This window comes from Streptomyces lichenis, assembly GCF_023218175.1.
GTDB classification, from domain to species: domain Bacteria; phylum Actinomycetota; class Actinomycetes; order Streptomycetales; family Streptomycetaceae; genus Streptomyces; species Streptomyces lichenis.
This window is the reverse complement of record NZ_JALPTH010000020.1, coordinates 1-115,343: the sequence shown is the minus strand read 5'-3', so window position 1 is coordinate 115,343 and position 115,343 is coordinate 1. Positions and strand designations below refer to the sequence as shown.

93 protein-coding genes, 1 pseudogene, 1 CRISPR repeat array and 2 riboswitches are annotated in these 115,343 nt (G+C 74.0%); of the genes and pseudogenes, 49 read left to right on the top strand and 45 right to left on the bottom strand.

Annotated features, from left to right (window positions below; all coding sequences use genetic code 11):
• Positions 1-119 precede the first annotated feature (119 nt).
• Positions 120-935 carry a lipoyl(octanoyl) transferase LipB gene (gene lipB / locus M1O15_RS20605; protein WP_248635563.1) on the bottom strand — a complete coding sequence of 272 codons (816 nt, stop codon included), beginning with the start codon at positions 933-935 and terminating at the stop codon, positions 120-122.
• 344 nt (positions 936-1,279) lie between these two features.
• On the opposite strand from lipB, the gene M1O15_RS20600 reads away from it, so the two are divergent.
• Complete coding sequence (locus M1O15_RS20600) at positions 1,280-2,938, top strand: NsdA family TPR-like regulatory protein (protein ID WP_248635562.1); 1,659 nt, start codon at positions 1,280-1,282, stop codon at positions 2,936-2,938.
• Positions 2,939-3,291: 353 nt separating this feature from the next.
• Here the strand turns inward: M1O15_RS20600 and M1O15_RS20595 are convergent, their stop codons facing one another.
• The gene (locus M1O15_RS20595) at positions 3,292-4,569 is read right to left on the bottom strand and encodes an NAD(P)/FAD-dependent oxidoreductase (RefSeq protein ID WP_248635561.1); all 1,278 of its coding nucleotides are present in this window, start codon (positions 4,567-4,569) and stop codon (positions 3,292-3,294) included.
• A gap of 437 nt (positions 4,570-5,006) precedes the next feature.
• Complete coding sequence (locus M1O15_RS20590) at positions 5,007-5,915, bottom strand: TIGR01777 family oxidoreductase (protein ID WP_372499518.1); 909 nt, start codon at positions 5,913-5,915, stop codon at positions 5,007-5,009.
• 26 nt (positions 5,916-5,941) lie between these two features.
• On the opposite strand from M1O15_RS20590, the gene M1O15_RS20585 reads away from it, so the two are divergent.
• Positions 5,942-6,517, top strand: coding sequence for a GNAT family N-acetyltransferase (locus tag M1O15_RS20585; RefSeq protein WP_248635559.1), 576 nt, complete (start codon positions 5,942-5,944; stop codon positions 6,515-6,517).
• Between the two features lie 18 nt (positions 6,518-6,535).
• On the opposite strand, the gene M1O15_RS20580 is transcribed toward M1O15_RS20585, so the two are convergent.
• Entirely contained in the window at positions 6,536-7,054 is a 519-nt protein-coding gene (locus tag M1O15_RS20580) for a DUF4240 domain-containing protein (RefSeq protein ID WP_248635593.1), read from the bottom strand.
• 159 nt (positions 7,055-7,213) lie between these two features.
• On the opposite strand from M1O15_RS20580, the gene M1O15_RS20575 reads away from it, so the two are divergent.
• Entirely contained in the window at positions 7,214-8,161 is a 948-nt protein-coding gene (locus tag M1O15_RS20575) for an SDR family oxidoreductase (protein ID WP_248635558.1), read from the top strand.
• A gap of 16 nt (positions 8,162-8,177) precedes the next feature.
• Here the strand turns inward: M1O15_RS20575 and M1O15_RS20570 are convergent, their stop codons facing one another.
• The 7 genes from M1O15_RS20570 to M1O15_RS20540 all read right to left on the bottom strand — a co-directional run bounded on the left by M1O15_RS20570 (position 8,178) and on the right by M1O15_RS20540 (position 20,444).
• A complete protein-coding gene (locus M1O15_RS20570; RefSeq protein ID WP_248635557.1) occupies positions 8,178-9,176 on the bottom strand; it encodes a helix-turn-helix transcriptional regulator in 999 nt (332 codons plus the stop codon).
• Between the two features lie 24 nt (positions 9,177-9,200).
• Positions 9,201-10,235 carry a S66 family peptidase gene (locus tag M1O15_RS20565; RefSeq protein WP_248635556.1) on the bottom strand — a complete coding sequence of 345 codons (1,035 nt, stop codon included), beginning with the start codon at positions 10,233-10,235 and terminating at the stop codon, positions 9,201-9,203.
• Between the two features lie 121 nt (positions 10,236-10,356).
• Positions 10,357-13,047: a pyruvate dehydrogenase (acetyl-transferring), homodimeric type gene (gene aceE, locus M1O15_RS20560; RefSeq protein WP_248635555.1), complete on the bottom strand. Its 2,691-nt coding sequence runs from the start codon at positions 13,045-13,047 to the stop codon at positions 10,357-10,359.
• 291 nt (positions 13,048-13,338) lie between these two features.
• The gene (locus M1O15_RS20555) at positions 13,339-13,962 is read right to left on the bottom strand and encodes a GntR family transcriptional regulator (RefSeq protein ID WP_248635553.1); all 624 of its coding nucleotides are present in this window, start codon (positions 13,960-13,962) and stop codon (positions 13,339-13,341) included.
• Between the two features lie 162 nt (positions 13,963-14,124).
• Complete coding sequence (sucB, locus tag M1O15_RS20550; RefSeq protein ID WP_248635551.1) at positions 14,125-15,957, bottom strand: 2-oxoglutarate dehydrogenase, E2 component, dihydrolipoamide succinyltransferase; 1,833 nt, start codon at positions 15,955-15,957, stop codon at positions 14,125-14,127.
• Between the two features lie 87 nt (positions 15,958-16,044).
• On the bottom strand, positions 16,045-17,433 hold the full coding sequence (gene lpdA, locus M1O15_RS20545; protein ID WP_248635549.1) for a dihydrolipoyl dehydrogenase: 1,389 nt from the start codon (positions 17,431-17,433) through the stop codon (positions 16,045-16,047).
• 1,490 nt (positions 17,434-18,923) lie between these two features.
• Positions 18,924-20,444 carry a leucyl aminopeptidase gene (locus M1O15_RS20540; RefSeq protein ID WP_248635548.1) on the bottom strand — a complete coding sequence of 507 codons (1,521 nt, stop codon included), beginning with the start codon at positions 20,442-20,444 and terminating at the stop codon, positions 18,924-18,926.
• A gap of 329 nt (positions 20,445-20,773) precedes the next feature.
• On the opposite strand from M1O15_RS20540, the gene M1O15_RS20535 reads away from it, so the two are divergent.
• Both M1O15_RS20535 and M1O15_RS20530 read left to right on the top strand, forming a co-directional pair.
• Positions 20,774-22,876, top strand: a complete 2,103-nt coding sequence (locus tag M1O15_RS20535) for a hypothetical protein (protein WP_248635546.1) — start codon at positions 20,774-20,776, stop codon at positions 22,874-22,876.
• A 180-nt stretch (positions 22,877-23,056) separates the two neighbouring features.
• Positions 23,057-23,671, top strand: coding sequence for a spherulation-specific family 4 protein (locus M1O15_RS20530; protein ID WP_248635544.1), 615 nt, complete (start codon positions 23,057-23,059; stop codon positions 23,669-23,671).
• Positions 23,672-23,696: 25 nt separating this feature from the next.
• On the opposite strand, the gene M1O15_RS20525 is transcribed toward M1O15_RS20530, so the two are convergent.
• A complete protein-coding gene (locus tag M1O15_RS20525; protein ID WP_248635543.1) occupies positions 23,697-24,506 on the bottom strand; it encodes an adenosylcobinamide-GDP ribazoletransferase in 810 nt (269 codons plus the stop codon).
• A 68-nt stretch (positions 24,507-24,574) separates the two neighbouring features.
• Between M1O15_RS20525 and M1O15_RS20520 the strand changes: the two genes are divergently transcribed.
• Positions 24,575-25,471, top strand: a complete 897-nt coding sequence (locus M1O15_RS20520; protein WP_308282374.1) for a hypothetical protein — start codon at positions 24,575-24,577, stop codon at positions 25,469-25,471.
• A 661-nt stretch (positions 25,472-26,132) separates the two neighbouring features.
• On the opposite strand, the gene M1O15_RS20510 is transcribed toward M1O15_RS20520, so the two are convergent.
• The 3 genes from M1O15_RS20510 to M1O15_RS20500 form a co-directional block, all read right to left on the bottom strand.
• Positions 26,133-27,893: a phosphatidylglycerol lysyltransferase domain-containing protein gene (locus M1O15_RS20510; protein WP_248635541.1), complete on the bottom strand. Its 1,761-nt coding sequence runs from the start codon at positions 27,891-27,893 to the stop codon at positions 26,133-26,135.
• A gap of 187 nt (positions 27,894-28,080) precedes the next feature.
• Positions 28,081-29,208 carry a nicotinate-nucleotide--dimethylbenzimidazole phosphoribosyltransferase gene (gene cobT / locus M1O15_RS20505; RefSeq protein ID WP_248635592.1) on the bottom strand — a complete coding sequence of 376 codons (1,128 nt, stop codon included), beginning with the start codon at positions 29,206-29,208 and terminating at the stop codon, positions 28,081-28,083.
• 95 nt (positions 29,209-29,303) lie between these two features.
• Positions 29,304-30,503, bottom strand: coding sequence for a bifunctional adenosylcobinamide kinase/adenosylcobinamide-phosphate guanylyltransferase (locus M1O15_RS20500; protein ID WP_248635539.1), 1,200 nt, complete (start codon positions 30,501-30,503; stop codon positions 29,304-29,306).
• 81 nt (positions 30,504-30,584) lie between these two features.
• Here M1O15_RS20500 and M1O15_RS20495 point away from each other — a divergent pair, with 81 nt between their 5' ends.
• Entirely contained in the window at positions 30,585-30,809 is a 225-nt protein-coding gene (locus tag M1O15_RS20495; protein ID WP_248635537.1) for a hypothetical protein, read from the top strand.
• A 78-nt stretch (positions 30,810-30,887) separates the two neighbouring features.
• Here M1O15_RS20495 and M1O15_RS20490 read toward each other — a convergent pair whose 3' ends face one another.
• Positions 30,888-32,444 carry a hypothetical protein gene (locus tag M1O15_RS20490; RefSeq protein WP_248635535.1) on the bottom strand — a complete coding sequence of 519 codons (1,557 nt, stop codon included), beginning with the start codon at positions 32,442-32,444 and terminating at the stop codon, positions 30,888-30,890.
• Between the two features lie 94 nt (positions 32,445-32,538).
• Between M1O15_RS20490 and M1O15_RS20485 the strand changes: the two genes are divergently transcribed.
• On the top strand, positions 32,539-32,994 hold the full coding sequence (locus tag M1O15_RS20485) for a hypothetical protein (protein ID WP_248635533.1): 456 nt from the start codon (positions 32,539-32,541) through the stop codon (positions 32,992-32,994).
• On the opposite strand, the gene M1O15_RS20480 is transcribed toward M1O15_RS20485, so the two are convergent.
• The 4 genes from M1O15_RS20480 to M1O15_RS20465 form a co-directional block, all read right to left on the bottom strand.
• Positions 32,940-34,028, bottom strand: coding sequence for a S1C family serine protease (locus M1O15_RS20480; RefSeq protein WP_248635532.1), 1,089 nt, complete (start codon positions 34,026-34,028; stop codon positions 32,940-32,942). The two genes, M1O15_RS20485 and M1O15_RS20480, sit on opposite strands and share 55 nt — an antisense overlap.
• A gap of 94 nt (positions 34,029-34,122) precedes the next feature.
• Entirely contained in the window at positions 34,123-35,961 is a 1,839-nt protein-coding gene (locus tag M1O15_RS20475) for an ABC transporter ATP-binding protein (RefSeq protein ID WP_372499523.1), read from the bottom strand.
• 123 nt (positions 35,962-36,084) lie between these two features.
• Positions 36,085-36,837: a class I SAM-dependent methyltransferase gene (locus M1O15_RS20470; RefSeq protein WP_282577013.1), complete on the bottom strand. Its 753-nt coding sequence runs from the start codon at positions 36,835-36,837 to the stop codon at positions 36,085-36,087.
• Positions 36,838-36,878: 41 nt separating this feature from the next.
• The gene (locus M1O15_RS20465) at positions 36,879-37,478 is read right to left on the bottom strand and encodes a DUF3043 domain-containing protein (RefSeq protein ID WP_248635528.1); all 600 of its coding nucleotides are present in this window, start codon (positions 37,476-37,478) and stop codon (positions 36,879-36,881) included.
• Between the two features lie 251 nt (positions 37,479-37,729).
• On the opposite strand from M1O15_RS20465, the gene M1O15_RS20460 reads away from it, so the two are divergent.
• The 4 genes from M1O15_RS20460 to M1O15_RS20445 all read left to right on the top strand — a co-directional run bounded on the left by M1O15_RS20460 (position 37,730) and on the right by M1O15_RS20445 (position 44,113).
• Entirely contained in the window at positions 37,730-38,542 is an 813-nt protein-coding gene (locus M1O15_RS20460; protein ID WP_248635526.1) for a PspA/IM30 family protein, read from the top strand.
• Positions 38,543-38,773: 231 nt separating this feature from the next.
• Entirely contained in the window at positions 38,774-40,057 is a 1,284-nt protein-coding gene (locus M1O15_RS20455; RefSeq protein ID WP_248635590.1) for a sensor histidine kinase, read from the top strand.
• Entirely contained in the window at positions 40,054-40,731 is a 678-nt protein-coding gene (locus tag M1O15_RS20450) for a response regulator (RefSeq protein WP_248635524.1), read from the top strand. Before M1O15_RS20455 ends, M1O15_RS20450 begins: the two co-directional genes overlap by 4 nt.
• 217 nt (positions 40,732-40,948) lie before the next feature.
• Entirely contained in the window at positions 40,949-44,113 is a 3,165-nt protein-coding gene (locus M1O15_RS20445) for an efflux RND transporter permease subunit (protein WP_248635522.1), read from the top strand.
• 219 nt (positions 44,114-44,332) lie between these two features.
• On the opposite strand, the gene nadA is transcribed toward M1O15_RS20445, so the two are convergent.
• Positions 44,333-45,520: a quinolinate synthase NadA gene (nadA, locus tag M1O15_RS20440; protein WP_248635521.1), complete on the bottom strand. Its 1,188-nt coding sequence runs from the start codon at positions 45,518-45,520 to the stop codon at positions 44,333-44,335.
• A gap of 282 nt (positions 45,521-45,802) precedes the next feature.
• On the opposite strand from nadA, the gene M1O15_RS20435 reads away from it, so the two are divergent.
• The gene (locus M1O15_RS20435; protein WP_105869238.1) at positions 45,803-46,159 is read left to right on the top strand and encodes a HesB/IscA family protein; all 357 of its coding nucleotides are present in this window, start codon (positions 45,803-45,805) and stop codon (positions 46,157-46,159) included.
• 102 nt (positions 46,160-46,261) lie between these two features.
• Here M1O15_RS20435 and M1O15_RS20430 read toward each other — a convergent pair whose 3' ends face one another.
• Together M1O15_RS20430 and M1O15_RS20425 are read right to left on the bottom strand one after the other, a co-directional pair.
• On the bottom strand, positions 46,262-47,824 hold the full coding sequence (locus tag M1O15_RS20430) for a hypothetical protein (protein WP_248635519.1): 1,563 nt from the start codon (positions 47,822-47,824) through the stop codon (positions 46,262-46,264).
• Positions 47,825-47,990: 166 nt separating this feature from the next.
• Entirely contained in the window at positions 47,991-48,197 is a 207-nt protein-coding gene (locus M1O15_RS20425) for a hypothetical protein (protein WP_248635516.1), read from the bottom strand.
• Positions 48,198-48,325: 128 nt separating this feature from the next.
• Here M1O15_RS20425 and M1O15_RS20420 point away from each other — a divergent pair, with 128 nt between their 5' ends.
• Positions 48,326-49,300: a carbohydrate kinase family protein gene (locus tag M1O15_RS20420; RefSeq protein WP_248635515.1), complete on the top strand. Its 975-nt coding sequence runs from the start codon at positions 48,326-48,328 to the stop codon at positions 49,298-49,300.
• A 15-nt stretch (positions 49,301-49,315) separates the two neighbouring features.
• Here the strand turns inward: M1O15_RS20420 and M1O15_RS20415 are convergent, their stop codons facing one another.
• The gene (locus M1O15_RS20415; protein ID WP_248635513.1) at positions 49,316-50,719 is read right to left on the bottom strand and encodes a cysteine desulfurase/sulfurtransferase TusA family protein; all 1,404 of its coding nucleotides are present in this window, start codon (positions 50,717-50,719) and stop codon (positions 49,316-49,318) included.
• Positions 50,720-50,943: 224 nt separating this feature from the next.
• On the opposite strand from M1O15_RS20415, the gene ctaC reads away from it, so the two are divergent.
• The 4 genes from ctaC to M1O15_RS20395 all read left to right on the top strand — a co-directional run bounded on the left by ctaC (position 50,944) and on the right by M1O15_RS20395 (position 55,472).
• Positions 50,944-51,945, top strand: a complete 1,002-nt coding sequence (gene ctaC, locus M1O15_RS20410; RefSeq protein ID WP_372499517.1) for an aa3-type cytochrome oxidase subunit II — start codon at positions 50,944-50,946, stop codon at positions 51,943-51,945.
• Positions 51,942-53,693 carry an aa3-type cytochrome oxidase subunit I gene (gene ctaD / locus M1O15_RS20405; RefSeq protein WP_248635509.1) on the top strand — a complete coding sequence of 584 codons (1,752 nt, stop codon included), beginning with the start codon at positions 51,942-51,944 and terminating at the stop codon, positions 53,691-53,693. Before ctaC ends, ctaD begins: the two co-directional genes overlap by 4 nt.
• Positions 53,690-54,088: a cytochrome c oxidase subunit 4 gene (locus tag M1O15_RS20400; protein WP_248635507.1), complete on the top strand. Its 399-nt coding sequence runs from the start codon at positions 53,690-53,692 to the stop codon at positions 54,086-54,088. The genes ctaD and M1O15_RS20400 overlap by 4 nt, the downstream gene beginning before the upstream one ends.
• Before the next feature lie 145 nt (positions 54,089-54,233).
• A complete protein-coding gene (locus tag M1O15_RS20395; protein WP_248635505.1) occupies positions 54,234-55,472 on the top strand; it encodes a L,D-transpeptidase in 1,239 nt (412 codons plus the stop codon).
• 63 nt (positions 55,473-55,535) lie between these two features.
• Here M1O15_RS20395 and M1O15_RS20390 read toward each other — a convergent pair whose 3' ends face one another.
• On the bottom strand, positions 55,536-55,937 hold the full coding sequence (locus M1O15_RS20390; RefSeq protein WP_248635503.1) for a DNA-binding transcriptional response regulator: 402 nt from the start codon (positions 55,935-55,937) through the stop codon (positions 55,536-55,538).
• Positions 55,938-56,137: 200 nt separating this feature from the next.
• Between M1O15_RS20390 and ctaE the strand changes: the two genes are divergently transcribed.
• The 6 genes from ctaE to M1O15_RS20360 all read left to right on the top strand — a co-directional run bounded on the left by ctaE (position 56,138) and on the right by M1O15_RS20360 (position 63,295).
• Complete coding sequence (gene ctaE, locus M1O15_RS20385; RefSeq protein WP_248635501.1) at positions 56,138-56,758, top strand: aa3-type cytochrome oxidase subunit III; 621 nt, start codon at positions 56,138-56,140, stop codon at positions 56,756-56,758.
• A 63-nt stretch (positions 56,759-56,821) separates the two neighbouring features.
• Positions 56,822-57,631 (top strand): cytochrome bc1 complex diheme cytochrome c subunit, encoded by an 810-nt coding sequence (qcrC, locus tag M1O15_RS20380; protein ID WP_248635500.1) that lies wholly within the window; start codon positions 56,822-56,824, stop codon positions 57,629-57,631.
• A complete protein-coding gene (qcrA, locus tag M1O15_RS20375) occupies positions 57,628-58,677 on the top strand; it encodes a cytochrome bc1 complex Rieske iron-sulfur subunit (protein WP_248635498.1) in 1,050 nt (349 codons plus the stop codon). Before qcrC ends, qcrA begins: the two co-directional genes overlap by 4 nt.
• Positions 58,674-60,302, top strand: a complete 1,629-nt coding sequence (qcrB, locus tag M1O15_RS20370) for a cytochrome bc1 complex cytochrome b subunit (RefSeq protein ID WP_248635496.1) — start codon at positions 58,674-58,676, stop codon at positions 60,300-60,302. The genes qcrA and qcrB overlap by 4 nt, the downstream gene beginning before the upstream one ends.
• 139 nt (positions 60,303-60,441) lie before the next feature.
• A complete protein-coding gene (gene trpD, locus M1O15_RS20365; protein ID WP_248635494.1) occupies positions 60,442-61,506 on the top strand; it encodes an anthranilate phosphoribosyltransferase in 1,065 nt (354 codons plus the stop codon).
• A 95-nt stretch (positions 61,507-61,601) separates the two neighbouring features.
• Positions 61,602-61,719, top strand: a riboswitch (SAM riboswitch).
• A gap of 172 nt (positions 61,720-61,891) precedes the next feature.
• On the top strand, positions 61,892-63,295 hold the full coding sequence (locus M1O15_RS20360; protein WP_248635492.1) for an aminotransferase class V-fold PLP-dependent enzyme: 1,404 nt from the start codon (positions 61,892-61,894) through the stop codon (positions 63,293-63,295).
• Positions 63,296-64,697: 1,402 nt separating this feature from the next.
• Here M1O15_RS20360 and M1O15_RS20355 read toward each other — a convergent pair.
• Together M1O15_RS20355 and M1O15_RS20350 are read right to left on the bottom strand one after the other, a co-directional pair.
• Positions 64,698-64,979: an Lrp/AsnC family transcriptional regulator gene (locus tag M1O15_RS20355; RefSeq protein ID WP_248635491.1), complete on the bottom strand. Its 282-nt coding sequence runs from the start codon at positions 64,977-64,979 to the stop codon at positions 64,698-64,700.
• Entirely contained in the window at positions 64,976-65,671 is a 696-nt protein-coding gene (locus tag M1O15_RS20350; protein ID WP_248635489.1) for a rhomboid family intramembrane serine protease, read from the bottom strand. The genes M1O15_RS20355 and M1O15_RS20350 overlap by 4 nt, the downstream gene beginning before the upstream one ends.
• Positions 65,672-65,826: 155 nt before the next feature.
• Here M1O15_RS20350 and M1O15_RS20345 point away from each other — a divergent pair, with 155 nt between their 5' ends.
• From M1O15_RS20345 to M1O15_RS20325, 5 genes are all read left to right on the top strand, one after another.
• Positions 65,827-66,069 carry a hypothetical protein gene (locus M1O15_RS20345; RefSeq protein ID WP_248635487.1) on the top strand — a complete coding sequence of 81 codons (243 nt, stop codon included), beginning with the start codon at positions 65,827-65,829 and terminating at the stop codon, positions 66,067-66,069.
• A gap of 114 nt (positions 66,070-66,183) precedes the next feature.
• Positions 66,184-67,539, top strand: a complete 1,356-nt coding sequence (locus M1O15_RS20340; RefSeq protein ID WP_248635485.1) for an NYN domain-containing protein — start codon at positions 66,184-66,186, stop codon at positions 67,537-67,539.
• Positions 67,540-67,863: 324 nt separating this feature from the next.
• Positions 67,864-68,919, top strand: a complete 1,056-nt coding sequence (locus M1O15_RS20335; RefSeq protein WP_248635484.1) for a C40 family peptidase — start codon at positions 67,864-67,866, stop codon at positions 68,917-68,919.
• A 279-nt stretch (positions 68,920-69,198) separates the two neighbouring features.
• On the top strand, positions 69,199-70,230 hold the full coding sequence (locus M1O15_RS20330) for a C40 family peptidase (protein WP_248635482.1): 1,032 nt from the start codon (positions 69,199-69,201) through the stop codon (positions 70,228-70,230).
• 33 nt (positions 70,231-70,263) lie between these two features.
• On the top strand, positions 70,264-71,358 hold the full coding sequence (locus M1O15_RS20325) for a gluzincin family metallopeptidase (protein WP_248635596.1): 1,095 nt from the start codon (positions 70,264-70,266) through the stop codon (positions 71,356-71,358).
• A 64-nt stretch (positions 71,359-71,422) separates the two neighbouring features.
• Here M1O15_RS20325 and M1O15_RS20320 read toward each other — a convergent pair whose 3' ends face one another.
• The 3 genes from M1O15_RS20320 to M1O15_RS20310 all read right to left on the bottom strand — a co-directional run bounded on the left by M1O15_RS20320 (position 71,423) and on the right by M1O15_RS20310 (position 75,756).
• Positions 71,423-72,976 (bottom strand): ABC transporter substrate-binding protein, encoded by a 1,554-nt coding sequence (locus tag M1O15_RS20320; RefSeq protein WP_248635480.1) that lies wholly within the window; start codon positions 72,974-72,976, stop codon positions 71,423-71,425.
• A 107-nt stretch (positions 72,977-73,083) separates the two neighbouring features.
• Positions 73,084-74,283 carry a S1 family peptidase gene (locus M1O15_RS20315; RefSeq protein WP_248635478.1) on the bottom strand — a complete coding sequence of 400 codons (1,200 nt, stop codon included), beginning with the start codon at positions 74,281-74,283 and terminating at the stop codon, positions 73,084-73,086.
• Between the two features lie 450 nt (positions 74,284-74,733).
• Positions 74,734-75,756 (bottom strand): helix-turn-helix domain-containing protein, encoded by a 1,023-nt coding sequence (locus M1O15_RS20310; RefSeq protein WP_248635477.1) that lies wholly within the window; start codon positions 75,754-75,756, stop codon positions 74,734-74,736.
• Positions 75,757-75,877: 121 nt separating this feature from the next.
• Between M1O15_RS20310 and M1O15_RS20305 the strand changes: the two genes are divergently transcribed.
• The gene (locus M1O15_RS20305) at positions 75,878-77,452 is read left to right on the top strand and encodes a sigma-70 family RNA polymerase sigma factor (RefSeq protein WP_248635475.1); all 1,575 of its coding nucleotides are present in this window, start codon (positions 75,878-75,880) and stop codon (positions 77,450-77,452) included.
• Positions 77,453-77,632: 180 nt separating this feature from the next.
• Here the strand turns inward: M1O15_RS20305 and M1O15_RS20300 are convergent, their stop codons facing one another.
• The 3 genes from M1O15_RS20300 to M1O15_RS20290 all read right to left on the bottom strand — a co-directional run bounded on the left by M1O15_RS20300 (position 77,633) and on the right by M1O15_RS20290 (position 81,685).
• Complete coding sequence (locus M1O15_RS20300) at positions 77,633-78,706, bottom strand: LacI family DNA-binding transcriptional regulator (protein WP_248635473.1); 1,074 nt, start codon at positions 78,704-78,706, stop codon at positions 77,633-77,635.
• Positions 78,707-78,847: 141 nt separating this feature from the next.
• Positions 78,848-80,350, bottom strand: a complete 1,503-nt coding sequence (locus M1O15_RS20295) for a right-handed parallel beta-helix repeat-containing protein (protein ID WP_248635472.1) — start codon at positions 80,348-80,350, stop codon at positions 78,848-78,850.
• A 108-nt stretch (positions 80,351-80,458) separates the two neighbouring features.
• Complete coding sequence (locus tag M1O15_RS20290) at positions 80,459-81,685, bottom strand: glycosyltransferase 87 family protein (RefSeq protein WP_248635470.1); 1,227 nt, start codon at positions 81,683-81,685, stop codon at positions 80,459-80,461.
• A gap of 48 nt (positions 81,686-81,733) precedes the next feature.
• On the opposite strand from M1O15_RS20290, the gene M1O15_RS20285 reads away from it, so the two are divergent.
• Entirely contained in the window at positions 81,734-82,876 is a 1,143-nt protein-coding gene (locus M1O15_RS20285) for a glycosyltransferase family 4 protein (RefSeq protein ID WP_248635468.1), read from the top strand.
• 74 nt (positions 82,877-82,950) lie between these two features.
• Here the strand turns inward: M1O15_RS20285 and M1O15_RS20280 are convergent, their stop codons facing one another.
• Complete coding sequence (locus tag M1O15_RS20280) at positions 82,951-84,747, bottom strand: AMP-dependent synthetase/ligase (RefSeq protein WP_248635466.1); 1,797 nt, start codon at positions 84,745-84,747, stop codon at positions 82,951-82,953.
• Between the two features lie 260 nt (positions 84,748-85,007).
• On the opposite strand from M1O15_RS20280, the gene M1O15_RS20275 reads away from it, so the two are divergent.
• From M1O15_RS20275 to M1O15_RS20250, 6 genes are all read left to right on the top strand, one after another.
• Positions 85,008-85,763, top strand: coding sequence for a metallophosphoesterase family protein (locus M1O15_RS20275; protein WP_248635589.1), 756 nt, complete (start codon positions 85,008-85,010; stop codon positions 85,761-85,763).
• 110 nt (positions 85,764-85,873) lie between these two features.
• Entirely contained in the window at positions 85,874-86,320 is a 447-nt protein-coding gene (locus M1O15_RS20270; protein WP_248635465.1) for an SRPBCC family protein, read from the top strand.
• Positions 86,321-86,341: 21 nt separating this feature from the next.
• The gene (locus M1O15_RS20265; protein ID WP_248635463.1) at positions 86,342-87,574 is read left to right on the top strand and encodes an ArsA family ATPase; all 1,233 of its coding nucleotides are present in this window, start codon (positions 86,342-86,344) and stop codon (positions 87,572-87,574) included.
• A 93-nt stretch (positions 87,575-87,667) separates the two neighbouring features.
• Complete coding sequence (locus M1O15_RS20260) at positions 87,668-88,183, top strand: DUF5304 domain-containing protein (protein WP_248635461.1); 516 nt, start codon at positions 87,668-87,670, stop codon at positions 88,181-88,183.
• Between the two features lie 94 nt (positions 88,184-88,277).
• Positions 88,278-89,219: an ROK family glucokinase gene (locus M1O15_RS20255; RefSeq protein WP_248635460.1), complete on the top strand. Its 942-nt coding sequence runs from the start codon at positions 88,278-88,280 to the stop codon at positions 89,217-89,219.
• A gap of 157 nt (positions 89,220-89,376) precedes the next feature.
• A complete protein-coding gene (locus M1O15_RS20250) occupies positions 89,377-90,147 on the top strand; it encodes an endonuclease/exonuclease/phosphatase family protein (RefSeq protein WP_248635458.1) in 771 nt (256 codons plus the stop codon).
• 6 nt (positions 90,148-90,153) lie between these two features.
• Here the strand turns inward: M1O15_RS20250 and M1O15_RS20245 are convergent, their stop codons facing one another.
• Together M1O15_RS20245 and M1O15_RS20240 are read right to left on the bottom strand one after the other, a co-directional pair.
• Entirely contained in the window at positions 90,154-90,744 is a 591-nt protein-coding gene (locus M1O15_RS20245; protein ID WP_248635457.1) for a hypothetical protein, read from the bottom strand.
• A complete protein-coding gene (locus tag M1O15_RS20240; RefSeq protein ID WP_248635455.1) occupies positions 90,737-91,540 on the bottom strand; it encodes an alpha/beta hydrolase in 804 nt (267 codons plus the stop codon). Before M1O15_RS20240 ends, M1O15_RS20245 begins: the two co-directional genes overlap by 8 nt.
• 456 nt (positions 91,541-91,996) lie before the next feature.
• Between M1O15_RS20240 and M1O15_RS20235 the strand changes: the two genes are divergently transcribed.
• The 4 genes from M1O15_RS20235 (at position 91,997) to M1O15_RS20220 (ending at position 95,812) form a co-directional block, all read left to right on the top strand.
• Positions 91,997-92,749, top strand: coding sequence for a lysophospholipid acyltransferase family protein (locus M1O15_RS20235; RefSeq protein ID WP_248635588.1), 753 nt, complete (start codon positions 91,997-91,999; stop codon positions 92,747-92,749).
• A gap of 38 nt (positions 92,750-92,787) precedes the next feature.
• Positions 92,788-94,038: a MacS family sensor histidine kinase gene (gene macS, locus M1O15_RS20230; RefSeq protein ID WP_248635454.1), complete on the top strand. Its 1,251-nt coding sequence runs from the start codon at positions 92,788-92,790 to the stop codon at positions 94,036-94,038.
• Complete coding sequence (locus tag M1O15_RS20225) at positions 94,035-94,727, top strand: response regulator (RefSeq protein WP_248635452.1); 693 nt, start codon at positions 94,035-94,037, stop codon at positions 94,725-94,727. The genes macS and M1O15_RS20225 overlap by 4 nt, the downstream gene beginning before the upstream one ends.
• 77 nt (positions 94,728-94,804) lie before the next feature.
• Complete coding sequence (locus tag M1O15_RS20220) at positions 94,805-95,812, top strand: 2-hydroxyacid dehydrogenase (RefSeq protein WP_248635451.1); 1,008 nt, start codon at positions 94,805-94,807, stop codon at positions 95,810-95,812.
• 49 nt (positions 95,813-95,861) lie between these two features.
• Here the strand turns inward: M1O15_RS20220 and M1O15_RS20215 are convergent, their stop codons facing one another.
• Positions 95,862-97,778 (bottom strand): anthranilate synthase family protein, encoded by a 1,917-nt coding sequence (locus M1O15_RS20215; protein ID WP_248635449.1) that lies wholly within the window; start codon positions 97,776-97,778, stop codon positions 95,862-95,864.
• Between the two features lie 263 nt (positions 97,779-98,041).
• On the opposite strand from M1O15_RS20215, the gene M1O15_RS20210 reads away from it, so the two are divergent.
• The gene (locus M1O15_RS20210) at positions 98,042-99,394 is read left to right on the top strand and encodes a class II 3-deoxy-7-phosphoheptulonate synthase (protein ID WP_248635447.1); all 1,353 of its coding nucleotides are present in this window, start codon (positions 98,042-98,044) and stop codon (positions 99,392-99,394) included.
• 160 nt (positions 99,395-99,554) lie between these two features.
• Entirely contained in the window at positions 99,555-99,818 is a 264-nt protein-coding gene (locus M1O15_RS20205; protein WP_248635445.1) for a (2Fe-2S)-binding protein, read from the top strand.
• A gap of 58 nt (positions 99,819-99,876) precedes the next feature.
• On the opposite strand, the gene bfr is transcribed toward M1O15_RS20205, so the two are convergent.
• Complete coding sequence (gene bfr, locus M1O15_RS20200) at positions 99,877-100,365, bottom strand: bacterioferritin (protein WP_248635443.1); 489 nt, start codon at positions 100,363-100,365, stop codon at positions 99,877-99,879.
• Between the two features lie 157 nt (positions 100,366-100,522).
• Between bfr and M1O15_RS20195 the strand changes: the two genes are divergently transcribed.
• The gene (locus tag M1O15_RS20195; RefSeq protein ID WP_248635441.1) at positions 100,523-101,155 is read left to right on the top strand and encodes a sulfite oxidase-like oxidoreductase; all 633 of its coding nucleotides are present in this window, start codon (positions 100,523-100,525) and stop codon (positions 101,153-101,155) included.
• 27 nt (positions 101,156-101,182) lie between these two features.
• Here the strand turns inward: M1O15_RS20195 and M1O15_RS20190 are convergent, their stop codons facing one another.
• The 6 genes and pseudogenes from M1O15_RS20190 to thiO all read right to left on the bottom strand — a co-directional run.
• Positions 101,183-101,692, bottom strand: a complete 510-nt coding sequence (locus M1O15_RS20190; RefSeq protein ID WP_248635439.1) for a DUF4396 domain-containing protein — start codon at positions 101,690-101,692, stop codon at positions 101,183-101,185.
• 222 nt (positions 101,693-101,914) lie between these two features.
• Positions 101,915-102,676: direct repeats of the CRISPR family, unit length 29 nt; unit sequence CGGACCACCCCCGCTCGCGCGGGGACCAC.
• 138 nt (positions 102,677-102,814) lie between these two features.
• Complete coding sequence (locus M1O15_RS20185; protein WP_248635438.1) at positions 102,815-103,684, bottom strand: deoxyribonuclease IV; 870 nt, start codon at positions 103,682-103,684, stop codon at positions 102,815-102,817.
• Positions 103,685-103,690: 6 nt separating this feature from the next.
• Complete coding sequence (gene pknB / locus M1O15_RS20180; RefSeq protein ID WP_248635437.1) at positions 103,691-105,706, bottom strand: Stk1 family PASTA domain-containing Ser/Thr kinase; 2,016 nt, start codon at positions 105,704-105,706, stop codon at positions 103,691-103,693.
• A 135-nt stretch (positions 105,707-105,841) separates the two neighbouring features.
• Positions 105,842-106,636 carry a thiazole synthase gene (locus M1O15_RS20175; RefSeq protein ID WP_248635435.1) on the bottom strand — a complete coding sequence of 265 codons (795 nt, stop codon included), beginning with the start codon at positions 106,634-106,636 and terminating at the stop codon, positions 105,842-105,844.
• Positions 106,637-106,641: 5 nt separating this feature from the next.
• The gene (gene thiS, locus M1O15_RS20170) at positions 106,642-106,842 is read right to left on the bottom strand and encodes a sulfur carrier protein ThiS (RefSeq protein ID WP_372499521.1); all 201 of its coding nucleotides are present in this window, start codon (positions 106,840-106,842) and stop codon (positions 106,642-106,644) included.
• Between the two features lie 466 nt (positions 106,843-107,308).
• Positions 107,309-108,469, bottom strand: a pseudogene (gene thiO, locus M1O15_RS20165) (glycine oxidase ThiO); the annotation flags it as partial.
• A gap of 15 nt (positions 108,470-108,484) precedes the next feature.
• Positions 108,485-108,598, bottom strand: a riboswitch (TPP riboswitch).
• A 117-nt stretch (positions 108,599-108,715) separates the two neighbouring features.
• Between thiO and M1O15_RS20160 the strand changes: the two are divergent.
• The 5 genes from M1O15_RS20160 (at position 108,716) to M1O15_RS20140 (ending at position 113,456) form a co-directional block, all read left to right on the top strand.
• Positions 108,716-109,936, top strand: a complete 1,221-nt coding sequence (locus M1O15_RS20160; protein WP_248635433.1) for an NAD(P)/FAD-dependent oxidoreductase — start codon at positions 108,716-108,718, stop codon at positions 109,934-109,936.
• Between the two features lie 64 nt (positions 109,937-110,000).
• The gene (locus tag M1O15_RS20155) at positions 110,001-110,366 is read left to right on the top strand and encodes an Rv2175c family DNA-binding protein (protein ID WP_248635431.1); all 366 of its coding nucleotides are present in this window, start codon (positions 110,001-110,003) and stop codon (positions 110,364-110,366) included.
• A 424-nt stretch (positions 110,367-110,790) separates the two neighbouring features.
• Positions 110,791-111,441, top strand: a complete 651-nt coding sequence (thiE, locus tag M1O15_RS20150) for a thiamine phosphate synthase (RefSeq protein ID WP_248635429.1) — start codon at positions 110,791-110,793, stop codon at positions 111,439-111,441.
• Between the two features lie 140 nt (positions 111,442-111,581).
• On the top strand, positions 111,582-112,499 hold the full coding sequence (metF, locus tag M1O15_RS20145) for a methylenetetrahydrofolate reductase [NAD(P)H] (protein WP_248635427.1): 918 nt from the start codon (positions 111,582-111,584) through the stop codon (positions 112,497-112,499).
• A gap of 54 nt (positions 112,500-112,553) precedes the next feature.
• A complete protein-coding gene (locus M1O15_RS20140; protein WP_248635425.1) occupies positions 112,554-113,456 on the top strand; it encodes a hypothetical protein in 903 nt (300 codons plus the stop codon).
• Between the two features lie 76 nt (positions 113,457-113,532).
• Here the strand turns inward: M1O15_RS20140 and M1O15_RS20135 are convergent, their stop codons facing one another.
• Positions 113,533-115,035 carry a phytoene desaturase family protein gene (locus tag M1O15_RS20135; protein WP_248635424.1) on the bottom strand — a complete coding sequence of 501 codons (1,503 nt, stop codon included), beginning with the start codon at positions 115,033-115,035 and terminating at the stop codon, positions 113,533-113,535.
• Positions 115,036-115,343: the final 308 nt, after the last annotated feature.

Sequence of the window (115,343 nt, the reverse complement as noted above, 5' to 3'; positions counted from 1 at the left end):
CGATTCCACGGCGAACACCAGGGTACGCCCGGTAAAAATGTGGTCCTCCTGAGGGCAACCGGGACTGGGTACGGGGCATTCCCCCGAGCCGGCCCCGGTCCCGTACCGGAGGGCGGGCCCTAAGCGGGCGCCGGGGCGGCCGGTGCCGCCTCCTCGATCTCGCGGGGCCGCAGCTCGGCGTTCTCCAGGACGTCCTGCAGATGCCGCTCCACCACCGGCAGCACCTCGGCGATCGTCACCTCCCGGCCCAGCTCGTTCGCCAGCGAGGTGACGCCCGCGTCCCGGATGCCGCAGGGCACGATCCGGTCGAACCAGGTGTTGTCCGGGCTCACGTTGATCGCGAAGCCGTGCATGGTGACGCCCTTGGCGACCCGGATGCCGATGGCCGCCAGCTTGCGGTCCTCGCGGCGCTGCCCGGCGTTGGAGGGGGCGTACTCGGGGCCGTTCAGCCGCGGATCGAACTCCTCGTCCGTCAGCCGGGGGTCGAAGTCCAGGGAGAGGCCGCCGAGCGCCGGGCGCTGCTCGACCGGGTCGCCCAGCACCCACACCCCGCTGCGGCCCTCCACCCGGGTGGTGGCCACGCCGAAATCGGCCGCCGTGCGGATCAGGGCCTCCTCCAGCCGCCGGACATGGGCGACCACGTCCACCGGACGCGGCAGCTTCATGATCGGGTAGCCCACCAGCTGGCCGGGGCCATGCCAGGTGATCTTGCCGCCGCGGTCCACGTCCACCACCGGCGTACCGTCCAGGGGGCGCTCGCTGTCGAGTGTGCGCCGCCCCGCGGTGTAGACCGGCGGGTGCTCCAGCAGCAGGCAGGTGTCGGGCACTTCGTCGGCGAACCGCGCGGCGTGCACCTCGCGCTGCATGTCCCAGGCCCGCCGGTACTCGACGGCCTCCGGGCCGAAGCCCACATGGACGAATCGCAGCTCACTCACGGCAACGCCTCCCTACGAACGTGCGGCAGCACTTGCAGCGTGCATCCATCGCCGCCCGTGCCACTGTACGGCGGCCCCGGGGCGGCCGGACGGCCAGGTGGATGCCGTCTTCCTCACCGCCGTGCCGGCACCCGGTCCTCCGCTCGGTCCGTCCTCAGCCCGTCAGCGGCGCCCTCAATCCTCACACGATCGGATGAATGCGGGGCGAAGGCGGCGGTACCGACGCCGACGGCGGTTAAGTTCGCGCCGTTCCCGGGGGTCCGCAACCCCACCGGAAGGGCCCCCGGCGCGGCGGGCCCCCACCGGGAAGGCACAGCACGGCAAGTCAGGAGAGCGCACAGCCGATGACGGACCGACCCTCGCAGCGCACCCCCAACCGCCGGCTCGCCGCCCTCATCGCCGAAGCCGGCTTCTCGCACGCGGGACTGGCCAGAAGGGTCGACCAGCTCGGACTCGAACACGGCCTCGACCTCCGCTACGACAAGACCTCCGTCACCCGCTGGCTCCGCGGCCAGCAGCCCCGGGGCACCACCCCGGCCCTCATCGCCGAGGTCTTCACCCGCCGCCTCGGCCGCCGGCTCACCGCGCAGGACCTCGGCCTGGACGCCTGCGCCCCGGTCTACGCGGGGCTGGAGTTCGCGGCCACCCCCGAGGAGGCCGTGGACATCGTCAGCGGACTGTGGCGCAAGGACTCCGGCAGCCACAGCGAACTGCGGAAGATCACCTTCACCCCGGCCGGTCTGGTGGTGCCCAGCCGGGACTGGCTGATCGGCCGCGCCGACGAACGCGTCGGCCGGATCGACCCCCCGGCGCCCCCTGCCTCCGCCGCCCGGGTGCCGGCCCAGGGCGGCCCCCAGGACGGCCGCCCGTACCCGACGACCGCCGCCGAAGCCGCCGCCCCGGTGCCGCCGCCCGCCGGCCGTACGCCCGCCCTCGGCCGGCCGGGGCTGCCAGGCCATCCGGCCCCCGCCGCCCGTATGCCCGCCTCCCTCGCGCCGGCCGCTTTACCCGCCACCCCCCCCCCCCCCCCCGCCGTTCCCACCGTTCCCGGGGCGGCCCGGGCGGGCCTGCCCCGGCAGCGCTCCACCGACCGCGGCCCCGGCCAGCGGGTCACCGCGGGGGACGTCGGCGCGCTGCGGTCGGTCGGCGACCTGTTCCGGGCCCTCGACCACGCCTACGGCGGCGGCCACGCCCGCCAGGCCCTGGTCCGCTATCTGGAGCACGAGGCCGAGCCGATGCTGCGCGGGGTGTACGGGGAGACCACCGGGCGCCGGCTGTTCGGCGCCGTCGCCGACCTGACCCGGCTGGCCGGCTGGACCTCGTACGACATCGCCGCCCACGGCCTGGCCCAGCGCTACTTCGTCCAGGCGCTGCGGCTCGCCCAGGCCGCCGGGGACCGCGCCTACGGCAGCTATGTCCTGGTCACCATGAGCCGCCAGGCCGTCTACCTCGGCCACGGCCGGGAGGCCGTGCAGCTCGCCCGGGTCGCCCAGCAGGGCGTCGGCACCGCGCCGCCCGCCGTACTGGCCCTGCTGCACTCCGCCGAGGCCCGCGGGCACGCCGTCCTCGGCGACGCCCGCGCCTGCACCGCCTCCCTCACCCGGGCGGAACGGGCGCTGGACACCGCCCGCCCCGGTGACGACACCCCGCACTGGGGGCGGGCCTTCGACGAGGCGCAGCTCGCCGCCGACGCCGCGCACTGCCACCGCGACATGCACCAGTACCGCCCCGCCGCCCAGCACGCCGAACGCTCCCTCCAGCTGCGCGCCCCCGCGTTCGCCCGCAGCCGGCTGTTCAGCCGGGTCGTCCTCGCCACCGCCCGGCTCGGCCTCGGCGAACTCGACCACGCCTGCGCCCTGGGCGCCGAGGCCGCCCAGCAGGCCACCGAGATGCGCTCGGCCCGCGCCACCGAGTACGTCCGCGACTTCGAGCGCCGCCTGGAGCCCTACCGCGACGCCGCCCCCGTCCGCACCTACCGCGACCGCGTGGGCGCCCTGGGGTAGGGCGGGGCGGGGCGGGGTGCGGTTGCGGAGGCCGCGGCGGCCCGGCTCCAGCCGGGTGACCCGCTGTCCCCCGACGCGGACTCCGGTGACGACCAGACCACCGCGACCATCGCCCACGTGGGCATCCACCTGGGCGAGGACCCGGCCGGCAGGCGGCGGTTCCTCTCCAGCCGCAGGACTGCCAACGGACCGACCTGTCCGACCTGGGCGGCGCCTCCGTGCTGGACGGCGCCGGTACGTACGCCAAGAAGCTGCACACGGTCCGACGCGGAGGGACGCGGAGGGACGGACGCGGGGGCGGGTGGAGACCCGGGCCGGGCCGGGCGCACGCCTCCGGCTCGGCCCGGGTGGTCTCAGGCGGCCGCCGGCAGCGGCTCGTCCCGGTGGGCCGGCAGCGGTACGCCCAGATCGCGCAGGACCGCGTCGGCCGCGCGGCGCCCCGAGGCGTACGCCCCCTGCGCCCCCGCCGCGCCCCGGTGGTCGCCGCACACATACAGCCCCGACAGCAGCCGCACCGGCCGGTCCGGGTCATGCGGCGCCGCCGTCTCCGGGACGGCCTCCGCGTCGTGGTGCACGCCCAGCAACTGCCAGTCGGCCGTGGACACCCCGTACATCCCGGCCAGCTGGCGGCGCACCCGCTCGTCCAGCCGGTCCGGCAGCGGACCCGGCACCATGGAGCCGATCAGCACCCGGCCGTGCGGTGCCCGCGACGGGTCCACCTCACTCAGCACCGCCGACCAGGCCACCGGACCCGGCCGGTCCGCGTCCAGCACCAGCGACGCCCCCACCGGCGGGGCCTGCGGCGCGGTGTGGTGCAGCACCGTCAGCGGGCGGAACCGCGGCACCCGCAGCCCCGGCAGCAGCTCCGCCGCGGCCCGCGCCCCGGTCGCCACCACCAGCGCCCGGCAGGCCAGCTCCCCGTGACCGGCCGTCACCACCCGGTTGGTGGACGCCTCCTTCACGCGTACGCCGGTGCGCACCGTGCCCGGCGGCAGCGCCGCCACCAGCCGCTCGGGCAGCGCCCCCGCGCCGCCCTCCGGCACACAGAGCCGGCCGCGCGCGTAGTCGCGCAGCGCCAGGTCCGCGCACCGGCTGGACGTCGACAGCTCCGGGTCGCCCAGCAGCGCGGCCAGCAGCGGGCGTACGAACCGGTGCGCCGTACGGGCCGACAGCCCGCGCCCCGCCAGCGCCTCCAGCGCCGACCGCTCGGGCCGGGCCGCCAGCCGGTCGTCCGGCGTCTGGGCCAGCCGGGCCAGGGCCGCGCCCAGCCGGGCCTGGTCCAGGCCGCGCGGCACCTCGGCCAGTGCCCGCGCCCGGGTCAGCGCCGAGGCGGGCGGCACCCCTGGGCCGCCCGCCCGGTGCAGCCGGCCGTCGGACCGGACCAGCACCCCCGGCTGGAACAGCCGCAGCGCGGTGCCCGCGAGCACCTCCTGCGCACTGCTCAGCGGCAGCCCCGGGCGGTCCAGCAGGAAGCCGTCCACCTCCTCGGTGGCCATCCGCCCGCCGGCCCGCGGCGCGGCCTCCAGCACCCGGACGCTCACCCCCGCCCCGACCAGCCGGCGGGCCGCGGTCAGCCCCGCGATCCCGGCTCCGACGATGACGACATCCGCGGTGTCTGGCGTACTGAACACGTGTCCCTCCCCGGGGTGGCGGCTCGGTGCGTGGGGGGCTCATGCCCGGAAGCGGGCGCCGGAATACGGGAGTTCGGTGACCGAGCGTACGAGCGCCGCCCACAGCCCAGGCCCGCGCGCGTACCGGAGCACCGGAGCAAGGCGGGGTCGCACACCCGCGCGACCGTGTCACACCGACGCGCCGGCTGGTCCAGGAGCGGTGCGCCGGTGCGCCCTCCCGTCGGGTGCCTGAGGCCGGGGGAGTGGGGCGGGGGGCCAAGAGGCCTCGGGCCGGGGGGTGAGGCCGGATGGGCCCGGCGGGGCCTGAAGAGGCCCGGCCATGCGGCGGCCACCCATTCACCGGCCATTCACCGGCGAACCACCCGGGGCACCGCCCCGGCGGGGGGCCACCCACTCACCGGCGGACCGCCCAGGGCACAGCCCCGGCGGGCCAGGCCTCAGACCACCGAGGCGATGGCCTCGTCCACGGTCGGGAAGGCGAAGCGGAAACCGGACTCCAGCAGCCGGCCCGGGAGCACCCGCTGGCTGCCCAGCACGTCCTCCGCGAAGTCGCCGAGGGCCAGCTTCAGGGCCGCGGCGGGTACCGGGAAGGGGGTGGGGCGGCGCAGGACCCGGCCCATCGCGGCGCTGACCTCGCGGTTGGTGACCGGCTCCGGGGCGGTGAGGTTGACCGGGCCGGTCAGCGACTCGGTGTCCAGGATGTGCCGGAGCGCGGCGATCTCGTCGTGCAGGGCGATGAAGCTCCAGAACTGCTCACCCGAGCCCAGCCGGCCCCCCAGACCCGCCTTGAAGATCGGGAAAAGCCGCCCCCACGCCCCGCCCTTCCGGCTCACCACCAGACCGGTGCGGGCGTGGGCGACCCGGATGCCCGCCTCCGAGGCGGGCGCCGCCGCGGCCTCCCACTCCACGCAGACCGACGGCAGGAACCCGCGCCCCGCCGGGGCCGACTCGTCCACCGGGCGGTCGCCGGTGTCCCCGTAGTAGCCGATCGCGCTGCCGCACAGCAGCACCCGCGGCGGGGTGTCCAGCCGGGTGACCGCCTCCGCGATCGCCGTGGTGCCCAGCACCCGGCTGTCGCGGATCTCCTTCTTGTACGCCGCGGTCCAGCGGCGGTCGCCGACGCCGGCACCCGCGAGGTGGACCACCGCCTCGCAGCCGGCCAGCCCGGCGGTGTCCACGTGGTTCCGCTTCGGATCCCACGCGCACTCGTCGCCGGACCGGGCGGGGCGGCGTACCAGCCGCACCACCTCATGCCCGTCGGCGCGCAGGGAACGGACCAGGGCCGCGCCGATCAGCCCGGAGGCGCCGGTGACCGCGATACGGGAGCGATGTGCCATGAGGCCCATCCTGCCCCCATGGCACAGTGACGCACATGACGACCCCGGACTCCGCCCGCCCGGGCCACCCACCCGGCACAGCCCCGACACCCCCGACGCCTCCGGTGCCTCGGATACGGCGGGCGCGGGCGGAGGACGCCGAGGAGCTGAGCCGGCTGGACCGCGCCGTCTGGTCGCCCCTGCACGCGGTGCAACCCGAGCCCCATGCGCCGTACGCCCCCTTCTTCGACTCCGCCCACCGCCCGGCCGACTACCTGGTGGCGGAGAACGCGGACGGGACCCGCATCGCCGGGTACATCCGGCTGGTGCCGCCCACCGCCCTGCCCTGCAACGCCCATGTCCGCCAGATCCAGGGCCTCGCGGTGGCCGACTGGGCGCGGCGGCGTGGACTGGCCCGGGCGCTGCTGCGGGCCGCCTGCGACGAGGCCCGGCGGCAGGGGGCGACCCGGATCACCCTGCGGGTGCTGGGCCACAACACGCCCGCCCGCAGCCTGTACGCCTCCGAGGGCTTCGCCGTGGAGGGCGTGCTGCCGGGGGAGTTCCACCTGCGCGGTGTCGCCGTGGACGACGTCTGCATGGGGAGACGGCTGGACGGGCCGGAGCCTGTCTGAAGTCGTGCCGGGCGGCGCTCAGCCGCCGAAGCGCTCCCACAGCCGGGGGTAGCGCTCGGCCAGCGCCGAGGTGTCCGCCAGGTCGAAGGAGACGCCCTCCGGCTCCGGCGGCTGCGGGGCGATGCCCAGGTCGGGGGTGTCCGCGCCGGTGAGCTGCTCGTACGCCTCGTCGGCCGCGTACCCCAGCTCCTCCCCGTCCCCGTCGATCTCCTCGTCGAAGCCGTCCAGCAGCTCCGCCAGCGAGTCCGGCTCGTGCACTCCGCCCTCGAACACCTCCCGGCCCTGCCCGATCAGCCAGCAGCGGAAGTAGTCGAAGGCGTCGTCACCCGCACCGCCCAGCAGCACGGCCGCCGCGCCCCGCAGCTCCCAGGTGTACGCCCGGTTGTAGCGGGCCTCGAAGTGGCGGGCGAAGTCCAGCACGGAGTCCGGGTCGAGCTCCAGCAGCCGTTCCACCAGCAGCTCGGCATGGTCCTCGGGGTCGCCCTCGGCGGCCTCGCGGGTGGTGTCGACGATCTCCCAGAACTCCGTCTCGTCCATCACGGCACCAAGCATCGGGGTTGCGGCCCGCGCGTGCACCCGGAGTCGCCGAAACGGCGGCACCACTTCCACCGTTCGGCAACCCGTCGACACCCCTTCCGCGATCCCGTCCGCAATACCGGACAGCGGATGTCGGGTATCGGTGCGAGCGTCGAGCCCATGACGACCGACAAGAACACACCGCTCGCCGGCACCATCGCCCTCGTCGCGGGCGCCACCCGGGGCGCCGGGCGCGCCATCGCCGTCCAGCTCGGGGCCGCCGGGGCCACCGTCTACGCGACCGGCCGCACCACCCGCGACCGGGTCAGCGAGGTCGGACGGCCCGGCGAGACCGTCGAGGAGACCGCCGAACTGGTCACCGCCGCCGGCGGCGAGGGCATCGCCGTCCCCACCGACCATCTGGAGCCCGAGCAGGTCCGCGCCCTGGTGGACCGGATCGACCGGGAGCGCGGCCGGCTGGACGTCCTGGTGAACAGCCTCTGGGGCGGTGACCGGCTGCTGGAGTTCGGGGTGAGGATGTGGGACACCGACCTCGACGCCGGGCTGCGCATGCTGGACCTCGGCATCCGCAGCCACGCCATCACCAGCAGCGTCGCTCTGCCGCTGATGCTGCGCCATCCGGGCGGTCTGCTGGTCGAGATGACCGACGGCACCGCCGAGTACAACGCCCGCTTCCGGGAGAACTTCTACTACGACCTGGCGAAGAACTCCCCGATCCGGATGGCGTTCGCCCTCTCGGAGGAGCTGAAGGGCACCGGCACCACCGCGGTGGCGCTCACCCCCGGCTTCCTCCGCTCGGAGGCGATGCTGGACCACTTCGGCGTACGGGAGGAGAACTGGCGCGACGGCATCGCCCAGGAGCCCACCTTCGCCATCGCCGAGTCGCCGGTGCTGGTCGGCCGGGCGGTCGCCGCGCTCGCCGCCGACCCGGAGCGCGGGCGCTGGAGCGGCCGCTCGCTGTCCAGCGGGCAGCTCGCCCGGGAGTACGGCTTCACCGACGCCGACGGCTCCCAGCCGGACGCCTGGGGCTACCTCCTCGCCCTGGACGAGGCCACCGGCGAGGCCGCGGACGACGGCAAGCGGCCCGCCGCCGAGGACTACCGCTAGCAAGGGACCCCAGGGCCTACGAGGACCCGTAGAGGGCGCCCATCCCCGCCGCCGCCTCGGCGAACCGGGCCCGCAGCGCGGGCGGGCCCAGCACCTCCGCCTCCGGGCCGAGGGTGAGCAGCTGCGCGTACGCCACCTCCGCCGACTCCACCCGCAACCGGACCTCCACCCGGCCGTCCGGACCGGGCTCCCCGGCCGCCGCCAGCGCCTCCTCGGCGGCGGCCCGGTCGGTGACATGGGGCAGGGCCCGCGCCCCGGCCGGGGTCAGCCGCACCACCACCTCGTCCCGGAGGATGGAGCGGGCGAACGCGGCGGCCCGCTCCGCCCAGAACGCCGGCAGGTCGAAGCCCTCCTCCCGGGTGAACCGCTCCCCGTCCCGCTCCACCTCCACGCGGGTGAACCGGTCCACCCGGTACACCCGCACCGAGGAGGCCGACGCGACCGGGGCCTGCGCCCGGGCGCACAGGTACCAGACCCCCGCCTTCAGCACCAGGCCGTACGGCTCCAGCCGGCGGCCGACCTCCGTACCCCCGGCCCGCCGGTAGCGGACCTCCACCCGCCGGTCGCCCCAGACCGCCTCCGCCAGCACCGGCAGCAGCTCCGGTGTCTCGGGCTCCTGGTACCAGCCGGGCGCGTCCAGATGGAACCGCTGGGCGGCGGCCTCCGGGGCGTCCCGCAGCGAGGGCAGCAGCGCCGCCGACACCTTCAGCCGGGCCGCCGAGGCCGCGTCGTCCAGCCCCATGGTCCGCAGCGCACCCGGCACCCCGGACAGGAACAGCGCCTCCGCCTCGCCGCGGGCCAGCCCGGTCAGCCGGGTGCGGTAACCGCCCAGCAACCGGTACCCGCCGCCCCGCCCCCGGTCCGCGTACACCGGCACACCCGCCTCGGACAGCGCCTGCGCGTCCCGGGTGACGGTCCGCTCCGACACCTCCAGCTCCCGGGCCAGCTCGGCGGCGGTCATGGTCGGACGGGACTGGAGCAGAAGCACCATCTTGATCAGCCGGGCGGCACGCATGGCCCCATCATCCGCCGTGCGCGGTCAGTCCAGGGTCTGGACCAGCTCCCGCCGCTCTGCGGTGAGCACCACCCGGCCGCGCGCCCCGTTCACCAGCGGAAGGTACGGCGGCACGTGACCGCACTCGACGTCCGCGACCAGCGGCACCCCCAGCGGCCCCAGCGCGTCCAGCACGGCCTCGTGCCGGCTCAGCGAGGGCCGGTCGGGAGCGGAGGTCCGGCCCACCAGGACGGCGTTCGCCGCGTCGAAGAAGCCGGCCAGCCGCATCCCGTGCAGCGCCCGGCAGATGGTGAACGGGTCGTCCTCGGCGGCCTCCACGTACACCAGCAGTCCCTCGGGCGCATGGGCGCGGGCGAACGCCGGCACATCGCCGTAGGGCGTACCGGCCACATGGCAGAGCGTCTCGATACAGCCGCCGATCAACCGGCCCTCGACGTCCACGTCACCGCTGCCGCCGTCCAACCGGGTCCAGCAGCCGGCCGCGTCCAGGGTGAGGTCCCGCACCCCCGGGTCGGCGGCGTAGTCGTCCCAGCCGGTCGAGCGGTACCGGCCCGGCGGGGTCTGGGCGAACCGGGCACCGGCCGGCAGCGCGGCGATGTCCAGCCAGGACAGCAGCCCCTCCGGCACCCGGTAGGGGGTGTCCATCAGGTTGTTGCCGTGCAGGGTGGCGACACCGGTGAGCAGGGTCAGCGGTGTCATCAGGGTCGAGAGGTCGGAGAAGCCGACCAGCCAGGTGGGCTCCGCCGCCCTGATCCGGTCCCAGTCGAGCAGCGGCAGCAGATCGATGGCGGTCTCCCCGCCCCACGGCGGTACGACGGCCCGCACCGACGGGTCGGTGAGCAGCGCCGTCAGCTCGGCGGCCCGCGCCTGCGCCGGGGCGCTCAGATGCCCCGTACCGTCCATGCAGCGGCCGGTCACCACCTCATACCCCCGCGCCTCCACCGCCGCGACGGCGACCGCCAGCCGCTCGCGCAGCGGCGCGGGGACGCCGCTGGACGGGGAGGTGACGGCGACGCGGTCGCCCGGGCGCAGCGGCGGCGGGTACATGATCGGCGGCATGACCGGAGTCTGGCACGGGCCCCCGCCTCGACACCCGTCGTTTTCCGCCGGACGACGGGAGCGGGGCCCCGGACCTGCCGGAACCCCGCACCACCGTCAACCGCACGCCATCAGCTCACCTTCACAGGCCGTAGCGCTCCCGGGCGTCCTTGACCACCGAGGCCGGGACCTCGCCGCGGCGGGCGAGCTGGGCCAGGGCGGCGACGACGACCGACTCGGCGTCCACGCCGAAGTGGCGGCGGGCCGCCTCGCGGGTGTCGGAGAGGCCGAAGCCGTCGGCGCCGAGCGAGGACCAGTCCTGCTCCACCCACTGGGCGATCTGGTCCGGGACCTGGCGCATGTAGTCGCTGACCGCGAGCACCGGGCCGGGTGCGTCGGCCAGTGCCTGGCGTACGTAGGGCACCCGCTCCTCACCGCGCAGCAGCGCCGCGTCGGCGTCCAGGGCGTCCCGCCGCAGCTCCGACCAGGAGGTCGCGGACCACACGTCGGCGGTCACGCTCCACTCGGCGGCCAGCAGCTCCTGGGCCTTGAGCGCCCAGTGGATGGCGGTGCCGGAGGAGAGCAGCTGGATGCGCGGGGCGTCCGCGGCGGCCGGCTCGCCCTCCTTGAAGCGGTACAGGCCCTTGATGATGCCCTCGTCCACGCCCTGCGGCTTGGCCGGCTGCGGCATCGGCTCGTTGTAGACGGTCAGGTAGTAGAAGACGTTCCGGTCCTCGTCCGGCGCGGCCTCGCCGTACATCCGGCGCAGGCCCTCCTTGACGATCACCGCGACCTCGTAGGCGAACGCCGGGTCGTAGGTCAGCGCCGCCGGGTTGGTGGCGGCGATCACCGGGGAGTGGCCGTCGGCGTGCTGGAGGCCCTCACCGGTCAGCGTGGTGCGGCCGGCGGTGGCGCCGACCAGGAAGCCGCGGCCGAGCTGGTCGCCGAGCTGCCACATCTGGTCGGCCGTGCGCTGCCAGCCGAACATCGAGTAGAAGATGTAGAACGGGATCATCGGCTCGCCGTGCGTCGCGTACGCGGTGGACGCGGCGATGAAGTCGGCCATCGAGCCGGCCTCGGTGATGCCCTCGTTGAGGATCTGGCCGTCCTTGGCCTCGCGGTAGTACATCAGCTGGTCGCGGTCGACCGGCTCGTACGTCTGGCCCTTGGGCGAGTAGATGCCCAGCGAGGGGAACAGCGACTCCATGCCGAAGGTGCGGGCCTCGTCGGGGACGATCGGCACCCAGCGCTTCCCGGTCTGCTTGTCCCGGATCAGGTCCTTCATCAGCCGGACGAAGGCCATCGTGGTCGCCACCGACTGGGAGCCGGAGCCCTTGTCGAAGGCGGCGAAGGCCTTGTCCGCGGCGGCCGGCAGCGGGGCCACCGGGTGCACCCGGCGGGCCGGGGCGGGGCCGCCGAGCGCGGCGCGGCGCTCCTGGAGGTAGCGGACCTCGGGGGAGTCGGCGCCGGGGTGGCCGTAGGGCACCTGGCCGTCCTCGAACGCCGCGTCGGCGATCGGCAGGCCCAGCAGGTCCCGCATCCGCCGGAACTCGTCCACCGTCAGCTTCTTCATCTGGTGGTTGGCGTTCTTGGAGGCGAAGCCCTCGCCGAGGGTGAAGCCCTTCACCGTCTGGGCCAGGATCACCGTCGGCGCGCCCTTGTGGGCGAGGGCCGCCTTGTACGCGGCGTACACCTTGCGGGACTCGTGGCCGCCGCGGGAGGTGTGGAAGCACTCCAGGATCTTGTCGTCGCTCAGCAGCTTCGCCAGCTCGACGAGGGCCGGCTCCCTGCCGAAGAAGTCCTCGCGGATGTAGGCGGCGTCCCGGGTCTGGTACGTCTGGATCTGGGCGTCCGGCACCTCACGGAGGCGGCGGACCAGGGCGCCGGTGGTGTCCAGCTGGAACAGCTCGTCCCAGGCGGTGCCCCAGAGCGACTTCACGACGTTCCAGCCGGCGCCGCGGAACTGGGCCTCCAGCTCCTGCACGATCTTGAAGTTGGCGCGGACCGGGCCGTCCAGGCGCTGGAGGTTGCAGTTGATGACGAAGGTCAGGTTGTCCAGACCCTCGCGGGCGGCCAGCGCCAGGGCGGCGGTCGACTCCGGCTCGTCCATCTCGCCGTCGCCCAGGAACGCCCACACGTGCGAGGCGGAGACGTCCTTGATGGAGCGGTTGGTCAGATAGCGGTTGAACCGCGCCTGGTAGATCGCCGAGAGCGGTCCGAGGCCCATCGACACCGTGGGGAACTCCCACAGCCAGGGCAGTCGGCGCGGGTGCGGGTAGGACGGCAGGCCGTTGCCCGCGGACTCCTGGCGGAAGTTGTCCAGGTGGGCTGCGGTGAGCCGGCCGTCCAGGAAGGCGCGGGCGTAGACGCCGGGGGAGGCGTGCCCCTGGATGAACAGCTGGTCGCCGCTCCCGTCACCCTCCTTGCCGCGGAAGAAGTGGTTGAAGCCGGTCTCGTAGAGCCAGGCCGCCGAGGCGAAGGTGGCGATGTGGCCGCCGACCCCGTACTTGGCACCCCGGGTCACCATGGCCGCCGCGTTCCAGCGGTTCCAGGCGGTGATACGGGCTTCCAGCTCCTCGTCCCCGTCGAAGCCGTAGCCGGCCTCGGCGGCGGTCGGGATGGTGTTGACGTAGTCCGTCTCCAGCAGCTTCGGCAGCGCGAGACCGGCGCCCTCGGCGCGTTCCAGGGTGCGGCGCATCAGATACGCGGCGCGGTGCGGCCCGGCCGCCTTGGCCACGGCGTCCAGGGACGCCTGCCACTCGGCGGTCTCCTCGGGGTCGCGGTCCGGCAGCTGGTCGAGCTCGCTCGGCTGGATGCGGGTGGGGTCGGTCATAGTCGCCGCCTTCCGGAGTCGAAGGGGTGGAGCCCTTGGTCTTGGCAGGACAGGGCGAGAGACCTCTGTTGAAGTCCGCGGATGACTGTACGACTGTGATCGATGATCGATCAAAGGGTTGCCCCAAAATTGTGCCTCCAGGGCCAAAGTCGGCATCGGGTGCCAGGGAAAAGGGCACTCGGTGCCTGGTTTTCGCAGGTCGGAGCCCCTGCCTCCGCTGAGAAGGCGACACGGAAGAGCGCCCGGCCCCGCCGATGAGCGGGACCGGGCGCGAGCGGTACGGCAGTCGACTCAGGCGCGCGGGGCGCACCCCAGCACATGCGCCTTGACCAGCGCGCCGATGGCCGGATCCCGACGGCGGAACGCCTCCACCAGCTCCTGGTGCTCCTCCGCGTACGACTTCTGCACGGTGCCCAGCCAGCGGATCGACAGCGCGGTGAACACCTCGATGCCCAGCCCCTCCCAGGTGTGCAGCAGCACCCCGTTGTGCGCCGCCCGCACCAGTTCCCGGTGGAAGGCCACCGTGTGCCGCACCTGCGCCGTACCGTCGGCCACCGCGTCCGCCTGGTACAGCGCCGCCACATGCGGCTCCAGCGCCGAGCAGTCCTCGGCCAGCCGCTCCGCCGCCAGCTCGGCCGCGATCTGCTCCAGACCGGCCCGCACCGGATAGCTCTCCTCGAGGTCGGCCGCGGTCAGGCTGCGCACCCGGACGCCCTTGTTCGGCGCCGACTCGATCAGCCGCAGGCTCTCCAGCTCCCGCAGCGCCTCGCGTACGGGGGTCTGGCTCACCGCCAGCTCGGTGGCGATCCGGCGCTCCACGATCCGCTCGCCCGGCTTCCACCGGCCGCTGACGATGCCCTCCACGATGTGCTCGCGGATCTGCTCGCGCAGCGAGTGGACGACGGGCGCGGTCATAGGGGGGCTCCTGAGGATGGGCGCTTGCGGGCCGACCTCTAGACAATACGGCGGCGCCCCCGTCCGGAGGTGGTCCGGGCGGGGGCGCCGCTGGTGAGCTTGCCGACAGAGGGGGCCGTCAGGGGCGCACGCCCCTCACCAGCCCCTTCCGCCGCGCGGGCCTCACAGACCCAGGTCGACCTCGAACTCGCCGGCCTCCAGGATCGCCTTGACGGCCGTCAGGTAGCGGGCCGCGTCGGCGCCGTCCACCAGGCGGTGGTCGTAGGAGAGCGACAGGTACGTCATGTCGCGGGCGCCGATCACGGTGCCCTCGGCGGTCTCGATGACCGCCGGGCGCTTCACCGTGGCGCCGATGCCCAGGATGGCGACCTGGTTCGGCGGAACGATGACCGTGTCGAACAGCGCGCCGCGCGAACCGGTGTTGCTGATGGTGAAGGTCGCGCCGGACAGCTCGTCCGGGGTGATCTTGTTGCCGCGCACCTTGCCGGCCAGGTCGGCCGTCGCCTTCGAGATGCCCGCGATGTTCAGGTCGCCGGCGTTCTTGATGACCGGGGTCATCAGGCCCTTCTCGGAGTCCACGGCGATGCCGATGTTCTCCGAGTCGAAGTACGTGACGGTGCCCTCGTCCTCGTTGATCCGGGCGTTGATGACCGGGTGGGCCTTCAGCGCCTGGGCCGCCGCCTTCACGAAGAACGGCATCGGGGACAGCTTGACGCCCTCACGGGCGGCGAACGCGTCCTTCGCCCGGCCGCGCAGCTTCATCAGCTTGGTGATGTCCACCTCGACGACCGTGGTGAGCTGCGCCTGCGAATGCAGGGCCTTCATCATGTTGTCGCCGATGACCTTGCGCATCCGGGTCATCTTGACCGTCTGCCCGCGCAGCGGCGAGGTCTCCAGCTTCGGCGCCTTGGCCGCGGGGGCGGCGGGGGCCGCCTGCGCGGCCGGAGCCGGGGCGGGGGCCTTGGCGGCCTCCGCGGCGGCGATCACGTCCTGCTTGCGGATGCGGCCACCGACACCGGTGCCCTTCACCGAGGACAGGTCCACGTCGTTCTCCGCGGCCAGCTTGCGGACCAGCGGGGTGACGTAGGCGCCGTCCTCCGCGGGCTCCTTGGCGGAGGGCTGGGCGGGGGCGGGCTGAGCCGGGGCCGGCGCGGGAGCCGGGGCCTCCTGCTTGGCCGGCGCGGGAGCCGGAGCCTCCTGCTGGGGAGCCTCCTGCTGGGGGGCTTCCTGCTTCGGAGCCTCCTGGGCCGGGGCGGCGGGCGCCTCCTGCTTCGGCTCCTGCTTCGGAGCCTCCTGCTTCGGAGCCTCCTCCTTCGGCGCTTCCTGCTTGGGGGCCTCCTGCTTGGGGGCGGCACCCGGAGCGCCGATCACGGCCAGCTTGGCGCCGACCTCGGCGGTCTCGTCCTCGCCGACCACGATCTCCAGCAGCACACCCGCGGTGGGCGCCGGGATCTCGGTGTCGACCTTGTCCGTCGACACCTCCAGCAGCGGCTCGTCCTCCGCGACCTCCTCGCCGACCTCCTTCAGCCAGCGGGTGACGGTGCCCTCGGTGACCGACTCGCCCAGCGCGGGCAGCACCACGTCGGTGCCCTCCGCGCCGCCACCGCCGGAGGCGGCCTCGGCGGTCGGGGCCGGGGCGGGCGCCTCGGACTCGGTGGACGGGGCGGCCTGCGGGGCCTCCTGCGCGGGAGCCTGCTGCGGCTCCTCCTGCGCGGGGGCCTCCTGGGCCGGAGCGGACTCGGCGGCGCCGCCGCCGGAGCCGTCGTCGATGACCGCCAGCTCGGCGCCGACCTCGACGGTCTCGTCCTCGGCGACCTTGATGGAGGACAGTACGCCCGACGCGGGCGCGGGGATCTCGGTGTCGACCTTGTCCGTCGACACCTCCAGCAGCGGCTCGTCGGCCTCTACGCGCTCACCCTCGGCCTTCAGCCAGCGGGTGACGGTGCCCTCGGTGACGCTCTCGCCGAGCGCCGGCAGGGTTACGGAAACCGGCATGGTTTCGGTTGCTCCTTACGAAATCTTGCGGAAAGTGGTCGTCGCGCCCGAGGGGCACCCCTTGAGGAGTGCCCCGGGCCCCGAGGGTCAGTCGTGCGAGTGCAGCGGCTTGCCGGCCAGCGCCAGGTGGGCCTCGCCCAGCGCCTCGTTCTGCGTCGGGTGGGCGTGGATCAGCTGCGCGACCTCGGCCGGCAGCGCCTCCCAGTTGTAGATCAGCTGCGCCTCGCCGACCTGCTCGCCCATGCGGTCACCGACCATGTGGACGCCGACCACGGCCCCGTCCTTCACCTGGACCAGCTTGATCTCACCCGCGGTCTTCAGGATCTTGCTCTTGCCGTTGCCGGCGAGGTTGTACTTCAGGGCGACGACCTTGTCCGCGCCGTAGACCTCCTTGGCCTTCGCCTCGGTGATGCCCACGGAGGCGACCTCCGGGTGGCAGTACGTCACCCGCGGCACGCCGTCGTAGTCGATCGGCACCGTCTTCAGACCGGCCAGCCGCTCCGCCACCAGGATGCCCTCGGCGAAGCCCACGTGCGCGAGCTGCAGCGTAGGCACCAGGTCACCCACGGCTGAAATCGTCGGCACATTGGTGCGCATGTACTCGTCCACCAGGACGTAGCCGCGGTCCATCGCGACGCCCTGCTCCTCGTAACCCAGCCCCTGCGAGACCGGGCCGCGGCCGATGGCGACCAGCAGCACCTCGGCCTCGAAGGTCTTGCCGTCCGCGAGGGTCACCTTCACACCGCTGTCGGTGTACTCGGCGCTCTGGAAGAAGGTGCCCAGGTTGAACTTGATGCCGCGCTTGCGGAAGGCGCGCTCAAGAAGCTTGGAGCTGTTCTCGTCCTCGACCGGCACGAGGTGCTTCAGGCCCTCGATGACCGTGACCTCGGTGCCGAACGACTTCCACGCCGAGGCGAACTCGACGCCGATCACGCCGCCGCCCAGGATGATCGCGGACTCCGGCACGCGGTCCAGGGTCAGGGCGTGGTCGGAGGAGATGATCCGGTTGCCGTCGATCTCCAGGCCCGGCAGGGACTTCGGGACCGAACCGGTGGCCAGCAGCACATGGCGGCCCTCGACCCGCTGCCCGCCCACGTCCACGGAGGTCGGCGAGGACAGCCGGCCCTCACCCTCGATGTACGTCACCTTGCGGGAGGCGACCAGCCCCTGCAGGCCCTTGTACAGGCCGGCGATCACGTCGTCCTTGTACTTGTGGACGCCCTTGATGTCGATGCCCTCGAAAGCGGCCTTCACGCCGAACTGCTCGGCCTCACGCGCCTGGTCCGCGATCTCACCGGCGTGCAGCAGGGCCTTGGTGGGGATGCAGCCGTTGTGCAGGCAGGTGCCGCCCAGCTTGTTCTTCTCGATCAGTGCGACGTCCAGGCCCAGCTGCGCACCCCGCAGGGCCGCGGCGTACCCGCCACTGCCACCGCCGAGGATCACTAGGTCGAAAACGGTGCTGGCGTCGTTCGCCACGTCACGTCCTCCATGCATGAGCGCCGGTCGCCGGGGCCCCGTATCCGCGGGGGATGACCGGCCGGTCGGCTGGTGTTCGGCCGCTAGTTCTTCGGCCCTGTGGTGGGGGCCCTGTCCTGCCGAGAACCCATCTTCGCATAGCCCCGAAATCCGTCTCTGGCGGTGTGCGGGTGGCCCACCGTGGCTGTCGCCACGGTGGGCGGCTGTCGCCGCCGCTGACCGGGTCCGCCCGGTGGCCTCGCTGACGCGGGTAGCTCTGTTTCGGACCCGTCCGGCGGCCTTTCGCACGCCCGGTGGGTGTGCACCCGCCCGGTGGGTGGGGGGCGGGGCACTCCGGGCTCACGTGCTCGCCGCTCGTGCTTGCACGTCAGACGGTCAAGCGAGCCGTTCGACTTACACTCGTCGGCTGCGCGCGCGACCCTGCGTACCCCACCCACTGTCCGGAGGGCGAGTGCACCCCCGGTGGCACGACCCCCGGCCGATGGCCGGGACACAGACCGGGCGGCGCTACGGGCCCGAGGCCCGATTGGCGCCGTACCGGTGTGTACGGGCCGGGCGAGACCGTCCCATCCGCCGGGCAGTGGCGTCCGATCGGTGCGGGCCCTCGGCCCGGGGATCGTCGGCCACCGCGAAGGCGGCAGTCGTCCCACCGGGCGGGCCGCAGCCCCAGGCGGCGGCACGGGGCTGGGCGGGTGGGTCGGTGTGCGAGGTGGTCCGGACCGAAGTGCGACGTGCCGTATCACCCGCCGGGCGGTGACGTCCGGCCGATGTGGGCCCTTGGCCCGGAAGACTGGCCGCCGCCGTGGAGGGGCAGTCGTCCTATCGGGCGGGCGGGGTCCCTACGCCGGTCCGGCGGGGTCCGGACGAGGCGGTCCGGGCCCTCGGCCGGGTAGTGCGCAACGACCGGGAAACGGCGGTGCGCCACCGACCGGGTGGGGCCCTCGGCCCGGAGGTGATTAGCCACGGCGAAACGGGCAGTGCAGCGCCGGTCGGGTGGAAGCCGTCGGCCGGGAGGTCATCGGCCACGGCGAAACGGGGCAGTGCGTCGGCCCAGAGGTCATCAGCCACGGCGATGGGGTCAGTGCGCCGCCGGTCGGGTGGGGGTACGCAGGGTCGCGCGCGCAGCCGCCGAGCGTAATGAGGCGGTGCGCTTGACCGTCGAACGGTGAGCGCGAGCGGCGAGCACGTGAGCCCGGAGTGCCCACGCCCCCACCCACCGCAGAGCGGACCCGACCACCGGGCCTGCGAAAGGCCACCGGACCGGGACCAAGCACAGACCCACCCGCGTCAGCGCACCCACCGGGCGGTGGCCCGGACACCGGCGGCGCGAGCTGCCCAGGTCAGCGGGGCCACCGGGCAGCAGCCCCGCCCGGGCACCGGCGGCGCCAGCCGCCCCCGTGGCCGACGCGCCGGCCCAGGCCGGGCCGGGCCGGACGCCGGAGGGGCGCGGGTTCATAGGACCCGCGCCCCTTGACCTCAACGCCGGGTGCCTAGCCCAGCTCGCCGGCTGCCGTGCGCTCCGCCAGGCGGACCAGGGTCCGGACCGAGGAGCCCGTGCCGCCCTTGGGGGTGTAGCCGTAGGGCGCGCCCTCGTGGAAGGCGGGGCCCGCGATGTCGAGGTGGGCCCAGGTGATGCCCTCGCCGACGAACTCCTTCAGGAAGAGCCCGGCCACCAGGCCGCCGCCCATCCGCTCGCCCATGTTGGCGATGTCGGCGGTGGAGGAGTCCATGCCCTTGCGCAGGTCGGCCGGGAGCGGCATCGGCCAGGACGCCTCGCCGACCTCCTCGGCGATCTCGTGGATCGCGGCGCGGAAGGCGTCGTCGTTGGCCATGATGCCGAAGGTCCGGTTGCCCAGGGCGAGGACCATCGCGCCGGTGAGGGTGGCGACGTCCACGATCGCGTCCGGGGCCTCCTCCGAGGCGCGGGTGATCGCGTCGGCGAGGACGAGCCGGCCCTCGGCGTCGGTGTTGAGGACCTCGACGGTCTTGCCGCTGTACATGCGCAGCACGTCACCGGGGCGGGTCGCGGTGCCGGAGGGCATGTTCTCGGCGAGGGCGAGCCAGCCGGTGACGTTGACCTCCAGGCCGAGCCGCGCCGCCGCGACGACCGCCGCGAAGACCGCCGCCGCGCCGCTCATGTCGCACTTCATGGTCTCGTTGTGGCCGGCCGGCTTGAGCGAGATGCCGCCCGAGTCGTAGGTGATGCCCTTGCCGATGAGGGCCAGGTGCTTGGCCGCCTTGGAGGAGGTGTAGGAGATTTTCACCAGGCGGGGCGGGTTCGCCGAGCCCGCGCCGACGCCGAGGATGCCGCCGTAGCCGCCCTTGGTGAGCGCCTTCTCGTCCAGGACCTGGACCTTGAGGCCGTGCTCCTTGCCCGCGGCGGTGGCGATCGCGGCGAAGGCCTCGGGGGTGAGGTCGTTGGGCGGGGTGTTGATCAGGTCCCGGGCCCGGTTGATCTCCTCGGTGAGGGCGATCGCGCGCTCGGCCGCGGCCTTGGAGGACTTGTCGCGGGGCTTCGCGCCGAGCAGGGCGACCTCGCCGAGGGGGCCCTTGGCGTCCTTGCCGCGGTCCTGGTACGTCGTGAAGGCGTACGCGCCGAGCAGCGCGCCCTCGGCGACGGTCTGCACGTCGTCCGGGCCGGTGAGCGGCAGGGCGAAGCCGGCCTTCTTGACGCCGGTCAGGGCGCGCGCGGCGTTGCCGGCGGCGCGGCGCAGCTTCTCCGGGTCGAACTGCTCGTCCTTCTCGGGGGCCGGGCCGAGGCCCACGGCGAGGACGACGGGGGCCTTCAGGCCGGCGGGGGAGGGGACCTTGGTGGTCTCGCCCTCGGCGCCGGTGGCGCCCAGCGTGGCGAGGACGTCGGCGAGCTTCCCGTCGAAGGCACTGTCCACGGCGTCGGCGCCGGGTGCGAGGAGCAGCTCCTTCCCGCCCTGCGGGCTCTTGGCCACGCCGACGACGAGAGCGTCGGCGCGCAGGGTCGCCGCGCCGGCGGTGCTGAGAGTGAGAGCAGTCACGGTGGTGATTTCTCGCTTCCGTTGAGTTGACTGAGGGCGGTCGAGGGATGGGCCGACCGGGCCAGCCGCATCGTATGCGGGGGTGGTGCGGCTCCTCGGGGCGGCCCCTGAGCGCCGGGGACGAGCCTACGCGCGGTGCGGCTTTCGCTCACAGGGGCGGCAGTTCACCCGTCAGGGGCCCGTGCGCGGTGTGTGCCTGCTCAACCAATGAGAGCTGCGTCACACTCCCTGGAATCACCGGGGGAGCGCACGTCCCCCTTTGCATCATCTCCACAGATCCTCCTCGCGCTCCTCCGCGCCCGGAGGGCGTGACGAGGGGGGAATGACCCATGCAGTCAAGGGGACTTCGGTTCCAGGGCGGGCGCCCGGGCGCGAGACGCGGCGGACGCTCAGTTGGCATACGCGCCGGCCGGGCGGCGGGCGCGCTGCTGGCGGCGGCGCTGCTGGCCGGTGCCGTGCCGGCGGGTCCGGCCGTCGCCGCCGCCCCCGCACCGCGCGTCGACCTCACCGTGCTGGTGGTGGACGACGGCGGCGGCGCGGTGGGCGCCATCGCCGCGGAGCTCAAGAGCACCGGCGTGCCGTACCGGACGGTGAAGCTCGGCGAGCAGGGCCGGCCCACCATCACGGCGGCGTTCCTCGCCGACACCGTGGACGGGCGGCCGCGCGCCAGGTTCCAGGGCGTGGTGCTGCCGAGCGAGGCGCCCGGCGGGCTCAGCGCCGCGGAGCAGGCGGCGCTCACCGCGTACCAGAAGACCTACGCCGTCCCGCAGGTGGACGCCTACACCTGGTCGCACCCGGGCGTCGGGCTCGACTACACCAGTGACGGCGGCTTCTCCGGGGTGCTGGACGGGGTGCGCACCGATGTCACCGCGGCCGGGAAGGCGGGGCCGTTCCGCTACCTCGACGGGCCGGTGGTCTTCGAGGACAACGCGCCCCAGATCGCCGAGAGCTACGGCTACGCGGGGCGGCCCCGCGAGGGCTACACCAGCTATCTGGACCTGCCGGTGGACGGCGGCGGCCGGGCCAGCCTGATCGGCGAGTACGCCAGGGACGGACGTCGCGAACTGGTCGTCACCTTCGCCTACAACCAGTACCAGCGGCAGTTCCGGGTGCTGGCCCGCGGCATCGTGGAGTGGCTGACCCAGGGCGTGCACCTGGGCCGCAGCCGCAACTACTTCTCGGTGCACGTGGACGACGTCTTCGCGCCGGACGCCCGCTGGGACACCGAGCGCAACTGCACCCCCGGGGACATCGACTGCGCCGGCGGCCCGGGCGAGGAGGAGGTCCCGGAGATCCGGATGACCGCCGAGGACGCCCGGTACGCGGCGGCCTGGCAGAGCTCCAGCGGCTTCACCCTGGACATGGTCTACAACGCCGGCTCCGGCGAGCTGTGGAAGACCGAGCACGGCGGCACCGACGCGCTCACCGCCCAGCTCCTCGCCGACCGGGCCCGCTACCGCTGGATCAACCACACCTACACCCATCCGTTCCTGGGCTGCGTCCAGGACGTCACCGTGGTCCCCTGGCGGTGCGCCACCAACGCCAACGGCACCACCCAGTACGTGACCCGCGCCGAGATCTCCGCCCAGATCCGCGACAACCACAACTGGGCCGTGGGCAAGGGCATCTCGGTGGACCGCGGCGAGCTGGTCACCGGTGAGCACTCGGGGCTGAAGATCCTGCCGCAGCAGCCGGCCGACAACCCCAACCTCGCCGGGGCGCTCGCCGACAACGGGGTGAAGTGGATCGCCTCGGACAACTCCCGCGACTCCGCCCAGCGGGCCGTCGGCAACGCCAGGACGGTACCCAGGCACCCGATGAACGTCTACTACAACGTGGGCACCGCCGCCGAGATGGCCGACGAGTACAACTGGATCTACACCTCGCGCGCCGACGGCGGCAGCGGGATCTGCGAGGACAACCCGGCCACCTCCACCTGCCTAGACGAGCCGCTGGACCCGGCCACCGGCTACGCGGCGTACATCGTCCCGCAGGAGGCCCGGATCGCCCTGGGCCATGTCGTCGCCAACGACCCGCGCCCGCACTACGTCCACCAGTCCAACCTGGCCGAGGAGCGGCTGCTCTACCCGGTCCTGGACCAGGTGCTGGCCGACTACCGCGCGCTCTACGCGGACAACACCCCGCTGGTCAACCCGCGGCAGAGCGAGGTGGGCACCGAGTTCTCCCGCCGCGCCGCCTGGGACAAGGCGCTCGCCGAGGGCAAGGTGACCGCCTACCGCATCGGCGACACCGTCACCGTCAAGGCGCCCAGCGGAGTCGTGGCCCCGGTCACCGCGCCCGAGGGCACCCGCAAGCGGGCCCTGCTCGGCAGCTCGGTGTTCGGCACCGCGTACGCCGGGACGCGCTCCGACTGGACCTCGCCCGACCTGCTCCAGTCCGCGGTCACCCTGACGCTGCCCGCCGGCGCCTGACCGAGAAGGACCCCCGGGCTCCGGTACGGCGCCACCACCGCCGTACCGGAGCCCCGCGCCGCCAAGGACACCCGCACCACCCGCACGACGCCGCCGCCCTGCTGCTCGTCCTCCCCGGCTGCGCCCTGCCCGGCCGGGCCACCGCCCACCGCCGATGACCTGAGACACGAAGGAAGACCCGTGGACCTGCTGGTCCCCTACTACGAGCACCCCGCCGTCCGCCCCGCCGAATGGGACGCGCTGATCGCCGCCGCGCCCCGGCTCTACGGGGTGATCGTCAACCCGGCCAGCGGCGCCGGCACCTTCCGCGACCCGGCGTTCGCCGAGGTCGCCGGGCGGCTGCGGACGGCCGGGGTACGGGTGCTGGGCTACGCCGACACCGACTACGGGCGCCGCCCGCACGCCGAGGTGGTCACCGACCTGCTGCGCCACCGCGACTGGTACGGGGCCGACGGCGCCTTCCTGGACCAGGCCGCCGCGAGCGCGGAGCTCATCCCGTACTACCGGCGGCTGCGGGTGGCCGCCCGGGCCGCCGGGGCCGCCACCGTGGTGCTCAACCACGGCACCGCGCCCGACCCCGGCTACGCGGCCGCCGCCGATCTGCTGGTCACCTTCGAGGGCAGCTGGGAGACCTACCGCGCGCTCGGACTGCCCGACCGCGTGGCGGAGGACCACCACTGCCATCTGGTCTACGCGGCCCCCGCGCACGCCCGGCTCGCCACCCGGGTCCGCTGCGCCGTCCCGGTCGCCCGGCCCCATGAGTGGGCCGCCCTCCCGCACGAGCTGGAGCTGTGACGGCCGCCCACGCGGAGGCAGGGGGCTAACCCAGCGTCAGCACCAGCAGCGCGGCCGTCGCCGCCGTCTCCGCGACCGCCCCGAACACATCGCCGTTCACCCCGCCCAGCCGCCGCAGGCAGCGTCGCAGCAGCAGCTCCGCCGCGCCCAGGGCGGCGGGCACCGCGAGGGCGCAGCCCACCGCCCGGTACGGGCCGCCGGCCGCCCAGCCGACCCCGGCCGCCGCGGCCGTGACCAGGGCGGCCGTGCCCAGCGCCGCGCCCACCGGGACGGTGCCGGCCACCACCGCGCCCAGCCCCTCCGGGCGGGCCGCCGGGACGGCGGTGCGGGCGGCCCAGGTGAGCGCCAGCCGGGCGGCGGTGGCCGCGAGGACGGCGCCCAGCGCCCCGGGCAGCCACCCCTCCCCGTACAGCCGGAACAGCGCCGCCACCTGGCCGAGCAGCACCAGCAGCAGGGTGACCACCCCGAACGGGCCGATGTCCGAGCGCTTCATGATGGCGAGCGCGTCCCCGGCCGGCTTCGCGCTGCCCAGCCCGTCGGCGGTGTCCGCCAGCCCGTCCAGATGGAGCCCCCGGGTGAGCGCCGCGGGGACCGCCACCGAGGCCACCGAGGCGAGCAGCGCCCCCGCCCCGGCCAGCAGCAGCGCGGTGCCGACCGCCGCCGCGGCGGCCCCCACCACCAGCCCGGCGAGCGGGGCCCAGAGCATCCCGGACCGGGCCGCCGTCCGGTCCCAGCGGCCGATCCGCACCGGCAGGACGGTGAGGGTGCCGAAGGCGAACCGCAGGCCGTCGGTGCGCGTACGGGCGGGGACACGGGAAGTCGTCACCGCGCGCACAGTAGTCGCTGCTCCCGGCCGGTAGGTTGCCCATAACGGTCGATATGGGGCGTAGGGGAGTGGGTGGGATGGGTCACTGGTTCTACCGCAACATCGTCGAGCCCGGGAAGCTGCCGCTGCTGCTGGCGCTCGGCTCGTTCGTGGTGACCTTCCTGGTCACCCGGACCATCACCCGGCTGATCCGGGCCGGCCGGGGCCCGTTCCGCAACGTCACCCCCGGCGGGCTGCACATCCACCATGTGGTGCCGGGTGTCGTGCTCGCCCTGCTCGGCGGCTTCGGCGGGGTCGCCACCAGCCAGTACGGGGCCGCCTCCGCCTTCTGCGCGGTGCTCTTCGGCATCGGCGCCGGGCTGATCCTGGACGAGTTCGCCCTGATCGTCCATCTGGACGACGTCTACTGGACCGAGCAGGGCCGGCAGAGCGTGGAGGCGGTGGCGCTCACCGCCGCCCTGCTGCTCCTGCTGCTGATCGGCTCCTCACCGCTGGGCGTGGACTCGCTCACCGCCGACCAGGCGCAGGACCGGGCCTCGTTCGTGGCGACGGTGGTGGTCAACTTCCTCTTCGTGCTGGCCACCCTGGCGAAGGGCAAGCTCCGGATGGCCGTGGTCGGGGTGCTGGTGCCGCTGGTCGCCCTGGTCGGCGCGGTCCGGCTGGCCCGCCCCGGCTCCTGGTGGGCCCGCCGGCTCTACCGCCGCCGCCCGCGCGCCCGGGCCAGGGCGGGGCTGCGCGCCTACCACCACGACCGGCGCTGGGACGCCATCGGCCGCCGCTTCGGCGACCTGGTGGCCGGCCGCCCCACCGACGAGCTGCCGACCGCCGCGACCTCCGAGCACAAGCCGCCACCGCTGCCCCCCAAGCCGCCGTCGCTGCCCCCGGCGGACTCCGGCGAACCGCCGGGCTCCGGGCGCGGGCCGTCATCCGACCCTCCCGAGGACCCCTCCTCCGGAGAGGACCGGCGGCGCTGACGCCGGGCCGCCACCGCGCAGCCCGCGCTCACCGCCGCGATGGCGGCCAGATGCTCCCGGCCCGCCAGGTTCGGCAGGATGGCCACCTCGATCACCATGGCCAGCACCACCAGACCGCCGGTCACCCGGGCCCCGAACCGCCAGCAGACCACCACCGCGAGCCCCAGCACCGCCGCCGAAGGGCCGGTGTCCACCACCCGGGCGTCCGAGGCGGGCAGCCCCAGCGGGGAGCCGGGGCCGAGCGCGATGCCCAGCCGCGCGTACAGCGTCCCGGCCAGCGTCGCGGCGTACGCCACCAGCACCGTCCGCCACCGGCCCAGGGTCAGCTCCGCCAGCCCGAACACCAGCAGCACCTGCGCCAGCGCCCCCCACACCGGCAGATGCAGCGCCGGGACGAACAGCGACAGAGGGGTGCGCAGCAGGGAGAGCCACAGCGGGTCCTGGGCCTGCACCGCCCCGGCGGCCCGGACCAGCCCGTGCCCCCAGTCGCCGAACGCCTGATGCTGTACGGCGTGGCAGAGCGCGGTCAGCGCCACCGCCCCGAGCGACAGGGGCAGCGCCCGCCACCCCCGCTCCCGCAGCCCCGAGCGCACCACCCCGACCAGCGGGCCCCACTCCCGGCGTGCGAAGGCACGGAGCCTTCCGTGCGCCCGTCTGCCGTTCAACGGCGGCCTTCCAGGTGCCGGTGGCCGCGCGCCCAGGCCGGCAGCCCGGGCAGCTCCAGGAAGCCCTCCGCCCGGGCGGCGGCCAGCCCGATGCGGGGCAGGTCGGCACTCTTCTCGAACAGCATGAAACGCGGCTCCCAGATCGGTCGGTACTTGGCGTTGGCACGGTAGAGCGACTCGATCTGCCACCACCGGGAGAAGAAGGTGAGGAGGGACCGCCACAGCCGGAGCACGGGGCCCGCCCCCAGCTTCGCACCACGTTCGAAGACCGACCGGAACATGGCGAAGTTCAGCGACACCTGAGTGATCCCCATCTCCCCGGCCCGCTGGAGCAGGTCGATCACCATGAACTCGGTCAGCCCGTTGTCGGCGTCCTTCTCCCGGCGCATCAGGTCCAGCGACAGCCCACCCGCCCCCCACGGGACGAAGGACAGCAGCGCGCGCGGCCGGCCCTCGGCGTCGGCGCACTCCAGCAGTACGCAGCGGCCGTCCGCCGGGTCGCCCAACCGGCCGAGCGCCATCGAGAAGCCGCGCTCGGTGGCCCCGTCCCGCCAGTCGTCGGCCAGCCGCACCGCCTCCGCCATCTCCTCGGGCGGCACGTCCTCATGGCGCCGGATCCGCACCTCGTACCCGGCCCGCCTCACCCGGTTGTAGGCCTGGCGGACCGTACGCATGGCCCGGCCGTCGAGGGTGAACTCGGCGATCTCGACGACGGCCTCGTCGCCCAGCTCCAGCGCGTCCAGCCCGTGCCGGGCCCATACCGTGCCGGCCTCCTCGCCCGCCCCCATCACCGCGGGGACCCAGCCGTGCTCCCGGGCCTGGAGCAGCCAGGGTTCGATCGCCCCGGGCCAGGCCTCCGGGTCGCCGATCGGATCACCGGAGGCCAGGCACACCCCGCCGACCACCCGGTAGGGCACCGCGGCCTTCCCGCTCGCCGACCACACCACGCTCTTCTCCCGGCGCAGCGCGAAGTAGCCCAGCGAGTCCCGCTCGCCGTGCCGGGCCAGCAGCTCCCGCAGCCGCGCCTCGTCCTCGGCGGTGAGCGGGGCCAGCGCCCGCCGGGAGCGGAAGGCCGCGTAGAGCACGGCGATCAGCAGCAGCGCGGCCAGGATGTTGATGATGACGTCCACCCAGCCGGGGGTGTCCACGGCGGCCGCGCGGCTGTCGTCCGGGGTGAGGGTGACCAGATGGGTGGCCGCGTACCGCCAGCGCGCCCCGAAGCCGCCGGCCCGGGAGGTGTCGGTGGCGGCGACCAGCAGGGTGGCGGCCAGCGAGACCAGCACCAGGCCGCCGACCGCCACCGCGGCCGCCAGCCGGACGTTGGAGCGGTCGCCCTTGGCGTAGAACTCCCGCCGCCCGGCCAGCAGGGCCGCCAGGAAGGCGGCGGTGAGCACCAGCGAGACCCAGTTCTGCGCGTGCCCCCGGTACTCGGGCAGGACCATCAGCAGCGCGAACAGCACCAGGAACAGCCCGGCGAGCACCAGGTTCAGCAGCCAGGCGGCCCGTTTGCGGCGCCGCATGGTGATCGCCAGGAAGACCGCGAACGCCCCGGAGAAGAACCCCGCCGCCAGCAGGTACGGGGTGAAGAACTCGTCCGTGTCGTGGCGCCGGATGTCCTGCCCGAAGGAGACCCACACCGCGCCCAGCAGGTTCAGGAACGCGACGGCCCGCAGATACCAGACGGCACCCGCGGCCGCCCGCCGCGAGAACCGCGCACCGCCGGGCGCCTCGGCGGCGGTCGGCCGAACTTCTCCCATGATCAGATGATATGGGGTGTTTGGGTGCACGGCCCGGGGAGCGGACGCTGCTGGGTGCTGGGTGCTGGGTGCCGGGCGGGGCCCCGGGGCCGCGGCCAGGGGACCCCGGCCCGTACGCCCGGACGGTCGCCGGGCCCCGCGCTGAGAATCCCGCCGGGCCCCGGCCCGTACGACCGTCAGAGGCGGCTCACTCCTCGCCAGCCTCGCCCTTCCCCGTCTCCGCCGCCTTCTCCGTCTCCTCCACCGCCTCCGGGACCGTTCCAGGGTCCTCCGGGTACGGCTCCCGCTCCGGCAGTTCCGCCGCGAACGCGGCCGCCGCCTGGACCAGCGGCAGCGCCAGCAGCGCGCCGACCCCCTCGCCGACCGTCACCTTCTGGTCGAGCAGCGGCTCCAGCGCCATCCGGTCCAGCGCCTTGGCCTGCGCCGGCTCCCCGCTCAGCTGCCCGGCCAGCCACCAGTCCGGGGCGCGGAAGGCCGCCCGCTGCGCCACCAGGGCGCAGGCCGCCGACACCACCCCGTCCAGGATCACCGGCATCCGCCGCACCGCGCTCTGCAGCAGGAACCCGGTGACCGCCGCCAGGTCCGCGCCGCCCGCCGCGGCCAGCAGCTCCAGCTGGTCGCCCAGCACCGGCCGGGCCCGCCGCAGCGCGTCCCGGACCGCCGCGCACTTGCGCATCCAGGCCAGGTCGTCGATGCCCGCGCCGCCCCGGCCGGTCACCACCGAGGCGTCCGTCCCGCACAGCGCGGCGATCAGCACCGCGGCCGCGGTGGTGCCGCCCACGCTGAGGTCGCCGAGGACCACCAGGTCCGTCCCCGAGTCGGCCTCCTCGTCGGCGACGGCCATCCCCAGCCGTACCGCCTGCTCGGCCTCCTCCGGGGTCAGCGCGTCCTCGATGTCGATCCGCCCGCCGCCCCGGCGCACCCGGCGGCGCACCACGTCCTCCGGCAGCAGCTCCGGGTCGCAGTCCAGGCCCGCGTCCACCACCCGCACCGGGACGTCCATCCGCCGGGCCAGCACCGCCAGCGGGCTCGCCCCGTCCAGCACCGCGCGCACCAGCGCGTACGCCCCGCCGGCCGGGCGGCCCGAGACGTCCAGCGAGGCCACCTGGTGGTCCCCGGCGAACAGCACCACCCGGGGCCGCTCCACCGGCCGCACCGGTACCGCGCCCTGAGCGGCCGTCAGCCACTCGCCCAGCTCGTCCAGGCGGCCCAGCGCCCCGGGCGGCACCGCCAGCCGCTCCCGGCGGTCCTCGGCGTCACGCCGCACGGCCCCGTCGGGGCGCTCGATCAGATCGGAGAAGTCGTCGAGATTCAGCCTGCTCATTCGTCGCACAGTACCGGTCGCCGGTGACCTCCGGACTCCGGCCCGGGGCGGGGCCGGTACGGGCTCGTGGCGCGCGGCCCCGGCTCTCAGCCGCGCAGCACCAGCGCCTGCCCCGCCACCACCAGCACCACCTGCTCGCACTCCCCGGCGAAGGCCGCGTTCAGCCGGCCCAGCTCGTCCCGGAACCGCCGCCCCGACGCGGTCGCGGGCACCACGCCCGAGCCGGTCTCGTTGGTCACCGCCACGACCGTGCGCCGGGTGGCCCGTACCGCCGCCACCAGCCCGCCCACCCGCTCCCGCAGCTCCCGCCGCCCGCTCTTCTCCCACACCTCGTCGTCCCAGGCGCCCACCCGGTCCATGGCGTCGGTCAGCCACAGCGACAGGCAGTCCACCAGCAGCGGCGGCCCCTCGGCGGCCAGCAGCGGCACCAGGTCGCAGGTCTCCTCGGTACGCCAGGAGGACGGCCGCCGCTCCCGGTGGGCGCCGACCCGGTCGGCCCACTCGGGGTCCCCGGCACGGGTGCCGCCGGTCGCCACGTACACCACCCCCGGGTACGACTCCAGCCGGCGTTCGGCCTCCAGCGACTTGCCCGAGCGGGCGCCGCCGGTCATCAGGGTGCGCCGGGGCAGCGGCGGCGGGCCCGGCCGCGCGCCGACCGCCAGCGTGGTGCCGTCCGGGACCGCCCGCGCCCCGGCCGCCGCCAGCCGGCGGTCCAGCTCCGCCCCCGGCGGTACGCCATGGTCCAGATGGACGGCGACGAGCTCCGTCTCCGGCCCGATGGCCCCGGCCTCGCGCAGCCGGGCCAGCGCGTCCGGCCGCCCCACGACGTCCGCCAGCACCATTCCGTACGGGCGGCGCGGACCGCCCAGCCCGGCCGGGGCGCCACCGGGCGGCAGGTACAGCAGGGTCGCGCCCTCCGGGGAGGCCACCTCGTACCCGGTGCCCGGGGCGTCCATCGGCACCGCCCGCACCCGGTGGCCGCTGATCAGGGTCAGCTCCCGGCCGTCCGGCACCCGCCCCGCCGAGGGCAGCCCGGGCGGTACCTCCACCGGCGGGCCGTCGTGCGGATGGGTCAGCAGCACCTGGCGCACCCCGCCCAGCGACCGCCCCGCCCGGGCCGCCGCCTGCACCGTCCCGGGCGTCAGGTCCAGCAGCAGCGCGCCGTCCACCAGCAGCGCGGTGGCGGCGCGGACCGCCGGACCGCGGGCGGCCGCGCAGGCGGCGCACGGGCAGTCGGGGCGGGGCAGCCCCTCGGGGGCTCCGGTGCCGAGCAGAGTCACATCCACAGGGATGATCCTCCCGCGTCCCCGCGGCGGGTGCGCGCCCGGCTACGCTGCGGGCAGGAAACCGATCATCTGGAGGTCCACATGGCATGGACGTGGCGGTTCGAAGGGTCGGGCGGGGCGGAGGTCCAGCCGGCGGTCGAGCCCGAGGAGTTCACCACCCAGGGCGACGCGGAATCCTGGATCGGTGAGCACTGGAAGGCACTCCAGGAGGGCGGCGCCGACCAGGTCGAGCTCTCCGAGGACGGTACGAAGATCTACGCGATGAGCCTCCACCCGGACGGCGAGACGGCCGCCGCCAAGGAGTAGCCAGGAGGCGCGCGGAGGGCCTGCCCGGTGCCGACGGACGCCGTCACCGGGCGGGCCTTCGCCGTGCCGGGGGCCGGTTCAGTACGGCGGGCAGCTGAGGGGCAGCACCCGCTCGGTGAGCCGTCCGGTGAGGCGGCCGTCGGCCGTCGCGGCCTCGGCCAGCCAGTCGGCGGCGGTCAGCCGCTCCACCAGCTCCGGCAGCCCCTCGGGGGCGGTGGCGCACCGGTCGGCGAGCCGGCCGGTGTCCAGGCCCCCGCCCTTCGGCCCGAGCCGGCCGTCGGCCTCGGACCACGTGGCCAGGGTGAGCGCCAGCAGCCGCACCTCGGCCGCCGTCTTCGCCTTGCGGAGCTTCTTGTCGCCGATGACCCGCTGGGCCCAGCCGCTGAGCTTGGGGCGGGTCTTGCGGCCGAAGGCGAACGGGCCGGGGTCGTCCCCCCGCGGCATCAGGGAGGGGACGGTGATCCGGGTGGGGGTCTCCGGGCGGGAGGCGAGCAGTTCGGCGGCGCTGCCGGGCAGGGTCAGCCAGCCGCAGCCGGTCAGCTCCTCGACCAGCCGCTCGGGGTCGGTCAGCGGCAGCGCGGTGAGGTCCTGGCCGACGAGGTTGCCGACGCCGGTCAGCGCGGTGCGCAGGGTCAGCACCAGCGCGACCAGCCGCGCCTCGGCGCCCGGCAGCGGGGGGTGCTCGGCGACATGGTCGAGGACGTCCCGTGCGTACCGCCACTGCCCCGGGGCGCTCAGCAGGCGCTGCACACCCGACTCGTCGCCGTCGGCCTGGCCGGTGCGGTGCCGGTGCTGGCAGAGGGTGGTGGCGGCGGCCTGCTCGGCCCGTTCGGCCTCCAGGCGCAGTCCGCCGTCGCGGGTGACCTCGGCCCAGTGGGCGAAGGCGGCGGCCTTGCGGCGGTGCAGTCCGGCGAGGAGGGCGAGATCGGGCTCGGTGCGCTGCTGGTACTCGCGGTACTGCCGGCCGAGGTCGATCAGCTCCTCGCGCAGCTCGGCCGGATGCAGATCGAGCGGCACGGTGCGCTGGCCGATCCGGCCCCCCGGCCGCGGGCGCTCGGCCCGTACGGCCCGGCGCGGGGACGGCAGCGCGACCGCCGGACCCGGTCCCGCCCCCTGCGGGTGCGAGAACCGCGGTCCGAACGCCGGAGCGCCGGTGCCCGGCCGCTCCCCGTCGCCCGCGCCGGTGGCGCGCTCCCGCGTCGCGGGGGTGTTCGGCGCGGTGGCGGCCACCCGGGCGCCCGGGGTGGCGGCCGCGCACCGGGCGCAGCACTCGATGGCCCGCCACAGCCGCCCGGCCCGGTCGGTCAGCACGGCGAGCACGACCGGGCCGCCGCAACGCCAGGCGCCCTCCCCGACCCGTGGGCGAGGGCCGGCGGCGGTGTGCGTACGGCACTCCTCGGACCGGCAGACACAGGCGGCCCGGGGGCGCGGTACGCCGCCGGAGCGCAGATGGGCGGCCAGGTGCTCGGCGGCGGCGCGGCGCCCCTCGGCGGCCGACGGCAGGCGCTGCGGAGGACAGGACGGATGGCCGCAGACGACCACGACGGCCGCGGTGCCGCGCCCGGCACTGTCCAGCCGCACCGCCCACTGCCGTCCCGGCGGCCGTTCCTCCGGCTCGTGCGCGATGATCTCCACCGGTTCTTCTTCCCTTCCCGCACGTCCCGGGCCTGTCCCCGGTGCCGTCCTGGTACAACGGCCCAGCGGCTCAAGGGATGCGGAGATCCACCTCGTGGCGGGGTTTCCCGTTCCGGACGACGGATGGCGGTTCGACGGGGAAGCCGGCCGCGAGCTGCCCCGGCTGGTGCGCGGCGCGCTCTCGCTGACCTCGTCCGGGAGGCGGCGGTCGAGCGAGGTCGCGCTGTCCCGGCCCGTGCTGCCCGCGACGGCTCCGGAGCGGCAGCGGCCCTACGAGGACTCCCCGCCCGGCTGCGGCTCGCTCCTGGTACGGATGCCCGCCCCGCGGAACCCGGGGTGGTCGTCGCCCTCGGCGGAGGCCGCCGAGACGGCCGCGCTCCTCTGGGACGTCCGGCGGTTGGCGGCGGGGCAGCCGCGCGAGCCGTTCCGACTCGCGGACTCCCTGGCGGGCGGAGGGACGGGGCAGGCCGGTGACGGGGGCGGCCCCCCGCCCGCCTACATCTCCCCGAGCGTCACCCGTGCCGTGGCCGCCCGGCCGCCCCGGGTGTAGGCGACCGCCACCCGGTCGCCCGGCTGCTTCCCGGCCAGCGCCTCCAGGAGCGAGGTCATGGTGGTGATCGGCTCGGAGTCGACCTTGGTGATGATGTCGCCCGCCCGCATCCCGGCGTCCGCCGCCGCCCCGCCCCGGGCGGCCTCCACCACGGCGACGCCGGCCGGCTGGTACTCCTCGTCCAGCACCGTGCGGCCGGTGACGTCGAGCGCGGCCCGCCCCGAGTCGGTGACCCGGCCGTCGCGCACGATCTGTCCGGCGATGTTCCTGACCGTGGACACCGGGATGGCGAAGCCGATGCCGGGCGCGGCGCTGCCCACGCTGGGGTCGGCCGCCGCCAGGGTCGGGATGCCGACGATCTCGCCGCTCAGGTTCACCAGGGCGCCGCCGCTGTTGCCCGGGTTGATCGCGGCCGAGGTCTGCACCATGTTGCCGAGGGTCGCCCCGGTGCCGCCGCCCGACCGGCTCTCGCTCACCGTGCGGTCGGTCGCCGAGACGATGCCCTGGGTGACGCTGCCGGCCAGCCCGAGCGGTGAGCCCATGGCCAGCACGATCTGCCCGACCTCCACCGTGGAGGAGTCGCCGAACCGGGCCGGCTTCAGCCCGGCCGGGGGACGCTCCAGCCGGATGACGGCCAGGTCCTGTTCCGGGTAGCTGGAGACCAGCCGCGCGGGCAGCGGCTCGTCTCCGGTGGCCACGGTGACCCGGAAGGACTTCTCGTCGCCGACCACATGGGCGTTGGTGACGATGTTGCCCTTGGCGTCGAAGACCACCCCCGAGCCCAGCCCCTCCCGGGCGTCGATCTGCACCACCGAGGGCAGCACCTCGCGGATGACCGTCCGGTAGTCCTCCTCCAGCTGGGCCGCCCGGCGCGGGGCGGCGGGCGCCGCCGCCCGGGCCGTCGCCACCACCCGGTCCCCGGGGCCGGGCGCCTGCGGCCGGGGCGCCGGGGGAGCGACCAGCGAGCAGCCGCCCACCAGCACCGCCGCGCAGACCCCGGCGGACACGGTCACCAGCGTACGTAGGGCAGTCATGTCCGGAGTATCCCGTTCCGTCCGCCGGGGTGGCGCCCGCTGCGCACCCGATCAGGTGGCGCTCGGCCGGTGCTCAGCCGGTGCTCACCTGCGTTCAGCCGGCCGTGGCGGTCCCCACCGCGGGCCCGGTCCGCGGCACCCCGCCCGCTCCCGCCGCCAGGAACTGGGTGGCCGCCAGCTCCCCGTACAGCCGATCCGCGGCGACCAGCTCCGCATGGGTGCCCACCGCCCGTACCCGGCCCGCGTCCATCACCACGATCCGGTCCGCCAGGGTGACCGTGGACAGCCGGTGCGCCACCACCAGCACCGTGGTCTCCCGCGCCACCTCCGCCACCACATCCCGCAGCGCCAGCTCGTTGACCGCGTCCAGCTGCGAGGTCGCCTCGTCCAGGAGCAGCAGCCGGGGCCTGCGCAGCAGCGCCCGGGCGATCGCCACCCTCTGCCGCTCACCGCCCGACAGCTGCGAGCCGCGGTGCCCGACCGGGGTGTCCAGCCCCTCCGGCAGCCGCTCCACCAGCTCCTTCAGCCGGGCCCGTACCAGCACCTCGCGGACCTCGTCCTCGGTGGCCTCCGGTGCCGCGAACAGCAGGTTCTCCCGGAGCGTCCCGGCCAGGACGGGGGCGTCCTGCTCCACATAGCCGATGGCCGCCCGCAGCGCGGCCGGCGCCCAGTCCCGTACGTCCCGGCCGTCCACCAGCACCCGGCCGCCGGTCACCTCGTGGAACCGCTCGATCAGCCCGAACACCGTGGTCTTCCCGGCGCCCGAGGGCCCGACGAAGGCCGTCATCCCCGGGCCCGCCACCTCGAAGGACACCCCTCGGTGGACGTCCGGCAGCCCGTCCCGGTAGCGGAACACCACGTCCTCGAAGACCACCGAGGCAGGCCCCTCGCCCTCCGCCGGTCCCGAGGCACTCTCCCCCTCCAGATCCTCCGCGGCCAGCCGCCGGGCCTCCTCGATCCGGGCCACCGCCGCCGCGCCCATCTGGTACTCGGTGGCGGCCGACACCAGCTTGGACACCGGGTCGGTCAGATAGAACAGATACAGCAGGAAGGCCACCAGATCGGCCACCGTGATGGCCCCCGACGCCACCCGCGCCCCGCCGATCCCCAGCACCGCCAGGAACGACACCTGCACGGCCAGGCCCACCGAGGAGCCGGCCACCGCCTGCCAGCGCGCCGACCGCAGCCCCTGGCGCCACGCCTCCTCGGCCGCCTCGCCCACCGCCGCCGTCTCCCGCGCCTCCGCGCCGGACGCCTTCACCGTGCGGAACGCCCCGAAGACCCGCTCCAGCCGGTTCGATATCTCCGCCACGGCCTCCTGGGAGCGCCGGGTGGCCTCGGAGATCCGCGGCAGCACCAGCGCCATCGCCCCGCCGATCAGCACGATCACCCCGAGCACCACGCCCAGCAGCACCGCGTCCATCACGGCCATCATCACCAGGGTGGTGACACAGGCCAGCCCACCGGTCACCGCGGCCACCACCGAGTCGGTGGTCACCGAACGCAGCAGGGTGGTGTCGGAGGTGATCCGGGACATCAGATCGCCCGGAGTGGTCCGCTCCACCTCCGGCAGCCGCAGCCGCAGCAGCCGCCCGACCAGGCCCCGCCGGGCGGCCAGCACCACCGACTCGGCGGTCCGCTCCAGGATGTACGAGCCCACCGACTCGATCGCCGTGCCGAGCACCACCAGGGCGGTCAGCACCAGCAGCACCCCGGTGATGGACTCCTCGCCGCCCAGCCGCTCCACCAGCTCCTTGGCCGCGAGCGGCTGGAGCAGCGCGGTCACCGCGCCGACCAGCGCGAACAGGGTGCCCAGGGCGACCGCCCAGCGGTGCGGCCGGAAGTGCCGGTACAGCACCCGCCAGGTCTCGCGCGCGGGCAGCTTGACGGGGGCGGGCGGCGGCTTGCCCGGATCGGCGGCGGAGTCGGTGATCGTCACATCGGGGATCGTCACATGAAGAGGGGACGCGAAACCCCGCCCGCCACCTGAGCCCGGGGAGCACCGGCACCCGCCGCGCCGGCCGAGCGGGCCGCGCACCCCGCACAACAGACCGCGCTAGCCGCGCACCCCGCAGACATGGAGCAGCGCGGCCACCCGGCGGTACGGCTCGGTGCGCCCGGCCTGCTCCTCGGCGGCGAGCAGCAGCTCCAGCTCGTCGGCCGGGGGCAGCCCGACCTCGCTGGGCACGTTGTCGGTGAAGACCCGCACCCCGTACCAGGCCTGGAGCGGCGCGGCGATACCGGCCAGGGTCGCCGTCAGCTCGGCCAGCCGGTCGGCGCGCACCCGCTGCCCGAAGCGGTCCACATCGGTCGCCGACTCGTACGCGGAGAGAGCCCCGCGCCAGTCCCCGCCGGTGCCCGGGCGCATCGCCAGCGCGTCGCCGTTGCGCACCAGCAGCGACAGCAGCCCGCCGGGCGCCAGCATCCGGGCCAGCCCGGCCAGGATGGCGTCGGGCTCCTCGGCGTACATCAGCACCCCGTGGCAGAGCACCACGTCGAAGCTGCCCGGCAGGAAGTGCACACCGGTCTCGCTGCCGTCGCCCTGGAGCAGCCGCACCCGCTCGCGGATGCCGGCCGGTTCACCGGCCAGCGCCTCACGGGCGGCCCGCAGCAGGGCCTCGTCGGCCTCCAGGCCGGTGACGGTGTGGCCCGCTCGGGCCAGCCGCAGCGCCTGGGTGCCCTGGCCCATCCCGGCGTCCAGGATCCGCAGCCGCTGCCCCACCGGGTACCGGGAGGTGATCTGCTCGTCGAGCTGGCGGGCTACCAGCTCCTGGCGGACGGTCGCGCGCAGCCCGCCGTGGCCGTCCAGCCGCCCGGCGGACGCGCCCGCGAAGCCCGAGACCTGGGTGCTCAGGGTCGCTCTCCGCGTTTGACCTGCGGCTTCGGCAGCCGCAGCCGGCGCATCTGCAGGGTGCGCATCAGGCCGTACGCGACGGCGCCGCGCTTCGGCTCGTTCGGGAAGCGGGCGGCCAGCTGCTTTTTCAGCCGGAGCCAGATGCCGATCGAGTCGACCACGATCATCGCGATGACGGCGAGCCAGAGCAGCAGCGAGATGTTCTTCAACTGCGGTGAGGGGAGCGTCGACAGGATGAGGATGATCACCGCCATCGGCAGGAAGAACTCCGCGACGCAGAAGCGCGAGTCCACGAAGTCGCGGACGAACTTGCGCACCGGGCCCTTGTCGCGGACCGGCAGGTACCGCTCGTCGCCGCTGGCGAGCGCCTGGCGCTGGCGAGCCATGTCCTGGCGGCGGGCGTCGCGCTGGCGGCGCGCGGCCTCCTTGCGGTCGAGCGGCGCGCTCGTCTGCGCACGGCGGCGCTGGGTCTGGGCCTCACTCCGCTTGGGAGTGGGGCGGCCCTTGGGGGCCTGCGGGTCGCGGGGCTGCGTGGGAAGGTCCGCCGGCACCTTCACGGCGGAGACCTTCTCGTCCTTCGAACGGCTACGGAACACAAAGCCCAAGGGTACGGGGTCGGCCGCACGGACCCCAGTTCCACCGGAGAACGATCGCGCAACGCCCCCTGTCGCCCCGGTGCGGGTCGGGGTGGCGCTCCTCCCTGCGCCGGATCGGCGGGGGGCGCAGTCGTCCTTGGGGATGAGCGCATCCGGGTCCGGACGGTGCGGTAATGGATGTGGGCCCCGTACTGTGGGTTCTGTTGGAGTGCCGGTGCCGAGTCCGTCAGAAAAGGGGGCGCGCGCAGCCCATGAGCGGTGTCATGAAGCGTATGGGGATGATCTTCCGCGCGAAGGCCAACAAGGCTCTTGACCGGGCCGAGGACCCGCGCGAGACGCTCGACTACTCGTACCAGAAGCAGCTGGAGCTGCTGCAGAAGGTGCGCCGGGGAGTCGCCGACGTGGCCACCTCCCGCAAGCGGCTGGAGCTCCAGCTCAACCAGCTGCAGACCCAGTCCGCGAAGCTGGAGGACCAGGGCCGCAAGGCGCTGGCGCTGGGCCGCGAGGACCTGGCCCGCGAGGCGCTGTCCCGCAGGGCCGCGCTCCAGCAGCAGGTCAGCGACCTGGAGACGCAGCACCAGACCCTGGCGGGCGAGGAGGAGAAGCTGACGCTGGCCGCGCAGCGGCTCCAGGCCAAGGTCGACGCCTTCCGCACCAAGAAGGAGACGATCAAGGCCACCTACACCGCCGCCCAGGCGCAGACCCGGATCGCCGAGTCCTTCTCCGGCATCTCCGACGAGATGAGCGACGTGGGCGTCGCCATCCAGCGCGCCGAGGACAAGACGGCCCAGCTCCAGGCGCGGGCCGGGGCCATCGACGAGCTGCTGGCCTCCGGCGCCCTGGACGACCACTCCGGGCTGGCCAAGGACGACATCCAGGCCGAGCTGGACCGGCTCTCCGGCGGTACGGACGTGGAGCTGGAGCTCCAGCGGATGAAGGCCGAGCTGGCCGGCGGCACCGACCGGCAGCAGGCCATCGAGGGCGGCCAGGGCGCCGCCGCCCAGGACCAGGCCCCGTCCCAGGGGCAGCAGGACCGCCAGGCCCCCAGGTTCGACAAGCAGTAGCCGCGCGCCCCGCACCGCACTCCGACCCGCCACGGCACCCGATCCCCAGGCCGCCCACCAGCCCGGCTCGGGTGCCGCGCGCATGCGCAGGACCGCACAGCCCGCAGACCGAAGGGGGACGCCGTGCCGGGGGAGGACCAGCACACCGGCCGCATCCCCTCACCCGCCCCCGCTGACGGCTCCGCCCCCGACCGTCCCCTCCCGGCCCCCGGGACGCACTATCGGCGCTGGCTGCGCGAGCACCCCTTCGCGCTGGACTCCGCGATCGCGCTCGCGGTGCTGGTCAGCATGGTCGCCGGCTCCTACGCCGACCCGCACCGGCCGGACGGGGCCGTGTTCGGCGACCGGGCGCCGGATCTGCCCAGTCTGCTGCTGATGGCGGTCGGCGCGGCCGCGCTGCTGGTACGGCGCCGGGCCCCGCTCCTCGCGCTGGGGTGCACCGGCGCGGTGACGGTCCTGGAGTTCGCCGGGGGCGACCCCGCCGCCCCGGTCGCCATGGGCGCGGTCGTCGCCCTCTTCACCGTCGCCGCCCGCACCGACCGGCCCACCACCTGGCGGGTCGGCCTGGCCACCATGGCGGTGCTCACCGGCACCGCCATGATCTGCGGACCCGACCCCTGGTACGCCCAGGAGAACCTGGCGGTCTCCGCCTGGACCGGGATGGCGGCGGCCGCCGGGGACGCGGTGCGCAGCCGCCGGGCGTTCGTGGACGCCATCCGCGAGCGGGCCGAGCGGGCCGAGCGCACCCGGGAGGAGGAGGCCCGCCGCCGGGTCGCCGAGGAGCGGCTGCGGATCGCCCGCGACCTGCATGACGTGGTGGCCCATCTGATCGCCCTGGTCAATGTGCAGGCCGGGGTCGCCGCCCATGTCATGGACCGGCGCCCGGACCAGGCCAAGGAGGCGCTGGCGCACGTCCGCACCGCCAGCCGCTCGGCGCTGGACGAGCTGCGGACCACCGTCGGGCTGCTCCGCCAGTCCGGCGACCCGGAGGCGCCCACCGAACCGGCACCCGGACTCGCCCTGCTGGACGAGCTGCTGGCGGGTTTCCGCCATGCCGGGCTGCCGGTCCAGCTGGCCCGCCCCGACGAGGGTCCGCTGCCCTCGGCCGTGGACCTCGCCGCGTACCGGATCATCCAGGAGGCGCTGACCAACGTCCGCAAGCACGCCGGGCCGGGCGTCCGCGCCGAGGTGAGCGTGCTGCGGTTCGGCGGTTCGGTCGAGGTCACCGTCCTGGACGACGGCGGCCGTGCCTGGGCCCGTACCGACGCCGTAGACGACGGCACCGGCACCGGCAGCCGCACCGGCGGCGGGCACGGGCTGCTGGGCATGCGGGAGCGGGTCACCGCGCTCGGCGGCGAGCTGACCTCCGGACCCCGCTACGGGGGCGGCTTCCGGGTGCAGGCCATACTGCCCCTGTCCGCTCCACCGGCCGACCCCGCTCCGGCTCCGCGCCGACCGGGCGCCGACCGGGCCGTGCCCGGGGGAGCCGTCCCGGGACCAGGGAAGGCCGTGTGACGATCCGGGTGCTGCTCGCCGACGACCAGTCGCTGCTGCGCAGTGCGCTGCGGGTGCTCATCGACTCGGAACCGGACATGGAGGTCGTCGGGGAGGCCGCCGACGGCGCCGAGGCCGTGGCGCTGGCCCGCGCCACCCTGGCCGATGTGGTGCTGATGGACATCCGGATGCCCGGCACCGACGGGCTCGCCGCCACCCGGCTGATCGGCGAGGACCCGGAGCTGGCCGGGGTACGGGTGGTGGTGCTGACCACCTTCGAGGTCGACGAGTACGTGGTGCGGGCGCTGCGCGCCGGGGCGTCCGGGTTCCTCGGCAAGGGCGCGGAGCCGGAGGAGCTGCTCGGCGCCATCCGGATCGCCGCCGGGGGAGAGGCGCTGCTCTCGCCGGCCGCCACCAAGGGGCTGATCGCCCGCTTCCTGGCGCAGAGCCCGGACGGCGAGGGGGCGTCCGCGTACGCCGAGCGGCTCGCCGTGCTGACCGCGCGGGAGCGGGAGGTGCTGGTGCTGGTGGCCGGCGGACTGACCAACGACGAGATCGCCGACCGGCTGAAGGTCAGCCCGCTCACGGTGAAGACGCACGTCAACCGGGCCATGGCCAAGCTGGGCGCCCGCGACCGGGCGCAGCTGGTGGTCACCGCGTACGAGTCCGGTCTGGTCCGCCCGCGCGGCGACTGAGCCCCCGCCCCGCCACCCGCGCGCCGTCCCCGCCCACCCGCGCCGGCCGGAGGAGCGCGAGCGGGGCGCGTACTACTCCATCCGCTGTATATACAGCGTAAGGAATTCGGACCTGGGGCCGACGGCCCGGCCCTGCCGATGGCCGATCGTAGGAGTCCGAAGCCACCACCGGCGCATCCGAATCCGCAGCCGCAGCCACCGAAGGAAGTCGAGACCCATGTCCTGGCTGTCCCAACTCAGCCTCCGGCAACGGGCCCTCACGGGTCTGGTGTCCCTCCTCGCGATCGTCTTCGGGGCGATCGCGATCCCCCAGCTCAAGCAGCAGCTGCTGCCCTCCATCGACTTACCCGTGGTCTCGGTGCTCGCCCCCTACCAGGGCGCCTCACCGGACGTGGTGGAGCAGCAGGTCGTCGAGCCGATCGAGGACGCGCTGGCCTCGGTGGACGGCATCACCGGCGTCACCGCCACGGCCGGCGAGGGCAGCGCCGTGGTCATGGCCACCTTCGACTACGGCGAGCAGTCCACCAGGCAGCTGGTGGCGGACGTCCAGCAGGCGGTCAACCGGGCCGGCGCCCGGCTGCCCGCCACCGTGGACCCGGAGGTGGTGGCCGGCTCCACCGACGACCTGCCGACCGTGGTGCTCGCCGCCACCGCCGAGCAGGACCCGCAGGCGCTCGCCGAACGGCTGCGCCGCACCGTCGTCCCGGCGCTGGAGGACATCGAGGGCGTCGGCAAGGTCGCGGTGGACGGCGTCCAGGACCTCCAGGTCTCCGTCACCCCCGACGACCGCGCGCTCGCCAAGGCCGGGCTGGACGCCCGGGCGCTCGGCGAGGCGCTCCAGGCCGGCGGCACCACCGTGCCCGCGGGCGCGCTCGAAGAGGACGGCAAGAGCCGCACCGTGCGGGTCGGCGGCGCCTACACCTCGCTGCGCCAGATCGAGGAGCTGCGGATCGCGGCCCCGAAGGCGTCCGGGGGCAAGGGCCCCCAGGGCAAGGCGGTCCGGCTCGGGGACGTCGCCGAGGTGGCGCAGCAGGAGGCCACCCGGGTCTCGATCACCCGTACCAACGGCGAGCCCAGCCTCGCCGTCACGGTCACCATGGACAAGGACGGCAGCGCCGTCGACATCTCCGAGGCCGTCCGGGACAAGCTGCCCGGCCTGCGGGCCGACCTCGGCTCCGGCGCCACCCTGACGGTCGTCTCCGACCAGGGCCCGGCGGTCTCCCAGGCCATCTCCAGGCTGACCACCGAGGGCGCGCTCGGCCTCGTCTTCGCCGTGATCGTCATCCTGGTGTTCCTGGCCTCGCTGCGCTCCACCCTGGTGACCGCGGTCTCCATCCCGCTCTCCGTGGTCCTCGCGCTGATCGTGCTGTGGACCCGGGACCTGTCGCTGAACATGCTCACCCTGGGCGCGCTGACCATCGCCGTCGGCCGGGTGGTGGACGACTCCATCGTGGTGCTGGAGAACATCAAGCGGCACCTCGGCTACGGCGAGGAGCGCTCCTCGGCGATCCTCACCGCGGTACGGGAGGTGGCCGGCGCGGTCACCTCCTCCACCCTCACCACGGTCGCCGTCTTCCTGCCGATCGGGCTGGTCGGCGGGATCGTCGGGGAGATGTTCGGCTCCTTCAGCCTCACCGTCACCGCGGCGCTGCTCGCCTCGCTGCTGGTGTCGCTGACGGTGGTCCCGGTGCTGTCGTTCTGGTTCCTGCGCGCCCCCAAGGGCACCCCCGGCGACCCGGACGCCGCCCGCGAGGCCGCCGAGGAGAAGGAGCGGCACAGCCGGCTCCAGCGCGCCTACGTCCCGGTGCTCCGGTTCGCCACCCGGCGCCGGCTCACCAGTGTGGCGATCGCGGTGGCGGTGCTCTTCGCGACCTTCGGGATGATGCCGCTGCTGAAGACCAACTTCTTCGACCCGGGCGACCAGGACGTGCTGTCGATGCGTCAGGAGCTGCCGGCCGGCACCGGTCTGGAGGCGGCCGACCAGGCGGCCCGCAAGGTCGAGAAGGTGCTCGGCTCGCTGGACGAGGTGAAGGACTACCAGGTCACCGTGGGCTCCTCCGACTTCCTGGCGGCCTTCGGCGGCGGCACCGGCGCCAACCAGGCCACCTACCAGGTCAGGCTGGCCGACTCCGCCTCCTACGACCGGGCCAAGGACGCCATCGACGCGGAACTGGCCAAGCTGGACGGCGTCGGCGACACCACGATCGCGGCCGGCGAGGGCTTCGGCGGCCAGGACCTCAGCGTGGTGGTGAAGGCCTCCGACGCCGCCACCCTGGAGAAGGCCGCGGACCGGGTACGGGAGAGGGTGGCGGAGCTGGACGACGTCACCGACGTGCAGAGCGACCTGTCCCAGTCGGTGCCGAGGATCTCGGTCACCGCCGGCGACCGGGCCGCCGAGGCCGGGCTGACCCAGGCGGCGATCGGCGCGGCCGTCACCCAGGCGGTACGCGGCACCCCGGCCGGCACCGCGCTGCTGGACGGCGTCGAGCGCGAGGTCGTGCTCACCTCCGCCACCTCCGCCGCCACCACCGCCGAGCTGCGGAAGCTGCCGCTCGGACCGGTGACGCTCGGGGAGGTGGCGGACGTGACGCTGGTCGACGGACCGGTCTCCACCACCCGGATCGACGGGGCACGGGCCGCCACGATCACCGCCAAGCCGGTCGGCGACAACACCGGCGCGGTCAGCGCCGAGCTCCAGAAGGCGATCACCGCGCTGGACCTGCCGGAGGGCGCCACCGCCACCATCGGCGGCGTCTCGGAGGACCAGCAGGAGGCGTTCGGCAGCCTGGGGCTCGCCATGCTGGCGGCCATCGCGCTGGTCTTCCTGCTGCTGGTGGCCGCGTTCCGCTCACTGGTGCAGCCGCTGATCCTGCTGGTCGCCATCCCGTTCGCGGCGACCGGCGCCATCGGCCTGCTGCTGGCCACCGGCACCCCGATGGGCGTCCCGGCGCTGATCGGCCTGCTGATGCTGATCGGGATCGTGGTCACCAACGCCATCGTGCTGATCGACCTCATCAACCAGTACCGGGCCCAGGGCCTGGGCGTGGTGGAGGCGGTGGTCGAGGGCGGCCGGCACCGGCTCCGCCCGATCCTGATGACCGCCCTGGCCACCATCTTCGCCCTGCTCCCGATGGCACTCGGGGTCACCGGCCAGGGCGGCTTCATCGCCCAGCCGCTGGCGGTGGTGGTGATCGGCGGACTGATCACCTCCACCCTGCTGACCCTGCTGCTGGTGCCGACGCTCTACGCGATGGTGGAGCTCCGCAAGGAGCGCCGCCGCGCCAGGCGCCAGGCGAAGCGCGCGGCCAAGGGCGGGCAGGACGGGCCCGGCACCACCGGCGAGTCCACCGGCGACCGCGACCCGGAACCCGCCCGCGCCTGACGGCCCCCGGCCAGGGGCCCGTCCGTCCGGAGCCACCGGCTCCCGGAGCCGGACCGGCCCACGCCGGACCCGCCCGCGCCTTTCGGCCCCGGCTCCGGGACGGGTCCGGAGCCACCCGACCCCCGGGTCCGGTACTCGCCCGGTTCCCGGACCCGGGACGGTACGGCGAGAGGGGCGCCCCGCAGCCGGCGGGGCGCCCCTCTCGTCATCCGTGGGCCGCTACGGCAGGGCCAGCATCCGCTCCAGCGCCAGCTTGGCGAAGCTCTCGGTCTCCCGGTCCACCTCGATGCGGTTGACCAGCTTGCCCTCGGCCAGCGACTCCAGGGTCCACACCAGATGGGGCAGGTCGATCCGGTTCATGGTCGAGCAGAAGCAGACCGTCTTGTCGAGGAAGACGATCTCCTTGTCCTCGGCGGCGAAACGGTTCGCCAGCCGCCGGACCAGGTTCAGCTCGGTGCCGATCGCCCACTTGGAACCGGCCGGGGCCGCCTCCAGCGCCTTGATGATGTACTCCGTGGACCCCACGTGGTCCGCGGCCGCCACCACCTCGTGCCGGCACTCGGGGTGCACCAGCACGTTGACGCCCGGGATGCGCGCCCGCACGTCCTCGACCGACTCCAGCGAGAACCGGCCGTGCACCGAGCAGTGCCCGCGCCACAGGATCATCTTCGCGGCGCGCAGCTGCTCCGGGGTGACCCCGCCGCCCGGCTTGTGCGGATTGTAGACCACGCAGTCCTCCAGCGACATCCCCATGTCGCGGACCGCGGTGTTCCGCCCGAGGTGCTGGTCGGGCAGGAAGAGCACCTTCTCCCCTTGCTCGAAGGCCCAGTCCAGGGCCCGCTTGGCGTTGGAGGAGGTGCAGATGGTGCCGCCGTGCTTGCCGGTGAAGGCCTTGATGTCGGCGGAGGAGTTCATGTACGCGACCGGCACGGTCGCCTCCGCGACACCGGCCTCGGCCAGCACGTCCCAGCACTCGGCGACCTGCTCGGCGGTGGCCATGTCGGCCATCGAGCAGCCCGCCGCCAGGTCCGGCAGCACCACCCGCTGGTCGTCAGAGGTGAGGATGTCGGCGGACTCGGCCATGAAGTGCACACCGCAGAACACGATGTACTCGGCCTCCGGCCGCGCCGCCGCGTCCCGGGCGAGCTTGAAGGAGTCGCCGGTCACGTCCGCGAACTGGATGACCTCGTCGCGCTGGTAGTGGTGGCCGAGCACGAACACCTTCTCGCCCAGCTTCTCCTTGGCCGCGCGGGCGCGCTCGACCAGGTCCGGGTCGGAGGGGGAGGGCAGGTCGCCGGGGCACTCCACACCCCGCTCGCTCTTGGGGTCGGCCTCCCGGCCGAGCAGCAGCAGAGCGAGCGGCGTCGGCTGGACATCCAGGGGCTGGGCGGTGGTCACGTCACGCACCTACCCTTTCTTCCACAGTCTTTTCGTCTAATTGACGCTATCCATGGTAGCCGATTCACGTCACTTTGACGATGGCCATTGTGTCGATGTGACGCACCCCAACCGCTCCCGGCCGGTGCCCCTCCCCGACCGGGTGTGCGAGCATGAAAGGACGAGCCGGAGTCCGGCCCGGCCCGGCTTGGGACGAATCCGCCCGGAACGAAGCCGCTCGGAATGAATCCACGGCTCCGCCGGTTGTACCCGTCGGCAAAGCAGTCTCCGTACACCCCGGGAGAGAAGCAGATGTCCGTATCGGACGAGAAGACCACTGTCAGCGACGGCATCCTCCTGTCGGACGCCGCCGCGGCCAAGGTCAAGGCCCTGCTCGACCAGGAAGGCCGCGACGACCTGGCGCTGCGCGTCGCCGTGCAGCCCGGTGGCTGCTCGGGCCTGCGGTACCAGCTCTTCTTCGACGAGCGCTCGCTCGACGGTGACGTCGTCAAGGACTTCAACGGCGTCCGCGTGGTCACCGACCGGATGAGCGCCCCCTACCTGGGCGGCGCCTCCATCGACTTCGTCGACACCATCGAGAAGCAGGGCTTCACCATCGACAACCCGAACGCCACCGGCTCCTGCGCCTGCGGCGACTCCTTCAGCTGAACCGCCCGCGGCACCACCCGCCGCGACGGAACGAAGGCGGCGGCCCCCGGATCCCGTATCCGGAAGGCCGCCGCCTTCGTCATGCCGCCGTCAGCCGGCGGCTCAGCGCCGCTCCACCCGCTCACCGCTGCGGGCGTCCACCACCCGCCGGTCGCCCAGCGGCTCCTTCAGCGCGACCTCCACCGTCTGCTCCTCGGCGATCGCGATACAGGCCCGGCCCGGGCTGCTCGGCTTCTCCACCACGGTCAGCGCCACCCGCTCCGCCGTCTCCTCGGCGCGCAGGGTGAAGGTGGAGCACACCCCGCCCCAGAACCGGGCGGTCAGCGTCTTCCCGTCCGCCGCGAAGGACTCCACCCGCGGCGAGGAACCGGGCTCCCGCGGAGCGGGCTCCTGCGATCCCGGCTCCCGCGCGCCCGGGTCCGGGGAGCCGGACGGGGCCGGGGTCGCGGACTCCGGGGGCGCCAGGTGCTCCGGGTCCACCGCCGGATAGGTGAGGGTGAACGGCCGGCCGTCGTACCCGGCCCGCACCTCGAACAGCCAGGACGGCACCAGCACCGGCCGGCCCGAGGAGGCGGCCGCCGCCAGCCCGAAGACCGCCCGCTCCACCGTCACCTTCTGCGTCGGCGCGGGCTTCGCCGGTTCACAGGCGACGTCCCCCTTCAGCGGGTCCTTCCCCACCGCCGGGCCGCCGTCCTTCCCGGCCGGCACCGGGGTGGCGCAGCCGCCGATGGACGGCGGGGCGCCCTGGGCGGGCCGGTTCAGCAGCTTCAGCGCCTGGTCCGCGCCGATCACCGGGTACACCGCGTCCCGCTCCGGGGCCGCCAGCCGCCCGCTCGCCCCGGTGACCCGGCCGTCCGGGCCGACCTGGACGCCGGTCGCCCAGCCGTAGGTGGGCAGCCCGCCCACCACCGGGTCGGCGTTGACCGACCGCACCGAGCCGGTGACCTGGGACGCGTCCAGCGCCGCGCCGCCCTGCCCGGCCGCCTCCAGCACCGGGGCGGCCGCCGCGCGCGCGGCCGCCTCGTCCACCGGGTCGCCCCCGGTGCCCTGGCCGCTGCCCGGTACGGAGCTCCCCTCGGGCGTACCACCGCCGCTCGGGTCGCAGATCTTGCCCTTCAGGCAGTCGTCCCCGGTGGTCCCGTCCACCGCGCCGCCGAAGTCGCCGAACGACCAGGTGCCGGGCGCCTGCCGCTCCACCTCCAGCGCGGCCCCGGGACGGCCCTTGTCCGGGCCCACCTTCCACACCGCGCCGACCGCCCGGGGCTCGCCCTTCAGCCCCAGCGCCCGCGCCAGCCGGGTGACCCGCCCGGCGTCCACCTCGTCTCCTGCCCGGTACACCGGCGCCCGCCCCGGGCCCTTCGGCAGCACGCCCCTGGCCACGTACTCCACCCCGGACGGGTCGGGTTCACCGGGCGCGATACCCGCGGCGGTGTCCTCCCCGGCCGTACCGCCGTGGCCGTCCAGCACCAGCGGCGGAGGCGGTACGTCCGCCGCCGGCGAGGTCCGGCCCCGCTCCTTGCCGTCGTCCGGGGCCGCCGTCGCCAGATAGGCGCCGCCACCGCCGACGAGCAGCACCGCCGCCGCCACCGAGGCGACGGCGAGCGGGGAACGCCCTCGGCGGGGCGCGGTTCCGGTCGGCCCTGTCCGCTCCGTGCCACCACTCACCGCTAGCTCCTTCGACCGCCGGGACGCCGTCGCCCCGGGACACCCCTGGGACGGAGGCGGCGGCCGAGCGGTTCCCCACCGGCCCCGCGGTTACGCCGTAAGGGGTACGCGGAAGGGACCCCTACGCCCACCCCCGTACGCGTGCCGGAGGCCGGCGTACCGGTCCTCAGACCCCGTATCCGCCGAGAGAGTCCACCAGCCGGGCGGAGGCGGGGGAGACGACCACCCCGTGGATCCTCGACGGCGGCACCGGGGCGGGCGCCGTCCGCACCGGGGGCGCCCAGTGCGGCGCCATCCGCGCGCTCTGCCCCCTCAGCTCCACCAGGTCGTACTCGGACTCCCGCTGCTCACGAACCACGTCGTATGTCGCCATAACGGCACCGTACGCAGCCGAAAGGCGGCCGAAAAAGGCCTACTATCGGGTAGTTTCCCGCGTTGGCCGGTCCGGCGACCCGTTAGCCTCAAGCGACCGACTTCCCCTGAAGCCGCAGGAGCACAGCCGTGCGAATCGCAGTCACCGGCTCCATCGCCACCGACCACCTCATGACCTTCCCCGGCCGTTTCGCCGACCAGCTGGTCGCCGACCAGCTGCACACGGTCTCCCTCTCCTTCCTGGTCGACAACCTCGACGTCCGCAGGGGAGGGGTGGCGGCGAACATCTGCTTCGGCATGGGCCAGCTCGGCGCCCACCCGATCCTGGTCGGCGCGGCGGGCGCCGACTTCGACGAGTACCGCGCCTGGCTCGACCGGCACGGCGTGGACACCGACTCGGTCCGGATCTCCGAGGTGCTGCACACCGCTCGCTTCGTCTGCACCACCGACGCCGACCACAACCAGATCGGCTCCTTCTACACCGGCGCCATGAGCGAGGCCCGCCAAATCGAGCTCAAGCACGTCGCCGACCGGGTCGGCGGACTGGACCTGGTCTCCATCGGCGCCGACGACCCCGAGGCGATGCTCCGCCACACCGAGGAGTGCCGCGGCCGGGGCATCCCGTTCGCCGCCGACTTCTCCCAGCAGATCGCCCGCATGGACGGCGACGAGATCCGCACCCTGCTGGACGGCGCCACCTACCTCTTCTCCAACGAGTACGAGAAGGGGCTCATCGAGTCCAAGACCGGCTGGAGCGACGAGGAGATCCTCGGCCGCGTCGGCCACCGGGTCACCACCCTCGGCGCCCGGGGCGTCCGCATCGACCGGGCCGGCGAGGAGCCCATCGAGGTCGGCACCCCCGACGAGGAGGCCAAGGTCGACCCCACCGGCGTCGGCGACGCCTTCCGGGCCGGCTTCATGGCCGGACTGACCTGGGGCGTCAGCCTGGAGCGCGCCGCGCAGATCGGCTGCATGCTCGCCACCCTGGTCATCGAGACCCTGGGCACCCAGGAGTACACCCTGCGGCGCACCCAGTTCATGGACCGCTTCACCAAGGCGTACGGCGACGAGGCCGCCGCCGAGGTCCGCTCCCACCTGGGCTGAGCCCGCCCCGGGTCGCTAGGACGTCCGGCGGACCGTATAAGCCGTACCGCGCTCCGCCGGGCGCTCGCCCACGTACTCCTGGTCCCGCATCCGGCACCAGGCCGGGATGTCCAGCCGGGCCGCCTCGTCATCGGACAGCACCGTCACCAGGCCGCCCACCGGCACCTCGCCGAAGACCTTCGCCAGCTCGATCACCGGGATCGGGCACCGCCGCCCCAGCGCGTCCACCATCCGCTCCCCGTCCTCCTCGGGGGCCTCCCCCCGGGGCGCCGCCTCCGCCACCGGGGCGCCGAAGCGCTCCCGCACCCCCGCCACCGCGCCCGGCAGTACCTCCAGGAACCGCGCCACCTCCGCCTCCTCCGTGCCCGGCGGCAGCGACACCCGGACGTTCCCCTCCGACAGCACCCCCATCGCGCGCAGCACATGGCTGGGCGTCAGCGTGGAGCTCGTACAGGAGGATCCGGACGAAACGGAGAAACCGGCCCGGTCCAGCTCATGCAGCAGCGTCTCCCCGTCCACATAGAGACAGGAGAACGTCACCAGATGCGGCAGGCGGCGCACCGGGTCGCCCACCACCTCCGCGTCCGCCACCAGCCGGGGCACCCGGGCCCGGATCAGGTCCACCAGCCCCCGCAGCCGCGCCGCCTCGGCCGCCGCCTCCGCCCGGACCGCCCGCAGCGAGGCCGCCGCGGCCACCACCGCCGGGATGTTCTCGAACCCGGCCGACCGCCCCGACTCCCGCTCGTCCGCCGCCCCCTGGGCCGCGAACCGGGTGCCCTTGCGCACCACCAGCAGCCCCACCCCGGCCGGCCCGCCCCACTTGTGGGCGCTGCCGGTCAGCAGCGACCAGTCACCCGCCACCGGCCCCCAGGCCAGCGACTGCGCCGCGTCCACCAGCAGCGGCACCCCGGCCGCCCGGCACGCCGAGGCCACCTCCGCCACCGGCTGCTCGGTGCCCACCTCGTGGTTGGCCGACTGGAGGCAGGCCAGCGCGGTGCCCTCACCGTCCTCGCCCAGCGCCTGCGCGTACGCCTGCGGGGACACCCGCCCCGCCCGGTCCACGCCCACCTCCACGACCGCCCCGCCGGCCGCCTGGTGCGCGGCGGCGGCGTGCAGTACGGAGGAGTGCTCCACCGCCGAGACCACCAGCCGCCGCCCCGCCCGCCGCCGCCCGGCCAGCGCCCCGGCAACTCCGGTGTGCACCGCGGCCGTCCCCGAAGGAGTGAACGTCAGCTCGTCCGGACGGCACCCCACCGCCTCCGCCGCCGCCTCCCGGGCCGCGTCCAGCAGCAGCCGGGCCCGCCGCCCCTCCCGGTACAGCCGCCCCGGATCGGCCCACCCCTCATCCAACCCGGCGACCAGCGCCTGCCGGGCCACAGGGTGCAGAGGAGCGGAGGAAGCGGCGTCGAAGTAGGTCACCCCTCCAGTAAACCGCCGTCCCCTGACCGGCTCCGACCAGCCCGGCAACCCCCAAAAGGGGGCCCTGCGGCGCGTTGGGCACCCTCCCCGCGCGACCCCAAATAGCGTCCAGTAGGGTTTGGTCCGCATAAACATCCAAACCCCTGCCCGCGTCAGGGCCCGGCGACCGACCAGCGTGACGGCCGCGGCCGGTCGCGCGGGCGAGACTCTCGGGAAGGCGCTACGTGAGTCCCAACGGCTCCGACCTCCCCCACCGCCTGAAGGGCGGGGGCGGTACCCCCATGTCGCGGCGCCCGTTGCGGCGGAAGCTGCCGCAGGCGCTGACTGCGGGCCTGATCCTGGCTACCGCGACCGGTTGCTCGTACAACTGGGAGGACTTCCCCCGCCTCGGTATGCCGACCCCGGTGACGGAAGAGGCTCCGATCATCCTCTCCCTCTGGCAGGGCTCGTGGGCGGCTGCGCTCGTCACGGGCGTGCTGGTCTGGGGTCTGATCCTGTGGAGCATCATCTTCCACCGGCGCAGCCGCACCAAGGTCGAGGTTCCTCCGCAGACCCGTTACAACATGCCCATCGAGGCGCTGTACACGGTGACCCCCCTCATCATCGTCTCGGTGCTCTTCTACTTCACCGCCCGGGACGAGTCGAAGCTGCTGACCCTCTCGGACAAGCCGGCCCACACGATCAACGTGGTCGGCTACCAGTGGAGCTGGGGCCTCAACTACATCGAGGACGTCGACGGCAACGCCCAGACGTCCGCCAAGGGCGACGAGAACCTGTCCGCCATCCCGGACCGGTACCAGAAGGCCTTCCCGGCGGGCGCCGAGGGCGTCTACGACTACGGCATCCCCGGCACGCGGAACCCGCAGAACGGCAACCCGGGCCCGACCCTGTGGCTGCCGAAGGGGGAGAAGGTCCGGTTCGTCCTGACCTCCCGTGACGTCATCCACTCCTTCTGGGTGCTGCCCTTCCTCTTCAAGCAGGACGTCATCCCCGGCCACACCAACGTGTTCGAGGTGACGCCCACCCAGGAGGGCACCTTCCGCGGCAAGTGCGCCGAGCTCTGCGGCGTCGACCACTCCCGGATGCTGTTCAACGTGAAGGTGGTCTCCCCGGAGCGCTACCAGCAGCACCTGAAGGAGCTGGCCGAGAAGGGGCAGACCGGCTTCATCCCGTCGGGCATCGCGCAGACGGACCCGGCCCGGAACACGGAGACGAACCAACTGTGAGCATCCTCAACGAACCCCAGGGTGCCGCCACCAAGCCCGGCGGCGCGGGTGAGCCGTACGAGAACGAGGTCCCGCTGCGGACCCGGCAGCCGGGCAACGTGGTCATCAAGTGGCTCACCACCACCGACCACAAGACCATCGGCACGCTTTATCTGGTCACCTCGTTCGCCTTCTTCTGCATCGGCGGCCTGCTGGCGCTCTTCATGCGCGCCGAGCTGGCCCGGCCGGGTACGCAGATCATGTCGAACGAGCAGTTCAACCAGGCGTTCACGATGCACGGCACGATCATGCTGCTGATGTTCGCGACGCCGCTGTTCGCCGGATTCGCCAACTGGATCATGCCGCTGCAGATCGGCGCGCCCGACGTGGCGTTCCCGCGGCTGAACATGTTCGCCTACTGGCTCTACCTGTTCGGCTCGCTGATCGCGGTGGCCGGCTTCCTCACCCCGCAGGGTGCGGCCGACTTCGGCTGGTTCGCCTACTCCCCGCTGTCGGACGCGGTCCGCTCGCCGGGTGTCGGCGCCGACATGTGGATCATGGGTCTGGCCTTCTCCGGCTTCGGCACGATCCTCGGCTCGGTCAACTTCATCACCACGATCATCTGCATGCGCGCGCCCGGCATGACGATGTTCCGGATGCCGATCTTCACCTGGAACGTGCTGCTGACCGGTGTGCTGGTCCTGCTCGCCTTCCCGGTGCTGGCGGCCGCGCTGTTCGCCCTGGAGGCGGACCGCAAGTTCGGTGCCCATATCTTCGACGCCGCCAACGGCGGCGCGTTGCTCTGGCAGCACCTCTTCTGGTTCTTCGGCCATCCAGAGGTGTACATCATCGCGCTACCGTTCTTCGGCATCGTCTCGGAGATCATCCCGGTCTTCAGCCGCAAGCCGATGTTCGGCTACTTCGGCCTGATCGCGGCCACCATCGCGATCGCCGGCCTCTCGGTGACGGTGTGGGCGCACCACATGTACGTCACCGGCGGTGTGCTGCTGCCGTTCTTCTCCTTCATGACCTTCCTGATCGCGGTCCCGACCGGTGTGAAGTTCTTCAACTGGATCGGCACCATGTGGAAGGGCTCGCTGTCCTTCGAGACACCGATGCTGTGGACGATCGGCTTCCTGGTCACCTTCACCTTCGGTGGTCTGACCGGTGTCATCCTGGCCTCGCCGCCGATGGACTTCCACGTCTCCGACTCGTACTTCGTGGTGGCGCACTTCCACTACGTGGTCTTCGGCACCGTGGTGTTCGCGATGTTCGCCGGCTTCCACTTCTGGTGGCCGAAGTTCACCGGCAAGATGCTGGACGAGCGCCTCGGCAAGATGACCTTCTGGACGCTGTTCATCGGCTTCCACGGCACCTTCCTGGTGCAGCACTGGCTGGGCGCCGAGGGCATGCCCCGCCGGTACGCGGACTACCTGGCCGCGGACGGCTTCACCGCGCTGAACACGGTCTCCACGATCAGCTCGTTCCTGCTCGGCCTGTCGATCCTGCCGTTCTTCTACAACGTCTGGAAGACGGCCAAGTACGGCAAGAAGATCGAGGTGGACGACCCGTGGGGCTACGGGCGTTCGCTGGAGTGGGCGACCTCCTGCCCGCCGCCGCGGCACAACTTCCTCACGCTGCCGCGCATCCGGTCCGAATCCCCGGCGTTCGACCTGCACCACCCTGAGATCGCGGCCGTCGGCCAGCTCGAGAACGACGAGCAGAAGGACACCGCCCTCTTCGGCGGCGCCAAGGAGGCGGGCAAGTGAAGATCCAGGGCAAGATGTTCCTCTGGCTGAGCGCCTTCGTGCTCGCCATGGCCATCCTGTACGGCCTGTGGTCCAAGGAGCCGGTCGGCACCACCGCCCTGTTCCTCTCCTTCGGCCTGACCGTGATGATCGGCTTCTACCTGGCCTTCACGGCCAAGCGGGTCGACGCCATGGCGCAGGACGACAAGGAGGCGGACGTCGCGGACGAGGCCGGCGAGGTCGGCTTCTTCTCCCCGCACAGCTGGCAGCCGCTCTCGCTCGCCATCGGCGGCGGGTTCGCCTTCCTGGGCGTGGCCATCGGCTGGTGGCTGCTGTTCTTCTCCCTCCCGCTGATCCTCGTCGGGCTCTTCGGCTGGGTGTTCGAGTACTACCGGGGCGAGAACCAGAACCAGTAGGTTCCGCGCTTCTCCGTCCCACCCGTTCCGGCGGTCTCCCTCGCGGAGGCCGCCGGTTCGGCGTTCCCGGCCCACTCACCCATCAGGGTCACCCTTTCGGCTCACACCGGGTGCCGCCGCCAACGGCCGTTCGTACGTTGAGCGCATGAACGACACACCCCGTCTGCGCACCGCCATCAGCTGCACCCTGCTGGTCGCCGTCACCGGCGCGGCCGCGACCGCGTGCGGTCAGCCGGACGGCCACCCCCTCGCCGGCCGCCCCGCCGACGCGGCCGCCCAGGTGGCGTTCAACACCTCGGGCGCCGCCAAGGCCCCGCTGGACAAGCCGCTGGAGGTGACCGCCCGGGAGAAGGACAGCCGGATCACCGACGTCACCGCCGTCGACGCGGCCGGCCACTTCCTGGCCGGCGAGCTGTCCGCCGACGGCACCCGCTGGCGCTCCACCGCCCCGCTGGTCGCCGGTGCCCGCTACACCGTGCGGGTCGCCACCGAGGACGCCAAGGGCGCCCCGGGCGCCCGTACGCAGACCTTCCAGACGGCCGCTGCCAAGAAGGTCCTGCGGGTCGCGTTCGGTCCGGAGGAGGGCACCTACGGCGTCGGGCAGCCCATCACCGCGGAGTTGAGCGAGCCGGTCTCCTCCAAGGAGGGCCGGGCCGCCGTCGAGCGCTCCCTGAAGGTGCGCTCCACCCCCGCGGTCGAGGGCGCCTGGTACTGGGTGGACGACGAGAAGCTGCACTTCCGGCCCAAGGAGTACTGGCCGACCGGCGCCAAGGTCACCGTCTCCGGCACCCTGGCCGGGGTGCGGATCGGCAAGGACCTCTACGGGGCCGACCCCGGCGTGCTCAAGCTGGACATCGGCGACCGGATCGAGGCCGTCACCGACGCGTCCTCGCACGAGATGACGGTGTTCCGCAACGGCGAAGTGATCAACACCATCCCGGTGACCACCGGCAAGCCCGGCTTCGACACCCGCAACGGCGTCAAGGTGGTGCTCGGCAAGGAGTACTTCGTCCGTATGCGCGGCACCACCGTCGGCATCGCGGCCGGCAGCAGCGAGGGCTACGACCTGCCGGTGTACTACGCCACCCGCGTCACCTGGAGCGGCGAGTACGTGCACGCCGCCCCCTGGTCGGCCGGCTCCCACGGCTCGGCCAACGTCAGCCACGGCTGCGTGGGCATGTCCACCTCCAACGCGGCCTGGTTCTACGAGACCGTCAAGGAGGGCGACATCGTCAAGGTCGTCAACAGCGGCGGCGACGAGATGAACCACTTCGGCAACGGCTACGGCGACTGGAACCTGTCCTGGGACAAGTGGCAGACCGGCAGCTCCGCCAAGGCCGGCGCTCCCAACACCGCCCCGCTCCGGCTCAGCCCGGGGGTCTAGGGCACTCAGGCAGCACAGGCGCCCCCGTCCGGGACCACCGGACGGGGGCGCGTCGTCATGTCCTCACGCCTCGACCGACAGCCGGGAGCGGATCAGCGCGGCCAGGGCGTCCGCCAGCTCCACCGGGTCCACCGGCAGGGTCACCGCGGCCTCCGCGCGGCTCCAGGTGGCCAGCCAGGCGTCCTGCGGGCGGCCGATCAGCAGCAGCACCGGCGGGCAGCGGAAGACCTCGTCCTTGATCTGCCGGGCCACACCCATGCCGCCCGCCGGCACCGCCTCGCCGTCCAGCACGCAGACGTCGATCCCGCCGGCCTCCAGCCGGGCCAGCACGGCCGGCAGCGTGGCGCACTCCACGTACTCCACCGGGGGGATGTCCGCGGCCGGCCGGCGCCCGGCCGCGAGCCGCACCTGGGAGCGGGTGTTCGCATCGTCGCTGTAGACCAGCACGGTGGCACTCGACTGCATGGTTCCTCCGAGGACGTCGGCGGTGCGGGCGGATCCGATGCGCCGGATGCTACTCCGTCCACCGCTCCCCGGGCACCGGTCCGATCACCCCTTCGAGGGGCCTTCCACGGGCCCTCGGATGGGCCGTTCGGGCTGGACAGAGCCCATCAACACTCCGAACGGCACCCCCCGGAGTGAGGGCGGGATAAGCGACCGACATAATGTCGGTCGTGGCGACAGCAACGACAGTAGAAACCGGGCACGCGCACCCGTCGGTCAACCGGCCGAACCTCACCAGCGTCGGAACCATCATCTGGTTGAGCTCCGAGCTGATGTTCTTCGCGGCCCTCTTCGCGATGTACTTCACCCTGCGATCGGTGACGGGCGCCGAGTTCTGGTCCGAGAAGGCCAGCTACCTGAACTTCCCGTTCTCGGCGACGAACACCACGATCCTGGTGCTCTCCTCACTCACCTGCCAGCTCGGCGTGTTCGCCGCCGAGCGCGGTGACGTGAAGAAGCTCCGGGCGTGGTTCATCATCACGTTCGTCATGGGTGCGATCTTCATCGGAGGCCAGGTCTTCGAGTACACCGAGCTGGTCAAGGAGCACGGGCTCTCCCTCTCCTCCGACCCCTACGGCTCGGCGTTCTACCTGACGACCGGCTTCCACGGACTGCATGTGACCGGTGGCCTCATCGCGTTCCTGCTGGTCCTCGGCCGGACGTACGCGGCCCGGAGATTCACCCACGAGCAGGCAACCGCCGCCATCGTCGTGTCCTACTACTGGCACTTCGTCGATGTCGTCTGGATCGGCCTCTTCGCCACGATCTACATGATCAAGTAGTCGGCTCCGGCACCCGACATCCAGCAAGCACCGACGCAGAAGATCCTGACACCGGGGTAATCCGTGAAAAAGCTCTCCGCACGACGACGCCATCCGCTGGCAGCTGTCGTCGTCCTACTCCTCGCGCTGGCGGCCACCGGGGGGCTGTACGCCGCGTTCGCGCCCGCGAGCAAGGCCCAGGCAGACGAAACCGCCCAGTCCCTCGCCATCGAGGAGGGCAAGAAGCTCTACTCCGTCGGCTGCGCGAGCTGCCACGGAACCGGCGGTCAGGGCACCACTGACGGCCCGTCCCTGGTCGGCGTGGGCTCCGCCGCCGTCGACTTCCAGGTCGCGACCGGGCGCATGCCCGCGCAGCAGCCCGGCGCCCAGGTGCCGAAGAAGCCGGTCATCTACGACCAGGCGCAGATCGACCAGCTCGCCGCGTACGTGGCCTCCCTCGGCCCCGGCCCGGTCACCCCGACCGAGAAGCAGTACAACCCCGAGGGCGCGGACATCGCGCGCGGCGGCGACCTGTGGCGCACCAACTGCGCCCAGTGCCACAACTTCACCGGTGAGGGCGGTGCCCTGACCAAGGGCAAGTACGCGCCGAGCCTGGAGGACTCCACTCCCAAGCAGATCTACGAGGCCATGCAGACCGGCCCGCAGAACATGCCGTCCTTCCCCGACACCACGATGCCGGAGAAGGAGAAGAAGGACATCATCGCGTACGTCAAGTCCGTGAACGGTGACGAGACGCCGACCCCCGGCGGCTTCGCGCTCGGCGGACTCGGTCCGGTGAGCGAGGGCCTCTTCGGATGGATCTTCGGTCTGGGTGCCCTCATCGCTGTCGCCATCTGGGTCGCGGCCCACACCGCTAAGGCCAAGAAGTCATGAGTAGCAACGAGATTTCAGACAAGAACCTGCCGCACGAGCAGGGCAGCGCGCACGGCACGGCGGTAGCCGAGAACCCGTTCGCCGACCCGGGGCTGCCGCCCCACAAGCCCCGTATCCAGGACGTGGACGAGCAGGCCGCCAAGCGCTCCGAGCGCACGGTCGCCCTGCTGTTCACCGTGTCGATGCTGGCGACGATCGGCTTCATCGCCTCCTTCGTCATCTTCCCGGTCGACGAGATCGTCTACGTGTGGCCGATCGGCCACGTCAGCGCGACGAACCTGTCCCTGGGCCTGACCCTGGGCGTGGCGCTCTTCTGCATCGGCGCCGGCGCGGTCCACTGGGCCCGCACCCTGATGTCGGACGAGGAGTTCGCCGACGACCGGCACGCGATCGAGGCGGCCCCCGAGGTCAAGGCCAAGGTCATGACCGACTTCGCCGACGGCGCCCGGGAGTCCGCGATCGGCCGCCGCCCGCTGATCCGCAACACCATGCTCGGCGCGCTGGCCATGGTGCCGCTCTCCGGCGTGGTGCTGCTGCGCGAGCTGGGCCCGCTGCCCGAGAAGAAGCTCTTCCACACCTCGTGGAAGAAGGGCCTCCAGCTCATCAACATGAACACCAACGAGCCGCTGCGTCCCGAGGACGTCGTGGTGGGCTCGCTGACCTTCGCCAAGCCCGAGGGCCTGGAGGAGGACGACGAGGACTTCAACAACAAGATCGCCAAGGACGCCCTGATGATCGTGCGGATCCAGCCGCAGGACATCAAGGACCGCCGCGAGCTGGAGTGGTCGCACGAGGGCATCGTCGCCTTCTCGAAGATCTGCACCCACGTGGGCTGTCCGATCTCGCTGTACGAGCAGCAGACGCACCACGTCCTCTGCCCGTGCCACCAGTCCACCTTCGACCTCTCCGACGGCGCCCGCGTCATCTTCGGCCCGGCCGGCCATCCGCTGCCGCAGCTGCGGATCGGCGTGAACGGCGAGGGCAACCTCGAAGCGCTCGGCGACTTCGCCGAGCCCGTCGGCCCTGCATTCTGGGAGCGCGGATGAGCACCACGACCGACGCCAAGCGCAAGGCGCCCGCCGGTGAGCGGGTGGCCGACTGGGCGGACGGCCGGCTCGGGATCTACTCCCTGGCCAAGGCCAACATGCGCAAGATCTTCCCGGACCACTGGTCCTTCATGCTGGGCGAGATCTGCCTCTACAGCTTCATCATCATCATCCTCACGGGTGTGTACCTGACGCTGTTCTTCCACCCGAGCATGAACGAGGTCCACTACCACGGCTCGTACGTCCCGATGCAGGGCATCCGGATGACCGAGGCGTATGCGTCGACCCTCGACATCAGCTTCGACGTCCGCGGCGGCCTGCTCATCCGGCAGATCCACCACTGGGCGGCGCTGATCTTCATCGCCGGCATGTTCGTGCACATGATGCGCGTCTTCTTCACCGGCGCGTTCCGCAAGCCGCGTGAGATCAACTGGCTGTTCGGCTTCCTGCTGTTCGCCCTCGGCATGTTCACCGGGTTCACCGGCTACTCGCTCCCGGACGACCTGCTCTCCGGCACCGGTGTCCGCTTCACCCAGGGCGCGATCCTGTCCGTGCCGATCGTCGGCACGTACATCTCGATGTTCCTGTTCGGCGGGGAGTTCCCGGGCCACGACATCATCGCCCGGTTCTACTCGATCCACATCCTGCTGCTGCCGGGCATCATGCTCGGTCTCGTGGTGGCCCACCTCATCCTGGTCTTCTACCACAAGCACACGCAGTTCCCCGGCCCCGGCCGGACCAACAAGAACGTGGTCGGCATGCCGCTGCTGCCGGTCTACATGGCCAAGGCCGGAGGCTTCTTCTTCCTGGTCTTCGGCGTCATCGCGGTGATCGCGGCACTGTTCACGATCAACCCGATCTGGGCGCTCGGCCCGTACCGCCCGGACCAGGTGTCCACCGGCGCCCAGCCCGACTGGTACATGGGCTTCGCCGAAGGCCTGGTCCGTGTGATGCCGGGCTGGGAGATCAACCTGTGGGGCCACACCCTGGTCCTCGGTGTGTTCATCCCGCTGGTCGTCTTCGGCCTGGTCCTCGCGGCCATCGCGGTCTACCCGTTCATCGAGTCGTGGATCACCGGCGACAAGCGCGAGCACCACATCCTGGACCGCCCGCGCAACGCCCCGACCCGCACCGCGCTCGGTGTCGCCTGGGTGACCTCGTACATGGTCATGCTGATCGGTGGCGGCAACGACATCTTCGCCACCCACCTGCACATGTCGATCAACTCGATCACCTGGTTCGTCCGGATCTTCTACTTCGTCGGACCGGTCATCGCGTTCATCGTCACCAAGCGGATCTGCATGGGCCTCCAGCGGCGCGACCGCGACAAGGTGCTGCACGGACGCGAGTCCGGCATCATCAAGCGGCTGCCGCACGGCGAGTTCGTGGAGATCCACGAGCCGCTCAGCCAGTCCCAGCGCTACTCCCTCACCGCGCACGAGCAGTACGAGCCGGCCGAGGTCGGCCCCGCGGTGGACGAGAACGGCGTCGAGCGCAAGCTCACCCGCGGCGAGAAGCTCCGCGCCAAGCTCAGCAAGGGCTACTTCGGCGAGGGCAACCAGGTCCCCAAGGCCACCGCCGAGGAGTACCGGGAGATCAGCAGCGGTCACGGGGGCCACCACTGACCCGCTGACCCCACCGGCCGCGCGAGCCGGTGACCCGCCACGGAGGAGAGCCCCGTCCGGTGCACGGACGGGGCTCTTCGCCGTCCCCGGGACTGGATAGGGTTGCCATCGAGCCCCGACACCAAGCCCAGGAGCGACCATGAGCGCTGTGTACCCCGCTGGAGGACCGACCGCGGCGGGCCGCTCCTGGCCCCAGGTCCTCAACGGACTGCTGGAGGGCCGCCACCAGAGCGCCGACGACACCGCCTGGGCCATGGACCGCATCATGCGCGGCGAGGCCACCGACGCCCAGATCGCCGGCTTCGCCGTCGCCCTGCGCGCCAAGGGCGAGACCGTCGAGGAGATCTCCGGCCTGGTCCGCGCCATGTACGAGCACGCCCGGGTCATCGAGGTCCCCGGCCGCTGCGTGGACATCGTCGGCACCGGCGGCGACGGGGCCAAGACCGTCAACATCTCCACCATGTCCGCGATCGTGGTCGCCGGCACCGGAGCCAAGGTCGTCAAGCACGGCAACCGCGCCGCGTCCTCCGCCTCCGGAGCCTCCGACGTCCTGGAGAAGCTCGGCGTCAACCTCGAACTGAGCCCCAGCCGGGTCGCCGAGGTCGCCGAGGAGGCCGGCATCACCTTCTGCTTCGCGGTCAGGTTCCACCCCGCGCTGCGCCATGTCGCCGCCGCCCGCAAGGAGTTGGGCATCCGCACCACGTTCAACTTCCTCGGCCCGCTCACCAACCCGGCCCGGGTCCGCGCCCAGGCCACCGGGGTCGCCGACGCCCGGATGGCCCCCATCCTCGCCGGGGTCCTCGCCGAACGCGGCTCCTCCGCGCTGGTCTTCCGCGGCGACGACGGCCTGGACGAGCTCACCACCACCGCGACCTCCCGGGTCTGGGTGGTCCAGGGCGGCGGGGTCACCGAGCAGCCCTTCGACCCCCGCGACGTCGGCATCGACCTCGTCCCCGTCGAGGCCCTGCGCGGCGCCGACGCCTCCTACAACGCCGACGTCGCCCGCCGCCTCCTGGCCGGCGAACGCGGCCCGGTCCGCGACGCGGTCCTGCTCAACGCCGCGGCCGCGCTGGTCGCCCTCGACCCCACCCCCGCCCCGCTCGCCGACCAGATCCGCGCCGGCATGGCCCGCGCCGCCGAGTCCATCGACTCCGGCGCGGCCCGCGCCGCCCTCGACCGCTGGGTCACCGCCACCCAGTCATAGCCCCCAGCCACACCCTCTCGATGTGACGCACGGCGCGGTCCGTATCCCGGACCGCGCCTTGCGCATTCCGAGACGTATGGCAGGATGCTCTGCAAGGTCATGAGTGACAGCGAACACGGCCCCGGCCCGCTGTCCGGCAACCCTCCGTCCGTGGCGGGGTGCCCCGGGTGAAGACCAGGCCGCTGACAACAAGGTCAGCGGCAAGCGCGGACCCCTGCGTACCCTGGGGTCCTGGTCCTCAAGGGAGCAGTCTCGTGAGCAAGCGAATGCGATAGGGCGACAGCCCCCTCCTCGCCGCCTTTTCCCTTTCTCCACGCACCGCCGGGCCCTCTTCCTTCCTGCCCCCTTGCGTGTGAACTCGCCTGCCTGCAACGGGAGTTTCGCCATGTCCGTCGACGCCACCGCCACGCCTGCCGCCGTCTCCTCCGCCGACGCCGATCCCGCCTGCGCCGCCCCGCTGCCGGTGCTCGGCCGCGACGTCACCGTCCCGCTCGTCACCGGCGGCGAAGTGGTCTACGCCGCGCTCGACTACGCCGCCAGCGCCCCCGCCCTCCAGCGCGTCTGGGACGACGTCGCCGCGTACGCCCCCTACTACGGCAGCGTCCACCGCGGCGCCGGCTACCTCTCCCAGCTCTCCACCGACCTGTTCGAGAACAGCCGCACCACCGTCGCCGAGTTCCTCGACTGCCGCGCGGACGACCAGGTCGTCTTCACCCGCTCCACCACCGACTCGCTCAACCTGCTGGCCGCGGTGCTGCCCGCCGACTGCCAGGTCTTCGTCTTCGAGACCGAGCACCACGCCTCGCTGCTCCCCTGGAGCGCCCACCGCGTCACCTACCTCGACGCGCCCCGCACCCCCGCGCAGGCCGTCGAGATCCTCGAACGCGCCCTCGCCTCCCGCGAGCCTCACGGCCCCGCCCTGGTCTGCGTCACCGGCGCCTCCAACGTCACCGGTGAGCTGTGGCCGGTCCGCGAACTCGCCGCCGCGGCGCACGCCCATGGCGCCCGGATCGTCCTGGACGCCGCCCAACTCGCCCCGCACCACCCGGTGTCGGTCCGCGACCTGGACGTCGACTGGGTGGCCTTCTCGGGCCACAAGCTCTACGCACCCTTCGGCTCCGGCGTCCTCGCCGGCCGCGCCGACTGGCTCCGCGACGCCGAGCCCTACCTCGCGGGCGGCGGCGCCTCCCGCACCGTCACCCGCCGCGCCGACGGCGGCGTGGACGTCCAGTGGCACACCACCGCGGCCCGCCACGAGGCCGGTTCGCCCAACGTCATCGGCGTCTACTCCATCGCCTCCGCCTGCAAGGCCCTCACCGAGGCCGGGTTCGACCACCTGGTCGCCCGCGAGCAGGCCCTGATCGCCGCGGTCCGCTCCGGCCTGTCCGACGTCCCCGAGGTGCGCGTCCTCTCCCTCTTCGGCGACGACGCCCCCCGGGTCGGGGTCCTCTCCTTCGTCGTCGAGGGCTGGAACAGCTCCCACTTCGCGGCGGCCCTCTCCGCGGAGTACGGCATCGGCGTCCGCGACGGCCTGTTCTGCGCCCACCCCCTGGTGCGCACCCTCCTCGGCAGCGACCCCCAGGTCGTCGGCGAGTGCGGCGCCCCCGAGGCGGCCCCCGGCGAGCGCTCGCTGAACGCCATCCGCGTCAGCTTCGGCGCGGGCACCCCCGACGAGCACATCGACCGCTTCGTCCGCGCCGTGAAGGAGCTCGTCCGGAACGGGGCCCGCTGGGACTACCGCACCGAAGACGGCCGCTGCGTCCCCTCCGGGGTGGCGGCGGGCCGGTAACCCCGCAGCCCGGTGGCCCCGCTGCCACGCCTGCGTCTGCGCTTGGTCGCGGCCCGGTGGCGGTTTGCGGGCCCGGTGGGTGTGCACTCTGCCCGGTGGGTGGGGGGCGGGGCACTCCGGGCTCACGTGCTCGCCGCTCGCGCTCACCGTTCGATGCTCAAGCGACCGCCTCATTACGCTCGGCGGCTGCGCGCGCGACCCTGCATACCCCACCCACTGTCCGGAGGGCGAGTGCACCCCCAGTGGCCCCCTCTCCCGGCCTGACGGCCGGGACCAACGCCCCACGGGCGGTACGGGCCCCGGCCCGGAAGGGTGCCGCAGCGAGTCGTACGGGCCCGGGGGGCCGTCTCCCCCGCCGGGCAGTAGCGTCCGACCGATGCGGGCCCACGGCCCGGGAAGGGGGCGCCGCGGGCCGGGCGGGCGGGTCGTGTGCGAGGCGGTCCGGACCGAAGTACGACGTCCCGTATCACCCGCCGGGCGGTGACGTCCGACCAATGCGGGCCCATGGCCCGGAAGACTGGCCGCCGCCGTGGAGGGGCGGTCGCCCTACCGGGTGGGCGGGATCCCTCCGCCGGTCCGGTGGGGTCCGTGCGAGGCGGTCCGGACCCTCGGCCGGGAGTGCGTAAACACCGCGAAACGGCGCTGCGCCGCCGACCGGGTGGGGCCGTCGGCCCAGAGGTCATCACCCACGGCGAAATGGGACAGTGCATCGCCGGCCGAGTGGGGGCCGTCGGCCCGGAGGTCATCAGCCGCGGCGAAATGGGTCAGTGCATCGCCGGTCGGGCGGGCGGGGGCCGTCGGCCGAGAGGTCATCGGCCACGGCGAGACGGGGCAGTGCATCGCCGGCCGGGCGGGCGGGGGCCGCCGGCCGGGAGGTCATCGGCCACGGCGAGACGGGACAGTGCATCGTCAGCCGGATGAGGGCCGTCGGTCCGGCGGTCATGAGCCACGGCGAAATGGGGCAGTGTGCCACCGGTCGGGTAGGGCTGTCGGCCCGGGTGGGTCATCAGCCACGGCGACGGGTCAGTGCGCCACCGGTCGGATGGGGGCCGTCGGCCCGAAAGGCCATCAGCCACGGTGATACGGGTCAGTCGGCCGCCGGTCGGGTGGGGGTACGCAGGGTCGCGCGCGCAGCCGCCGAGCGTGATGAGGCGGTGCGCTTGAGCATCGAACGGTGAGCGCGAGCGGCGAGCACGTGAGCCCGGAGTGCCCACGCCCCCACCCACCGGAGAGCGGACCCGACCACCGGACCGGCGAAAGGCCACCGGACCGCCACCAGCACAGACCCACCCGCGTCAGCGACGCCACCGGGCAGCGGCCCGGGCACCGGCGGCGCGAGCCGCCCACGGCGGCGGGGCCACCGGCTCGCGAGCCGAAGGCCTGGCCGCCGCCCGCCCGAGGGCTACGCGTCGAGGCCGATCGCGAACGCCGCCTCAAGGTCGTGCTGCGAGTACGTCCGGAACGCCACATGCGTGTCCGTCCCCTCGACGCCCGGGATCTTGCTGATGCGGCCCGGAATGACGTCCGCCAGGTCGTCGTGGCGGGCGACCCGGACCATGGCGATCAGGTCGTAGGTGCCGGTCACCGAGAACACCTCGCTGACGCTGTCCAGGGAGGCGATCGACTCGGCGATCTCGGGGATGCGGTCCACGCTGGTCTTGATGAGCACGATCGCGGTGATCACGGCTGTCCTTCCTCGGGGGCCGCTGCTTGCCGTCTCACTCTAGCCGGACGGCCATGGCGGACCCAGGCGTAGAGGAAGCCCAGGCAGAAGCCCACGACATGGGCCAGGTAGGCGACGCCCGGGCCGGTGGCGGCCTGGCGGGCGGCGAGCCACTGGAGGACGAACCAGAAGACCAGCACCGCCCAGGCCGGGAAGCGCAGGGGGAGGAAGAAGAGGAAGGGGAAGAGGCTGGTCACCCGGGCCCGGGGGAAGAGGAGGAGGAACGCGCCGAGGACCCCGGAGATCGCGCCCGAGGCACCCACCAGGGTCTGGGTGGAGTCGGCGTGGGCGAGGGCGTAGGCGAGCAGGGCCAGGTAGCCGCAGCCGGTGTAGAAGAGGGTGTACTCGATCCGGCCCAGCCGCTCCTCGGCCATCGCGCCGAAGACGTAGAGGAACAGCATGTTGCCGAGCAGATGCAGCCAGCTGCCGCTGACGAAGAGCGCGGTGAGGGGAGTGAGCAGGGCGCGGGGGGAGCCGCTGAGGAGCTCGGCGGGGACCACGCCCCAGCGGCGGAAGTAGGCGCTCTGCGCGGAGAGCAGCGCGTCACCGCTGCCGTGGGTGGGGTTCAGCCCGGAGACCGGGCTGAGCAGGAAGACCAGGACGCAGGCGACGATCAGCCCGTACGTCACAACCGGTCCGCGGCGATCGACCATGGACAGATCATGACGTAAACGGCAACAGCGGGACAGGGTGCCTCGCCGCGCCACGGGGGTACCCGCTAGGCCGTAGGGTTACGGGCACCAGACACCGCAGTCCGACGGCGCACCGCGGCTCCCGCATCCGTATGCACGAGGGAAGAGACGGCACGATGACGACGGTTCCCCTGCCGACCGCGACGACCCGCTGGCGCTGCACGCTGTGCGGCAATCTCACGCGCTTCGACGTGACCCGCTCGTCCAAGGTCGTCGAGTACGTCCATCTCGATCTGGCCGGCGAGCCGAAGGTGGAGGAGCGCGAGGTGGTCAGTGAGACCATCGAGTCGGTCCGCTGCCGCTGGTGCAACGCGGTGGACCGGATCGAGCTGGTGGACCGGCCGGACGCCGTCTCGTAGCGGCGGGGGGCGGTGGGCCCGCGGGGGGGATCGCGGGCGGTGTACGGAGAATGGCTACGGGGGGTGGCGCAGGGCCCGGCAGGGCGCGAGGACGACGGGTAGAGGTGACGGATCGTGGAGCAGCCCGGTGACGGCGCCGAGGTGGCCGGCGGTGCGGGCGAGGCGCTCGACCGCCCGCTGCCCGAGGCGGTGCGGCGCCGGGTGGTCGCGCTGGTCGCGGAGGCCTTCGGCGGGCTGACCGTGGCCGAGCTGCCCGCGCAGCTGCGGCAGTACGCCCGGTTCACCCCGAGCCGCCGGCTGAGGTTCGCCGGCAACGCGATGGCCGCCGCGCTGGAGTCGGACACGGTGTTCCGGCAGCGGATCGGCGAGAAGCTGAGATCGGGGCAGCCGGAGCTGGCCGGCGCGGTGGAGTCCGGCGCGGTGCCGGCCGCGGCCGACCCGGTGGACGTGGCGGCGGCCGCGTACGTACTGCGCCCCGCGGACTGGGTGAAGCTGGTCGCCGCGGCCGGTGAGGAGGCCCAGCGGGCGGACGCCGAGCGGGCCGACGAGGCCGGGCGGCGGGAGCTGGAGCGGCTGCGGGCCGAGCTGGCCGAGGCCAGGGAGCGCGGCAAGGGCGAGAACGAGCGGCTGCGGGGGGAGCTGGAGACGGCCCGCAGGGACGCCGAATCGCTTCAGCGCAAGCTGCGCAGCGCGCTGAGCGACGTCAAGCGGGGCGAGGCGGCGCTGCGCCGCGCCCAGGCGGAGTGGGAGGCGGCCCGTGGTGAGGCGGCCGCCCAGCTGTCCGCCGCGGAGAGCGAGAACCGCCGGCTGAAGGCCCGGCTGGGCGAGGCGGAGTCGGCCGTGGAGGCGGGGCGCAAGGCGGCCCGCGAGGGACGCTCGGTGGAGGACATGCGCCTGCGGCTGCTGCTGGACACCGTGCTGGAGTCGGCGCAGGGGCTGCGCCGGGAGCTGGCGCTGCCGCCGGCCGGTACGCATCCGGCGGACACCGTGGACGCGGTGCGGCCGGGGCGGATGTCGCCCAAGGACGTGGCGGCCCGGGCGCTGTCGGAGACCGACCCGGCGCTGCTGGACCAGTTGCTGGCGCTGCCGCAGGCGCATCTGGTGGTGGACGGCTACAACGTGACCAAGACCGGTTATCCGACGATGCCGTTGGAGAAGCAGCGGCTGCGGCTGCTGGGCGGTCTGTCGGCGCTGGCGGCACGGACCGGGGCGGAGGTCACCTGTGTCTTCGACGGGGCCGAGCTGGCCGCCCCGGTGCTGCTGGCGCCGCCGCGCGGGGTGCGGGTGCTGTTCTCCAAGCCGGGGGTGACCGCGGACGAGCTGATCCGCCAGCTGGTGCGGGCCGAACCGCCGGGGCGGCCGGTGGTGGTGGCCTCCACCGACCGGGAGGTGGCCGACGGGGTGGCCCGGTCCGGGGCCCGCCCGGTGGCGTCCGCGATGCTGCTGAAGCGGCTTTCGCGGCTTGCGTAACACCTGGCCCACTTGCCCGAATTGAGGCGTCGGGGTTTGAACGGTGGGTCAACTCGCCATGACTGTCCGTGTGACGGATGTAAAGAAAGTGCTTCGTGAGCGAGATTTTTCGCATCAGGATTTGAACTGATCACAAGATGGTCACTAGGGTCTGGCCTCAAACCTCTGCGCAGGTGATCACTCATCCGGAGTGGCAGCGGAGGGACCGCCAGTTCCGTACGGTCCGGGGTCGCTTCGCGGGGGAAGCCGGGCGCCGGGTACGGGGCCGGATGCCGACCCGTCGGCCCGGCAGGCGGCCGGAAGAGGAAGAAGGAGCTCGCCTCCGTGGGGTCCCACCGCCGTCCCAAGCAGCCGAGTCGAGCCCGCGTGACCGTGCTCACCGCGGCCGCCGCCGCTGCCGTCGCCCTGACTTCCCAAGCCGCTCAGGCCGCCCCGAAGCCGACCAAGGACGAGGTCAAGGCCAAGGTCGACAAGCTGCACCACGAGGCCGAGGCCGCCACCGAGCAGTACAACCTCGCCGACGAGCAGCGCGGCAAGCTCCAGAAGGAGGCCGACGCCCTCCAGGACAAGGTGGCCCGCAGCCAGCAGGAGCTCAACGAGCTGCGTGACGGCCTCGGTTCGGTCGCCACCGCCCAGTACCGCTCCGGCGGCATGGACCCGGCGCTCCAGCTGCTGCTCTCCTCCGACCCGGACAGCTACCTCGACCGCGCCTCCACCGCCGACGCGGTCGGCGCCAAGCAGGCCGAGGCCCTCGCCGAGGTCCAGGAGAAGCAGCGCGTCCTGGCCCAGGAGCGCGCCGAGGCCACCCGCAAGCTGGCCGACCTGGAGGACGTCCGCAAGACCATCGGCGCCAAGAAGAAGGCCTACCAGGGCAAGCTCGCCGAGGCGCAGAAGCTCCTCAACACCCTCACCGCCGAGGAGCGGGCCAAGATCCAGCAGGAGGAGCAGCGCGCCAGCCGCGAGTCCGGCGAGCGCGCCCAGCTCGGCAAGCAGGACGAGTCCGGCAAGCCGGAGGCGCCCCCGGTCACGGGTTCGGGCGTGGCCGCCGCCGCGCTGGCCGCCGCCAACACCCAGGTCGGCAAGCCCTACCAGTCGGGCGCCGAGGGCCCCAACGCCTACGACTGCTCCGGGCTGACCCAGTGGGCCTACGGCCAGGCCGGGGTGAGCATCACCCGCACCACCTTCACCCAGCACAACGACGGCACCAAGATCGGCCGCAGCCAACTCCAGCCCGGCGACCTGGTGTTCTTCAACAACCTGGCCCATGTGGGCCTCTACGCCGGCAACGGCCAGGTGCTGCACGCCCCCAAGCCCGGCGCCCAGGTGCGCTACGAGTCCATGGAGTGGCTCGGGAGCTTCCAGTTCGGCGTCCGCATCTGACGCCCGCCTGACGGTCCGGCAGACCGTCCGGCGCGCCCGGCACACCCGCCCGATCGGGTGGTTCGCCGCCCCCGAAGCTGACACCCCGCCCCGTCGGTGACCTGTGGTCTCCGGCGGGGCGGAGCCGTTCCCGGCCCCGTCGGCCGCTGGCCGCACCTCCCGCACCCGGCTACTGTCTGCCGCGCACCGCGTGCACCGAGTGGCGACCCGGGCGGCCGACCGCCCCGCCGGACGGCCCGCGTGTGCGCGTCCAGCCGTCCAGGGAAGGGAGCGCGGTCCGTGGCGTCCCATCGCCGGTCCTCGCAGTCGGGGCTTACCCGCAGCGCGAGAACCACCGTCCTGTCCGCCGCGGCGGCCACCGCCGCCGCCCTCGCCGCCGCCCCCGCGGGCGCCGCGCCCACCGCCCCCGCGGACGGGCCCAAGGCGCGCGTCGACCGGCTCTACGCGGAGGCCGAGAAGGCCACCGAGGGGTTCAACGCGGCGGCCGAGCGCAGCGGCGTGCTGCGCGAGCGGGTCGGCGTGCTCCAGGACGAGGTGGCCCGCGGCCAGGAGCGGATCAACCGGATGCGGGGCGTCCTCGGCAGCGTGGCCGGCGCCCAGTACCGCTCCGGCGGCATGGACCCGGCCCTGCGGCTGCTGCTGACCTCCGACCCGGACGGCTACCTGGACCGGGCCGCGGCCCTGGACCGGATGGGCGAGCAGCAGGCCGGCGTCCTGGCCGACCTGGGGCGCGAGCAGCGCCGTCTGGACCAGCAGCGCGCCGAGGCCACCCGTACGCTGGCCGACCTGGAGCGCAGCCGGGCCGCGGTCGCCGCGCACAAGCGCACCGTGGAGCGGAAGCTCGCCGAGGCCCGTACCGTGCTCAACTCCCTCACGGCGAAGGAGCGGCAGGACGTCGACGGGGCTGACCGGGCCTCCCGCTCCGGGGGCCGCGAGGACCTGCCGCCGGTCGCCGGCGGGGTCTCCGGGCGGGCCGCCGCCGCGGTGGCCGCGGCCCGGGGGGCGGTCGGCCGGCCGTACGTCTGGGGCGCCAACGGCCCCGACGGCTTCGACTGCTCGGGGCTGATGCAGTGGTCGTACGCCCAGGCGGGCGTCGGCATCCCGCGCACCTCGCAGGCCCAGCGGGGCGCCGGCCGCCATGTCTCGCTGGCCGAGGCCCGCCCCGGGGACCTGGTCACCTACCGCGACGACGCCAGTCATGTGGCCATGTACATGGGCAACGGCCAGGTGGTGCACGCGCCCTACCCGGGCGCCCCGGTCCGCTACGACCCGGTCGGCATGATGCCGGTCTCCGCCATCACCCGCGTCTGAGGTCCACGCGAGGGCGCCCCGTACGATCGGGGGATGGCCATCTCCCGGCGGGCCGCCGTTCTCGGGGCCGCCGGACTGCTGGCCGGCGGCTGCGCGCGGCATGCGTCCCGGGACGAGGCCGCCGCCGTCCGCGCCGCGGTCGCCGGGCGGGCCGCCCCCGCGCTGGGCGGGGCGGAGCTCGCCTCCTGGACGCTGCGGCCCACCGGCATCCGGCTGGACGGCGACCGGGCGACCGCGAGCGCCGAACTGACGTACCGGATCGCCGGATACGACACCGCCCCGGTCACCGCCGCCCGCACGCTGGACCTGCACCGCACCGGCGGCGGCTGGCGGGTGGATGCCGACCGCCCCGCGCCGGGCGCCGCCGCGCAGCCCTGGGACCAGGGCCCGGTACGCGCGCGGCGCGGTGCGCGCGCCCTCGTCCTGGGGGCGGGCCCGCTTCCCGAGCGGCTGGCGGAGCTCGCCCGGGCCGCCGACCGGGCCGTCACCGCCGCCTCCGCCGCCTGGCCGGAGCCCTGGGCCCGCCGGGTCCTGGTGCTGCTGCCGCCCTCGCAGGCGGCCATGGGCGCCCTGCTGGGCCGGCCGGCCACCGCGTACGCGGGCACCGCCGCGGTGACCACCGGGCACACCGGCCCCGGGGCCCCCGCGGACCGGGTGGTCGTCAACCCCGAGGAGTACGCCGGGCTGAGCGCGCTGGGCCGGGAGGTGGTGATCGCCCATGAGACCACCCATGTGGCCACCCGCCGCGCCACCACCGAGCGCACACCGCTCTGGCTCTCGGAGGGCTTCGCCGACTGGGCGGCCTGGCGGGGGCGGAGGCTCGCCCCGCACGAGATCGCCCCCGAACTGACCCGCACCGGCCCGCCGGGCACCCTGCCGGGGAACGACGCCTTCGCCTTCGGCGGCGACCCGGCGACCCTGGCCCGCGCCTACGAGGCCGCCCATCTCGCCTGTGCCCTGGTGGCCGAGGAGTGGGGCGAGGCCCCACTGCGCGCCCTCTACCGCCAGGCGGGCACCTCCGGCGCCCCGACGGCCCTCCGGTCGGTGCTCGGCACCACCCCGGCCGCCTTCACCACCCGCTGGCGCGCTTATGTGCGGGAGGAGCTGGGCCCGGGGGCGGGGCGGTGAGGCCACCGGTGTCCGGGCCGGAGCCCCGTGCCGTCCCCGGCGGCCCGGCGGCGGTCGTACGGGCTCACAGCCGGCGCAGCTCCCACAGGCGCCAGGCGCCGCCGCCGTCCACCAGGTACTGGGCGCCGGTGACGTCCGGGGTGCTCAGTACGTACTCCTTGCGCTGCCAGAGAGGCAGGACGGGCACCTCGCGGGCGACCTCGCGCTGGAGGGTGTGGAAGTCGCCCACGGCCCGGACCCGTTCCTCGTGGCCGCGGGTGGTCGAGACCAGGGTGTCGATGCGGGGGTTGGAGTAGCGGCTGGCGAGCGCGTTGCGGGTGCCGACCAGCGGCTGGACGAAGTTGTCCGGGTCGGGGAAGTCGGGCGTCCAGCTGAAGCCGTAGATGTCGTAGCGGCCGGCGAGGAGGCCCCGCTGGAAGTCGGGCCAGTCGGCCGAGGCCACGGTGACCCGGAACAGCCCGCTCGCCTCCAGCTGCCGGCGCAGCTCCGCCGCCTCCTTGGCGAAGGTCGGGCCGGCGCGGTGGCCGTAGGCCAGCCGGACCGGCGGGGTGATCCCGGCCTCGCGGAGCAGCCGCGCGGCCCGTTCGGGCGCGGGGCGCGGGTACTCGTCCTGGAAGGCGTTGACATGGCCGACGTAGCCACGCGGCACCACGGAGAGGAGGGGGTCGACGGTGGAGAGGTAGGGCCCGGCGGCGATCCTGGGCCGGTCCACCAGCGCGGCCACCGCCCGGCGTACCGCGCGGTCATGCGCGGGGGAGCGGTCGCGCAGGTTGAACACCAGCATCCGGGACTCCCCGCTGCTCGCCTCGTCCACCCGGGCGTCGGTGGTGCCGTCCAGGAAGGAGGTGAGCATCTTCGGCGGGAGCCCGCGGTTGACCACGTCGATCCGGCGGCGGTCCCAGGCCCGGGCCAGCTCGCCGGGGTCGTCGTAGTAGCGGATCTCCACCGGGGAGCCCCGGCGCGGGACGGCGCCCCGGTAGCGGTCGTTGGGGGTCAGGACGATCCGCTTGCCCGGCTCGTACGAGCGGATGCGGTACGGGCCCGTGCCGTCCACCGTGTTCCCCGGGCGCAGCGAGGTCGCCGGGTAGTGGGCGCGGTCCACGATGGAGCCGGCCCCGGTGGCCAGCCGGAGCGGGAAGGTGGCGTCCGGGGTGCGGAGGTGGAAGACGACCTCCCCGTCCCGGGCCTGGACCTCCCGCAGGGTGTCCAGCACCGCGGCCGGCCCGACCGGGGAGGCGATGGCGCGGATCCGGTCGATGGAGAACTTGACGTCGGCACCGGTGACCGGGCGGCCGTCGGGGAAGACCAGGTCGCTGCGGAGCCGGCAGGTGTAGGTCCGCATGCCCGCCCCGGTGAACCGGCAGCTCTCGGCGGCGTCCGGGGCGGGGCTGGTGGACCCGGGGGCCAGGGTCAGCAGCTTCTGGTACACGTTCTCGAACAGCGCCCAGGAGCCGGTGTCATAGGCGCCGGCCGGGTCGAGGGAGGTGACCGCGCCCGTGGTGCCGACCACGATCGGGTCGCTCCGGTCGCCGCCCGGCGGCCACAGCCGCCAGGACACGGTGCCGGCCGCGATTAAGGCGGCGCAGACGGCGATGAGGGTGAGGCGTGAGAGCCGCATTGACCTCAGTCCTTGGTGGGTGGGGGGAGGGGGAGGGGGCGTGTCACGAGCGCGGGGCCGCCCGCCGGGTGTGGCGGGCGGCCCCAGGGGCGCTACGGGCGCGGGCTTCAGTTGGTGTTGAGGGTCAGCCCGTAGTAGCTGAGGGCGTCGTCCAGCGGCTGGAAGTACGAGGAGCCGCGGGAGTTGACGCCACCGGTGCACTTCTGGCCGGTGGGCCCGCCGGAGGTCATGCCCTGCGCCTGGTTGCCGGAGATGTAGGCGCCGCCGCTGTCCCCGCCCTGGGTGCAGACGCTGGAGCTGGCCAGCCCGCTCACCACGGTGTCCGGGCCGCCGTTCTGGTCGGTGTAGGTGACCGAGACGTTGTACGAGCTCACCTTGCCGCAGGTCCACTTGGTGGTCTGGCCCGACTTGCACAGCGCCGCGCCCGAGGCGGCCCGGCTGCTGCCCTTGACCGCGACGCTGCTGCCGTTGCCCCAGGTGCCGACGCTGGTGGCGATGGAGTTGCCGGAGTCGATGGCGGCGATGCCCATGTCCACGCTGCGGGTGCCGAGCGCGAAGCGGCTGTGGGTGCCCTTGGCGAAGCGGGTGCCGTTGTAGCTCAGCACCGGCAGGTCCTCGATGCAGTGCCCGGCGGTGACCAGGTACTGCTTGCCGTTGCGGTCCTTCGCCCCGTAGCCCACGGAGCAGAGGTAGCCGTTGAAGGTCATCTGGCTGCCCGGGTAGATCACGGCCTGCGGGGACAGCTCCTCCTGGCCGCGGACCACCTTCACCGCGGAGCCGTGCTTGGCGGCCTCGGCCAGGAACGCCTTGGCGGCGGCGCCCTTGTCGCTGCTCACCTCGACGGTGACGGTGTCCGAGGCGAGGTCCACGCCCCAGGAGGCGATGCCGGACGGGACGCGCTTGGCGGCCACCGCGTCCAGCTTGGCCTTGACCCGCTCCAGCTCCTCCTCACCGCGGGCGGGCACCCGGGCGTCCAGACCGGCCCGCTCGATCCGCGCGGCACCGGCCGCGTCCTCGGCGTTGACGGTCAGCTTGCCGGCGGAGGAGAAGAAGGCGCCGTCGGCGGCTATGCCCTTCCCGGCCAGGCCCGCCAGTCGCCGCTGCTGCGCGTCCTGCTGGTCCAGCCGCTCGACGGCGGCCTGCTCGCTGACCCCGAGCGAGGCGGCGAGCGCCTTCACCATCTCCGGCTGGTAGCGCGGGGCGGACTCGCCCGCGGCGGCCGACGAGGCGCCGGTGACGGCGGTCACCGAGAGCAGCGCGGCGGCGGAGACGGCGAGGGCGTATTTACGCGAAATGCGCACGGACATTCCTTCCGGTATCAGGCATGCGGCCGTGCGGGGATATCGGAAGAAAGGAGCGCTGATTAAGCGCTCCGGTTTCCGGTGCGACGGCTTGTGCCTGGCGTCGAGAGTGGGGGATTCGACGCGCCATGACTCTGACCCGGAGCTGACGGAGGAACAAGAGGATCAGCCGCGAACGTTTTTCACAGAATTCGCGAGAACTGTTGAGGCGGTGATCGGAGGCGGTCGTGATGACAGTTGTCGGTGACTTCTGTATAGAAGCCGGCTCCCTGAATCCTTGTCAGGGGGAATGCGGCCGAGCAGGATGGGAGGTGCGGCGGCGGGCTCACGCCCGCGTCCGCCGCGGAGCGGTCTCCACCGAGCGCGCCGTACACCCCGCCGGGTGCGTGGCGCGACCCCCCACCTCCCACTCCGTGGACCGTCCGCCCGCGTCGGCGGAGGGGCCCGGCCGTGTGCTCACACGCCGGGCTCCCACGCCATTCCGTAGACCCCCGGGCCGCACCGGGAGGCGAACACATGGGCGCTGTGCGACGGGTCCAGGACCACCCGCTGCTGATCGCGGGGCGGGGAGTCGATCTGCTCGCGGAAATAGCGCCGGCAGTGCGAGGGCAGCGCCCCCGGGTGGAAGAAGACCTGCTGGAGGTATTCGTGCAGACCGCTCGACGACCGGCGCTCGTAGTGGGCGGCCGGTTTCCGTGAAGGGCTCACCTCCACCGCGTAACTCACCACCGCCGTCTCCAGTTTGGCCAGCTCCCGGCCGAAGCGGATGTCCAGCGCCATCGACTTCAGCTCCCGCACATGGGTGGCCTCGTGCAGCCGGCCGCTGGTGACCCGGACGTCCACCGGCTCCGCCTCCTCGTCGTCGAAGCCGAGGACGAACCGGACCCGGTCCACGCCGGGGCTGTTGGCCCGCAGCACCACGGTGGCGGCCATCGACTCCGTCCGCCCGCTCTCGCCCACCGCCACGGTGTCGTGGATGACGAGCTGGCTGAGGCCCCGGTTGAAGTCCCGGAAACCCTCCCCGATGAGCTGCTCGGCCACCGAGCCCTCACCGAAGAACCGCAGTGCGGCGTCCTCGCAGCGCACCGGGGTGATCCGGCCGCGCGGCCGCCGCGGACCCAGCAGGGAGCGCAGCGCCCCGCCCGGCAGTTCGAGGATCTCCTCCAGGGCGTCCACCGCGTGCAGCGACCGCGCCCGCTCGGGCTGGCTGCGACCGCGCTGCCAGTGGCTCAGGGTGGCCTGGCTGATGGTGATCCCGCGGGCCCTCAGCCGCTCGCTCACCCGCTCCAGCGACAGCCCGCGCCGGCTCAGCGCCGCCCGCAGCGCCGCCGGGAACTCATCCGCGGCCGGCGGTCCCGGCACCCGCTCCGTCCGCCCGGCCCCGGCCCTGGCCGCGGTCCCGGCTCCGGCCCCGGTGCCCGTACACGGTCCGCCGCCGGCGCCCGGCGAGCCGACGGCGTCCTCGGTCCTGTTCGGCATGACCCCTCCCGATCCCAGCACTGTCCCGGCGGATACCCGGTGGGCCCCGCCTACTGGTTGACCATCGGACCGGGCGCGGATAACACTTCCCGGACTGATCCGAGCGATGTGAGCGTGTGACGTGGGCGGCGTGGACGGCACCGAAGCAGTGGTGGTGGAGGCCAGGGGCGGCGACCGCCTGGCCCGGGAGAAGCTGGTCGCGCGGTACCTGCCGCTCGTCTACGACGTGGTCGGGCGGGCGCTGAACGGCCACCCGGACGTGGACGACGTGGTGCAGGAGACCATGCTCCGGGCGCTGTCCGGGCTGCGCGCGCTGCGCGACCCGGCCCGCTTCCGCTCCTGGCTCCTCGCCATCGCCATGAACCAGGTCCGCTCCCGCTGGGCCGCCCTCGGCCACCGCCCCGCCCCGCTGGCCGACACCGACGAACCCGCCGACCGGGCCGCCGACTTCGTCGACCTCACCATCCTGCGCCTGGAGCTGTCCGGCCAGCGTCGCGAGACCGCCGAGGCGACCCGCTGGCTGGACGACTCCCAGCGGGACGTACTGGCCGTGTGGTGGCTGGAGGCGGCCGGCCGGCTCACCCGTGCCGAACTGGCCGACGCCCTCGGCCTGTCCCCGCAGCACGCCGCCGTACGCGTCCAGCGGGTCAAGAACCAGCTCGACATCGCCCGGGCCGTGGTCCGCGCCCTGGCCGCCGAACCCCGCTGCCCCGAGCTGGACGCGCTGCTGGCGGACTGGGACGGCACCCCCACCCCGCTGTGGCGCAAGCGGGTCGCCCGCCATCTGAGCGGCTGCGCCGGCTGCTCCGCCGGGAGCGCGGGCCTGCTCCCGGCCGAGGGCCTGCTCTCCGGTCTCGCCCTGGTGGCGCCCTGGTACGACGGCGGGCAGCGCGCCGCCGAGGCGCTGGCCCAGGCCGCGGCCCACACCACCAGCACGTCCGCCGCCTCCGCGCCCGCCGCCCTCTCCGCCGCCAAGGCGGGCGGGCTGATAACCGCGGGCGCCGCCGCCACCGCCGCCCTGGCCGTCTTCCTCTGGCCCACCGCCCCGCCCGCCCCGCCCGAGGCCCGCACCCCGCCCGCCTCCGCCCTCCCGGCGCCCCCGCCCACCCACGGCGCCGACGCGCCCCCGGCCCCCGCGACCCCGCCCGCCCCGGAGCCGACCGCCCCGCTCGCGTCCACCCCGGCCCCGTCCGCCCCGCCCACCGCGCGGAGCCGGCCCCGTACCGTCGCCGCCCCGCCCGCCACCACCGCACCGGCGCCCTCCCCGAGCCCCGCCACCACCACCCCGGCCCCACCGCGCACCCTGACCGGGCCCGCGCCCGCGCCGCTGCTCGTCGACGAGGTCAACACCCTGCGCGCCGAGTGCGGCTGCCCCGGGCTGCGCACCGACCCCCGGCTGACCGAGATCGCCCAGCGGCAGGCCGAGGAGATGGCGGCCCGCGGCCATGTCACCAACACCGACGCGGCCGGCCGGGACACCGGGGAGCGGGTACGCGCCGCCGGCTACCTCTGGTCCGCCGTCGGCGAGACCCTCGCCCATGGCCAGGACGACCCGGCGGAGGTCGCCCAGGCCTGGCGGAACAGCGCCCAGGGCGGCAGCGCCATCCAGGAGTGCGGCTTCGTCCATGTCGGGGTGGGCGTCGCCGACTCACCGAGCGGCCCCTACTGGACCCAGGTGCTGGCCACTCCGCAGTGAGGCCGGTGGGGGCGGCCCCGGTCAGCCGAGGCCGACCACCACCCGGTGGCGCCGCCGCTGGGGAGGACGCACCCGGTGGGTCCGGCCGGGCGGCCCGGGCGCACGGCCGCCGGAGGATCAGGCGGCTCCGCCGCAGGGCCGTCGGAGGGCCAGGCCCCTTCGCCGCCGTACGGCCGTGGGTCAGGCTCCCTCGCCGCAGGACCGCCGGACGATCAGCGCGGGCAGCAGGTCCAGGCGGTGCACGGGCAGCGCGTCGCCGGCCTCGAACCGCCGCAGCAGCAGCCGCAGCGCCTCCGCCCCCACGGCCTGCTTGGGCGGCGCCACCGCGGTCAGCGGCGGGTCGGCGAGCGAGGCGTAGAGGTCGTCGTAGGCGATCAGCGCCAGATCGCCCGGCACCGTCAGGCCGCGGTCGCGCAGCAGGGGCAGCAGCGCCAGGGCGTCCCGGTCGTTGTGCACCAGGGCCGCGCGTACGCCGGAGGCGGCGGCCCGGGCGATGGCGTCGGCCACCGCCTCGGGGCCGCCGGCCGCCGCCGGGTTGTCCTCGTTCGGGACGTCCACCACCGGCGGCGCGGTGAGGCCGAGTCGGCCCACCGCCTCCGCGTACCCGGCCCGGACCTCGTACGCGGTACGGGTGTCGGAGCGGGCCGCGAGCAGCACCGCGCCATGGCCGAGCCCGGCCAGCCGGCGCAGCGCCAGGTAGACGCCGTGGCGGTGGTCGGAGCAGACCGAGTCCAGCCCCGCGGCCGCGCTCCCCAGGTCGCCGCGCCGCTCCACCAGCACGGTGGGCACCGGCAGTTCGCCGAGCCAGTCCTCCCCGGCGAGGCCGCTGTCCGGCGACCAGTCGGGGACGAGCAGCAGACCGTGCGCCCCGGACTCCACCAGCCGCCGCGCCTGCGTCCGGCCGCTGTCGGCACCGTACGGGGCGATGCCCAGCACCAGCCGGGCCCCGGCCGTCTCGGCGACCGTCCGGACGCCCGCCACCACCTCGCCGAAGTACTGGCCGGCCGCCGGCACCAGCACCCCGATGGTCCGGCCCGCCGCGCTCACCGCGGAGCCCGGAGGCCCCTGGTCCGGCAGGGCGACCGCCCCGTGGGTGCGTTCCAGCACCCCCTCGGCGGCCAGCGCGGCGATGTCCCGCCGCACGGTGACCGCGGGCATGCCGAGCCGCTCGGCCAGCTGGACCACCCGGATCGGCCCGGTCTCCCGGACCGTGGCGACGATCCGCCGGCGGCGGTCCTGCGCGGAGATGGTCATCGGGCCCCTTTCCCGTGCCCGCCGGGGCGGGTGCCTGCCGTACGCCGTGCGCCTGGACCGACCACCGGGATGGCGGATCATCTCGGGTCATCCGATCACCATGGTAGGCAACGGCGGGCACCCGCGACCGGGGAACGACCGCTACACCCCGGGGCCGTTGAAGGCGCCCCGGTGCGGCTTGGCGGTGGCGGACACCGGGTTGCCGAAGAAGTCCCGGCCCCCGTTGCCCGTGATGACCGAGCCGCTGGAGAGCAGCGGCGAGGTGGAGCGCAGCCGGTAGCCCGTCGCCGAGGCGAGCGTGGAGCCGCCGGTGCCCGGCGCGGTGAACCCCGGGTCCCCGGTGATGCCGTTGGCGGTGGGGCGCGGGACGCCCTGGAAGGCGTTCCACAGCCAGCTGACCCCGGCGGTCGGGAGCCGCGAGTCGGCGGTGCCCACCCAGATGTTGTTCTCGGCCGTGCTGCCGTCGGCCAGGGTGATGGCGAACTTCCTGCCCGGGCAGTACAGGACGTTGTTGTAGAGGTGCGTCACCGACCGGCCGTTGCCGCCGCTGCTCATCCGGCAGTCGTTCTGCGAGATGTTGTAGCGCACCACCTGGCGGGCGCCGCCGACGGTGCCGCAGCCGTCGCAGTCCAGGAAGAAGCCGCCGATGTTGTCGCGGCTGAAGTTGTACTGGACGGTGCAGGTGCCGGTGTTGCCCCAGTCGCAGTCAAACGCCTGGCTGTCGGCCACGGACATCCTGGTGATGCCGTACACGGCGTTGCGCTGGATGGTCGGGTTGTGGTCGCCCAGCACCCAGACGCCCGCGAAGTTGCCGCCGGAGAACGGGTAGACGCCGTTGCCGACCCCGGCGGCGGTGTTGTCCTGGATCATCGGGGTGTCCGCGTAGCTGACGATGATCCCGTCGCCGCCCACGTCCTTGACGGTGTTGCGCTCCACCAGCACGCCGGTGCCCTTGTGCGCCATCGAGCCGGTGCGCACCTTGATGCCGCCGCCACCGGAGTTCGAGACGGTGGTGTCGTGGACGCGGACGTCGCTGAGGGTGGAGGCGCCGCCGCTCGCCCCGGTGACCAGGGCGCCGGACTGCACGTAGTCCTCGGTGGTGGGGCTGTTCTTGCTCGTCTGACCGGCGACCCGGTCGATCACCAGGTCGCCGATGTCGAAGCCCCGGTGGGCGGCGCCGTCGGTGACCGTGACGCGCAGCCCGGTGCGCCGGGCGAGGGACGGGGCCGGGTTGGTGAGCTTCAGCCCGCTGACGGACCAGTGGTCCTGGTTGGTGAACCTGACGGTGTCCGGTGCGCCCTTGCCGTCGAGCACGGGCCGGGCGCCGGTGCCGTAGGCGGTGATCCGGATCGGCGCCTGCGCGGTGCCGCTGCCCTGGGGCGTCAGCGTGCCGGTACAGGTGGTGCCGGCCGCGAAGGCCAGGGTGTCGCCGGGGCCGTAGGTCCGCGCGCTCGCCTGGGCGAGGCTGTGGTACGGGGCCGACTGGCTGCCGTCCCCGGCGGTGGAGCGGGAGCAGTCGACGTGGATGGTGGCCGCGGCCGCGGCCGCGGTGGGGGCGGGCAGCAGCGCCAGGGTGGACAGGGTCAGGGCGGCGGCCAGGGCGCCGGAGGCGGCGGGCAGCCGTCTGGGGGGTCGAGAGGACATGCGGTGGGCCTTTCTCGCGGAAGGTGGCCCGAAGGTAGGGGAGCCGCAGAGGTCATATCAATACGTGCGCTCATATGATCAGAAATGATCGCGCGGCGGGGATGCGCCTCAGGACTTCTGGAGCTCCCGGTCGGTGCCCTCGGCCTGGGCGGGCAGCACGGCGGCCTCCCGCAGCCCGGGCTCGGTGACGGTCTGCCGCCACAGCACCCGGCAGGCGCTCACCGAGGCCGCCACCAGCAGCCCGTTGCGTACCGTCAGCAGCACGATGCCCCACAGGTCGCTGTGCACGACATGGGTGAACCAGATGGGGAACTCCAGCACCGTGACGAAGGTCGCGGCCAGCACCATCCTGGCCGCCGGGCGCATCCGGCTGCCCTCGAAGACCAGGCAGACCGCGGCCAGCCCGACCAGCCACACCAGGTACTGCGGGCTGATCACCCGGCTGGTCGCGGTGAACAGCAGCACCGCCGCGAAGGCCGCGTCGGCGAGCGTGGTCGGGCCGAACTCCCGGGCCCGCAGCCGCCACCACACCAGCCAGCCGAACACCGCGGCCGTCAGCAGCAGCGCGGCCCGGGACACGACCGGCACCCCCGGGCCCAGGAACTCCACCGAGCCGTAGTTGAGCAGCACCTGCCCGTCCCAGCCGAAGTTGCGGGCCACATGGAAGACCAGCGAGCCCAGCGACTCCACCTCGGTGCCCCGGTCCCGCTGGAAGGTGAGGAAGGCCAGCGCCCCGGGCATCGCCGCCGCACAGGCCAGCAGGGTCAGCGCCCCGGCCAGCGCGCCCGCGCCCCAGGAGCGCAGGGTCTCCCGCCCGCGCCGGGTGCCGGCCAGCAGCAGCGCCGGCCACACCTTGAGCAGCGCCCCGAACCCGGCCAGTGCCCCCAGCAGGGCCGGGCGCCGGATGCCGGCCAGCAGGGCCGCCACCGCGACGGCGGTGACCATCAGGTCGTAGCGGGCGTACACCGTCGGCCCCAGCAGCGGCACGCCGGCCACCCACACCCAGGCGCCCGCCGGGCTCTTCCCGGGCCGCCGCCCCGCGTACAGCAGCAGTCCGAAGACGGCCGCGTCGCACACCAGGCAGAGCAGGAAGAAGGCGTGCGGATAGGAGAGGAACGGCAGCGCGCCCGGGGCCAGGATCGGCAGCGCGGCGGCCGGCGGGTACTGCCAGGTGACGTCGTCCAGCGGGTACGTCCCGGTGCGCAGCACCTCGAACCACCCCTGGTAGATCACCGAGACGTCCGAGGTGACATCGGGCCCGGGCAGCACCAGCACCCCGAAGACGCACAGCAGCAGGACGGTCCTGGTGGCAACCCAGACGGCTGCGGCCTTCATGCCTACCTCAATCGGTCAGTGGTACGGGAGCGGGTACTGTCGGCGGCGATGCACAAGACCTTGATCGTAACCAACGACTTTCCGCCCAGACCCGGCGGAATTCAGGCATTTCTGCACAACATGGCGCTCAGGCTCGATCCGGAGCGGACGATCGTCTACGCCTCCACCTGGAAGCGCGGCCGGGAGGGCGCCGAGGCGACCGCCCGGTTCGACGCCGAGCAGCCGTTCCGGGTCGTGCGGGACCGCACGACCATGCTTCTGCCCACGCCCCGCGTGACCGCACGTGCCACCGCGCTGCTGCGCGAGCACGGCTGCGAGTCCGTCTGGTTCGGCGCCGCCGCCCCGCTCGGGCTGATGGCGCCCGCGCTGCGCAAGGCCGGCGCCCGCCGCCTGACCGCCACCACCCACGGCCACGAGGCCGGCTGGGCGCAGCTGCCCGCCGCCCGCGGGCTGCTGGGCCGGATCGGCGAGTCCACGGACACGATCACCTACCTCGGCGAGTACACCCGCTCCCGTATCGCCCGCGCGCTCAGCCCCGAGGCGGCCGCGCGGATGGTCCAGCTCCCGCCCGGCGTGGACGAGAAGACCTTCCACCCGGACTCCGGCGGCGCCGCGGTCCGCGCCCGGCTCGGCCTCACCGACCGCCCCGTGGTGGTCTGCGTCTCCCGGCTGGTGCCGCGCAAGGGCCAGGACACCCTGATCGAGGCGATGCCCGCGATCCTCGCCGACCATCCCGACGCGGTCCTGCTGGTCGTCGGCGGCGGCCCATACGGGAAGGAGCTGCGCAAGCTGGCCGCCGACACGGGTGTGGCGGACGCGGTCCGCTTCACCGGCGCGGTGCCCTGGTCCCAGCTGCCCGCGCACTACGGCGCCGGCGACGTCTTCGCCATGCCCTGCCGCACCCGCCGCGGCGGGCTGGACGTGGAGGGGCTCGGCATCGTCTACCTGGAGGCCTCCGCCACCGGGCTGCCGGTGGTCGCCGGCGACTCGGGCGGCGCCCCGGACGCGGTGCTGGACGGCGAGACCGGCTGGGTGGTGCGCGGCGGCTCCCCGGGCCAGGCCGCCGAGCGGATCAGCGCCCTGCTGGGCGACGCGGACCTGCGCCGGCGGATGGGCGCGGCGGGCCGCGCCTGGGTCGAGGAGAAGTGGCGCTGGGACCTGCTGGCGGAACGGCTCAGGGAGCTGCTGTAGGAGCCGGTACGGAGTCGGTACGAAAAAGGAGGGGGCCGCCCACCGGGGCGGCCCCCTCCTCGTACACCCGCGGCCTACGCCCCGTAGATCGCCTCGATCTCGTCGGCGAAGTCCTTCGCCACCACGTTCCGCTTCAGCTTCAGCGACGGGGTGATGTGCCCGGCCTCCTCGGTGAACTGGTGGGCCAGCACCCGGAAGCTGCGCACCGACTCCGCCTTGGAGACGGCCGCGTTGCCGTCGTCCACCGCCCGCTGCACCTCCGCCAGCAGCTCCGGGTCCTCGCGCAGCGAGGCGGCCGTGGCACCGGCCGGCTTGCCGTGGTCGGCGGCCCAGCGGGCCAGGAACTCCTCGTCCAGGGTGACCAGCGCCCCGACGAACGGGCGGCCGTCGCCGACCACCATGCACTCGGCGACCAGGGCGTGGCCCCGGATGCGGTCCTCGATCACCGCCGGGGCGACGTTCTTGCCGCCCGCGGTCACCAGGATCTCCTTCTTCCGCCCGGTGATCGCGAGATAGCCGTCCTCGTCCAGGGTGCCGATGTCCCCGGTGTGGAACCAGCCGTCGGCCAGCGCCTCCGCGGTGGCCTTCTCGTTCTTCCAGTAGCCGCTGAAGACGTGCTCGCCGTGGACCAGCACCTCGCCGTCGTCGGCGATCCGCACCACCGAGCCCGGCAGCGGCTGGCCGACCGTGCCGATCTTCGTACGGTCGTACGGGTTGAACGCGGTGGCCGCGCAGGTCTCCGTCAGCCCGTACCCCTCCAGCACCGTGAAGCCGATGCCCCGGTAGAAGTGGCCCAGCCGCTCCCCGAGCGGCGCGCCGCCGGAGATCGCCGCCTCGCAGCGCCCGCCCAGGACGGCGCGCAGCTTGCCGTACACCAGCTTGTCGAAGACGAAGTGCTTCAGCTTCAGCGCCAGGGACGGGCCCTGGGGGGTGGAGAGGGCGCGGCTGTACGCGATGGCGGTCGCCGCCGCCTTGTCGAAGATCGCGCCCTTGCCGTCGGCCTGCGCCTTGGCCCGGGCGCCGTTGTAGACCTTCTCGAAGACCCGGGGCACCCCGAGGATCAGGGTCGGCTGGAACGAGGCCAGCTCGTCGGTGAGGGTCTTGATGTCGGGGGCGCAGCCGAGCCGGATGGGCGCCAGCACCGCGGCCACCTCCACCAGCCGCCCGAAGACGTGCGCGGCGGGCAGGAAGAGCAGCACCGAGCACTCGCCGGTGCGGAACAGCGGCTTCAGCCGCTCCACCACGTTGCCGCACTCGGCGAAGAAGTTGCGGTGGCTCAGCACACAGCCCTTGGGGCGGCCGGTGGTGCCCGAGGTGTAGACGATGGTGGCGATGTCGTCGGCCTTCGCCGTCGCGGTGGCCTCGTCCACCGCCGCGTCCGGGACCTCGGCCCCCGCGGCGACCAGCTCGTCCACCCCGGCCGCGTCCAGCCGCCAGACGTGCCGCAGCTCCGGCAGCTCGCCGCGGACCGACTCCACGGCCGCCGCGTGCGCCTCGCTCTCCACGATCACCGCGACCGCGCCCGAGTCGCCGAGGATCCACTGCACCTGCTCCGGCGAGCTGGTCTCGTACACCGGCACGGTCACCGCGCCCGCGCTCCAGATCGCGAAGTCCAGCTGCACCCACTCGTAGCGGGTCCGGGAGATCAGCCCCACCCGGTCGCCGGGCCGCACCCCCGCCGCGATCAGCCCCTTGGCGGCGGCCCGGACCTCGGCGAGGAACTCGACGGCGGTGACGTCTCTCCAGCCGCCCTCGACCTTGCGCCCCAGGACGGCGGTGTCCGGGTGCTGAGCGGCGTTGCGGCGGATGAGATCGGTCAGATTGCCGTCCGCGGGGACCTCGTACAGGGCCGGAAGGCTGAACTCGCGCAAGACTGCTGCTCCTCATCGGGCGCCGGCGCCACGGCACTGTGGGAGTCGCCCCGGCACGACTGGACTGCCCGGACGTTACCCACCGGTACTCGGTTCCGGATAGGGGCGCTGGCCAGATGTTCCCTGGGTCACACCCCCGGCTGCGGTGCTCCGCGCACAGTAGTCCACCAGGTGGACGACCGAGAAGTAACCGCAGGTCCGACGGCCCCTCGCCACCACGGCGAGACGGGGCCATAGGGTGGGGTGCCATGCGACTGAATGTGGTCAGCGACGTCCACGGCAACGCCCGCGACCTCGCCCGGGCAGGCGAGGGCGCCGACGCCCTGATCTGCCTCGGCGACCTGGTCCTTTTCCTCGACTACCACGACCACAGCCGCGGGATCTTCCCCGACCTGTTCGGTGTCGGGAACGCCGACCGCATCGTCAAGCTCCGCACCGCCCGCCGCTTCGCCGAGGCCCGCACCCTCGCCGCCGACCTCTGGGCCGAGCTCGGCGTCGACCGGGCCACCGCCATCGAGGAGGCGGTGCGCCGCCAGTACAAGGAGCTGTTCGCCGCCTTCCCCACTCCCACCTACGCCACCTACGGCAACGTGGACATCCCCGCCCTGTGGCCCGAGTACGCCGGGCCCGGCACCACCGTCCTGGACGGTCAGCGGATCGAACTGGGCGGCCTGGTCCTCGGGTTCGTCGGCGGCGGACTGCGCACCCCGATGCGCACCCCCTACGAGATCAGCGACGAGGAGTACGCGGCCAAGGTGGAGGCGCTCGGCGAGGTGGACGTGCTGTGCACCCACATCCCGCCCGACGTCCCCGAGCTCACCTACGACACCGTCGCCCGCCGCTTCGAGCGCGGCAGCCGCGCCCTGCTGGACGCCATCCACCGCACCCGCCCCCGCTACGCCCTGTTCGGCCACGTCCACCAGCCGCTGGCCCAGCGGATGCGGATCGGCGCCACCGAGTGCGTGAACGTCGGCCACTTCGCGTCCACCGGCCGCTCCTACACCCTCCGGTGGTGAGCGGCGCCCCACGGCGGCGCCCAGGAGCGGTGCCCGGCGATAGCGGGCACGGCCACGCGATAGCCTGCAGTGCACATACCCGTAGAAGGCGCCACGGAGGAGCCACAGCGATGGCGGAACACACCAGCTCCAGCATCACGATCGAGGCGGCGCCGGCCGATGTCATGGGCGTGATCGCGGACTTCGGCCGCTACCCGGAGTGGACCGGCGAGGTCAAGGAGGCCGAGGTCCTGGAGAAGGACGACACCGGCCGCGCCCGCCAGGTCCGGCTGCTCCTCGACGCCGGCGCCATCAAGGACGACCACACCCTCGCCTACACCTGGACCGGCGAGCACGAGGTGAGCTGGACCCTGGTCAAGTCCCAGATGCTGCGCGCCCTGGACGGCTCCTACCGGCTCGCCCCGCTGGACGGCGGCACCCGCACCGAGGTCACCTACCAGCTCACCGTGGACGTCAAGATCCCGATGCTGGGCATGATCAAGCGCAAGGCCGAGAAGGTCATCATCGACCGGGCGCTGGCCGGGCTGAAGAAGCGCGTCGAGTCCACCGACCGCTGACCCCGGCCCGGACCGCCGATCATGCGCACCCTCCTGGTCACCGGCCCCGGCGGCGCCGGCCGCAGCATTGTCGCCGCCGCGACCGCCGCCCGGGCCGCCGCCGACGGCGTACGCACCCTGCTGATCACCGGCGACGCCGGGACCGCCGCCGCACTCGGCGAGACGGACCGGGGGCCCGCCGTACGGCTGCTGGAGCCCGCCGCCCACTTCCGCGCCGAGTTCCTCGACCTCCAGCGCCGCTGCGGCCCCGCCCTCGACCTGTTCGGCGCGACCCCGCTGGCGAGCGAGGAGCTGACCGAGCTGCCCGGCTCGGGCGCCTTCGCCCTGCTCGCCGCCCTCGCCGAGGCCGCCCGGGCCGCCGACGAAGCCGAGGCCGCCCGGGCCGCCGAGGCCCAGTCCGAGGAGGCGGCGCGGGCCCAGGGCGCCCCCGAGCTGCTGGTGGTGGATCTGCCGCCGCTGCCCGAGGCCGTCGCCCTGCTCGCCCTGCCCGAGCAGCTGCGCCGCTATCTGCGCCGGCTGCTGCCCCAGGAGCGGCAGGCCGCCCGCGCGCTGCGCCCGGTGCTCGGCCGGCTCGCCGGCGTCCCCCTGCCGTCGACCTGGCTGTACGAGACGGCCGCCCGGCGCGACGCCGACCTCGCCGCCGTCCAGGAGCTGCTGGCCTCCCCGGCCACCAGCGTCCGGCTGGTCGCCGAACCCGCCCCGGCCGCGCTGCGCGCCCTGGGCACCGCCCGCGCCGGGCTCGCCCTGCACCGGCTCGCCCTGGACACCGCCGTCGCCAACCGGGTGCTGCCCACCACCTCCGCCGACCCCCTGCTCAGCGCCCTGGCCGCCGGGCAGCAGACCGCCCTCAAGGAGCTGCCCGCCCTGCTCGGCACCGAGGCGGTGCACGAGATCCCGCACCTGGGCGCGGAACCCGCCGGCCCCGCCGGCCTCCCGGCGCCCCCGCCCGACCCGGTGCCCGCCACCCCCGCCGAGGAGTGGACGATCGAGGACCTGCGGGAGGACGACGGCACCCTGGTGTGGCGGATCCCGCTGCCCGGCGCCGACAAGCCCGGGCTGAGCCTGGTCCGCCGCGGCGGCGAAGTGGTGATCGGCCTCGGCCCGTTCCGCCGGATCGTGGACCTGCCCGCCGCCCTGCGCCGCTGCACCGTCGCCGGGGCGGGGCTGGCCGACGGGGTGCTGCGGATCCGCTTCACCCCGGACCCCGCGGTATGGCCGGCCGGCGGCGACCGGCCCGGGCCCGGTTCGCGGTAACGTCGTCAGTGCGCCGTCAGTGCCAGACGAGCACTGGGCACCACGCGCGGGTGCCACGCCACGCCGCAGCAGAACGCGCCGCAGGAGTACGCCATGAGCGATGCCACCGAGCGTCCCGACGCCGACGCCTGGGCCCAGGCCTGCGCCGAGGACCTCGCCTCCGAGAAGGCCCGCCGCCGCGGGACCAGCCCCCCGCCGCCCGGCGCCGCCGCCGACGAGCTGCGCAAACTGGTCGACGCGGTCGCCGACAAGGTCGCCTCGCTGCGCACCCCGCTGCTCGGCGCGGGCGCCCAGAGCGCCCTGCGGCAGTTCGCCGACCAGGCCAAGGCCGCCGTCGAGCCGGTCATCGAGCGCAACCCCCGGGTCTTCGACCACCTCGCCGCCGCCGGCAGCGAGCTGCTGGCCGCCTACCGCTCCGCCGTCGAGGGCCAGGAGGGCCGCTGGACCGCCGGCCCCTCCACCGGCCGCCCGGACCGGGACACCGACCCCGGACCGGCCCGCCCCGGCGACCGCGGACCCGGCCCGGTGCGCCGCGGCGAGGACGGTCCCGGCCCGGTCCGCCGCGACGACGACGGCCCCGAACCGGGCGAGCCCATCGACCTCGACTGACCCTCCCGGGATCACCGCCCCGGGGCTGACGGGGCGGCACCCGCCCTCGGGTACGGTGGGCCGTAGCGGGGCTCGACCGAAAACTGAGGGACACATGGGACTCACCATCGGCGTCGACATCGGCGGCACCAAGATCGCGGCCGGAGTGGTCGACGAGGAGGGCAACATCCTCGACATCCACCGGGTGCCCACCCCGCAGACCGCGGAGGGCATCGTGGACGCGATCTGCGACGCCGTCTCCGAGGCCGGCAAGGGGTACGAGATCGAGGCCGTCGGCATCGGCGCGGCCGGATACGTGGACGACAAGCGCGCCACCGTGCTCTTCGCGCCCAACATCCACTGGCGGCACGAGCCGCTGAAGGACAAGGTCGAGCAGCGCGTCGGGCTGCCGGTCGTGGTCGAGAACGACGCCAACGCCGCCGCCTGGGGCGAGTACCGCTTCGGCGCCGGCAAGGGCCACGACGACGTCATCTGCATCACCCTCGGCACCGGCCTCGGCGGCGGCATCATCATCGGCAACAAGCTGCGCCGCGGCCGGTTCGGCGTGGCCGCCGAGTTCGGCCACATCCGGGTGGTGCCGGACGGACTGCTCTGCGGCTGCGGCAGCCAGGGCTGCTGGGAGCAGTACGCCTCCGGCCGCGCCCTGGTCCGCTACGCCAAGCAGCGCGCCAACGCCACCCCGGAGAACGCCACCATCCTCCTCGGCCTCGGCGACGGCACCCCCGACGGCATCCAGGGCAAGCACGTCTCCGAGGCCGCCCGGCAGGGCTGCCCGGTCGCCGTGGACTCCTTCCGCGAGCTGGCCCGCTGGGCCGGGGCGGGCCTGGCCGACCTGGCCTCGCTCTTCGACCCCTCGGCGTTCATCGTCGGCGGCGGGGTCTCCGACGAGGGCGAGCTCGTCCTCGGCCCGATCCGCAAGTCCTTCCGGCGCTGGCTGATCGGCGGCCAGTGGCGCCCGCACGCCCAGGTGCTCGCCGCCCAGCTCGGCGGCGAGGCCGGACTGGTCGGCGCCGCGGACCTGGCCCGCCAGGGCTGAGCCGCACGCGCCTTCGGCGGACCCCGGCCGGAAGGCCCGTACCGTACGCGCCTTCCGGCCACCCGGCCCCGTACGCGCCCTCCGGTCCGCCCGGTCCCGGCCCCGTGCCCGCCGCGTCCTCACCCGGACGAGGCGGGCACCGTCGTATCGTGCCCCCATGCCGATCACCGAGCTGACCGACCTGCCCAACTCCCGCACCGAGCCGGACGGTTCGGCCGTCGTCCGGGTGCTCAGCTACAACGTCCGCTCCCTGCGGGACGACGAGGACGCGCTCGCCCGGGTGATCCGCGCCTGCGCCCCCGACCTGGTCTTCGTCCAGGAGGCGCCGCGCTTCTTCCGCTGGCGCAAGCACGCCGCCCGGCTCGCCGCCAAGAGCGAGCTGATGGTGCTCTCCGGCGGGGCCACCGCCGCCGGGCCGCTGCTGCTCTGCTCCCTGCGCGCCACCGTGGAGCGCACCGATGACGTGCTGCTGCCGCTAACCCTCGGCGAGCACCGCCGGGGCCTGGCCACCGCGGTGGTCCGGTTCGGCCGGGCCCGGCTCGGCGCGGTCTGCGTCCACCTGAGCCTGCGCGCCGACGAGCGGTACGCGCAGGCCGGGCTGGCCATGGACGCGCTGGCCGCGCTGGACGTGCCGTACGGGGTGCTGGCCGGGGACATCAACGACCTGCCCGGCGGCCGGGCCTTCCGGCGCCTCGCGGCCGGGCTGACCGACTGCCACGCGGCCCAGCCCTGGGGCGGCGAGCTGACCTTCTCGCCGGACGACCCGCGCCGCCGCATCGACGCGGTCTTCACCACCGGGGGCGTCGAGGTGCTGGGCTGCGGGGTGCCGCGCGGACTGCCCGGTGTCCGCGACGCCGACCTGCGCGCGGCCACCGACCACCTGCCCGTGCTGGCCGCGCTCCGCCTCCCCGCCCCCGTACCGTCCTAGCGCCGGCTACACCACCGCGCCCCGGCCCGGGTCCTCGTCCTCCTCGTCATCACCCGGGCGCATCCGGGCCACCAGGGTCGCCAGCCCGCCCAGGAACCCGCCGACGCACACCGTGGTGAGCCACCAGGTCATCTCCCACTCCAGGACCGCGGCGAGCAGCAGCAGCACCGGCCCGCCGACCACCCCGAGCCAGGCGAACCGGGCCGCCGGGTCGCTCTCCGGCAGCGGCGGCGGCTCCGGCGGGACGAAGTGCCCCTCGTCGCCCCCGTCGAGGTCTTCGTCCTTGGCCTCGGTCACCTCGTAGTCCCGGGGGCCGGCCATGCCGACCCCCGGGGCGAAGACCACCGAGCTGCCCAGCGGCTTGTCCGCCGCCTTGCCGAGGTCCTTCCCGGGGTCCTTCTCCTCATGGGGGGCCGGACCCTCGGGGACGCCGTTGACCTCGTCGCCGGGCAGCGCCAGGTCCTCGATCGGCTTGAACGGCTTGGCACCCGGCGGGTCGGCCGGCTCGTCGCCGTACCCGGCCACGATCGCGGCCCAGGCCGCCTCCTCGTCGAACGGCTGCTCGTCGCGCTTGTCCGCGTCGTGCTGCTCAGCCACCGGACGCACTCCCTCCCCGGGCCGCCGCCGGCGACCCCGTCGGACCGGCGCCCGGAGCGAGCCGGCCGATGAACGCGTGACTCTCCTGGAAGATCCGCTCCGCGTCATGGTCCAACGTGGCCACGTGGTAGCTCTGTTCCAGCACCACCTCGGTCACGTCCACCGACGAGATCCGGCTCAGCACCCGCGCCGAGTCCGCCGGCGGCACCACATGGTCCACCGCGCTGTGCATCAGCAGCACCGGCTGGGTGACCTGCGGCAGCTCGGTGTCCACCATGCGCAGGAAGCGCACCAGCGAGTACGCCGCGTGCAGCGGCACCCGGTCGTAGCCCAGCTCCCGCCCGCCCTCCTTGGCGATGTCGCCGACCAGGCCGGGCTGCGAGGGCACCAGATGGCGGACCACCGGCAGCACCCGCACCCCCGCCCCGTGCACCTTGTTCGCCGGGTTCACCACCGCCACGCCCGCCACCGCGTCCCCGTGCCTGGCGGCCAGCCGCAGCGCCAGCGCCCCGCCCATGGACAGCCCGAGGACGAAGACCCTGGCGCACCGGGCGGTCAGCGCCCGCAGCTCCCGGTCCACCTCCGCGTACCAGTCCTGCCAGCCGGTGAGCTGCATGTCCTGCCAGCGGGTGCCGTGCCCCGGCAGCAGCGGCAGCGACACGGTCAGCCCGCGGTCGGCCAGGAAGCGGGCCCACGGGCGCAGCGACTGCGGCGAACCGGTGAAGCCGTGGCAGAGCAGTACGCCGACCTCTCCGCCCTCGTGGCGGAACGGCTCGGCTCCGGGGAGCACCGGCACAGGGGGTCTCCGTTCGCATGCGGGTCACGGGAAGGGCGGCCGGGAAAACGGCCACCCGGAAGGGCAACGACCGGGCAGGGCACGCCGTGCCCGGGGCGTACCTCACCGTACGCGACCGCGATGACACCGACCAGAGCCGCCGCCCCACCCGGCCCCGCACCGCACGCCCCCCGCACGCCCCCGCGCGCCCACCGCGGGCCGGGGCGCCCGCGCCGTACGGCCGGCACCGCGCCCCGCCGCGTACCGAGGCGGGCGCCCCCGGCGGTCCGAGGCCGCACACGGACCACGCGCACCCCACCCGCCCCCTCCCACACCCCTCCCCACGCGCCCCGCGCACCCCCGCGCGGCCCATCGGCGGGCCGCGCCCCGGGGTCCGCCGTGGGCGAGGGCGTCAACCGCACGGGTTAAGGTCTGATCGACGCACAACAGGAGGCACCCGAGTTGATCTACGGCGCAATGAAGTTCTCCATCGGAGGCTCGCTCAAGCTCGCCTTCCGGCCCTGGGTGGAGGGGCTGGAGAACATTCCCGCCGAGGGGCCGGCGATCCTCGCCAGCAACCACCTCTCCTTCTCGGACTCCTTCTTCCTGCCCGCCGTGCTGGACCGCAAGGTCACCTTCATCGCCAAGGCCGAGTACTTCACCTCGCCCGGCCTGAAGGGAAAGCTGACCGCCGCGTTCTTCAAGGGCGTCGGCCAGCTCCCGGTGGACCGCTCCGGCGCCCGGGGCGCCGGCGAGGCCGCCATCCAGAGCGGCATCGAGGTGGTGGAGCGCGGCGAGCTGTTCGGGATCTACCCCGAGGGCACCCGCTCCCCGGACGGCCGGCTCTACCGCGGCAAGCCCGGCGGACTGGCCCGGGTGGCGCTCGCCACCGGCGCCCCGGTGATCCCGGTCGCCATGATCGACACCGAGAAGATCCAGCCGCCCGGCAAGGTCGTGCCCAAGCTGATGCGCCCCGGCATCCGCATCGGCAAGCCGCTGGACTTCAGCCGCTACCACGGCATGGACGGCGACCGCTTCATCCTGCGCTCGGTCACCGACGAGGTGATGTACGAGATCATGAAGCTGTCCGGCCAGGAGTACGTGGACGTCTACGCCACCGCCGCCAAGCGGCAGATCGCGGACGCCGACAAGGCCGCCAGGGAAGCCGCCAAGGAGGCGGCGAGGGAGGCCGCCCGCGAGGCCAAGGCCACCGGCGGCAAGGAGCACTAGCCCGCACACGGGCGACGGGGGAGCGGGGAGGGGACAGGGTGCCCAAGCGCGAGCGGGTCGTCCGCATGTCCGTCGAGCAGCCGCTGTGGCGGGCGCTGACCGCCTACCGGCTGCTCACCATGGTGTACGCGGTGCTGCTCTTCCTCTCCACCCGGGAGAAGTTCGAGCGCCCCTGGGTCGCCGCCGTCTTCCTCGCGGTGCTCGCCGTCTGGACGCTGGCGACCCTGCCCCAGGTGTCCGGCGCGGCCCGCTGCACCCGGCCGTTCCTCGCCGCCGACCTGGTCATCGCGCTGACCGGGATCATGCTCACCCCGCTCGCCGACGTGCACGCCCAGACCTTCGACGGCCCGACCCTGCCCAGCATCTGGACCGCCGGCTCGGTCCTCGCCTACGCCATCAAGGGCGGCTGGCGCTGGGCCGCGTTCGCCTCCACCCCGGTCGCCGTCGCCAACATCGCCGAACGCGGCCACCCCAGCCAGGACACCCTGCACAACGTGCTGCTGGTGTGGATCGCCTCCATCGCCATCGGCTACGTGGTGGAGGTGGCCCGCGCCTCCGAGCGGACCCTCGCCCGGGCCCTGGAGATCGAGGCGGCCACCCGGGAGCGCGAGCGCCTGGCCCGCGACATCCACGACTCCGTGCTCCAGGTGCTGGCCATGGTCCAGCGCCGCGGCACCGCGCTGGGCGGCGAGGCCGCCGAGCTGGGCCGCATGGCCGGGGAGCAGGAGGTGGCGCTGCGCACCCTGGTCGCCGGCGGGCTGGCCCGCCCCTCCTATGTCTCGGAGGACTCCTCGCAGGGCGCGGTGGTCCGGGTGGTGGACGAACCGGACGCCGTCCTTCCGGCCCAGGCCCCGGGGGACGGGGACGGGACGGTGGATCTGCGGCTGCTGCTGGCGCCGTTCGCCGGGGCCCGGGTCACCGTCGCCGAGCCGGGCGCCGCGGTGCCGCTGCCCGCCCCGGCCGCCCGGGAGGTGGCCGCCGCGGTCGGCGCCGCGCTGGACAACGTACGCCTGCACGCCGGAGCCGAGGCCCGGGCCTGGATACTCGTGGAGGACTGGCCGGAGGAGGTGATCGTCACGGTACGGGACGACGGACCGGGCATCCCCGAGGGGCGGCTGGTCCAGGCGGAGGGCGAGGGCCGCATGGGAGTGGCCCTGTCCATCCGTGGCCGGTTGCGGGAGCTGGGCGGCAGCGCCGAGCTGGTCTCCGTACCCGGCCAGGGCACCGAGGTCGAGTTGAGGGTTCCACGGGCCGCGAAGGCCCGGCGGGGGAAGGCACAGCAGGCATGAGCGAGCAGACGGAAGAGCGGGGCACCATCCGGGTGATGGTGGTGGACGACCACCCGATGTGGCGGGACGCGGTCGCCCGGGACCTGGCCGAGGCCGGGTTCGACGTGGTGGCCACCGCCGGGGACGGCGAGCAGGCCGTCCGCCGGGCCCGCGCCACCAGCCCCGACGTGCTGGTGCTGGACCTCAACCTGCCCGCCAAGCCCGGGGTGCAGGTCTGCAAGGAACTGGTCGGCGGCGGCACCGGGCCCAGGGTGCTGGTGCTCTCCGCCAGCGGCGAGCACGCCGATGTGCTGGAGGCGGTGAAGTCCGGCGCCACCGGCTATCTGGTGAAGTCGGCCAGCACCGCCGAACTGCTGGACGCGGTGCGCCGCACGGCCGCCGGGGACCCGGTCTTCACCCCGGGGCTCGCCGGGCTGGTCCTCGGCGAGTACCGCCGCCTGGCCACCGAGCCCGCCCCCGCCCCCGGTGGCACCGGCGACACCAAGGCCGCCCCGCAGCTCACCGAGCGGGAGACCGAGGTGCTGCGGCTGGTCGCCAAGGGGCTGAGCTACAAGCAGATCGCCGAGCGCCTGGTCATCTCGCACCGCACCGTCCAGAACCATGTGCAGAACACCCTCGGCAAGCTCCAGCTGCACAACCGGGTGGAACTCGTGCGCTACGCCATAGAGGTCGGCCTCGACGACGCCTAGCCCGCCCGCCCAGCCCGGGTGGTGGGGCCGGCGGCCCGGCGACATCCTGGGATCTCTCCCCGACCGAAGGGATACCCGTGGACGTCCTGGCGCTCGGAGTGCAGGCGGACGAGCGGCCGCTGCTGGAGGAGGCCTTCGCGGGCCGGCACACCATCCGCTGCCTGGAGGTCGCCCTCGACCGGGACACCGCGCCCCTCGCGGCCGGCTACGAGGCGGTGTCCTCCAGCGTCAACGCCGACCTGGACGCCGCCGTGCTCGGCACCCTCGCGGCCGGCGGCACCCGGATGATCGCCCAGCGCTCCACCGGCTTCAACAACATCGACCTGGCCGCCGCCCGCCGCCTCGGCCTCACCGTCGCCCGGGTCTCGTACTACTCGCCGTACGCGGTCGCCGAGTTCGCCTGGACCCTGGCGATGGCCGTCAACCGGCGGATCGTCCGGGCCGCCGGACGCACCCGGGACTTCGACTTCCGGCTGGACGGACTGCTCGGCCGCGACCTGCGCGGCCGCACCGCCGGAGTGCTCGGCACCGGGAAGATCGGCGAGGCGTTCACCCGGATCGCGCACGGCTTCGGCATGGAGCTGCTCGGCTGGGACCTCGCCCCCAACCCGGCCTGCCAGGACCTCGGGATGACCTATGTGGACAAGGACGAGCTGTTCGCCCGCGCCGATGTGATCAGCCTGCACGTCCCGCTGGTCCCCTCCACCCGCCGGCTGGTGGACGCCACCGCGCTGAAGTCCATGAAGGACGACGCCATCCTGATCAACTCCAGCCGCGGCGGGCTGATCGACACCGACGCCCTGGTGGACGAGCTGCGCGCCGGGCGCTTCACCGGGGTGGGCCTGGACGTGTACGAGGCGGAGGCCGGGCTGTTCTTCCTGGACAAGTCCCTGGAGGCGGTCACCGACGACACCCTGGCCCGGCTGATGACTTTCCCGCATGTGGTGGTCACCTCCCACCAGGCGTACTACACCCGCGAGGCGGTCACCCAGATCATCGACACCACCGTCCGCAACATCACCGACTACGCCGAGGGCCGCCGCAACGAGAACGTGCTCGTCCCGCCCGAGCCCCCGGGGGAGTAGACCCCCGAGGGCCCTGGGGGAGCAGCCCCCCCCGAGGGCCGCGGCCCCCTCAGCGCGGGCTGGTGTGCAGCGCCGCCACCAGCTCCCGTACCACCTCCGCCCCGCGCAGGGTCAGCACCGACTCCGGATGGAACTGCACCCCGGCGAAGCCCGGCCCGCGCAGCGCGTGCACCTCGCCGCCGGCCGGATCCCGGCTCACCTCCACCCCGCGCAGCGCCAGCGCGGCCGCCTCCCGCTCGTCGCAGCGGGCGGTGAAGCTGTTGTAGAAGCCCACCGTCTCCTCCGTGCCGAACAGGTCGATCCGCCGCTGCGCGCCCTGCAGCGGCTCCCGCTTGCGCACCAGCGCCAGGCCCAGCTCGGCGGCGATCAGCTCATGGCCCAGGCACACCCCGAGCACCGGACGCCCCGCCGCCGGGCGCCCGCCGTCCAGCAGCTCCCCGGCCAGCCCGCGCAGCAGTCGCATCCTCGGATCGGCCGCGTCCCCCGGATCGCCCGGACCCGGGCCCAGCACCACCGGGCCGGTGTGGGCGAGCGCCGCCTCCCGCAGCCCCGGCTCGTCGTACGGCCGCACGTCCACCTCCATCCCCGCCGAGCGCAGCAGATGCGCCAGCATCGCGGTGAAGGTGTCCTCGCCGTCCACCACCAGGGCGTGCCCGGTCCGCTCGGCCGGCCGCTCCTGCATCCGCAGCCAGAACGGCGCCAGCTCACCGCGCCGGGCGTCCAGCGCCGCCCGCACCCGGGGGTCGTCGGCCAGCCGGGGCCCTTCCGCCGCGCCCTGGCCCGCCGCCCGCCCCGGCCGCACCCCCAGCGCGGCCAGCACCCCGGCCGCCTTGGCATGGGTCTCCGCCACCTCCGACGCCGGGTCGGAGTGGCGCACCAGGGTCGCCCCCACCGGCACCCGCAGCTGACCGGCGGCCGAGATGTCGGCGGTACGGATCAGGATCGGCGAGTCCAGCGTCTGCGCCCCGCCCGGTCCGGTGCCCAGCAGCGCCAGCGCCCCCGCGTAGTAGCCGCGGCCCCCCTCCTCGTACCGCTCGATCACCCGGCAGGCGTTCCGCACCGGCGAGCCGGTGACGGTCGCCGCGAACATGGTCTGCCGCAGCACCTCGCGCACATCCAGCGAGGAGCGGCCGCGCAGCTCGTACTCGGTGTGGGTCAGATGCGCCATCTCCCGCAGCCGCGGCCCGACGACCGTGCCGCCCATGTCGCCGACGGCGCACATCATCTTCAGCTCCTCGTCCACGACCATGGAGAGCTCGTCGGTCTCCTTGCGGTCGGCGAGGAAGCCCAGCAGTTGCTCGGGCGTCGGGTCCCCGTCCGGATGGCGGAAGGTCCCGCTGATCGGGTTCATCACCACCGTGCCGCCGGACATCCGCACATGCACCTCCGGGCTGGCACCGACCAGGGTGCGCTCCCCGGTGTGCACCACGAAGGTCCAGTACGCCCCGCGCTCGCCCTCCAGCAGCCGCCGGAACAGGGCCAGCGCGTCCGCCCGCCCGAAGCCCGGGAGCCGTCCGGTGTAGGTGCGCCGGATGACGAAGTTGGCCCCCTCACCGCGGCCGATCTCCTCCTCCACCACCCGTCGTACGGTCCGCTCATACTCACGGTCCGAGACATCGAAGCCACCGTCCTCGACCCGGACGGCGTGGCCGGGCAGTTCGGCCAGCACCTCCGCCAGCGGCAGCTCGTACCGCTGCTCGGCGGTCAGCACACTGAGCGGGGTGGCGTCGTCCCGGACCTCGAACCCTCTTTCGGCCAGTTGACGGAAGGGCACCAGGGCGAGCGCCGGGCGGTCGCCGACGGGCAGCTCGGCCAGCCGCCGGGCGGTGCGCACCGGTCCGGTGAGCACTTCCACGGTGTCGTGGTCGCGACCGGGCGTACGCCGTCTGAGCAGCGCGAACGGCCCCGAGGCGGGGTCCAGCAGCCGGGCGAGCAGCTGCGCGGTGGTCGGCGGATGAGCGTTCATGGGCGGTCCTCCTGACAGGAGGGACGGCCCAACGCCCGGCACACACGCCGAAGGCCGCCCCTCGGGCGGCCTTCGCGGTCGTGCGTCTCGCTGTTCGCGTACGCGCCGGTCAGTGGGCCGCCGGGAGGGCGGTCCACCACCAGGTGCGGTTCATCGGCGCAGCCGACGTCGGAGCGAACATGGCGCGAACCCTACCCCACGAACCCGTCTCACTTGCTGAGCGAACGGATGGACGCCCCCGGGGACCCCGTAAGGTGGGGCAGGTGACCGTGAACGCTAAGACCACCGCAGTCGGTGGCAACACCTGGCGCGACCTTCCCGCGGCGCAGCAGCCCGAGTACCCGGATGCCGAGGCCCTGCGCGAAGCCGTCGCGGACCTCGAATCGTATCCGCCGCTCGTCTTCGCCGGCGAGTGCGACCAGCTGCGCGCCCGGCTGGGATCCGTCGCCAGGGGCGAGGCGTTCCTCCTCCAGGGCGGCGACTGCGCCGAGGCCTTCGACGGCGTCTCGGCCGACCACATCCGCAACAAGCTGAAGACCCTCCTCCAGATGGGCGCGGTGCTCACCTACGCGGCCTCGGTGCCGGTGGTGAAGGTCGGCAGGATCGCCGGCCAGTACTCCAAGCCGCGCTCCAAGCCGACCGAGACCCGCGACGGGCTGACCCTGCCGACCTACCGGGGCGACTCGGTCAACGGCTTCGCCTTCACCGAGGCGGCCCGGGTCCCCGACCCGCAGCGGCTGAAGCGGATGTACCAGGCCTCGGCGTCCACGCTGAACCTGGTCCGCGCCTTCACCACCGGCGGCTACGCGGACCTGCGCCAGGTGCACGCCTGGAACCAGGACTTCGTGAAGTCCTCGCCCTCCGGCCAGCGCTACGAGCAGCTCGCCCGCGAGATCGACAACGCGCTGAACTTCATGAAGGCCTGCGGCACCGACCCGGCCGAGTTCCGCACGGTGGAGTTCTTCGCCTCCCACGAGGCGCTGCTGCTGGACTACGAGACGGCGCTGACCCGCGTCGACTCGCGGACCGGCCAGCTGTACGACACCTCCGGCCACATGGTGTGGATCGGCGAGCGCACCCGCCAGCTGGACGGGGCGCACATCGAGTTCGCCTCCCGGATCCGCAACCCGATCGGCATCAAGCTCGGCCCGACCACCACCGTGGACGAGGCGCTGACCTACGTGGACCGCCTCGACCCGGAGCGCGAGCCCGGCCGGCTGACCTTCATCGTCCGCATGGGCGCCGACAAGGTCCGCGACAAGCTGCCGGAGCTGGTGGAGAAGGTCACCGCCTCGGGCGCCACCGTCGCCTGGGTCACCGACCCGATGCACGGCAACACCTTCGAGGCGGCCTCCGGGCACAAGACCCGCCGCTTCGACGACGTGCTGGACGAGGTCAAGGGCTTCTTCGAGGTCCACAAGGGCCTCGGCACCCACCCGGGCGGCATCCATGTGGAGCTGACCGGCGACGACGTCACCGAGTGCGTGGGCGGCGGCGACGAGATCTTCGTCGACGACCTGCACCAGCGCTACGAGACGGCCTGCGACCCCCGGCTCAACCGGAGCCAGTCGCTGGACCTCGCCTTCCTGGTCGCCGAGATGTACCGCGACCAGTAGAAACACCCTGTTCGACACCGATGGGGCGCGGATCTGTGATCCGCGCCCCATCGGCGTTCACCGGGCTTTTGCGCCACCTCGGCTATGGGTAAGGTTAGGTTAGCCTCACCGATCATCGGGGAGAGCTTCACAGGCCCCGAACGAACAGATCCGGCAGGAGGTGGACGGCGTGTACGTGTGCTCGTGCTTCGGTGTCACCGAGAAGCAGGTCAAGCAGCACGCGGAGGCCGGCGCCTGCACCCCCCGCCAGATCGCCTCGGCGTCCAAGGCCGGGACCGACTGCGGCTCCTGCGTACGGACCATCCAGTCCATCCTGGGCCGCGGCAGCTGCCCGCGCCGCGAGCTGGCCGACCGCGGCCGGCCGGTGCTCACCGCCGACGCCGCCGACACCCCGGTACCGCAGCCGCTCCCCGAAGCCGCCTGACCGCCCGAGGTATCCGCCGGCCGCCTGGCGTGGCGGGGCCTCCGGCCGTTCGATCCGCTCAGGCCCCGTCGGGCTGGACCTGCTCGATCTGCTGGGCGAGGTACAGCGACTCGCCGAGCTTCTCCACCAGGTCGAGCTGGGTGTCCAGATAGTCGATGTGGTGCTCCTCGTCGGCGAGGATGGCCTCGAAGATGTTGGCCGAGGTGATGTCGCCCTTGGCGCGCATGACCTCGATCCCGCGGCGCAGCCGGTCGATGGCCTCGACCTCGATCTGCCGGTCCGCCTGGAACATCTCGGTGACGGTCTGGCCCACCCGGACGTGGAACAGCCGCTGGTAGTTCGGCAGCCCGTCCAGGAAGAGGATGCGGTCGGTCAGCGTCTCCGCGTGGCGCATCTCGTCGAAGGACTCCGCCCGGGTGTACCGCGCGAGCTTCGTCCACCCCAGGTGGTCCTGCATCTTGGCGTGCAGGAAGTACTGGTTGATCGCCGTCAGCTCGGCGGTGAGCTGCTCGTTGAGGAACTCGATGACCTCCGGGTCGCCCTGCATCGCCGGGGCTCCTTCCACGTGAAGTGATCAGTGCGGATGCCGCGCATCCTCGCACCGCCACGCGGGGCCGTCCAGTAAGTGCAGGCTTAGTAGGACTTGACCGGTTAGGGCCGCGACCTGGTCATGACCACCCTTCCCCGTCTGTCACCATTGAGACATGGTTCAGCCAGGAAGCGAGGAACACCGGGCGGCGGGAGGGTCCGAGCTTCCACCGGGGCAGCGGCTCCAGCGCGGCTGGCCGGTCACCCACTACGGCCCCGTCCCCAAGTTCCGGCCGGAGCGCTGGGAGTTCCGGGTCTTCGGCGCCACCGCCGACGGGGACAAGCGCACCTGGAACCACGAGGAGTTCTCGGCACTGCCGTTCTCCACGGTCGAGGCCGATCTGCACTGCGTGACGAAGTTCAGCATGACCGGCGCCGAATGGGGCGGCGTACCCGCCCGCACCCTCCTGGACACAGCACCCCCGGCGCCCGGGGTCACCCATGTCATGGTGTGGGCCGAGTACGGCTACAGCGCCAATCTGCGGCTGCCCGACTTCGCCTCGGACCGCACGATTTTCGCCACCCACAAGGACGGTGAACTGCTCACCGCCGAGCACGGCTTCCCGCTCCGCCTGGTCGTGCCGCACCTGTACGCCTGGAAGGGGCCCAAGTGGGTCCGCGGCGTCGAGTACATGACCGCCGACCGCCGGGGCTTCTGGGAGGAGCGCGGCTACCACAACATCGGCGACCCGTGGAGCGAGCAGCGCTACTCCTACCAGGAGGGCCCCGGCGACGGCCCCGAGCTCTGACGCCGCGTTCTTGAGCCCTGCCGCGGCTCACCGATGGTACTGATGCACCACCGCGTGGCCCTTGCCCCGCCCGATCATCCAGCGGTTGACCGGCGTGGTGAACAGGAACGCCAGCGTCAGCGCGATGGCCAGGGTGCCCCAGAACAACCCGTCCGTCAGATGCGCGTCCATGGCCCCCGGCCAGAGCGCCAGCACCCCGTTGTCGATCAGCTCCATCACGGCGATGGACAACGTGTCCGCGGCCAGCGCCACCTTGACCGCCGCCCGGAACCCCAGCCCCGCCCTCAGCACGCCGCGCAGGGTGAGCGCGTAGCCGAAGAAGAACGCCAGCACGATGGCGAGCACCATCGTCGGCAGGTTCCCCCACCCCAGCGCGGTGCCCACCACCATCCCCAGCACCTCCCCGATGGCACATCCGGTCAGGCAGTGCAGGGTGGCGGCAGCGGCCATGGCCCAGCTGACAGGGGCCTTGGCGGGGTGGTCGTGGTGGCTGTGGTGACTGCTGTGGTCGATGTGGCTCTGGTGCTCGTGCTCCATGATGACCCCCGGGGGTTCGTCGGGCGTGGGCGGATGACCACCGCCACTACGACCTAACGCTATACCCCCCCGGGGTATTCCCTGCGGGATTTCCTGCTGGTCGGATGTCGGTCGGCGTACGGAGTGGGGGCGCCGCCGCCCCGTCCCCGTACCCGTTTCGACGCAGCCGCCTCGGGCGCGCGGGGACCACAGCAGGGTCGGCCGCTCGTGCTTCCGGCCGTCCGGAACACCCCCGCCCGCGCGGGGACCACCTCTCTCGGCCGGCAGGCCAGTACTGCGAGTCGCGGAACACCCCCGCTCGCGCGGGGACCACCTCCGGGTCGGCCAGGATCTCCGCTATCGCGGCGGACCACCCCCGCTCGCGCGGGGACCACGCCGGTTGGGTCCTTGACTTTGACCCAGATCACGGACCACCCCCGCTCGCGCGGGGACCACGCCCCCGCAGTGGCACCACCACCCAAGATGTGCGGACCACCCCCGCTCGCGCGGGGACCACAGGAAGTCCGAGGTCGCCGCGGCCCAGACCTACGGACCACCCCCGCTCGCGCGGGGACCACGGCGATGACCGACGCGGCGAGCCGCTGGGCCTCGGACCACCCCCGCTCGCGCGGGGACCACCTGTGAGCCTGTGAGGCGGAGCTCGCCCGGTGCGGACCACCCCCGCTCGCGCGGGGACCACGGTTTCGAGCGGACCCGTCCGGCGGGCCGTGACGGACCACCCCCGCTCGCGCGGGGACCACGGCGTAGCGGCGGATGTCGGGGCTGGCCAGGGCGGACCACCCCCGCTCGCGCGGGGACCACCCCCTGCCGCCGTCCTACTGGGACTACGGCGGCGGACCACCCCCGCTCGCGCGGGGACCACTGCCGGGAAGGGCCGGCGTCACAGCGAACGTCCGGACCACCCCCGCTCGCGCGGGGACCACTTGGTGGCGAGGAGCGGCGTCCAGGCCGCCTCCGGACCACCCCCGCTCGCGCGGGGACCACTCTTTGCGACCAGGGCATTTAGAAGCGGTTTACCGTTTCTTGACCATGTCGCCAAGGGCTTTCAGGCTATCGCCAGCTGGACGGTGTCGGGCGACCATGGCGGCGCAGTCTGCACCCTGCAGTCGCGCGCAGCCGCCCTCAGCGCAGTCGCTTCAGTCGGGCCACGTCGGCCGCGTGGCCCTCCGTGCCGCCGGGGGTCTCGATGACCAGGGGGACGCCGGCGGCTGCCGGGTGGCGCATCAGGGCGGCGAACGGCTCCTCGCCGATGTGGCCGGAACCGATGTTGACATGGCGGTCCTTGCGGGCTCCGGCCACGTCCTTGGAGTCGTTGGCGTGGATCAGCCGCAGCCGCCCCTCGCCCACCTCGGCGACCAGGGCGTCCAGCGTCCGCTCCACCCCGTCCTCGGCGGCCAGGTCGTGCCCCGCGGCGAACACATGGCAGGTGTCCAGGCAGACGCCGAGCCGCGGATGGCGGTCCAGCGCCTCGAAGTACGGGCCGAAGTCCTCGGCCAGCGAGCAGAGCGAGGCGCCCTGCCCGGCGGTGGACTCCAGCAGCAGGTACGGGTCGTCCTCATGGGTCAGCTCGTCCAGCAGCGGCAGCATCCGCTCCCGTACCTGCGCCAGCGCCGTCTCCCGGGAGCGGCCCCCGGTCGCCGAGCCGGTGTGCACCACCACGCCCAGCGCCCCGATGTCCCGGGCCCGGCGCAGCGAGTGGCGCAGCGACACCACCGAGGAGTCCACCGTCGCCTCGGTGTGCGAGCCGAAGTTGATCAGATACGGGGCATGGACATACGCCGGAATGCCCGAGGCCGCGCACTCGGCGCGGAACAGCTCGTCCTGCGCCGGGTTCCCGGCCGGGGTGGCCCAGCCCCGGGGGTTGGCGACGAAGACCTGCACGGCCTCGGCGCCGATCTCCCGGGCGTAGGACAGACCGGTCTTGGCGAGGCCGCCGGCCACCGGCACATGGCCGCCGACGGGGTTGGGCTTCGGGCTGGGCTGGTGGTGCACGTGCGCTCAGAGTCCCTTGGTCGTGATGGTGATGGTGGAGCCCTCCGGGGCCTGCTCGCCACCGGCCGTGGACTGGCCGTCCACGGTGTCGCCGAGGAACGGGAAGCTCTTCTCGACCTTCACCTCGAACCCGGCGCCCTCCAGCTCCCGGGTCGCCTCGTCCACGTCACTGCCGGTGACATCCGGGACCTCCACCATCCTCGGCCCCTTGGAGAGGGTCAGCGTGACGGTGTCACCCTCGGCGGCCTCACCGCCGGAGGCGGGGGACTGGGCGGCGACGGTACCGGTGTCCTCGGTGGAGTGCTTGCGCTCCTCGGCCACCTTCACCTTCAGCCCGGCGTCCTCCAGAGTGCTCCGGGCGTCCTCCAGGCTCGCCCCGGTCAGATCGGGCACCTCCACCGCCGCGCCCTTGCTGACCACCAGGGCGACCGCGGAGTCCGGCTTCCGCTTGCTGCCGGGCTTGGGGTCGGTCGAGATCACCGCGTCCCGCTCGACCTCCTCGCTGAACTGCCGGCCCACCGCGCCCGGGGCCAGCCCGGCGGCGGCCAGCTCCCGCTTGGCCGCCTCCAGGTCGAGACCCCGCACATTGGGCACCTTCACGATCTCCGGGCCCCGGGACACGGTGAGCGTCACCTTGCCGTTGCCCCGGATGCGCTCACCGGGCGCGGGATCGGCGGCCATCACCTCGCCCCGGTCATACGAGCCGCTGAAGTCGCGCTTGACCTCCCGGACGTCCAGCCCCGCGTCCGCGAGCCGCTTCTCCGCCTCGGTCTGGCTCTGCCCGAGGACCGTCGGCACCCGGGTGAACTGGCCCGAGTTGATGTACCAGACCCCGGCGCCGACACCGAGGAACACCAGCACCGCGACCAGCGCGGCGACCATCCCGCGGCGCGGACCGGCGGGCAGCAGCCGACGCGCCCGCGCCCCGGCCGCGGACACCGCCGAGGCGGCGGATCGGGACGGGGGCTGCGGCGCGGCCAGTCGGCTGGTGTGCTGCACGTCCTCGGGCTCGCCACCCGGCCGCGGGCGGGAGAGCACACTCGTCCGCTCCGGACGGGCGATCACGCTGGTCCGGTCCTCCGGACCGACCGTCCCGGGGGCATCGACCGGATCGACCGGATCGACCGGATCGGCCGGCTCCTCCCGGGCGCCCGGCGGCACCAGGTCCAGCTGCTCCGCGCCGAGCGCGGCACGCGCCTGGCGGGTCAGCCCCAGCAGCGCCGCCGCGTCATGCGGACGGGCCTCGGGGTCCCGGGCGGTGGCATGCGCCACCAGGGCGTCCAGCTCGGCCGCCAGCCCCGGCACGGACCCGGACGGAGCCGGTACGTCGGTGTTGAGGTGCTGGTACAGGACCTGCGCGGGGGTGTCCCCGGTATGCGGCTTGGCGCCGGTCAGCATCTCGTACAGCACCACCCCGCAGGCGTACACATCGGCGCGGGTGTCCGCGGTGCCGTGCTCGATCTGCTCCGGCGCGAGATAGGAGACCGTGCCCAGCAGTGAACCGGTGGTGTTGGTGACGGCGCCCACGGCACGCACCAGACCGAAATCGGCCACCTTGACCCGGCCGTCGTCGCCTATCAGCACGTTCTCCGGCTTCATGTCCCGGTGGACGAACCCGGCCCGGTGCGCGGCGCCCAGCGCGGCCAGCACCGGCTCCAGGATGTCCAGCGCCGCCCGCGGCCGCAGGGCCCCCCGGCCGCGTAGCACGTCCCGCAGGGTGCACCCCTCGACGTACTCCATCGCCAGGTACACATACGCCCCCTCCGCGCCCTGGTCGAAGACGCCGACCACATTGGGGTGCGCGAGGCGCGCGACGGACTTGGCCTCCCGGATGAAGCGGTCCACGAAGGCGGCGTCGGTCGCGAGCGAGGGGTGCATCACCTTCAGGGCGAGCACCCGGTCCAGGCGGGTGTCGACGGCCCGGTAGACCGTGGCCATGCCACCGACGGCGATGCGCGCGTCGACTCGGTAGCGGCCGTCGAGCAGCTGGCCCACGAGCGGGTCGTGCAGGGTCGTATCCACCCGGACGAGTCTACGAGGAGGTGAGGACGGCCCCGACAGCCCCGGCGCCCGGCCCGGGCACTGGGGCCGAGCTGTGACAGCCGGTGGCCGGAACGTTTCCTTCCGCCCGGCGCCGCCCAGGTGAGACGCCGGGGCTCAGAACGCCGGACGCTCCGGATCGAAGTCGGCCCGGCCGTCCACCGGGGAGGAGGCCTCGGCGAAGTGGCGCCGCGGGATGCGGCCCGCCCGGCGGGCCAGCCGCCCGGCCTCCACCGCGTGCCGCATCGCCTCCGCCATCAGCACCGGCTCCTGCGCCCGGGTCACCGCGGAGGCCAGCATCACCGCCGCACAGCCCAGCTCCATCGCCAGCGCCGCGTCCGATGCGGTGCCCGCGCCCGCGTCCAGGATCACCGGCACCCCGGCCCGCTCGGTGATCAGCTGGAAGTTGTGCGGGTTGCGGATGCCGAGGCCTGAGCCGATCGGCGAGCCCAGCGGCATCACCGCCGCGCAGCCCACGTCCTCCAGCTTCCGGGCCAGCACCGGATCGTCGTTGGTGTAGGGAAGCACCGTGAAGCCGTCGTCCACCAGCGTCTCGGCCGCGTCCAGCAGCTCCACCGGGTCGGGCAGCAGGGTCCGCTCGTCGGCGACCACCTCCAGCTTGACCCAGTCGGTGCCCAGCGCCTCCCGCGCCAACCGGGCGGTCAGCACCGCCTCGCCGGCGGTGAAGCAGCCGGCCGTGTTCGGCAGCACCCGGATGCCCAGGCGCTCCAGCACCGAGAGCACCGAGCCCTGCACGGTCGGGTCGAGGCGGCGCATCGCCACCGTGGTCAGCTCGGTGCCGCTGGCGGCCAGCGAGCGTTCCAGCACATCCAGGCTGGGCGCCCCGCCGGTGCCCATGATCAGCCGGGAGTCGAACACGGTCCCGGCGATGGTGAGACGGTCGTCGGCCATCGCGCTCAGCCTCCCTGCACCGCGGTCAGCACCTCGACCCGGTCGCCCTCGCCGAGCAGCGTCCCGGACCAGGCGCCCCGGGGGACGACGGTCTCGTTGACGGCGGCGGCGACGCCGGAGCGGGCGGTGGTGAGGGTCGCCACCAGCGCGTCCAGGGTGGTGGCCCCGGCCAGCCGCCGGGTCTCGCCGTTCACGGAGACGGTCACGGGGGCGTTGACGGGCGTGTTCGCGGGCGCGGTCGCGGCCGCCCCGCTCGTGGGGGTGTTCACAGGGATGTTCACAGGGGTGTTCATGGCACTCCTCGGATGATCGACGGAGTCGAAGTCCAGCGGGTCGGTCGAAGTTCAGCGGGCTCGGTGGCCCAGCAGGCTCAGTGGGTTCAGCGGTTCAGCGGGGAAGGGGAGCGGCGGAGGCCCCGGCGCCGACCGCGGCACCCGGCCCACCAGCACCCGGCCCACCAGCGCCCGGCCCGGCGGCACCCCGCCCGACGGCAGCCGACCCCGGGATATCAGGTCCACCAGCACCCGCCCCGGCGGCGGCCGGATGGCCGGCACCCGGCCCGCCGGTGCCCGGCCCGGCGGCAGCCGTCCCCGGGACACCAGGTCTACCGGCGCCCACCCTCGTAGCAGTCGGCCTGGCGGCGCCCTGCCCACCAGAGACCGACCCGGCGACAGCCGGGCGCGTCACGAACCGGGTCGGCAGAAAGGCCCGGGCCGCCTCCGGTAGCTCCCCGGTGACCAGCAGCTCCGCCATCACCTCACCCGTCACCGGGGTCAGCAGCACCCCGTTGCGGTAGTGCCCGGTGGCGGTGTGCAGCCCCGGCAGCGCGGTCGGGCCGAGCAGCGGCGCGTTGTCCGGGGAGCCCGGCCGCAAGCCCGCCCCGGTCTCCACCAGCGGCAGCTCCGTGATGCCCGGCAGCAGCTCATGGGCGTCCCGCAGCAGCTCGTACACCCCGCCGGCGGTCACCGTGGTGTCCCAGCCCTGCTCCTCGCTGGTGGCGCCGATCACCAGCTCCCCGCTCTCGCGCGGCACCAGATAGATATGGCAGCCCCGGACCACCGCCCGCAGATTGCGGCTGAGGAAGGGGGCGTACGCCGGGGGTACGGCGAGGCGCACCACCTGGCCCTTGACCGGCCGTACCGGCGGAAGGACACCCTCCGGTACGCCGCCCAGCCGGCCGCTCAGACTGCCCGCGGCCAGCACCACCTGCCCGGCCGCCACCGGGGTGCCGTCCGCCAGGACCGCCCCGGCCGCCCGGTCCCGTACCACCGTCAGCCGCTCCGCGAACGACCGGTGGAAGACCACCCCGGCCCGCTCGCAGGCCGCCACCAGCGCCGCGCCCAGCCGGCGCGGATCCACCTGGTGGTCGTCGCCGACCCGCAGCCCGCCCCGCACCCCGGGTGCCAGCATCGGTTCCAGCCGGCGGCACTCCCGGCCGGTCAGCCACTCCGAGTCCAGCCCGGTGCGCAGATGCAGGGCGTGCAGCTCCCGCAGCTCCGCCCGGTCGTCGGCGTCCAGCGCCACCGCCAGCGTCCCGCAGGAGCGGTGGCCCACCTCCCGCCCGGACGCCTCCTCCAGCTCGGCGACGAACTCCGGATAGCGGCGCGCCGAGGCCAGGTTGAGCGCCAGCAGCTGCTCCTCGCCGTAGTGCAGCTCGGTCACCGCCGCCAGCATCCCGGCCGCCACCCGGGCCGCCCCACCGCCCGGCTCCGGATCGGCCACCGCGACCGCGAGGCCGCGCTGCGCCGCCCGCCAGGCCGTCACCAGCCCGATGATCCCGCCGCCGATCACCAGCACATCCGCGCCCGGCCCCACCCGCGCGGCCGGTGGCATGACTGTCTCCGTGTGCATGGGCTCCCAGCCCCTCCCTTCGCCGGCATGACCCGGATCAGGTTCGTACGGTCGGAGGCCGCCTCAGCCTCCCTCTCAGCCCGGTGCGACCGGGCTCCCGCGTGTGCTCTGCGTTCGCCAGCCTAACCCCGGGGGCCGACGCGCCGTAACGGCGGGCGACGCGTTTGTAAGGTTGCCCGGTGAGCAGGCGGACGACAGGCCGCACCGGCGGCCCGGAGGGGAGCGCGAATGGACGCGGAACGGCGCGTGGTGATCGCGGGCGCCGGCATGGCGGGGGTGCAGACCGCGGTGGCCCTGCGGGACCAGGGCTTCACCGGCGAGGTGCTGATGATCGGCGCCGAACCCCACCAGCCGTACGACCGGCCCCCGTTGTCCAAGGCGATCCTGCTCGGCACCGCCGAGGGCTCCGCCTTCGAGGTGGACTTCGCCGCCCTCGGCATCGAACTGCGGCTCGGCCTGGAGGTCACCGCGGTACGCCCCGAGGCGCATGAACTCGACACCGCCGAGGGCCCGGTGCCCTACGACACCCTCGTCCTCGCCACCGGCGCCCGGCCGCTCGCCCTGCCCGGCGCCGAGGACGTCCCCGGCGTCCACCTGCTGCGCACCCTGGACGACGCCGCCCGGCTGCGGCCCGTCCTGGAGAAGCGGCACGACGTGGTGGTGGTCGGCGCCGGCTGGATCGGCGCCGAGTTCGCCACCGCCGCCCGGGGCGCCGGCTGCGTGGTCACCGTGGTCGAGGCCGCCGACCGCCCGCTCGGCGGCGCCTTCCCGGCCGAGGTCGGCACCCCCATGGCCGAGTGGTACGCGGAGAGCGGCACCACCCTGCTCACCCGGGCCCGGGTGGCGCACGTCGAGCCCGGCGAGGTCGCCCTCGACGACGGCAGGCTGCTCCCCGCGGACGCCGTCGTCGTCGGCATCGGCGCCCGCCCGGCCACCGACTGGCTGGCCGGTTCCGGGATCGCGCTCGGCCCCGACGGCTCGGTCACCGCCGACGACCGGCTGCGCACCTCCGCGCCCGATGTGTACGCGGTCGGCGACTGCGCCTCGTACCCCTCCGCCCGCTACGGCAAGCGGCTGATGGTCCACCACTGGGACAACGCCCTCCAGGGGCCGCGCACGGTCGCCGCCGCCATCACGGGCGCCCTCACCGGCGCCGAGGAGCCCCCGCCCTACGACCCGGTCCCGTACTTCTGGTCCGAGCAGTTCGGCCGGTTCGTCCAGTACATCGGCCACCACGAGGCCGCCGACACCATGGTGTGGCGGGGCGACCCGGCGGAGCCCGCCTGGTCGGTGGCGTGGCTGAGGGACGGCGCCCTGGTGGCGCTGCTGGCGGTGGGCCGCCCGCGCGACCTGGCCCAGGGCCGCAAGCTCGTCGAGTCCGCCGCACCCCTGGACGCCGCCCTGGTCGCGGACGCCTCCCGCCCCCTCAAGACCGCGCTCGCCGGCTGACCCGGGCGGCCGGTCCGGCGTAGCCCCGCTACCGGCTGTCAGTGCCGGATGGCAGGCTTGTCCCGTGACCGAGATTGACGCAAAGACCGATGCTCTCATCCCCTCCTGGCTCTACCTCCCCGACATCGCGGAGATGCTCGACGTGGAGGTGACGCGCGTGCGGCAGCTGGTCAAGGAGGGCCAGCTCATCGCCGTACGCCGCGGGGAGAACCGCGCGCTCCAGGTCCCCGCCGCCTTCATCGACGGCGACAAGGTCGTCAAGGGCCTGGCGGGCACCCTGACGCTGCTGCGGGACGACGGCTTCACCGACGAAGAGATGCTGGAGTGGCTCTTCACCCCCGACCCCACCCTCCCGGGCACCCCCGCCCAGGCCCTCAGCGAGAACCGCGGCACCGAGGTGAAGCGCCGAGCCCAGGCCCTCGCGGTCTGATTCCCGCGTCCCCCGCCGCCTCTCGACCCTGACCCCGGGACCCCACCCCGGGGCCAGGGCTCCGGGGGCCCCGGACCACGGGCCCCGGACGCCCCACGGCCCGGACGGGCGGTCTCGCACGGCCGGGACCGGGCGGCGGCCCCTCCTGGCGCCGACGGGCGGCGGCCGGTCCGGTCGACCGGGGTGGCCGACGGGGGTGGCCGCCGGGGTGCGACCATGGCGCACGGGCCCGACAGGACCCCCGGTCCGCCCGGGGGCCGCTTCCGCATGCCACCGCACACCGCACCACCGGTGCCGCACCGCCCACCGTGCCCACGCAGCCGCAGCCGCAGCCGCAGCCGCGGTGCGCACGGGCCCGCACGCGCGCACCGACCGTGCCCGTGCACCCATCGTGCCCATGCACTCATCCCGGGGGAGAACACCGATGCCCACCGCACGCGCCCGCCTCGCCGACGCCCGCCTCTACCTCTGCACCGACGCCCGCAAGCGCCAGGGCGACCTGCCCGAGTTCCTCGACGCGGTGCTCGCCGCCGGCGTGGACATCGTGCAGCTGCGTGACAAGGGCATGGAGGCCGGCGAGGAGCTGGAGCACCTCGCCGTCTTCGCCGAGGCCTGCCGGCGGCACGGCCGGCTGCTCGCGGTGAACGACCGCGCCGACATCGCCCACGCCGCCGCCTCCGACGTACTCCACCTCGGCCAGGGCGACCTGCCGGTGCCCGCCGCCCGCGCCCTGCTCGGCGACGAGGTGCTGATCGGGCGCTCCACCCATGCCGAGGCCGAGGTGGACGCGGCCGCCGCGGAGCCGGGCGTGGACTACTTCTGCACCGGCCCCTGCTGGCCCACCCCCACCAAGCCCGGCCGGCACGCCCCGGGGCTGGACCTGGTCCGGTACGCTGCCGGGCTCGCGCAGCCCCGCCCCTGGTTCGCCATCGGCGGCATCGACGCGGGCAACCTCGACCAGGTGCTGGACGCGGGGGCGCGCCGGATCGTGGTGGTCCGCGCCCTCACCGAGGCCGACGACCCGGCGGCCGCCGCCGCGGACCTCGCCCAGCGCGTCCGCGAACGCTCCGCCTGACCCCGGCCGCTCCCGACCCACCGCCTGAACTGCGCCGACGGTGTCCACGACTGTCCAGCCAATGGACAAGATTCAGACAAATCATTCCAAATCCCTCTGGTCTGGTTGGGTGACGCCGGGGCCCTGGCTAACCTGCCCGTATGGCCCTCGGTACCGCTTCCACCCGCCCGGACCGCGCACGCACCGTCCGCGACATCCTCGCCACCGGACGGCCGTCCTACTCCTTCGAGTTCTACGCGCCACGCACCGAGAAGGGCGAGCGCGGACTGTGGAACGCGCTGCGCCGGGTCGAGGCGGTGGCGCCGAGCTTCGTCTCCGTGACCTACGGGGCCGGTGGCACCACCCGCTCCGGCACGGTCAAGGCCACCCAGGAGATCGCCGCCGACACCATCCTCACCCCCGTCGCCCATCTGACCGCGGTGGACCAGTCGGTGGCCGAACTCCGCCATGTCCTCGGCCAGTACGCCGACGCCGGGATCCGCAACATGCTGGCCCTGCGCGGCGACCCGCCCGGCGACCCGCTCGGCGACTGGGTGCCGCACCCCGAGGGCGTGCACTACGCCGCCGACCTGGTCCGGCTGATCAAGGAGTCCGGCGACTTCTGCGTGGGCGTCGCCGCCTTCCCCGAGATGCACCCCCGGTCCGACGACTGGGACACCGACATCCGCCACTTCGTCACCAAGTGCAAGGCCGGCGCCGACTACGCCATCACCCAGATGTTCTTCGACCCGGAGACCTACCTCCGGCTGCGCGACAGCGCCGAGAAGGCCGGCTGCGAGACCCCGATCATCCCCGAGGTCATGCCGGTGACCAGCGTCCGGCAGCTCGACCGGCTGCCCTCGCTCAGCACCGCCCGCTTCCCCGACGATGTGAAACAGCGCATCCTCTCCGTCAAGGACGATCCGGCCGCTGTACGCTCGATCGGAATCGAGTTCGCGACGGAGTTCTGCGCGCGGCTGCTGTCCGAGGGCGTACCGGGGCTGCACTTCATCACGCTGAACAACTCCACCGCGACACTGGAGATCCACGAGAATCTCGGACTGCACGAGCAGTCCTGACCGGTCACCTCCCGCCACCATCCCGGGCGGTGTGACCGCAGGGGAGGAGCGGGCATGGGCTGGACGGTCCTCTACATCGCATTCGGCGTGGTCGCGCTGTGGCTGCTCGGAGAAGTGCTGCTGCAGTACAAGGCGCGGCTGCGCTGGCGGCTGCTCGCCTTCGGCGGCTTCCTCACCGTGGTCCTCGGCGTGCTGCTGCCGTCGGTCGTGGTGATCGCCGTCGGCGCCATCGCCTTCGCGGTCGGCCAGACCTATGTCACGCTCTCCTTCCGGCGCGGCTTCTCCACCGGCTGGTCCGTGGGCGGACGCCCGGGAGCCAGCCGCCGCCGCAAGGCCGGCGCCGCCGCCCCGGAGGCCGGCCCCACCCTGGAGGTCTCGGGCCTCGCCTACGAGCAGCCGCCCGCCGACCCCCACGGCTTCCCCGCCCCGTACGGCCAGGACGAGGCCCCCCACCCCCCCGCCGACCCCTACGCCCCCACCCACGGCTACGCCTTCGAGCAGCCGTCGGCCGCCGAGACCACCGCCGTCTACCAGCCCGAGCCGCTCCCGGACGAGACCGGCCGGCTGTACGGGGTGTACGGCACCGCCGGCGGGGACCGCGGCCAGTCCGCCGCCGAGCCGCAGCCGCCCCACCAGGACCCCTTCGCCGGCTACGGCACCTACCCGCCGCCCGCCGCCGCCCCCTCCTACGACTACGGTTCCGGCTCCGGCGACCAGGGCTACGCCGCCTACTCCGACCCGTACATCGGCACCTCCGCCGCACCCGGCGGCCAGGGCTACGACAACTACGGCGGCTACCACACCCCCCAGCCGCCCGCCGACCCCTACGGCACCGACACCCCGCCCGGCGGTGTCTGGGTCCCGCAGCAGCGCGAGGGCGACGAGCAGCCCCCCGCCCACGGCTACGATCCCACCTACCCCCACCCCCACGGCGACCAGCAGCCCTACCGCTACTGACGTCCCCGGGGCACCGCCTGACCCTCACGGCGCCCCTGAGGAGCGGCTGCCGAAGCCACCCCGCTTCCGCACCCGGTCACCGCGACCCGCGGAACCCGGCCCCCTCCACGATCAGCCCGGCCACCAGGGCACCCGACATCCCGGCGTGGGCCAGCCCGCCGCCCGGGTGGGACCAGCCTCCGGCGAAGTACAACCCGGGCAGCGGCGCCGGGTTGGCGGCGGGCAGCAGCGAGCCGCCCGCACCGGCCAGCGCCGGACCCGGCACCCGGCAACTGCCCGTTTCCCGCAAGGTGTCGGCCGGCGTCCGCACCCGACGCCACAGCAACCGCTCCCGCAGCCCCGGCACAGCCGCCTCCGCGGCACCCACCACCGCCTCCACGAACCCCTCCACAGCCGAGCCCCCCGCCCCGCCGCCCCACAGTCCTTCAGCCGCCGGGACGGTGGCCGTCACCGTCACCGCCTCATGCTCCGCGTCCGGCCGCAGCCGCGCGTCATCCGGGCGCAGCACCGTCACCGTCGGCCGCGCGGCCAGCCGCCCCTCGGCCAGCGCGGCCGACTCGCCCTCCCGGTCGGCGGAGTGGACCACCGTCCGATGCGCCGCGCCCTCCTCCCGGGCCCCGCGCAGCGCCAGACAGACCGTCACCCGGCCCGTCGGCACACCCTGCTGGAACCGGGGCCACCCGTCCTGGTCGCCCCGGCCGACCACCCGCTCCCGGTAGAGCGCCGGCAGCGGGGCGCCCGCGACCACATGGTCCGCGTCCACCACCCGGCCGTCCGCCAGCGCCACGCCCACGGCCCGCCCGTCCCGCTCGACGACCTCCGTCACCGCCGTCCCGAAGGAGAACTCCACCCGCCGCTCACGGCACCGCTCGTACACCGCGTCCGCCAGCGCCCGCAGCCCGCCGGCCACGTACCAGGTGCCGAAGGTCTGCTCCAGGTACGGCAGCACGGCGGCGGACGCGGGGGCGGTCCCCGGGTGGAACCCGTACGCCAGGGCGTACCACTCCAGCAACGCGGCCAGCCGTGCGTCCCCGAGCTCCCGCCGCCCCACCTCGGCGAGTGTGCGCGCGCTCCGGCGCAGCAGCCCGGTGCGCGGCGCCGGGTACGGGTCGCGGGCGTACGGCGACACGTCGGCGGGCAGCGGTTCCTCCAGCAGCGGCCGCCGCGAGCGGTCCCAGGCGTCCCGGGCGCGGCCCAGGAACCCGCTCCACCGCTCCCCGGCACCCGCGCCCAGCGCGGCGTCCAGCGCGGTGACGGTGCCGGCGCGGGAGGCGTTGGGCAGGGCGAGGGCGGTGCCGTCGGGGAAGAGGTGGCGGCTCGCCGGGTCGACCTGGGTCAGCTCCACGCACCGCTCCAGCGGCTCCCGGCCGGTCTTGACGAACAGGTCCCGGTAGACCGCGGGCAGATGCAGCAGACCAGGGCCGGTGTCGAAGGCGAAGCCGTCCCGCTCGAACCTGCCGACCGCGCCCCCGTAGGTCTCCGCGCGCTCGTACACCGCCACCGTGTGGCCGGCCACCGCCAGCCGCGCGGCCGCCGCCATGGCGCCCATCCCCGCGCCGATCACCGCAATCCGTGCCATGTCAGGGACCTTATCGGCTCCGGTCGGCACCCCCGCCGGCCGACCATGGCGGCTCGGGGGCGGTGTCTGAGTATCCGTACTCAGCAGGCGGGATGAGTAGCGGGGCGGATGGGCCGGTGGCCACCTGGAGGGAAGAGTGGAGCCCACGGAAAGGGGCGCGGCTCCGGGACCGCCGGCACGGGGCGGCGGAACGGGAACCGCGCACCCACCGGTACGGGGGTGCACAAAGGAGAGCCCATGGACCACGGGGGACATCACGGGGGCCGGGCTCTCCCACCCGCGACGGGGGAACGGGGGAGACGCGGGAC

Coding starts and splice junctions, on each gene's coding strand:
- M1O15_RS20600 (WP_248635562.1), top strand. CDS start 1,280: ATGACGGACCGACCCTCGCAGCGCACCCCCAACCGCCGGCTCGCCGCC.
- M1O15_RS20590 (WP_372499518.1), bottom strand. CDS start 5,915: ATGGGCCTCATGGCACATCGCTCCCGTATCGCGGTCACCGGCGCCTCC.
- M1O15_RS20585 (WP_248635559.1), top strand. CDS start 5,942: ATGACGACCCCGGACTCCGCCCGCCCGGGCCACCCACCCGGCACAGCC.
- M1O15_RS20580 (WP_248635593.1), bottom strand. CDS start 7,054: ATGGACGAGACGGAGTTCTGGGAGATCGTCGACACCACCCGCGAGGCC.
- M1O15_RS20575 (WP_248635558.1), top strand. CDS start 7,214: ATGACGACCGACAAGAACACACCGCTCGCCGGCACCATCGCCCTCGTC.
- M1O15_RS20570 (WP_248635557.1), bottom strand. CDS start 9,176: ATGCGTGCCGCCCGGCTGATCAAGATGGTGCTTCTGCTCCAGTCCCGT.
- M1O15_RS20565 (WP_248635556.1), bottom strand. CDS start 10,235: ATGCCGCCGATCATGTACCCGCCGCCGCTGCGCCCGGGCGACCGCGTC.
- aceE (WP_248635555.1), bottom strand. CDS start 13,047: ATGACCGACCCCACCCGCATCCAGCCGAGCGAGCTCGACCAGCTGCCG.
- M1O15_RS20555 (WP_248635553.1), bottom strand. CDS start 13,962: ATGACCGCGCCCGTCGTCCACTCGCTGCGCGAGCAGATCCGCGAGCAC.
- sucB (WP_248635551.1), bottom strand. CDS start 15,957: ATGCCGGTTTCCGTAACCCTGCCGGCGCTCGGCGAGAGCGTCACCGAG.
- M1O15_RS20535 (WP_248635546.1), top strand. CDS start 20,774: ATGCAGTCAAGGGGACTTCGGTTCCAGGGCGGGCGCCCGGGCGCGAGA.
- M1O15_RS20520 (WP_308282374.1), top strand. CDS start 24,575: ATGGGTCACTGGTTCTACCGCAACATCGTCGAGCCCGGGAAGCTGCCG.
- M1O15_RS20510 (WP_248635541.1), bottom strand. CDS start 27,893: ATGGGAGAAGTTCGGCCGACCGCCGCCGAGGCGCCCGGCGGTGCGCGG.
- M1O15_RS20495 (WP_248635537.1), top strand. CDS start 30,585: ATGGCATGGACGTGGCGGTTCGAAGGGTCGGGCGGGGCGGAGGTCCAG.
- M1O15_RS20480 (WP_248635532.1), bottom strand. CDS start 34,028: ATGACTGCCCTACGTACGCTGGTGACCGTGTCCGCCGGGGTCTGCGCG.
- M1O15_RS20460 (WP_248635526.1), top strand. CDS start 37,730: ATGAGCGGTGTCATGAAGCGTATGGGGATGATCTTCCGCGCGAAGGCC.
- M1O15_RS20445 (WP_248635522.1), top strand. CDS start 40,949: ATGTCCTGGCTGTCCCAACTCAGCCTCCGGCAACGGGCCCTCACGGGT.
- M1O15_RS20435 (WP_105869238.1), top strand. CDS start 45,803: ATGTCCGTATCGGACGAGAAGACCACTGTCAGCGACGGCATCCTCCTG.
- M1O15_RS20425 (WP_248635516.1), bottom strand. CDS start 48,197: ATGGCGACATACGACGTGGTTCGTGAGCAGCGGGAGTCCGAGTACGAC.
- M1O15_RS20395 (WP_248635505.1), top strand. CDS start 54,234: ATGAACGACACACCCCGTCTGCGCACCGCCATCAGCTGCACCCTGCTG.
- M1O15_RS20390 (WP_248635503.1), bottom strand. CDS start 55,937: ATGCAGTCGAGTGCCACCGTGCTGGTCTACAGCGACGATGCGAACACC.
- ctaE (WP_248635501.1), top strand. CDS start 56,138: ATGTCGGTCGTGGCGACAGCAACGACAGTAGAAACCGGGCACGCGCAC.
- qcrA (WP_248635498.1), top strand. CDS start 57,628: ATGAGTAGCAACGAGATTTCAGACAAGAACCTGCCGCACGAGCAGGGC.
- qcrB (WP_248635496.1), top strand. CDS start 58,674: ATGAGCACCACGACCGACGCCAAGCGCAAGGCGCCCGCCGGTGAGCGG.
- trpD (WP_248635494.1), top strand. CDS start 60,442: ATGAGCGCTGTGTACCCCGCTGGAGGACCGACCGCGGCGGGCCGCTCC.
- M1O15_RS20360 (WP_248635492.1), top strand. CDS start 61,892: ATGTCCGTCGACGCCACCGCCACGCCTGCCGCCGTCTCCTCCGCCGAC.
- M1O15_RS20350 (WP_248635489.1), bottom strand. CDS start 65,671: ATGGTCGATCGCCGCGGACCGGTTGTGACGTACGGGCTGATCGTCGCC.
- M1O15_RS20345 (WP_248635487.1), top strand. CDS start 65,827: ATGACGACGGTTCCCCTGCCGACCGCGACGACCCGCTGGCGCTGCACG.
- M1O15_RS20325 (WP_248635596.1), top strand. CDS start 70,264: ATGGCCATCTCCCGGCGGGCCGCCGTTCTCGGGGCCGCCGGACTGCTG.
- M1O15_RS20320 (WP_248635480.1), bottom strand. CDS start 72,976: ATGCGGCTCTCACGCCTCACCCTCATCGCCGTCTGCGCCGCCTTAATC.
- M1O15_RS20315 (WP_248635478.1), bottom strand. CDS start 74,283: ATGTCCGTGCGCATTTCGCGTAAATACGCCCTCGCCGTCTCCGCCGCC.
- M1O15_RS20310 (WP_248635477.1), bottom strand. CDS start 75,756: ATGCCGAACAGGACCGAGGACGCCGTCGGCTCGCCGGGCGCCGGCGGC.
- M1O15_RS20300 (WP_248635473.1), bottom strand. CDS start 78,706: ATGACCATCTCCGCGCAGGACCGCCGCCGGCGGATCGTCGCCACGGTC.
- M1O15_RS20295 (WP_248635472.1), bottom strand. CDS start 80,350: ATGTCCTCTCGACCCCCCAGACGGCTGCCCGCCGCCTCCGGCGCCCTG.
- M1O15_RS20290 (WP_248635470.1), bottom strand. CDS start 81,685: ATGAAGGCCGCAGCCGTCTGGGTTGCCACCAGGACCGTCCTGCTGCTG.
- M1O15_RS20285 (WP_248635468.1), top strand. CDS start 81,734: ATGCACAAGACCTTGATCGTAACCAACGACTTTCCGCCCAGACCCGGC.
- M1O15_RS20270 (WP_248635465.1), top strand. CDS start 85,874: ATGGCGGAACACACCAGCTCCAGCATCACGATCGAGGCGGCGCCGGCC.
- M1O15_RS20265 (WP_248635463.1), top strand. CDS start 86,342: ATGCGCACCCTCCTGGTCACCGGCCCCGGCGGCGCCGGCCGCAGCATT.
- M1O15_RS20260 (WP_248635461.1), top strand. CDS start 87,668: ATGAGCGATGCCACCGAGCGTCCCGACGCCGACGCCTGGGCCCAGGCC.
- M1O15_RS20255 (WP_248635460.1), top strand. CDS start 88,278: ATGGGACTCACCATCGGCGTCGACATCGGCGGCACCAAGATCGCGGCC.
- M1O15_RS20250 (WP_248635458.1), top strand. CDS start 89,377: ATGCCGATCACCGAGCTGACCGACCTGCCCAACTCCCGCACCGAGCCG.
- M1O15_RS20235 (WP_248635588.1), top strand. CDS start 91,997: ATGAAGTTCTCCATCGGAGGCTCGCTCAAGCTCGCCTTCCGGCCCTGG.
- M1O15_RS20225 (WP_248635452.1), top strand. CDS start 94,035: ATGAGCGAGCAGACGGAAGAGCGGGGCACCATCCGGGTGATGGTGGTG.
- M1O15_RS20215 (WP_248635449.1), bottom strand. CDS start 97,778: ATGAACGCTCATCCGCCGACCACCGCGCAGCTGCTCGCCCGGCTGCTG.
- bfr (WP_248635443.1), bottom strand. CDS start 100,365: ATGCAGGGCGACCCGGAGGTCATCGAGTTCCTCAACGAGCAGCTCACC.
- M1O15_RS20195 (WP_248635441.1), top strand. CDS start 100,523: ATGGTTCAGCCAGGAAGCGAGGAACACCGGGCGGCGGGAGGGTCCGAG.
- M1O15_RS20190 (WP_248635439.1), bottom strand. CDS start 101,692: ATGGAGCACGAGCACCAGAGCCACATCGACCACAGCAGTCACCACAGC.
- M1O15_RS20175 (WP_248635435.1), bottom strand. CDS start 106,636: ATGGCCGACGACCGTCTCACCATCGCCGGGACCGTGTTCGACTCCCGG.
- M1O15_RS20160 (WP_248635433.1), top strand. CDS start 108,716: ATGGACGCGGAACGGCGCGTGGTGATCGCGGGCGCCGGCATGGCGGGG.
- thiE (WP_248635429.1), top strand. CDS start 110,791: ATGCCCACCGCACGCGCCCGCCTCGCCGACGCCCGCCTCTACCTCTGC.
- metF (WP_248635427.1), top strand. CDS start 111,582: ATGGCCCTCGGTACCGCTTCCACCCGCCCGGACCGCGCACGCACCGTC.
- M1O15_RS20140 (WP_248635425.1), top strand. CDS start 112,554: ATGGGCTGGACGGTCCTCTACATCGCATTCGGCGTGGTCGCGCTGTGG.
- M1O15_RS20135 (WP_248635424.1), bottom strand. CDS start 115,035: ATGGCACGGATTGCGGTGATCGGCGCGGGGATGGGCGCCATGGCGGCG.